The 106,082-nt window shown below is 36.7% G+C and carries 104 protein-coding genes and 1 riboswitch; of the genes, 57 read left to right on the top strand and 47 right to left on the bottom strand.

Annotated elements, in window-relative coordinates; all coding sequences use genetic code 11:
* Nucleotides 1–124 precede the first annotated feature (124 nt).
* Complete coding sequence (locus AC59HC_RS19145; protein WP_202838882.1) at nucleotides 125–313, top strand: hypothetical protein; 189 nt, start codon at nucleotides 125–127, stop codon at nucleotides 311–313.
* Here AC59HC_RS19145 and AC59HC_RS19140 read toward each other — a convergent pair.
* Complete coding sequence (locus tag AC59HC_RS19140) at nucleotides 310–636, bottom strand: hypothetical protein (protein ID WP_202838881.1); 327 nt, start codon at nucleotides 634–636, stop codon at nucleotides 310–312. The genes AC59HC_RS19145 and AC59HC_RS19140 overlap by 4 nt on opposite strands.
* A gap of 40 nt (nucleotides 637–676) precedes the next feature.
* On the opposite strand from AC59HC_RS19140, the gene AC59HC_RS19135 reads away from it, so the two are divergent.
* The 3 genes from AC59HC_RS19135 (at nucleotide 677) to AC59HC_RS19125 (ending at nucleotide 3,606) form a co-directional block, all read left to right on the top strand.
* On the top strand, nucleotides 677–859 hold the full coding sequence (locus tag AC59HC_RS19135; protein ID WP_047434227.1) for a C1orf53 family protein: 183 nt from the start codon (nucleotides 677–679) through the stop codon (nucleotides 857–859).
* A 1-nt stretch (nucleotide 860) separates the two neighbouring features.
* The gene (locus AC59HC_RS19130) at nucleotides 861–1,388 is read left to right on the top strand and encodes a DUF4136 domain-containing protein (RefSeq protein ID WP_110011388.1); all 528 of its coding nucleotides are present in this window, start codon (nucleotides 861–863) and stop codon (nucleotides 1,386–1,388) included.
* Nucleotides 1,389–1,815: 427 nt separating this feature from the next.
* Nucleotides 1,816–3,606, top strand: coding sequence for an endonuclease (locus tag AC59HC_RS19125; RefSeq protein WP_411413594.1), 1,791 nt, complete (start codon nucleotides 1,816–1,818; stop codon nucleotides 3,604–3,606).
* 201 nt (nucleotides 3,607–3,807) lie between these two features.
* On the opposite strand, the gene AC59HC_RS19120 is transcribed toward AC59HC_RS19125, so the two are convergent.
* From AC59HC_RS19120 to namA, 16 genes are all read right to left on the bottom strand, one after another.
* Complete coding sequence (locus AC59HC_RS19120; protein ID WP_202838879.1) at nucleotides 3,808–4,527, bottom strand: hypothetical protein; 720 nt, start codon at nucleotides 4,525–4,527, stop codon at nucleotides 3,808–3,810.
* A 118-nt stretch (nucleotides 4,528–4,645) separates the two neighbouring features.
* Nucleotides 4,646–5,419, bottom strand: a complete 774-nt coding sequence (locus AC59HC_RS19115; RefSeq protein WP_496559164.1) for a hypothetical protein — start codon at nucleotides 5,417–5,419, stop codon at nucleotides 4,646–4,648.
* A gap of 4 nt (nucleotides 5,420–5,423) precedes the next feature.
* A complete protein-coding gene (locus AC59HC_RS19110) occupies nucleotides 5,424–5,792 on the bottom strand; it encodes a hypothetical protein (RefSeq protein ID WP_202838877.1) in 369 nt (122 codons plus the stop codon).
* The gene (locus tag AC59HC_RS19105) at nucleotides 5,773–6,333 is read right to left on the bottom strand and encodes a LemA family protein (RefSeq protein WP_202838876.1); all 561 of its coding nucleotides are present in this window, start codon (nucleotides 6,331–6,333) and stop codon (nucleotides 5,773–5,775) included. Before AC59HC_RS19105 ends, AC59HC_RS19110 begins: the two co-directional genes overlap by 20 nt.
* Nucleotides 6,333–6,983, bottom strand: a complete 651-nt coding sequence (locus AC59HC_RS19100) for a hypothetical protein (RefSeq protein WP_310402985.1) — start codon at nucleotides 6,981–6,983, stop codon at nucleotides 6,333–6,335. Before AC59HC_RS19100 ends, AC59HC_RS19105 begins: the two co-directional genes overlap by 1 nt.
* A gap of 13 nt (nucleotides 6,984–6,996) precedes the next feature.
* Nucleotides 6,997–7,596, bottom strand: coding sequence for a hypothetical protein (locus tag AC59HC_RS19095; RefSeq protein ID WP_202838874.1), 600 nt, complete (start codon nucleotides 7,594–7,596; stop codon nucleotides 6,997–6,999).
* Nucleotides 7,597–7,601: 5 nt separating this feature from the next.
* A complete protein-coding gene (locus tag AC59HC_RS19090; RefSeq protein WP_202838873.1) occupies nucleotides 7,602–10,433 on the bottom strand; it encodes an OmpA family protein in 2,832 nt (943 codons plus the stop codon).
* An 11-nt stretch (nucleotides 10,434–10,444) separates the two neighbouring features.
* Nucleotides 10,445–10,933 (bottom strand): DUF4280 domain-containing protein, encoded by a 489-nt coding sequence (locus AC59HC_RS19085; RefSeq protein WP_202838872.1) that lies wholly within the window; start codon nucleotides 10,931–10,933, stop codon nucleotides 10,445–10,447.
* Nucleotides 10,934–10,962: 29 nt separating this feature from the next.
* Nucleotides 10,963–12,006, bottom strand: a complete 1,044-nt coding sequence (locus AC59HC_RS19080) for a hypothetical protein (RefSeq protein ID WP_202838871.1) — start codon at nucleotides 12,004–12,006, stop codon at nucleotides 10,963–10,965.
* 53 nt (nucleotides 12,007–12,059) lie between these two features.
* The gene (locus AC59HC_RS19075) at nucleotides 12,060–13,472 is read right to left on the bottom strand and encodes a phospholipase effector Tle1 domain-containing protein (RefSeq protein WP_496559163.1); all 1,413 of its coding nucleotides are present in this window, start codon (nucleotides 13,470–13,472) and stop codon (nucleotides 12,060–12,062) included.
* Nucleotides 13,473–13,506: 34 nt separating this feature from the next.
* The gene (locus AC59HC_RS19070) at nucleotides 13,507–14,481 is read right to left on the bottom strand and encodes a DUF2931 family protein (protein WP_238349591.1); all 975 of its coding nucleotides are present in this window, start codon (nucleotides 14,479–14,481) and stop codon (nucleotides 13,507–13,509) included.
* 61 nt (nucleotides 14,482–14,542) lie between these two features.
* Nucleotides 14,543–14,713, bottom strand: a complete 171-nt coding sequence (locus AC59HC_RS19065) for a hypothetical protein (RefSeq protein WP_153816338.1) — start codon at nucleotides 14,711–14,713, stop codon at nucleotides 14,543–14,545.
* A 1-nt stretch (nucleotide 14,714) separates the two neighbouring features.
* A complete protein-coding gene (locus AC59HC_RS19060; RefSeq protein ID WP_202838868.1) occupies nucleotides 14,715–16,646 on the bottom strand; it encodes a type VI secretion system Vgr family protein in 1,932 nt (643 codons plus the stop codon).
* A 147-nt stretch (nucleotides 16,647–16,793) separates the two neighbouring features.
* Nucleotides 16,794–17,198 carry a type VI secretion system tube protein TssD gene (gene tssD, locus AC59HC_RS19055; protein WP_002977458.1) on the bottom strand — a complete coding sequence of 135 codons (405 nt, stop codon included), beginning with the start codon at nucleotides 17,196–17,198 and terminating at the stop codon, nucleotides 16,794–16,796.
* 267 nt (nucleotides 17,199–17,465) lie between these two features.
* Nucleotides 17,466–17,744 (bottom strand): DUF2752 domain-containing protein, encoded by a 279-nt coding sequence (locus AC59HC_RS19050; protein ID WP_110011373.1) that lies wholly within the window; start codon nucleotides 17,742–17,744, stop codon nucleotides 17,466–17,468.
* Between the two features lie 29 nt (nucleotides 17,745–17,773).
* Nucleotides 17,774–18,826 (bottom strand): NADPH dehydrogenase NamA, encoded by a 1,053-nt coding sequence (gene namA / locus AC59HC_RS19045; RefSeq protein ID WP_496559162.1) that lies wholly within the window; start codon nucleotides 18,824–18,826, stop codon nucleotides 17,774–17,776.
* 99 nt (nucleotides 18,827–18,925) lie between these two features.
* Here namA and AC59HC_RS19040 point away from each other — a divergent pair, with 99 nt between their 5' ends.
* Nucleotides 18,926–19,408: a cytidine deaminase gene (locus AC59HC_RS19040; RefSeq protein WP_110011371.1), complete on the top strand. Its 483-nt coding sequence runs from the start codon at nucleotides 18,926–18,928 to the stop codon at nucleotides 19,406–19,408.
* A 233-nt stretch (nucleotides 19,409–19,641) separates the two neighbouring features.
* Here the strand turns inward: AC59HC_RS19040 and AC59HC_RS19035 are convergent, their stop codons facing one another.
* The 7 genes from AC59HC_RS19035 to AC59HC_RS19005 all read right to left on the bottom strand — a co-directional run bounded on the left by AC59HC_RS19035 (nucleotide 19,642) and on the right by AC59HC_RS19005 (nucleotide 23,547).
* Nucleotides 19,642–19,953 (bottom strand): barstar family protein, encoded by a 312-nt coding sequence (locus AC59HC_RS19035; RefSeq protein ID WP_202838866.1) that lies wholly within the window; start codon nucleotides 19,951–19,953, stop codon nucleotides 19,642–19,644.
* A gap of 164 nt (nucleotides 19,954–20,117) precedes the next feature.
* A complete protein-coding gene (locus AC59HC_RS19030) occupies nucleotides 20,118–20,426 on the bottom strand; it encodes a GIY-YIG nuclease family protein (RefSeq protein WP_343642064.1) in 309 nt (102 codons plus the stop codon).
* Between the two features lie 51 nt (nucleotides 20,427–20,477).
* On the bottom strand, nucleotides 20,478–20,981 hold the full coding sequence (locus AC59HC_RS19025; RefSeq protein WP_496559161.1) for a ribonuclease domain-containing protein: 504 nt from the start codon (nucleotides 20,979–20,981) through the stop codon (nucleotides 20,478–20,480).
* Between the two features lie 52 nt (nucleotides 20,982–21,033).
* Nucleotides 21,034–21,825, bottom strand: coding sequence for an NAD(+) synthase (nadE, locus tag AC59HC_RS19020; protein ID WP_496559160.1), 792 nt, complete (start codon nucleotides 21,823–21,825; stop codon nucleotides 21,034–21,036).
* Nucleotides 21,826–21,837: 12 nt separating this feature from the next.
* Entirely contained in the window at nucleotides 21,838–22,371 is a 534-nt protein-coding gene (locus AC59HC_RS19015) for a GNAT family N-acetyltransferase (RefSeq protein WP_343642059.1), read from the bottom strand.
* Entirely contained in the window at nucleotides 22,368–22,898 is a 531-nt protein-coding gene (locus AC59HC_RS19010) for a GNAT family N-acetyltransferase (RefSeq protein ID WP_496559159.1), read from the bottom strand. The genes AC59HC_RS19015 and AC59HC_RS19010 overlap by 4 nt, the downstream gene beginning before the upstream one ends.
* Nucleotides 22,899–22,908: 10 nt before the next feature.
* Nucleotides 22,909–23,547, bottom strand: a complete 639-nt coding sequence (locus AC59HC_RS19005) for a leucine-rich repeat domain-containing protein (RefSeq protein ID WP_482399932.1) — start codon at nucleotides 23,545–23,547, stop codon at nucleotides 22,909–22,911.
* Between the two features lie 52 nt (nucleotides 23,548–23,599).
* Between AC59HC_RS19005 and gldB the strand changes: the two genes are divergently transcribed.
* The 10 genes from gldB to AC59HC_RS18955 all read left to right on the top strand — a co-directional run bounded on the left by gldB (nucleotide 23,600) and on the right by AC59HC_RS18955 (nucleotide 30,932).
* Nucleotides 23,600–24,583: a gliding motility lipoprotein GldB gene (gldB, locus tag AC59HC_RS19000; protein ID WP_496559158.1), complete on the top strand. Its 984-nt coding sequence runs from the start codon at nucleotides 23,600–23,602 to the stop codon at nucleotides 24,581–24,583.
* Nucleotides 24,584–24,615: 32 nt separating this feature from the next.
* Nucleotides 24,616–24,939 carry a gliding motility protein GldC gene (gene gldC, locus AC59HC_RS18995; protein WP_002977443.1) on the top strand — a complete coding sequence of 108 codons (324 nt, stop codon included), beginning with the start codon at nucleotides 24,616–24,618 and terminating at the stop codon, nucleotides 24,937–24,939.
* A 132-nt stretch (nucleotides 24,940–25,071) separates the two neighbouring features.
* Nucleotides 25,072–26,211 carry a cystathionine gamma-synthase gene (locus AC59HC_RS18990; protein ID WP_137905788.1) on the top strand — a complete coding sequence of 380 codons (1,140 nt, stop codon included), beginning with the start codon at nucleotides 25,072–25,074 and terminating at the stop codon, nucleotides 26,209–26,211.
* A 67-nt stretch (nucleotides 26,212–26,278) separates the two neighbouring features.
* Nucleotides 26,279–26,728 carry a GNAT family N-acetyltransferase gene (locus AC59HC_RS18985; protein ID WP_137905789.1) on the top strand — a complete coding sequence of 150 codons (450 nt, stop codon included), beginning with the start codon at nucleotides 26,279–26,281 and terminating at the stop codon, nucleotides 26,726–26,728.
* A gap of 82 nt (nucleotides 26,729–26,810) precedes the next feature.
* Entirely contained in the window at nucleotides 26,811–27,323 is a 513-nt protein-coding gene (locus tag AC59HC_RS18980; protein WP_343642051.1) for a DinB family protein, read from the top strand.
* On the top strand, nucleotides 27,314–27,760 hold the full coding sequence (locus AC59HC_RS18975; RefSeq protein WP_227943103.1) for a hypothetical protein: 447 nt from the start codon (nucleotides 27,314–27,316) through the stop codon (nucleotides 27,758–27,760). Before AC59HC_RS18980 ends, AC59HC_RS18975 begins: the two co-directional genes overlap by 10 nt.
* 6 nt (nucleotides 27,761–27,766) lie before the next feature.
* Nucleotides 27,767–28,363, top strand: coding sequence for a hypothetical protein (locus AC59HC_RS18970; protein ID WP_110011359.1), 597 nt, complete (start codon nucleotides 27,767–27,769; stop codon nucleotides 28,361–28,363).
* A gap of 112 nt (nucleotides 28,364–28,475) precedes the next feature.
* Nucleotides 28,476–29,024: an L-threonylcarbamoyladenylate synthase gene (locus tag AC59HC_RS18965; protein WP_110011358.1), complete on the top strand. Its 549-nt coding sequence runs from the start codon at nucleotides 28,476–28,478 to the stop codon at nucleotides 29,022–29,024.
* A gap of 107 nt (nucleotides 29,025–29,131) precedes the next feature.
* The gene (locus AC59HC_RS18960) at nucleotides 29,132–29,476 is read left to right on the top strand and encodes a nuclear transport factor 2 family protein (RefSeq protein ID WP_395974651.1); all 345 of its coding nucleotides are present in this window, start codon (nucleotides 29,132–29,134) and stop codon (nucleotides 29,474–29,476) included.
* A gap of 37 nt (nucleotides 29,477–29,513) precedes the next feature.
* Nucleotides 29,514–30,932 (top strand): CCA tRNA nucleotidyltransferase, encoded by a 1,419-nt coding sequence (locus AC59HC_RS18955; protein WP_110011356.1) that lies wholly within the window; start codon nucleotides 29,514–29,516, stop codon nucleotides 30,930–30,932.
* Between the two features lie 152 nt (nucleotides 30,933–31,084).
* Here AC59HC_RS18955 and AC59HC_RS18950 read toward each other — a convergent pair whose 3' ends face one another.
* The 3 genes from AC59HC_RS18950 to AC59HC_RS18940 form a co-directional block, all read right to left on the bottom strand.
* Complete coding sequence (locus tag AC59HC_RS18950; protein WP_202838854.1) at nucleotides 31,085–32,143, bottom strand: YncE family protein; 1,059 nt, start codon at nucleotides 32,141–32,143, stop codon at nucleotides 31,085–31,087.
* A 21-nt stretch (nucleotides 32,144–32,164) separates the two neighbouring features.
* Nucleotides 32,165–33,991: a TonB-dependent receptor plug domain-containing protein gene (locus tag AC59HC_RS18945; RefSeq protein ID WP_496559157.1), complete on the bottom strand. Its 1,827-nt coding sequence runs from the start codon at nucleotides 33,989–33,991 to the stop codon at nucleotides 32,165–32,167.
* 31 nt (nucleotides 33,992–34,022) lie between these two features.
* A riboswitch (cobalamin riboswitch) is annotated at nucleotides 34,023–34,200 on the bottom strand.
* A 137-nt stretch (nucleotides 34,201–34,337) separates the two neighbouring features.
* On the bottom strand, nucleotides 34,338–35,651 hold the full coding sequence (locus AC59HC_RS18940; RefSeq protein ID WP_496559156.1) for a T9SS type A sorting domain-containing protein: 1,314 nt from the start codon (nucleotides 35,649–35,651) through the stop codon (nucleotides 34,338–34,340).
* Nucleotides 35,652–35,805: 154 nt separating this feature from the next.
* On the opposite strand from AC59HC_RS18940, the gene AC59HC_RS18935 reads away from it, so the two are divergent.
* Complete coding sequence (locus AC59HC_RS18935; protein WP_496559155.1) at nucleotides 35,806–37,413, top strand: helix-turn-helix domain-containing protein; 1,608 nt, start codon at nucleotides 35,806–35,808, stop codon at nucleotides 37,411–37,413.
* A complete protein-coding gene (locus tag AC59HC_RS18930) occupies nucleotides 37,410–38,540 on the top strand; it encodes a tetratricopeptide repeat protein (RefSeq protein ID WP_343642035.1) in 1,131 nt (376 codons plus the stop codon). Before AC59HC_RS18935 ends, AC59HC_RS18930 begins: the two co-directional genes overlap by 4 nt.
* A gap of 55 nt (nucleotides 38,541–38,595) precedes the next feature.
* On the opposite strand, the gene pafA is transcribed toward AC59HC_RS18930, so the two are convergent.
* On the bottom strand, nucleotides 38,596–40,242 hold the full coding sequence (gene pafA / locus AC59HC_RS18925; RefSeq protein WP_343642033.1) for an alkaline phosphatase PafA: 1,647 nt from the start codon (nucleotides 40,240–40,242) through the stop codon (nucleotides 38,596–38,598).
* A 19-nt stretch (nucleotides 40,243–40,261) separates the two neighbouring features.
* Between pafA and AC59HC_RS18920 the strand changes: the two genes are divergently transcribed.
* The 7 genes from AC59HC_RS18920 (at nucleotide 40,262) to AC59HC_RS18890 (ending at nucleotide 44,925) form a co-directional block, all read left to right on the top strand.
* Nucleotides 40,262–41,131: a hypothetical protein gene (locus AC59HC_RS18920; RefSeq protein ID WP_496559154.1), complete on the top strand. Its 870-nt coding sequence runs from the start codon at nucleotides 40,262–40,264 to the stop codon at nucleotides 41,129–41,131.
* A 19-nt stretch (nucleotides 41,132–41,150) separates the two neighbouring features.
* On the top strand, nucleotides 41,151–41,543 hold the full coding sequence (locus AC59HC_RS18915) for a VOC family protein (protein ID WP_202838847.1): 393 nt from the start codon (nucleotides 41,151–41,153) through the stop codon (nucleotides 41,541–41,543).
* A gap of 9 nt (nucleotides 41,544–41,552) precedes the next feature.
* The gene (locus tag AC59HC_RS18910) at nucleotides 41,553–42,089 is read left to right on the top strand and encodes a GNAT family N-acetyltransferase (RefSeq protein ID WP_496559153.1); all 537 of its coding nucleotides are present in this window, start codon (nucleotides 41,553–41,555) and stop codon (nucleotides 42,087–42,089) included.
* An 80-nt stretch (nucleotides 42,090–42,169) separates the two neighbouring features.
* A complete protein-coding gene (locus AC59HC_RS18905) occupies nucleotides 42,170–42,400 on the top strand; it encodes a hypothetical protein (protein ID WP_343642025.1) in 231 nt (76 codons plus the stop codon).
* Between the two features lie 113 nt (nucleotides 42,401–42,513).
* The gene (locus AC59HC_RS18900) at nucleotides 42,514–43,065 is read left to right on the top strand and encodes a putative glycolipid-binding domain-containing protein (protein WP_202838844.1); all 552 of its coding nucleotides are present in this window, start codon (nucleotides 42,514–42,516) and stop codon (nucleotides 43,063–43,065) included.
* A gap of 228 nt (nucleotides 43,066–43,293) precedes the next feature.
* Entirely contained in the window at nucleotides 43,294–44,211 is a 918-nt protein-coding gene (locus AC59HC_RS18895) for an alpha/beta fold hydrolase (RefSeq protein ID WP_496559152.1), read from the top strand.
* A gap of 162 nt (nucleotides 44,212–44,373) precedes the next feature.
* On the top strand, nucleotides 44,374–44,925 hold the full coding sequence (locus tag AC59HC_RS18890) for an REP-associated tyrosine transposase (RefSeq protein ID WP_202838842.1): 552 nt from the start codon (nucleotides 44,374–44,376) through the stop codon (nucleotides 44,923–44,925).
* 134 nt (nucleotides 44,926–45,059) lie between these two features.
* On the opposite strand, the gene AC59HC_RS18885 is transcribed toward AC59HC_RS18890, so the two are convergent.
* The 3 genes from AC59HC_RS18885 to AC59HC_RS18875 all read right to left on the bottom strand — a co-directional run bounded on the left by AC59HC_RS18885 (nucleotide 45,060) and on the right by AC59HC_RS18875 (nucleotide 48,875).
* Nucleotides 45,060–45,986 carry a malate dehydrogenase gene (locus AC59HC_RS18885; protein ID WP_034699354.1) on the bottom strand — a complete coding sequence of 309 codons (927 nt, stop codon included), beginning with the start codon at nucleotides 45,984–45,986 and terminating at the stop codon, nucleotides 45,060–45,062.
* Between the two features lie 117 nt (nucleotides 45,987–46,103).
* Nucleotides 46,104–46,655 carry a biliverdin-producing heme oxygenase gene (locus AC59HC_RS18880; protein WP_496559151.1) on the bottom strand — a complete coding sequence of 184 codons (552 nt, stop codon included), beginning with the start codon at nucleotides 46,653–46,655 and terminating at the stop codon, nucleotides 46,104–46,106.
* A 21-nt stretch (nucleotides 46,656–46,676) separates the two neighbouring features.
* Nucleotides 46,677–48,875: an ATP-binding protein gene (locus tag AC59HC_RS18875; RefSeq protein ID WP_496559150.1), complete on the bottom strand. Its 2,199-nt coding sequence runs from the start codon at nucleotides 48,873–48,875 to the stop codon at nucleotides 46,677–46,679.
* A 381-nt stretch (nucleotides 48,876–49,256) separates the two neighbouring features.
* Here AC59HC_RS18875 and AC59HC_RS18870 point away from each other — a divergent pair, with 381 nt between their 5' ends.
* The 6 genes from AC59HC_RS18870 to AC59HC_RS18845 all read left to right on the top strand — a co-directional run bounded on the left by AC59HC_RS18870 (nucleotide 49,257) and on the right by AC59HC_RS18845 (nucleotide 56,441).
* Nucleotides 49,257–50,306: a linear amide C-N hydrolase gene (locus tag AC59HC_RS18870; RefSeq protein WP_110011339.1), complete on the top strand. Its 1,050-nt coding sequence runs from the start codon at nucleotides 49,257–49,259 to the stop codon at nucleotides 50,304–50,306.
* 152 nt (nucleotides 50,307–50,458) lie between these two features.
* A complete protein-coding gene (locus AC59HC_RS18865; protein WP_202838840.1) occupies nucleotides 50,459–51,625 on the top strand; it encodes a porin in 1,167 nt (388 codons plus the stop codon).
* Between the two features lie 19 nt (nucleotides 51,626–51,644).
* Entirely contained in the window at nucleotides 51,645–53,075 is a 1,431-nt protein-coding gene (locus tag AC59HC_RS18860) for an anion permease (RefSeq protein WP_109712097.1), read from the top strand.
* 16 nt (nucleotides 53,076–53,091) lie between these two features.
* Entirely contained in the window at nucleotides 53,092–53,748 is a 657-nt protein-coding gene (locus AC59HC_RS18855; protein WP_062674167.1) for a succinate dehydrogenase cytochrome b subunit, read from the top strand.
* Nucleotides 53,749–53,759: 11 nt separating this feature from the next.
* On the top strand, nucleotides 53,760–55,676 hold the full coding sequence (locus tag AC59HC_RS18850) for a fumarate reductase/succinate dehydrogenase flavoprotein subunit (RefSeq protein WP_496559149.1): 1,917 nt from the start codon (nucleotides 53,760–53,762) through the stop codon (nucleotides 55,674–55,676).
* A gap of 12 nt (nucleotides 55,677–55,688) precedes the next feature.
* Nucleotides 55,689–56,441 carry a succinate dehydrogenase/fumarate reductase iron-sulfur subunit gene (locus AC59HC_RS18845; RefSeq protein ID WP_202838838.1) on the top strand — a complete coding sequence of 251 codons (753 nt, stop codon included), beginning with the start codon at nucleotides 55,689–55,691 and terminating at the stop codon, nucleotides 56,439–56,441.
* 67 nt (nucleotides 56,442–56,508) lie between these two features.
* On the opposite strand, the gene AC59HC_RS18840 is transcribed toward AC59HC_RS18845, so the two are convergent.
* The 4 genes from AC59HC_RS18840 to AC59HC_RS18825 all read right to left on the bottom strand — a co-directional run bounded on the left by AC59HC_RS18840 (nucleotide 56,509) and on the right by AC59HC_RS18825 (nucleotide 60,307).
* A complete protein-coding gene (locus AC59HC_RS18840) occupies nucleotides 56,509–57,279 on the bottom strand; it encodes a cyclase family protein (RefSeq protein ID WP_496559148.1) in 771 nt (256 codons plus the stop codon).
* Between the two features lie 83 nt (nucleotides 57,280–57,362).
* Entirely contained in the window at nucleotides 57,363–58,256 is an 894-nt protein-coding gene (locus AC59HC_RS18835; protein ID WP_496559147.1) for a GLPGLI family protein, read from the bottom strand.
* 13 nt (nucleotides 58,257–58,269) lie between these two features.
* The gene (locus tag AC59HC_RS18830) at nucleotides 58,270–59,232 is read right to left on the bottom strand and encodes a hypothetical protein (protein WP_496559146.1); all 963 of its coding nucleotides are present in this window, start codon (nucleotides 59,230–59,232) and stop codon (nucleotides 58,270–58,272) included.
* 61 nt (nucleotides 59,233–59,293) lie between these two features.
* Nucleotides 59,294–60,307: a nucleoid-associated protein gene (locus AC59HC_RS18825; protein ID WP_137905808.1), complete on the bottom strand. Its 1,014-nt coding sequence runs from the start codon at nucleotides 60,305–60,307 to the stop codon at nucleotides 59,294–59,296.
* A gap of 460 nt (nucleotides 60,308–60,767) precedes the next feature.
* Between AC59HC_RS18825 and AC59HC_RS18820 the strand changes: the two genes are divergently transcribed.
* The 11 genes from AC59HC_RS18820 (at nucleotide 60,768) to AC59HC_RS18770 (ending at nucleotide 66,613) form a co-directional block, all read left to right on the top strand.
* Nucleotides 60,768–60,932, top strand: coding sequence for a hypothetical protein (locus AC59HC_RS18820; protein WP_227943058.1), 165 nt, complete (start codon nucleotides 60,768–60,770; stop codon nucleotides 60,930–60,932).
* A gap of 11 nt (nucleotides 60,933–60,943) precedes the next feature.
* The gene (locus AC59HC_RS18815) at nucleotides 60,944–61,300 is read left to right on the top strand and encodes a DUF7674 family protein (RefSeq protein ID WP_431611066.1); all 357 of its coding nucleotides are present in this window, start codon (nucleotides 60,944–60,946) and stop codon (nucleotides 61,298–61,300) included.
* Nucleotides 61,301–61,382: 82 nt separating this feature from the next.
* Nucleotides 61,383–61,514, top strand: a complete 132-nt coding sequence (locus AC59HC_RS18810) for a hypothetical protein (RefSeq protein ID WP_262486817.1) — start codon at nucleotides 61,383–61,385, stop codon at nucleotides 61,512–61,514.
* Between the two features lie 51 nt (nucleotides 61,515–61,565).
* Complete coding sequence (locus AC59HC_RS18805; RefSeq protein ID WP_496559145.1) at nucleotides 61,566–61,961, top strand: DUF7674 family protein; 396 nt, start codon at nucleotides 61,566–61,568, stop codon at nucleotides 61,959–61,961.
* A gap of 125 nt (nucleotides 61,962–62,086) precedes the next feature.
* Nucleotides 62,087–62,683, top strand: coding sequence for a hypothetical protein (locus AC59HC_RS18800; protein ID WP_202838832.1), 597 nt, complete (start codon nucleotides 62,087–62,089; stop codon nucleotides 62,681–62,683).
* A gap of 142 nt (nucleotides 62,684–62,825) precedes the next feature.
* Nucleotides 62,826–63,401, top strand: a complete 576-nt coding sequence (locus AC59HC_RS18795) for a hypothetical protein (RefSeq protein WP_496559144.1) — start codon at nucleotides 62,826–62,828, stop codon at nucleotides 63,399–63,401.
* Nucleotides 63,402–63,616: 215 nt separating this feature from the next.
* Entirely contained in the window at nucleotides 63,617–63,886 is a 270-nt protein-coding gene (locus AC59HC_RS18790; RefSeq protein ID WP_114822606.1) for a hypothetical protein, read from the top strand.
* Nucleotides 63,887–63,945: 59 nt separating this feature from the next.
* Nucleotides 63,946–64,713: a GLPGLI family protein gene (locus AC59HC_RS18785; protein ID WP_202838830.1), complete on the top strand. Its 768-nt coding sequence runs from the start codon at nucleotides 63,946–63,948 to the stop codon at nucleotides 64,711–64,713.
* Nucleotides 64,714–64,913: 200 nt separating this feature from the next.
* On the top strand, nucleotides 64,914–65,705 hold the full coding sequence (locus AC59HC_RS18780; RefSeq protein WP_496559143.1) for a helix-turn-helix domain-containing protein: 792 nt from the start codon (nucleotides 64,914–64,916) through the stop codon (nucleotides 65,703–65,705).
* 112 nt (nucleotides 65,706–65,817) lie between these two features.
* Entirely contained in the window at nucleotides 65,818–66,237 is a 420-nt protein-coding gene (locus AC59HC_RS18775; RefSeq protein WP_496559142.1) for a DoxX protein, read from the top strand.
* Nucleotides 66,238–66,256: 19 nt separating this feature from the next.
* Nucleotides 66,257–66,613 carry a cupin domain-containing protein gene (locus AC59HC_RS18770; RefSeq protein WP_202838827.1) on the top strand — a complete coding sequence of 119 codons (357 nt, stop codon included), beginning with the start codon at nucleotides 66,257–66,259 and terminating at the stop codon, nucleotides 66,611–66,613.
* A 64-nt stretch (nucleotides 66,614–66,677) separates the two neighbouring features.
* On the opposite strand, the gene AC59HC_RS18765 is transcribed toward AC59HC_RS18770, so the two are convergent.
* The 4 genes from AC59HC_RS18765 to AC59HC_RS18750 all read right to left on the bottom strand — a co-directional run bounded on the left by AC59HC_RS18765 (nucleotide 66,678) and on the right by AC59HC_RS18750 (nucleotide 72,069).
* Nucleotides 66,678–67,787, bottom strand: coding sequence for a heparan-alpha-glucosaminide N-acetyltransferase domain-containing protein (locus tag AC59HC_RS18765; protein WP_496559141.1), 1,110 nt, complete (start codon nucleotides 67,785–67,787; stop codon nucleotides 66,678–66,680).
* 337 nt (nucleotides 67,788–68,124) lie between these two features.
* Complete coding sequence (locus AC59HC_RS18760) at nucleotides 68,125–69,075, bottom strand: BPSS1187 family protein (RefSeq protein ID WP_496559140.1); 951 nt, start codon at nucleotides 69,073–69,075, stop codon at nucleotides 68,125–68,127.
* Nucleotides 69,076–69,119: 44 nt separating this feature from the next.
* Nucleotides 69,120–69,875 carry an aspartate/glutamate racemase family protein gene (locus AC59HC_RS18755; RefSeq protein WP_411413572.1) on the bottom strand — a complete coding sequence of 252 codons (756 nt, stop codon included), beginning with the start codon at nucleotides 69,873–69,875 and terminating at the stop codon, nucleotides 69,120–69,122.
* A gap of 718 nt (nucleotides 69,876–70,593) precedes the next feature.
* Entirely contained in the window at nucleotides 70,594–72,069 is a 1,476-nt protein-coding gene (locus AC59HC_RS18750; RefSeq protein ID WP_202838823.1) for a LuxR C-terminal-related transcriptional regulator, read from the bottom strand.
* Between the two features lie 1,028 nt (nucleotides 72,070–73,097).
* Between AC59HC_RS18750 and AC59HC_RS18745 the strand changes: the two genes are divergently transcribed.
* Both AC59HC_RS18745 and AC59HC_RS18740 read left to right on the top strand, forming a co-directional pair.
* Complete coding sequence (locus tag AC59HC_RS18745) at nucleotides 73,098–75,029, top strand: phage tail-like protein (protein ID WP_496559139.1); 1,932 nt, start codon at nucleotides 73,098–73,100, stop codon at nucleotides 75,027–75,029.
* 1,156 nt (nucleotides 75,030–76,185) lie between these two features.
* The gene (locus AC59HC_RS18740) at nucleotides 76,186–78,054 is read left to right on the top strand and encodes a phage tail-like protein (protein ID WP_496559138.1); all 1,869 of its coding nucleotides are present in this window, start codon (nucleotides 76,186–76,188) and stop codon (nucleotides 78,052–78,054) included.
* A 140-nt stretch (nucleotides 78,055–78,194) separates the two neighbouring features.
* On the opposite strand, the gene AC59HC_RS18735 is transcribed toward AC59HC_RS18740, so the two are convergent.
* Nucleotides 78,195–79,337, bottom strand: a complete 1,143-nt coding sequence (locus AC59HC_RS18735; RefSeq protein WP_496559137.1) for a cytochrome-c peroxidase — start codon at nucleotides 79,335–79,337, stop codon at nucleotides 78,195–78,197.
* A gap of 78 nt (nucleotides 79,338–79,415) precedes the next feature.
* Nucleotides 79,416–79,859, bottom strand: coding sequence for a DUF3291 domain-containing protein (locus tag AC59HC_RS18730; RefSeq protein WP_238349589.1), 444 nt, complete (start codon nucleotides 79,857–79,859; stop codon nucleotides 79,416–79,418).
* A gap of 93 nt (nucleotides 79,860–79,952) precedes the next feature.
* Here AC59HC_RS18730 and AC59HC_RS18725 point away from each other — a divergent pair, with 93 nt between their 5' ends.
* On the top strand, nucleotides 79,953–80,315 hold the full coding sequence (locus AC59HC_RS18725; protein ID WP_202838818.1) for a winged helix-turn-helix transcriptional regulator: 363 nt from the start codon (nucleotides 79,953–79,955) through the stop codon (nucleotides 80,313–80,315).
* A gap of 111 nt (nucleotides 80,316–80,426) precedes the next feature.
* Here AC59HC_RS18725 and dnaK read toward each other — a convergent pair whose 3' ends face one another.
* Both dnaK and AC59HC_RS18715 read right to left on the bottom strand, forming a co-directional pair.
* Nucleotides 80,427–82,325: a molecular chaperone DnaK gene (gene dnaK, locus AC59HC_RS18720; protein WP_496559136.1), complete on the bottom strand. Its 1,899-nt coding sequence runs from the start codon at nucleotides 82,323–82,325 to the stop codon at nucleotides 80,427–80,429.
* Between the two features lie 201 nt (nucleotides 82,326–82,526).
* Nucleotides 82,527–83,231, bottom strand: coding sequence for a hypothetical protein (locus AC59HC_RS18715; RefSeq protein ID WP_123279316.1), 705 nt, complete (start codon nucleotides 83,229–83,231; stop codon nucleotides 82,527–82,529).
* A gap of 241 nt (nucleotides 83,232–83,472) precedes the next feature.
* Between AC59HC_RS18715 and ppk1 the strand changes: the two genes are divergently transcribed.
* From ppk1 to AC59HC_RS18680, 7 genes are all read left to right on the top strand, one after another.
* On the top strand, nucleotides 83,473–85,545 hold the full coding sequence (ppk1, locus tag AC59HC_RS18710; RefSeq protein WP_330747403.1) for a polyphosphate kinase 1: 2,073 nt from the start codon (nucleotides 83,473–83,475) through the stop codon (nucleotides 85,543–85,545).
* On the top strand, nucleotides 85,542–86,426 hold the full coding sequence (locus AC59HC_RS18705; RefSeq protein WP_202838815.1) for a Ppx/GppA phosphatase family protein: 885 nt from the start codon (nucleotides 85,542–85,544) through the stop codon (nucleotides 86,424–86,426). The genes ppk1 and AC59HC_RS18705 overlap by 4 nt, the downstream gene beginning before the upstream one ends.
* Before the next feature lie 278 nt (nucleotides 86,427–86,704).
* Nucleotides 86,705–87,358 carry an NAD-dependent epimerase/dehydratase family protein gene (locus tag AC59HC_RS18700; RefSeq protein ID WP_202838814.1) on the top strand — a complete coding sequence of 218 codons (654 nt, stop codon included), beginning with the start codon at nucleotides 86,705–86,707 and terminating at the stop codon, nucleotides 87,356–87,358.
* A complete protein-coding gene (locus AC59HC_RS18695; RefSeq protein WP_156106575.1) occupies nucleotides 87,355–87,504 on the top strand; it encodes a hypothetical protein in 150 nt (49 codons plus the stop codon). Before AC59HC_RS18700 ends, AC59HC_RS18695 begins: the two co-directional genes overlap by 4 nt.
* Before the next feature lie 143 nt (nucleotides 87,505–87,647).
* Entirely contained in the window at nucleotides 87,648–90,686 is a 3,039-nt protein-coding gene (locus AC59HC_RS18690) for a choice-of-anchor I family protein (RefSeq protein ID WP_482399951.1), read from the top strand.
* Nucleotides 90,687–90,863: 177 nt separating this feature from the next.
* Nucleotides 90,864–91,256, top strand: coding sequence for a DUF3060 domain-containing protein (locus AC59HC_RS18685; protein WP_110009976.1), 393 nt, complete (start codon nucleotides 90,864–90,866; stop codon nucleotides 91,254–91,256).
* 300 nt (nucleotides 91,257–91,556) lie between these two features.
* Nucleotides 91,557–92,582, top strand: coding sequence for a phage tail-like protein (locus AC59HC_RS18680; RefSeq protein WP_343643228.1), 1,026 nt, complete (start codon nucleotides 91,557–91,559; stop codon nucleotides 92,580–92,582).
* Between the two features lie 155 nt (nucleotides 92,583–92,737).
* On the opposite strand, the gene AC59HC_RS18675 is transcribed toward AC59HC_RS18680, so the two are convergent.
* Nucleotides 92,738–92,986 (bottom strand): NifU family protein, encoded by a 249-nt coding sequence (locus tag AC59HC_RS18675; RefSeq protein WP_002977212.1) that lies wholly within the window; start codon nucleotides 92,984–92,986, stop codon nucleotides 92,738–92,740.
* 47 nt (nucleotides 92,987–93,033) lie between these two features.
* Nucleotides 93,034–94,140, bottom strand: a complete 1,107-nt coding sequence (locus tag AC59HC_RS18670) for an Mrp/NBP35 family ATP-binding protein (RefSeq protein ID WP_110009978.1) — start codon at nucleotides 94,138–94,140, stop codon at nucleotides 93,034–93,036.
* Nucleotides 94,141–94,290: 150 nt separating this feature from the next.
* On the opposite strand from AC59HC_RS18670, the gene AC59HC_RS18665 reads away from it, so the two are divergent.
* Complete coding sequence (locus tag AC59HC_RS18665; RefSeq protein WP_110009979.1) at nucleotides 94,291–94,746, top strand: hypothetical protein; 456 nt, start codon at nucleotides 94,291–94,293, stop codon at nucleotides 94,744–94,746.
* Between the two features lie 117 nt (nucleotides 94,747–94,863).
* The gene (locus AC59HC_RS18660; protein WP_496559135.1) at nucleotides 94,864–97,665 is read left to right on the top strand and encodes a GH92 family glycosyl hydrolase; all 2,802 of its coding nucleotides are present in this window, start codon (nucleotides 94,864–94,866) and stop codon (nucleotides 97,663–97,665) included.
* A 184-nt stretch (nucleotides 97,666–97,849) separates the two neighbouring features.
* Here AC59HC_RS18660 and AC59HC_RS18655 read toward each other — a convergent pair whose 3' ends face one another.
* Together AC59HC_RS18655 and AC59HC_RS18650 are read right to left on the bottom strand one after the other, a co-directional pair.
* Nucleotides 97,850–98,575, bottom strand: a complete 726-nt coding sequence (locus tag AC59HC_RS18655) for a phytanoyl-CoA dioxygenase family protein (protein WP_496559134.1) — start codon at nucleotides 98,573–98,575, stop codon at nucleotides 97,850–97,852.
* Nucleotides 98,576–98,581: 6 nt separating this feature from the next.
* Nucleotides 98,582–99,832, bottom strand: a complete 1,251-nt coding sequence (locus AC59HC_RS18650) for a dicarboxylate/amino acid:cation symporter (protein ID WP_047434424.1) — start codon at nucleotides 99,830–99,832, stop codon at nucleotides 98,582–98,584.
* Between the two features lie 220 nt (nucleotides 99,833–100,052).
* Between AC59HC_RS18650 and AC59HC_RS18645 the strand changes: the two genes are divergently transcribed.
* The 4 genes from AC59HC_RS18645 to AC59HC_RS18630 all read left to right on the top strand — a co-directional run bounded on the left by AC59HC_RS18645 (nucleotide 100,053) and on the right by AC59HC_RS18630 (nucleotide 105,940).
* A complete protein-coding gene (locus AC59HC_RS18645; RefSeq protein WP_411413566.1) occupies nucleotides 100,053–100,541 on the top strand; it encodes a BON domain-containing protein in 489 nt (162 codons plus the stop codon).
* A 6-nt stretch (nucleotides 100,542–100,547) separates the two neighbouring features.
* Complete coding sequence (locus tag AC59HC_RS18640; RefSeq protein ID WP_202838807.1) at nucleotides 100,548–100,967, top strand: SH3 domain-containing protein; 420 nt, start codon at nucleotides 100,548–100,550, stop codon at nucleotides 100,965–100,967.
* Between the two features lie 96 nt (nucleotides 100,968–101,063).
* The gene (locus AC59HC_RS18635) at nucleotides 101,064–103,829 is read left to right on the top strand and encodes an outer membrane beta-barrel protein (RefSeq protein WP_496559133.1); all 2,766 of its coding nucleotides are present in this window, start codon (nucleotides 101,064–101,066) and stop codon (nucleotides 103,827–103,829) included.
* Between the two features lie 251 nt (nucleotides 103,830–104,080).
* On the top strand, nucleotides 104,081–105,940 hold the full coding sequence (locus AC59HC_RS18630) for a CocE/NonD family hydrolase (protein ID WP_496559132.1): 1,860 nt from the start codon (nucleotides 104,081–104,083) through the stop codon (nucleotides 105,938–105,940).
* Nucleotides 105,941–106,082: the final 142 nt, after the last annotated feature.

The following is a 106,082-nucleotide window of genomic DNA, read 5'->3' as shown; positions in this document are numbered from 1 at the left end:
AGGGTAAAAATCAAAGACGTTCACCCTACGCAAGCTAACTCAAGGTCGCTTTTATAAATATAAATGTATAAAAAATAATTTGGAAGTTAACACAGAATCTAAAGCCGGATGAATTTTAATTTTTTTGATAAAAGGGCTAAAGCCCATTCCTATTGAATTATACAGTACTGCAATGCCAAAATATTCCGGTTATCTTGATGTGAAAGATCTTAATACTTCTGTCATTACAAAGAATAAATCGGAAGCCAGAATCCAGAAGCCTGAACCAGAATCTCGTAACCCGGAACTCCAATGCATCATGCCCTTATTCTAAAGATATTTCCTGAAGTTCCACAATTTTCTTTTTCTGAGATAATTCAGGTTGTTTTCATTAGCGTAGGCTTCTCTTTCAAAAGAGATTCTTCTGTAAGCCAGATAACCGTCCTTCAGTTTAAAAAACCAGTAATAATATTCAATACCATAGAAAATATAGAAGAAAATAACGAGCATTTCCAGTTGCTGCCGTAAATGAATTTTTTCGTGATTGATCAATACATTATTTTCCTTATCTTCGGGTTTCCTAATGAAGATAAAGGGAAAGAGAGCGATGCCATTAATTTTTAATTTTTTTAAAGGCTTTTGGCATACAATTATCATAGTAACAAATATAAAAAGTTTTTTGACTAGCATTTAACTTATGGCCCATTATGACATCAAAGAAGGTGAAGACTTCTACTATAATGAACAGGGGTACAAGGTTTTTACAGAAAAATTCCATCTGAAAAGAGGATATTGCTGTAAAAGCGGCTGCAGACACTGTCCTTACGGGTACGATAAAAAGACTGATACATTCATTAAAAGTGATAAAAAAAATAAATAAAATGAAAAAATATATTTTTATTTTGTTGGCATCTGCTACATTAGGCTTAACTTCTTGTAGCCCTTTTCAGGTACGTTCGGATTATGCTGAAACCGCCAATTTCAATTCTTACAAAACCTATAAAATAAGAATTGATGATCTAAAACTGAATGATATTGATAAAGACAGAGTGCTGAATGAGCTGTCGAGACAGCTTCAGAGCAAAGGACTTCAGTCCGGAGAAAACCCTGATCTGATTATCAACGTAAAAGCAAATCATAAAAAGATTACTGATATCAATTCCTCTTCTCCTTACGGAATGTGGGGATGGGGCGGACCATTCGGATGGGGTGTTGGTATGAACAGAACATGGACAACCAACTACAATGAAGGCGCTTTGATCGTTGATCTTATCGATGCAAAAAGCAACAAATTGGTTTGGCAGGGTATCGGAAGCGGAATTTCTGTAGATTCTCCAAAAGCAAAACAGAGACAGATTCCAGAAATTATGGCTGAGATTATGAAAAATTATCCGCCACAAAGAAAATAAGATGTAAGTCATCCATTATATAGCCGGTACGTTTGGTATCGGCTTTTTTTATGGATAATTATTTGTTTTTTCCTGCAGATAACACAGAATTACACAGATAGCCGTGATATAGTCTTCTGTTATTTAAGTTTTGGCTGAAGCCAGATGATAAACGTCTTATTTTAAACTGGGCTTCCTTTGTCTACGTTCTGGATTATAGCCCGATCCTATTGAATTTACAATATTGAGGATAGATTATAGAAAAATCATAATTCAAGATATAAAAAACTGAATCGCATACGAAACCTCATCGTTCATCATCATTCATCATCCATCATTTATTACTCATTATGCATTACATACAGTGTGTTTAAAATTAACAATTTTGTAATTTTTTATTCACAAAAATTGTGGTATTCTTGCTGAAACTTTATATTAAATATTAATTATGAAAAAAATCATTTTATTTTCTGTATTTGCGGGACTTGCCCACGCCCAGGCTCCTGCAGGATACTACAATTCTGCCAACGGACTGAGTGGTGCAGCACTGAAAACTGAATTAAGCAGCATTATCACCAACGGACATATTGATAAAGGGTACAGTGGGCTTTGGACAGCTTATAAAACCACTGATATCGATAAGGACTATGAAAATGACGGAACCATCCTTGATATTTATTCTGAAAGACCAGCAGGTAGTGATCCTTATACTTATACTCCGGGATCTGATCAGTGTGGAACGTATTCTACTGAAGGAAATTGTTATAACAGGGAGCATATTGTTCCTCAAAGCCTATTCAATCAAGCTTCGCCAATGGTTGCGGATATTCACTTTATCAGAGCTACAGACGGGAAAGTAAATGGAATGAGAAGTAATTATCCTTTCGGAAAGGTAGGAAATGCTTCTTTTACTTCACAGAACGGATCCAAGCTGGGAACATCTGCTTCTTCAGGATATTCAGGAACGGTATTTGAGCCTATTGACGAGTTTAAAGGAGATGTGGCCCGTATGATTTTCTATTTTGTAACCCGTTATCAAAGCAAGCTTTCTTCTTTTTCGTCAGGAAATATGTTAGGAAGTTCTGCGTTCCCGGGATTACAGACATGGGAACTTAATGTCCTTTTGGCATGGCACAATCAGGATCCGGTTTCCCAGGCTGAGATCAAAAGAAATAATACTTCCTATACTTTTCAGGGGAACAGAAACCCGTTTATCGACAATCCAAATTATGTTAACCTTATCTGGGGTTCCCAGCAGCCTTCAGGTGATACCCAGGCGCCTACTACAGCAACAGGTCTGAATGTTTCAGGAACAACTTCCAGCAGTATTTCTCTGGCTTGGAATGCTTCTACCGATAATGTAGGAGTAACAGGATATAATGTTTACATGAACGGAATTCTGCAAACTACGACAAGTTCAACTTCTACAACCATTTCAGGGCTTACGCCTTCTACAACTTACAGTTTTTACGTGGTAGCAAAAGATGCAGCTGGAAATTCTTCATCGAACAGTTCAACAGTTTCCGGTACTACTAGTTCTGGCGGTACTACTCCGGGTACTAGCTGTGCCAATGAAAATTTTGAAACCATTCCTGCAGCCAACTCTACTTATACAACCAGAACATGGAGCAATGGCGGCATTTCCTGGAGCGCAACGGATGCAAGAACAGACCAGACCATTAACAATAAAGCAATTACGGTAAGAAACGGTTCTTTAACTTCCGGCAGTTCTGCAAACGGTATTGGTTCTTTAACAGTAACTACACAGCTTAAATTCTCAGGAACCAATGGTACTTTTGATGTAAAAGTAAATGGAACAACCGTAGGAACTATTCCTTACAGTACTTCATCTACAACCACGACTATCAATAATATCAATATTTCCGGAAATGTAGTGGTAAGCCTGGTTAATACTTCATCAAGTAACAGAGTTGCTATTGATGATCTTTCATGGACATGTTATTCAGGATCAACAGCAAGAATGGCTCAAAATACAGCAGCAGAAACTACATCCAACAGTTTTAAAATATCTCCTAACCCTGTTACCAATCAGGAGATTTTTGTAAAAGGAGATCTTCAGAAAGTAAAAAAAGCCGAGATTTATAACCTTCAGGGGAAAACTCTTCAGACAATTGACCAGCCTTTCAGAAATGGAAATTCTATTAAAACCAGAAATCTTGGCCAGGGAGTTTATATTTTGAAACTGGATCAGGTAACGATGCAGTTTATAGTGAAATAGTTCAAATAGTCATTTGATATAAAAAATGCCGGTTCTTTTTGGACCGGCATTTATTTTTTTTAACTCTCGCAGATTTTACTGATTGAGCAGATCTTTGTAACGCAGAGATTTTATTTTTCTAATGTTTTATTTTAGAGGACAAAGAGGAATCAGCAAGCTGATCTGGCTAAGCAAATGGTTTAATTTCTTTGCTATATTCTTTTAGTTCAGGGAGATTTTATCCAGGTCCGGATATCCTGACCCTTTCAGAAGGTCTTTCCATTCTTTATTTCTGAACACGAAGAGGTTGCAGCGGTATTCGTCCGGTCTGTTATCTATTTTGGTTTCGCAGTAATAATAGAGCATATCTTTGCTTCTCCAGATCGCTACTTCCTGTCTGAGTTTGTTATGCGTCCGGATGATCTCATTATCTTTAACTTCAGATTCAAAACCTTCCCGAATGGTATCAAAACTAGGTTTCTGAAGTGTCTTGTTTAAGCTTTCCAGAAGTGCTGTTTTTTCCTGCTCTGTATAAATATCAAGCTGATACATTCCCAGTTCGTCTTCTTTTTCATTGGCAAGCGGGCCAATTTCCTGATCTACTTTTCCGAAATGTAAAATTACTTTGTTTGTATTTTTATGATTTTTTCCTTCCAGATCAATTCCGTTGAAGTGCAATAATTCTTTTGAAGCAAAAGCCAGCTTTTCATTTCCGATCAGGGTAACTTCACCGGTACGGACGGCTTCTTTTGCTGTTGCTCCGGCAGATTTTAAAATATCGTTGATATTTTGTCCTGCTTTCAGTTTAGCAAGATTGAATGGTTCGGTCTGAGTACTTCCTTCTGTTTCAACCAAAGACTCACTTTCTTTATTTTTCTGCTGGTCGCATGACGCAAAGCTCAGACAGATTACCGCTGTTAATACATATTTCAGATTTTTCATAATGTTAGTGTCCGGTTATCAATAATAAAACAGAAAAAACAGGATTCAAGTATCCGGAAAACGTTTTTTATTCATTTTTTAACTTCAAATTCCTATTTGTTTCATGAATATAAAACGCTTATATTATTTCAAATTCTTCTTTTCCTTCAGGTATATAAAATGAAATATCAAGCATCAGTTCTTCTTCTGTTTCAGGATTTTCCAGATATAAAGCAGACTCTCCGTTTATTTTTTTTAAAAAGGCAACTCTATTCTCTGCACATACAAACATTACGGCATCTTTGGAAACAGGCTGTATTTTAAATCCGGACTTGAAATCTTTTACAAGATCAGTAAAGCGTTCTTCCGATTCTGCTTTTGACAGATACATAGAAGCAGCCATATTTTCTTCTCTTCTGGAAATTGATTTCTTATAATCTTCAAATTTATTTTCTCTTATTAATCTTGATATATGATCATAAGCCTGCTCCAGTTTTTTTCTGCTGTCTTTAATATCCTGCAGGTTTCTCCCGTTCTGCCATGCCGAAAGCTGATAAGGAACTTCAGCTTTAAAGGAGCCAACATATTTGATAACCTGTTTCTTTTTGTCTTCAATAGCCTCTGAATGATAGTCTCCAAACTGTTTATCAAAAACAAAATCATTAGCCACATCAAAAAGTTTGACATTAAATTTCAGTTCTGATTTAGGATGCAGCTGTACATCGCCAATATTAGGTAAAATGGTTGCTGATATCGTCTGAACACCACTTTTCAATATGGCAAAATTGATAGGAATATTGGTGGCAACCTGTCCCTCAACATTCATATGAATCACAGGATAATCATTAATCCTTATTTCAAACAAACAGGCTGATGCACTGAAGTCGATCATATAATAAGGTTGTTGTATCATAATTTTAGTTTTTAATGATTTTAGACCAGTCTGTAAACATTTTACTGATGGTATTGGTATTGATGATGCTAAAACAAAACATTCCAAGGAAAATAGCGCTCCAGCACCACGCAAGTTTAACTCCGTTTTTATCTGTTATAAAAAAAAGAATGAGCATGGTAACCGTTCCAAAAAAAAAGGTGAAAAGCAAGGTATACAGTATTGCCTGAATGATATACATATTGAATTTCAGTTTCCTGAACACCCATCCTATGATACTCACCACCATAATCAGTCCTATAGGAAGAAGCATCGCCCCAAACAAAACAATTTCGGGTTTTTCCATCAGTATATTTTCATATCCGAAAAATGTATTAAAACTGAACTCCTTCATAATGTTTTTCCTGATTTGAAACGTCTAATAGGGTTTTGTCTTTATAGCCCAGCATTTTTGCCAATATAACATTGGGAAACTCATGAATTCCTATATTATAGAGGTTTACACTGTCATTGAAAAATTCTCTTCTGTCTGCTATTTTATCTTCCATTCCGGAAACTCTTTTCTGTAGTTCCAGGAAGTTATTGTTTGACAGCAGGCCGGGATAGTTTTCTGAAACAGCAAAAAATGATGAAAGTGCTTTTGATGTCTCATTGGCAAGCTCTGTTTTTCTGTCGGAATCATTGGTGTTGTTATAGGAAGTTCTTAGTTCTGTCAGTTTGGTAAGCAGGTCTTTTTCATGTGCCATAAACTGTTTGGCAACATTAACAAGGTTTGGAATTTCGTCTGCTCTTTGCTTCAAAATAACATCTATATTCCCATACGCTTTTTCCACATTGAATTTCAGCATGACAAGCTTGTTATATAAACTGATGAAAAAAGCCACGATGGCCACGATAAGAAAAACGGCGATAACAATTGCTACAATTTGATTCATTATTGTGATAAGATTAAAATCATTACGATAAGTATAACGATACAGGTGACAATAAATGACCTCAACAGGGGCTGGTATTTATTCCAGACTGAAATTCCTGCAACAGTGGTAATTCCTAAAAGCTTATGCCCTGTATCTTTTCTGATGAAAGCTTCTCCGTTTCTTGAATCGGCAGCTCCCACCAGAAGCATTTCCTGGCCGGATTTAAGCAATGTTTCCTTGTATCTTTTCTGTCCGTTATAACTTACATTGGTTTCTTCGATGAATATCAATTCTATGCCTTCGGGATGTATTTCAATGGTTCCTGAATCATCCTGCATCAGAAAGAGATTGCACTGGGTTTCTCTATGAATTGTTGTATAAGAATTTTTCCCTTCTTTATCTCTGGTTACATCTTCAATTGTATAATAATATCCTATGCATTCTTCTCTTGCAACGGGAGAAATCAAAGGTTCTTTCATAATAAGTTTTCCCTGAATTTCTACCAGCCCCATGGCCACAGATTTTATTTTGGATGTGGGTAATGATGCCTGAATTCTTAAAAATCTTTTTCTAGAATTAGGAAGTAGTAAAATAACTGCAATGACAGAAAGTATAACTAACGGTAAATACGTAATTACTTTTTCTGCATAATAATCATAATTATCCATCAATAAAAATCTGCTATGAAGTATACGTTTTTAGCAGGTGTACTGCTGCTGTTTCCTGCCCGTCTGCCGTCTTCACCTGATTGTCTACAATATAGAGAACAGAGGAAGTATTGGGTTTATTATTGGTGTATTCATAATATTGTACCAATACCATTGTTTTACCTTTCAGATCCCAGGCATAGGCTGCATTTCCCAATATTTTACCTTCACTGTTCTTTGCAGGAACTCCTGCAAGAACTTTAGGATTTTTGTATTGTGATTTGAGATAGGCTAAAAGATCGTTACCTGCAGCAGTATCTTCCAGTTCTATTTTCACGCCTTTAGTAAGCCTTTCTGTAGTATTGTTAATAAGTAATCCTACGGTGGAGTTTTTTACATTATTTTCTTTCTGTTCGGGAAACGATATATTTCCGAATTTATATCCGGAAACATCTTTGGTATAAGCTACAGGCAATGTAGTTACAATTTCCCTTGCTTCTGTCTGATATTTGGTGTCTTTCAGAACTTCTTTATATCCTTTGGAAAAATCTATTTTTTCCAGATCTGTCTTTTGTTGTGACTGGCATGATACAAACATGATAAAACACAAAATTATTAAAACTATCTTTTTCATATGATCTAATTTCTTATTAACGGAATATCGGCACTGAATCCGAAAAGTTCTTCAAGACTTTTGATGACATCAAATTTAGGTACAATTTCGTTAAATTTACCTTCTGCGATAATACCTTCGTCTTCTGAACTTCCTTTAAGTTCTGCCGGTTTTTTACTGCCACCTCTAGGTATTTTCTTTTTTGCAGACATTCCTACTTTTCCTTTAATCACATACTCAGCGTTGAGTCCATCAAATCCTAATTCCGGGCGGTAATTTAATCCTTTATCATCAAATTTCACACCATGCCCGAATGTAATGGAAGCTGATCCCTTTCCGCTCATTTCAAAATATCCTTCTACTTTCACAATGACAAGATTGGCTTCTGCTTTTGCCCAAACCCCTGCTTTTAATTCAATTTTAAGGGTATTTTTAGCTTCTATTTTTCCTTGCTTATCACTTTTTTCGCTTACAGTATTGAATGAAAAACCAATTGATGTTTTGATTTCACTTGAAATAACAAGATCAATGTAAACATCTGAACTCAGTTTAGCTCCGAAATCATCATTCCCAAACTCAACTCCTGTATTCATCTGGTCTTTGATCACTCCATACAACCTTACAGCACCTGGTGCTGCGGTTCCACCACTCACGGCTCCTGCCACCAGTCCTACAGCTGTACAAAGGAGGTCTATTGTAACTTCTAATCCTATCAGGGGTTCTGCATTAAAAGATATATCAACCTTTGTTCCTAATCTTTCTATTTCGGTATTTTTCTGTTTGGCTCTTTCTAAAAACCATTCACCTTTTAGATTAATATTAGGAGGCTTGATTGCGAAAGTTACCGGAAGACCTTTAAAACCTATATTTCTAACCTGTCCTTTAGTTTTGTTGGTAATACCGTCAGACATTGCTCCCATTGATCCGAAAAGATCATAAAGCTTTTTGAATTTTGTCTCGTATTCTCCTTTAACTTCCTTACTTTTCTGAAAACTGCCGCTTCTATTCTTTTCCCATTCACTTTTCAGGCTGAATCCGAAGGAAGCATCCTTTTGTTTCCATCTTCTTTCAGCACCTATTTTACCGGCTTTAGCCTGTAAGTCTTTATGTTTTGCCGCTGGCTGGTTCTGCCATTTCACACTCAGTTCATTGGTAAGATTAACGAAGAAAGTAAGTGTCCATTTAATGTCCGGGTAAGCTTTGATTAATACGGTTGTTCTCTTTTCATTGCTAAAATACCTGCATGTATGTGCGTGAAGATGGAATTGATTGGGAGTGGTCCACATCGGCCAGATATATTGTATAGGAAAAGCATTGAATTGTGATAGATCTGAGTATACTCCATAATTAAATGATGGTGTGGTAAATGTTTTTACAGTATCTCCTTTATCTATTGCCTGCCCTACATCTACCATCAGGACCTGTTTTTTATGTTTCCCTTTGCTGTCTCTGAAGCATTCATTGGTTTGAAAACCGGTAACATCAATCGTTATATCTTTCTTCATGGATACACTAGGTGCTGTCACTTCATAGTTAACCGTTTGTGCATCATGGGCATTGAATACAAATGAGATGTCTACTCTACGGTTATTTTCGTAGTCTTTCTCATTTTTATATTTTATATTATCTCTTCCTTTTTTATCGTCAGTAGGATCTACTTCTCCTTTTCCCACAGAGATGATTCTTCTTGGATCTAATCCACCGTCTGCAAAGAATTTTTTGACAACATCCGCTCTTCTCTGGGAAAGACCTTTATTGTAATTCTGCTTTCCGATTACACAAGCGTAGCCACTCAGATTCATGGTGGCATCTTTATGTTCTAAAAGGAATTTGAGTACATTATTCAGGATGGCGACTCCATCTTTATCAATTTCTGTAGAATCGAATTTATAAAAGATGGTTCTTTTAATATGTTCCTGAAGCGCCGGTGACTGTATTTGCTTTATACCATTACCATTATCAAAAACTTTAACGGTTGTATTATTAGCCTTTCCGTCTTTTATTTCACTTTCTGTGATTTTGATCACTTCAAACTTACAAGGTTCCAGTCTGACGGAATTTACATCCGGCTTATACACTTTAGTTGGTGTCTGGTTCTGGGCTCCGTTGGTATTGGTAGTAACTACTTTATTTTTTACATTCAGATAGATGGCATGAAGGTCATCTCCAAGCTTGTCTTTAATGTATTTTTTGGATGCAACATCTTTTACTTTAACATAGAACTCCTCTACATTCTGAATATTGTCCACATAAGCCATCCAGGCAAAGGTATTTTCTATTTTCAGATTCACTTCACCGTCTATTACCTGTACATTGTTATAGGTATGCACCAGTTTATCTGCTTTTGCGGACTGCTGATTCCACAATTCAATGCTGACTGTATTTCCATTGAGTCCTTCCGTCACGAGGTTCAGATGAACGATATGCCCATAGGAAATGTATTCGTTTTTTTTATTGTTTTTGATGCTTTTGCTGTTCTTCTGGGTAGACCATTTGCTGCTTACAATTTTGGGCTCACACCAGCCTTTTACAAATAGTCCTGTATTACCTTTAGGGTCTCTTACTCCTGAAAGACTGGCTTCAATATAAAACTGATAGCTTCCGCAGTACTGCTTACCAATTAAAAATTTATATCCTGTAGCAGAGGTTATCTGATTGATGATAATTTTTTTGCTACTGTTCTGCCTCATCCAGGTAAGAGGTTTCTTTTTGTCGGCATCTGTGGTGCCCGGCAGCCATTCATCCACACCAAACTGCACCCACTGATCCGGTTTTATGGTAATCCTTTGCCCTAATACAGACATTTTGGGGTAATACAATCCGCTTACAACTTTTATTTTTTTTACGCCTTTTGCCATTTTCTTATCATTTAGATTGCACCATCCTGCCCTCCTCCTGAAGGCTGGTCGTTATACATTTCTTCGGAATCTACCAGTGGATTGATCTGCTGCTGAACATCTTTGTCTGCATTTTTAAAGTTCTGCTGGCTGGCTTCTGCTCTTTGCCCGTGGTCTATAATCTCGATGCATGGCGTTCCGGCAACAGCACACACGGCTTTGCTGTCTTCCACAATGATATATCCGCCATTGCTGAGCTGTACTTTATCATAAAAATTCTGCCATTCTGTAACCATAATTTTACATGGTGGAGGCGGACCTCCCATTTTGGTACAGTTTCCGAATGTGTTTTTTTCAAATGTGTCTGCTCCTATTTCTTTCGTAGTAACGATCAGTTTTTTGGAAGCGCTTTTATCATTGGCATATTCTTTTTGGTGTGTAAGTACTTTGAGCTTGTCCGGAGCCTGTCCGAACTGGCATTTGCATAGGGCGCCCTGTACTACAATATGTTTTTCTGCCATATTAATTTTATCTTTAGTGAAATGGTAATTTAGTTTTCATCAATTCCTGAAACTGATACTGAAATCTTTTTCTCTTCCTGCAGCATGATACTGCATTCCAGGTAAAGAGATTCCGGAAGTGAAGTTTCTCCTTTCAGATAGCTTATGAGTCTGAAAGTTCCTTCTTCATTCATCACAGGATGATCTTCTATAATCAATGAAAAAGGTGATTTTCTTATAAAATCATCAATATTTCTTTCGTCATATAACTTTCCATATCCTTCTATGGTAATCAGGCCGGTTTCTCCTTTCACCGGATCTGTTTCCAGTGTCAGTTTATATGCAGGTTCAATGGCATTATCTGTTACCGGAAAGGTTTCTGTCATCTCAGTTCTATATTCATTTCCGAAACGCTGATATATTCCAAAAAATAATGAGCGGATGAAATAATCATTTTTAATATACAGATTGATTGCTTCGGGCTGGCTGATCACTTTTTCAATCTTTCCGCAGTATTCGTCTACCGTTTCGCCATCAAATTCTTTATAGAGTTCTTCTTTTACAGCTGGCCATCTTTTGGAAAATACCTCTGCATTTTCTACGGTTTCAAACCTTCCATGTTCATCTGTACTGATCTGTAAAGGATATAAGATCCCGGAGGTTCTGTAAGCGAGCAGATCTGCAATTTCATTCACTTCTTCTTCGTTGAGATAGAGTTTTGATGTTCTGTCTATCTCAAAAAAATGATGCCCTTTTTCTGTTTTCAGCCAGCGAACTGATGTTTCATATTTTAATTCGTTTTTCGATTCTCCTTTTTCAATGGTAATAACGACACTGTATCTTCGCACTTTGTTTTCAGGCTGAAGAGTAAGGCTGTTTCCTTTTCCGAATTTAACCAGACTCTTTTGATCAGCAACCGCTGTTCTCGGAACAAAAAGCTCTTTCTGCCCGTTGAGATTGATCAGAATCATATCTTTCACAGCACAGTGGTTATTATGGAAGAGTTTTAATGCATCTTTATCCAGCCCGTACAGCAAGGCTATACTTTTTAAAGTTTCATCTTTCTGAACGGTATGTATATTATATTTCTGCATAAAAATGTTCCTGCTTCAATTTCTTTCTTGGTATAATACTCTTATTTAAATATTTAATGGATAACTCTTGTTCTGTTCGGTCTCGGATCCATACCTATTTTTTCTCTTCTTGCTGACCAGTGAAGGTAATGAAGACGAAGGAATCTCAAATCGTTCTGTTCTTTTACTTCTTTCTGATAAGCATCCTGACGGTCTTCCGGGACTTCGTTTCCACCATAAGCATCACGCAGCGCTTTAAAATGTTTGAAGGCATAAGGTTTGCCATTTCCCATCACATAAGTTCTGAGACGGTCTTTTATTCCTATTAAAAACTGATCATTCAAAATGGAATATTTATCATCAGTCATTTTTTTCAAGGTGATAGGAAGATTTTTCTCAATGCCGTATTCAGCCATAAAATGTAGAGGAATATAGCTGTAAGTTTTCAGCAGGTAACGGGACCCTCTCAATGATAAATAGAATCCGGGGGTAATGGTAAGCATATCTTTTTCATACCAACCTTCTGATACGAGTTCTGCTTTTAATGCTTCTAATTTGGAACTGGTTGTCCAGGATGTTTCCACTTCCTCCCACGTTTCCTGTCCGTTTTCATAGGCACCTCCGACGTCGCAGTGTACACCTGGGAATGTTTTTTCGATTCCGATATGTACTCTTGTAAGGTCAAAGTTTTCTCTGTGCTCATCGGCTGCAATAAAGTGAACTACAGTTTGGGCTTTTCCGATGTCATTCAGGCTTAATTCTTCAACATCGTTACTGAAATTGGGCATTGGTGACAGGTATTTTGAATAGGAAGAAACGGTATCGTAAATCCCCAGAAATCTCACTTTCAACACATCAACTTTTAAACCTGCTTCTTCGAGTTTAAGACCGAGATGCCCCCATTTTGGAAGTTCTTCAGAATCAACACTTTTTCCATCATCATCTGAATAGGTGGTCACTGAAACCGCTTCATTGGCGACGGTGCGTGAACTGGCTTTATATTTTGCTTTTCCGATTTCGTATACAAAATTACGTGCGGCGGCAGCTCCACGGCTGAATCCGAATACATCGAAAGTAAGTACCGCAATTTTATCAGCTTTCTTTTCTGCTTTAATGGTTTTCACCTTTTTTACAATTTCTTCGCAGCCTTTTCTCACTTTTGATCTGATCCCGGTTTCTCCGGTCCCGAAAGCGTATCCGAGCGTTGCATCTCCTTCTTTATCCAGTGTACCGATACCTTCTATATAAATCCCGAAGTTTTTATCATAGTTATCCCACATGCGGGCTACATTACTCCAGTCATTGTTATAACTGGTATTGTCTTTAGCTCCACCACCATGTTTTTTATGAGCATCTGTCCCTTTCCTTCTCTCTTCCGTATTGGTTTTATTATTCAGGGTTCCGTCAAAAAAAATCCCAATGGTAATATCCAGTACTTCCTCTTTGGATACAGATGGTGTATAACTTCCAAATTGATTGTTGTGCATCGTTCTTGTTTTTAAATTGACTGAGTGAATATTATCATTCTATCTTTCGGGATACCCTTATTTTTGCTTTGGTAACTGCCAGTTTTTCTTTTTCAGATTCTAAAGAGACCAAGACCTTTGTATTGTCTTCGTTTACTTTAATGGTCAGATCAATATTTTTGTCTTTTCCCGATTTCTGAAACAAATCAAATATCTCTTTATCATCAAAAGCGTCTATCCATACTGCATACCTGTTGTTGTTCTTGTCTTTCCAGTACAAACCGCAGAATTTTGGGATAGCCCTGCTTTTGTACGTATTCTCTTTCAAGCTTTGGTCAAAAAGGTTTTCCTGTTCACCGTTGTAACCGGTAAAACCAAAATCTATCCAGGTGGCTCCTTCAGGGAGAATCACGGAAGGTTTCCAGCTGTATCTTTCCCGATAAACGTTATAAATATCTGCTGGCGGATAGCCTTCTTTTTCAATTTTCTCACGAATTTCCGGCTTGAATGTCTTATAAGACGGATCTTTCAACATTCTTTCTGCAAAGCCTTCATTCAACATATACTGAGCATTATCGTATGCTTTTTCTTTGGTGATAATGGTATCATGAGCCTGAAAAGCACCTACTTCTTTCTGGTTTCCCGGACCTTTCATCCAAAGCACAACTCTTCCTTGTGGAGCTAATCCTACCACAAAGGAATTGTAAGTAGATTTCTTTTTTGTGTCCTGGTCTACAAACCCCTCATCCAAAAGTTTTTTGATCTTTTCTTTATCCAGGTCCCATTTTCCGGTGTAGAATTTATTTTCTACCAAAGAATACCATGTAAATTCCAGTTTATAGGGCGCACTCATGCTTTCGGTATTAACGTTCATGGTACCGCCTTCTTTACCCCAGCCTGTATTCTGTGTTCCCCAGATGGCATCAAAGCTGTAGGTAAAACCATCGGCAACAATAGCACCTTCATAGACTTCCATCGGGTATTCCTCCGGGGCAGAAACGGTTCCCAGCCAACTGTATTTTTCTTCCATTTTTTTATTCTGACAATTCGTTAATGAAAAACACCATATAAAAAGAATCAGCAGGTTACATTTACTTATGACCATGGGACATAATCTTCTTGTTACTCGCTAAAACCAGATTTTCCTTATGTGCTTCCACATTGATTTTCTTTGCTATTTTTTCAACCTTTTTTCCTACACTCAGATGGTAAGAATCTTTAACTGTTATGCGCAGGTTGGTTGCTGTTTTGATGATTGCCATATCAGAAGAGTTTTGATTTTTCAGCACTGTTGAATTCTACAATCTTTCCGCTCTGCATGGTCATATTTTCCAGTTGACTGAACATGGAAATTTCACCTGCAATTTCATTGGAGGTTTCAGATTGTCTTTTGAATTCTTTTTCAATCATTTCCGTTCTGGTATCGGAAGTTTCCGTAATATCTCCCGAAGCCGTAAGTTTCATATCTTTTCCTGCGATGGAAACAATATTATCGTTGGCTGTACTGGTAATACTTGCTCCTGCGCCTATAGAAATTTCTTTTCCTGCAGTAATGTTGATATTATCACCCGCATTCAACGTAAAGTTTTTAGGGGCTTTCATACTGATATTTCCCTGTCCGTCCATGTAATAGGTATTACCGCTTGGATCAAGAATGGTTACACTTCCTTCTTCATCATTCATCAGTATCCTGATTCCGCTTCTGGTTTGAATAGACTTAAGGTGATTGTTTACGCCGCCGCCCAAAGCAACTCCTCCATGGAACATTCCTCCCATTACGAAAGGTCTGTCCGGATGGCTGTGCACAAAATTAACCATCACCTGATCCCCCACTTCCGGAATGGCTACATACCCACGGTTTTGGGTAATCTGATCTGTTCCTCCGGCATCTGGGCTCATCATACGGATAAAATGAGTGGTATCATTGGTCTGCCAGTCAAATCTTACCTGTATTCTTCCCTGTCCTTCGGGATCCGTATTGGAAATTACGGTGGCAGTTTGTGGCTCAGCTTTCGGAATGGTGTATTCCGGCTTTGGAAGAAACCCTGTATCTGCTGCAATTCCTACGAAGCTTCCTTTATAATGACCTATTGTGTCAATCTCATGTTCTGATTCCGTAATCATTATCCTTGTGAAATAAGAGGTTTCATTGGAATCCTGTTTACGCATCTGGACGTCTGCTACGCACCCCGGGTGAAGGAAAGGAACCGTTGTATTTCCTGAAACGGAAAAAACATTCACCGCCTCACTTCCTGAAGCGCTTTTCTGCGAATACTCCACATCCAGGTGTGTGGCAGCTTTGATAGGAGCAATCTGTAAAGCCGGTGTTTTATAAATAGTTTCGTTATGGCTGTATGCTGTTTTTGCAAGATCACTCACATGTTTGATGGGTGTAGACCCAGAAGTCAGCTTTTCATTTTTATTACTGTTATAACCGTAAAATTGTGGTTTGGTGTGTACCGCTTTCAGCTCAACTTTAATTTCATTGGCGCTGCTTCCGTAAGTAAGGGTAATAGGTTTATTCTGAGCCGGCAGTTTTCCGAAATGTAAAACTTCACCATCGTAGTAGAATTGTTCACCGTATGCTTCGGCCATTCTTGCCAGATAGTTATAATGGGTTTCATCATACTGGCTGCTATAGATGATCTGAGAGAAATTATTGGCATCTACCCTGATATCAAAACGGCTTTTATCAATCCCTTGTTTGATCACTTCTTCTGCAATAATTCCGATATTAACCGGCTGGCTTCCTCCAAAACTCTGGATGTGTGGTGCTCCGTCAAGAAGGATGGTCGGACTGTAACCTGTAAGTACAATATTTCCCAGACTCATATGCTCCTGACTGAATCCTACTCCGGTAATCACTCCCACAAAAGTTCGTTCCGGACTGTTATCTATATCTTTATAGGAAATAACCGCCGTAAGTCTTTTTCCGAGAAACTTGTTAGCTTCCTCCAGTGAGTGGGTCTGTCTGTCTCCCAGGGTATCGTGTGCCAGTGTCAGTGTAAATTCGTGATGTCGTCTGGTACTTTGTTTAAGCTTGAAATGCTTGTAGTACTTGATAATTTTCCCTTCTATGACAAGAGAAAGCTTTACCAGACGGTTGATACCTGTGTGATGGTTTTCGGAAATACCATCTGCATTCTGCGTCGGACGAAAAGACGCCGCTTGTGAGTTTCCAGGTGTATTTGACATATTTTTAGTGATTTGATTTGTTTTTTAAACGATTATTCAACAGAAAGAGAGTTTAAAAATTAAAAACAAAAATCCTGTAGAATATAGTCCTAGGTAAAAAAAGACCGTCTTGTAAGGACAGTCTTTTATTTCTGGCTCATGAAAGACTTAGCTCATCGGCCAAAGTCCGTCATAAGATGAGTTTCCATATGTGATGCTTTCAGCACTTACTACAAAGCTGATCAGCATATTATTGCTATCAATGGCATCAAAGTCTACTTCATGCTGGATAACATATCCGTTTTCCCATTTCAGAGAGATCAATGTTCCCTCTTCGTGAGATTTATTAAAGTTGATTTCCCCGCTAGTTGGTTTGTATTTACTGTTTAATAAACTTTCTAAAACATCAGATTTTTCTGTTGCTTCAATTGTTACTTTGATCAATGCGTTTGACGGGTCAGAGGCTACACGTCCTGAAACATCTGTAGATCTTGACACACTATAGTTAAGCTTTAACAACTTCTGACCTTCACCTCCATTGAATTTTAAGATTCCTCTTGAATTTCCTGCCATATTCTTAAATTTTAATCATTAACGAGATCCCTGCTATAGGATTTATAAAACAAAGATAAAGGTCATGTTCTAATTTAAAAAGTTTTTAAGGCACTGTTTCATAAATTGTAGTAGTTCTACGACATTTTAAAATTCTACACAACAAAACAATACAGGAATTTTAATCTAATAAATTATATTTTTTATTAAAATTTTTCTACATAACACCAAAGAAGATCAAAACACAAAAACAACTAATAATCAAACGGTTACTGTTGATTCTAATAGTTAACAGTGTTTGTACATATACCCGATTACCATAATAATCAGGTTAACGACCACCATAATCATTAAAATTTTACTGTATTTTCTTTTTCTATCGATAAAACTTACCCCAAGGATCAAAAAGAATAACAATAAAGTGTATACAGCCGGATACATTTGAAACGCTTCCGAAAACTTTCCTTCAAATACCAACAGGATCGCTCTCTGAGCACCACATCCCAGACATTCTACCCCAAGGAATTTTTTACTGGGGCAGGTAAGCATGAAATCATCAATATTCATTCCTGTGGTTTTACAGATTATTGGGGTAACTAAGAAGAGATTTTGGCTCTGGTATACTGATGTGGAAAAAAGCAGTCTTCTTTCATTTCAAAAGATCCCTGAACAGCAATATAAGGATTTCTCAGAATCTCCCTTGCTACAAAGATAAGATCAGCATCCCCTTTCTGAAGGATTTCGTCGGCTTGTTCTACCCTGGTAATCAATCCCACCGCTCCTGTCTTCACTTCAGCCTCATTTCTCACCTGCGAAGAAAAAGGAACCTGATAACCATCGAAAACCGGGATTTTAGCTCCATGAATATTTCCACCGCTGGATACATCTACAAGGTCTACGGAATGCTCTTTTAAAATTTTTGCCAGCGCTACACTACTCTGAATATCCCAGCCATTCTCAGCATATTCCGTTCCTGAAATCCTTACAAAAAGGGCAGTATTTTTGTCCAGTTCTTCATTAACAGCATCTACAATTTCGATCAGAAATCTGATTCTGTTTTCAAAACTACCTCCATATTCATCCGTTCGGATATTGGAAAGCGGCGACAGAAACTGATGGATCAAATATCCGTGAGCACCATGAATTTCGATGACATCAAAACCTGCTTTTACAGCTCTTCGGGCAGCTTTTTTAAAATTCTGAACAATCTCCTTTACCTCATCTGTACCCAGTACATGAGGAATTCTTTCCGTAGGGTGATAAGGAATAGGGCTTGGAGCTACAGTTTCCCAACCTTCTTCCACAGGAATCTGTATATTATTCCATGTTGATCCTTTTCTTCCGGCATGAGCCAGCTGGATTCCTATTTTACTTTCTGAATTTTTGTGTACAAATTCTACGATTCTTTGCAGTTTCGCTGCCTGTTCATCATTCCAGATTCCCATGCAGTGATTGGTAATTCTTCCTTTGGGTTCTACTCCTGTAGCTTCTACCATCAAAAGACCGGTACCGCCCTGCGATCTGCTTCCGTAATGTACAAAATGGAAGTCGTTAGCCTCTCCGTTTTCACATGAATACATACACATGGGTGACATTACCCATCTGTTTTTCAACTCTATATTTCTGAATTTTATCGGTGTGTATAACATTTTTAAACATTAAAAAATTAAACTTTTCAGGGGAAGAATAAATATTGCCCACTTCATTAAAAAGAACTAATTTTACCCCCCTTTTTTAGTTGACAATATATGAAAAAAGACATACAGATCGGTTACGAATATTTTAAAAATAGCAGTGAGCTGAGCGATATAGAAAAACAATTATTTGAAAGAGCCAAAGAAGCTCGTGAGAATGCTTATGCACCTTATTCTCAATTTTTGGTAGGATGTTCCGTATTACTGGAAAACGGAGAAATCTATTCCGGGAACAACCAGGAGAATGCAGCCTATCCGTCAGGATTGTGTGCAGAAAGAACGACTGTTTTTTGGGTAGCTGCCAACTTTCCGGATGTGAAAATAAAAAAGATCTTTGTAGTAGGAGGTCCGAAGGAGTTTCATGAGAAAAACCCACCAATACCTCCATGTGGAGCATGCCGCCAGAGTTTAATTGAGTATGAAACCAAGCAGAATGAAAATATCGACCTTTATTTCTCAAGCATGAATGAGGAGGTTGTAAAAGTGCATGCCGTGAAAGATCTGCTTCCTTTTTATTTTGATTCTACGTTTTTGTAACCAGATGAAACCTGATTTTAGCTCCCTGCCCAGGTTTGAAACTTTGACAGGCTATGAAGCAAAAAGTTCACATCGGCTCATCCTGAATAAACGTTACAGTGAAATAAAATAAGAAACCTAACAGGTTTTGAAAACCTGTTAGGTTTGTATGATAAGGAATAAAGATTTGAATACTATAGAATAAGGATCAGCATAAAAAAGGCTGTCTCCTGTATTGGGACAACCTTTCTTTTTTATTCTTCTTCAGATTCTACATCATCATCTTCGTCTTCGTACTGCTCAAGATAGTAGCTAAAACTAAATTCTTCAACTTCTTCTTCCGCATCCTCCAGCGTCGTCAGAAGATCTTCAAAAATCTCAAGCTGATCTACAGTCATGTTGACGAATTCTAAATGGAGCGGCATTTCCAGACTACCGGTGATGGTATCAAAAAGGGCATCAAGATTATCCCCAAAATGCTCAGGAAGCTGAATTTTCTCCTTGAGCTGGGCGTAAAAATCTTCATAGTCACCTATGTCCGTAAAATCTATATATACTGTCTTCATATTGAATTAAATTTCCAATTTTTATTGATTAAAAAAGTCTTGCATTTTTGCGGATCTTTTCAGAGCCACTCATACAATATTTTATTTTTCAAAATTACGACTTATCACCCCTTAAATACAAATTATGCACTAGCCATTGCGAGAAGCTTAGCGACGAAGCAATCTCAGAAAACATCCATAATATCTTCAACATCCTCCGCAAGATCATTCCAATCAGGGTTTATACTATTGATTAAATCCAGTTTCTTTTGCCTGGAACCTGCTTTTATTTGTTTTTCTCTATATTTAGCATCACCTATTTCCTGAAAGGATTCCCAGTATACCAATATATATAAATTATATCTTGAAGTAAAGCTTTGAGAATAATATGATTCTTTATGCTGTTGAACACGTTTAGGCAGATTTGAAGTCACTCCTGTGTAAAGAGTAGTATGATTTTTATTCGTCATAATGTAGACAAAACCTGCTTTCATCTGTGATTCTTTTATAGAGATTGCTTCGTCACTCCGTTCCTCGCAATGACGTTATTGCTTTTCAAAGCTCTTATAATGGTTTTTGGTAAGGTATACATCGCCATTTTGAGTGTAGATGATACGGTCAGCATTTCTTCCACCACAATGATAGTTTACATCTGCTTCAAAGTATCGTTCTCCATCCGGCAAACGTCCTTCTCTGTTTCCGAAATGATCTCCGCCGATAGCTTTTCCAGGTAGTACATCACAAAGATTTCCTTGAGAAGGATTCCAACCTTGTTTCCTTGCTTCTTTTTTAGTGATATAATAATCCGGAAGCTTATAATTTTGCTTTACATAGCTGATTACCATTTTCTCCTCTGTAAGCTGATCTATAGAAACCTGACCAGATGAACTTCCATCGGAAGAAGTACTTCCGTAACTCACTGCTTCTTTTTTTACAGAATCTGACCGATCTTTCTTATTTTCAATAAAGTTTCTGTAGACATACATTACAGACATTCCGAAAAGGAGTCCCAGACATATAAAAAATACAGATCTTATTTTTCCGTTCATAACTATTATTTACTATATGATGTATTAGTCAGCTTACCAATGAATAGTATTGTTATGCTCTCCATTCTTCAGGAATATCGCAAACCGGGATAGGATCCATCTTATGTCTGGCAGCTTTATGCATTCTGTCGAAGATCAGGAACACTTCCTTATCTCTCCCTTCGTAATCTTCAGCCGTTTTCGTTCCGTATTCTTTCTGGATTTTTTCCAGTTCCGGATAACTTGCACCAATCTGTTGTTCATCTGTTCTTTCCGTATCCCAAAGTCCATCGGTAGGAATAGCCTCCTGAATGCTTTTGATAAGATTTAATCCTTTAGCAAGTTCATATACTTCAGTTTTATAAAGATCTGCAATAGGTGAAACATCTACCCCACCATCACCATATTTTGTATAGAAACCAATTCCAAAGTCTTCTACTTTGTTTCCTGTTCCACAAACAAGAAGCCCGTTCAGCTGTCCGTAATAATAAAGTGTAAGCATTCTGAGACGTGCTCTTGTGTTGGCAAAAGTCAAATTCTCATTGGGATACACCTCATCATTTACATGGAAGGTTTTATAGATCTCTTCAAAGGCCGGGGTCAGATTGACGGATATTGTTTCTACATTGGAAAATCTGGATTTAAGGTCATTCATATGATCCTGTGCACGATCTACCTGATCAGCTTTCTGACGGATCGGCATTCCGATCAGTAGTGTTTTCATGCCTGTCATTGCTGCTAAAGTAGAAACTACTCCGGAATCTACACCTCCGGAAACTCCGATTACATATCCGTTTACCTTAGCATTTGTAGCATAATCCTTTAACCAGCTTACAATATGATCTATTACTTTTTGTGTCTGCATTGTTTATATTTTTTAGTCTATTCCAAATTCATGAGGGTATTTTACCACTCCTTTTTTATCTTTTAATCCGTCTTTTACCAATTCTACAGCCATTCCGTTTTCTTCCGGAATATCAAATGGAAAAGAAATTCCAAAATTACTTGTTTTTTTGTAACCAAAGCGCGGATAATATTTTTCGTGTCCGATCAGTATCACCGATTCATATCCCAGTTCTTTGGCAATACGGTGTCCTTCCAGAATCAGTTTTCCTCCGAGCCCCCGATTCTGAAATTCCGGCTTCACTGAAACAGGAGCAAGAGCAAGAGAATCATATGATTCTTCACCATTAATAACTTTAATTTTTGTAAACAAAATATGTCCTGCAATTCTACCCTTTTCATCTTCGGCCACCAATGATAATTCCGGGATGAAAGCTTCTGAACGTCTTAGTTTTTCTACCAGAAACTGTTCCTGATGATTACTGTATTCCATTTCTCTGAAAGCTTCTTCCGTCAGCTGAAAGACCTTTTGATGATCTTCTTTTTCTTCTTTTCGTATTGTTATCATTTTTTACCGTAATTTTCACGCTTTAGTTCGTACCAAAAGCAAATGCCATCAGGCTCTTCAAACTCGTCGGTTTTTTCAAAACCTAATTTTCTTAGAATATGATTGGAAGCATCATGTTCAGAATGGGCATAGGCATAAATGACTTCTGCATTTAAATCATTAAAACCATAATCCAGAGAAGCTTTTCCGGATTCCACAGCATATCCTTTTCCCCATGATTCCGGCAGAAAACGATATCCCAGTTCCAGCACATTTTTATAACCATTGGTTTCATGGGTAAGCAGTTTCAAGCCGCTCCATCCTATCAGAAGTCCGCTCTCTTTTTCTACTACTCCAAGCCTTCCTACTCCATTCTCCTCATACTGTTTCTGAATCATGCTGATGACCTTTTTTGATTCATTGATATCCGTCAAAGCCGGTACACCAATGTATTTCATAACTTCAGCATTGGAATCCAGCAAAAATATGCGTTCAAAATCTTCATCTTCGAGTTTTCTTAAAATCAGTCGTTCTGTTTCTATCATCATAATTATTAGTTTATTCTTCAGCTCCAAAAATGGTTACGTTAGTTTTAGCACCCTTCTTTATATCTGTTTCTCTTATCTTATTTCCCATTATATTAAGGGTTTGTAAAGCCGGGTTGCCGGAAATATCAATTTTCTGAAGCTTGTTATGTTCTACATTGAGCTTTCTTAATACTTTAAACTGAAGCAGATTTATTGTTTTTAATTGATTTAAAGATAATGTTAATTGATCAATTTTGGGAATCTCCATCAGCGAAATACTTTCCAACAAATTATTATCGAGATATAATGAACTTAAATTTTTAAGATTTTCGGCTTTGAATGAAGAAATTTTGCATCCCGTACATGAAAATAATTCAAGCTGAGACAAATCATTAAGTACAATGCTGGAGATTCTATTATCATCGAGAACAACCATTTTCACGTTTTTAAAAAGTGACAGATCTTCTGCTGAGGTAATTCCTTTCTGAACCAGGAACAGATTGGTAACCATACCTGCTTCCAGAGATTCAAGTATTCCGTTTTTATTCAGATCAAAATTTTCCAGCACTGCTTTTTCAAAGTTTTTATCTTTAAATTCAAGGTTTTGCCCGCAGAAAAAAGAAAGCCCGGAAATAAGGCAACCCGCTGTAAATATTTTAATTTTCATCATGAATTGTGTATTTAATCCTTATTTTTGTAAACTTAAATTCCATGTAAAAATAATGAAGATTTTTAGATATATTGCGCTTTCTTCCGTTTTAGCTGCAGGGCTTGTTTCCTGCAAAAAAGAACCTGAAAACCAATGGAAGGTCGAAGTCAAACAAACTGCCGAAAAAGTTGACATTACAGATATTTCCAAAGAATTCTATAATCAGAACATTCCATTGGATCAGTTTAAAGCTCAATTTCCATGGTTCCAGGGAAGTGTTTCTGATGCTGATTTCGAAAAAAGAAGAGCAGATGCTGAAGAGATAAAAATCTACAGGGAAGCTATCGGGAAAATAGATCAGGCAAAGCTGCAAAATGAACTTCAGAGCTTATTTGCTCATATCAAATATTACTTTCCCCAATTTAAAAATCCAAAAGTATATCTGTTCTCATCTGCTCTACAGATGGTACAGGATCCTATATTTTATGATGAAAAAGGCAATCTGTTATTCATAGATGTAACCGGTTTTATGGGTGATGGAAATCCTAATTACAAAGGGCTGGAGTTGTATTTCCAAAAATCAATGAATCCACAGAATATTGTTCCTAAGGTATCACAGTTGTTTGCAGAAAATATTGTAACGGAATCTCCTGATCATCAGAAATTCATTGATCAGATGATTCTGAACGGAAAAGTAATGATTCTTCAGGATGCTTTTCTTCCGGATACTCCCGACTATCTGAAAATGAATTATACTCAAAAGCAGTATGAATGGGCAACCAGTAATGAGGCGAATATCTGGAATTATTTTGTAGAAAGTAATCTGATCTTTGGAGATGATCCGAGACTGGGAGAGCGTTTTATTTCCCCAGGCCCATTCTCGAAGTTTTATACAGAAATAGATAATGAATCTTCGCCACAAATCGGGATTTTTACAGGCTGGCAGATCTGTAAAGCATACTTTAAGGAAAAGCCTGAAACAAAGTTAACAGAGTTCCTGAAAATGGATGCTACCACAATTTTTAATCAATCCGGTTATAAACCGAAACTTAAATAACAGAAATTTTAGAATTTAGAAAAAATAGAAAAATGAGAAAGACTCAGATTACGATAGATGTAGAGCTTGATGAAAATCACGTACCGGAAAATATTACATGGAACGCTCAGGATGGCGGTATTGAAAAACAAGATACCAAAGCAACCATGATTTCCGTATGGGATGATAAAACAAGAGAAGCGTTAAGAATTGATCTTTGGACCAAAGAAATGCCTGTAGACCAGATGAAGATGTTTATCCACCAGATTTTAATATCTTTAGGAAATACGTATCAGAGAGCAACCGGAGAAGAAGATGTAGCGCAGTGGATGGAAGAAATTGCAGAAGAATTTGCGGTAAAATCTGCTATTAAGTAAAAAAATATAATTGCAGTAAGCTGCAGGCAGTAAGCGGTAAGCTTTTTGTATTCAGCTAGAGCAAATTTTAATAAAACAATCCGCTTAAGCAATATACTTTATTGTTTAATGCTAAGCCTAAAGCAAAAAATTATGAATTTTAATACAAAAGTAATTCACGGAGGGCAGCACCACGAGTCTGCAACAGGTTCTGTAAATGTACCTGTATTTTTAACCTCTACGTTTGCACAGAAGAGTCCGGGAGTACATTCCGGATACGAATATTCAAGAGCTGCCAATCCTACAAGACAGGCATTGGAAGATTCTTTGGCAAGTATTGAAAACGGAGCGAGAGGTCTGGCTTTCGGTTCCGGTCTTGCAGCCATCGACTGTGTTTTGAAATTATTAAACCCAGGTGATGAAGTGATTGCTGTAGATGACCTTTACGGAGGAACTTACAGAATGTTCACGAGACTTTTCGAAAAATATCAGCTGAAATTCACATTCGTAAATTTTGACGATGTTTCTAAAATTGCTGATGTCATTACAGATAAAACAAAACTGATCTGGGTAGAAACTCCTACGAACCCTTTGATGAAATTAGTAGATATCAAAGCAGTAGTAGAAGTTGCAAAAGGGAAAGATATTCTGGTAGCAGTAGACAATACTTTTGCTACGCCTTATATCCAGAGACCTATTGATTTGGGAGCTGACATTGTAATGCACTCCGCAACGAAATATTTAGGAGGCCATTCTGATGTGATTGCAGGAGCTCTTATTGCTAAAGATGCCGAACTGGGAGAAAAACTTCACTTTATTCAGTTTGCAAGCGGTGGTATTTTAGGTCCTCACGATTCTTATCTTGTATTGAGAGGAATTAAAACACTGGCCTTAAGAATGCAGAGACATTCGGACAATGGTCTTGCTGTAGCGAAGTACCTTGAGACACATCCAGCTGTGGATAAGGTAATTTATCCGGGATTGGAATCTCATCCACAGTATGAACTGGCAAAATCCCAGATGAAGGAATCAGGGGGAATGGTTTCATTCACTTTTAAATCCGGTAAGAAAGAAGATGCTGTCAAATTCTTGGAAAAAGTAAGAGTATTTACCCTTGCGGAATCTTTAGGAGGCGTAGAATCTTTGGCTAACCACCCTGCGTTGATGACTCACGCTTCAATCCCGGCAGAAAAACGTGCTGAACTGGGAATCACGGACGACCTTGTACGTTTAAGCGTAGGCATTGAAGATGCAGAGGATCTTATTGCAGATCTTGAGAAAGCTTTTTCTTAACATACAATACATTAAATGAGAAGGGTTTTGATAATCCTTCTCATTTATTATAACACCAACTGATATTATGAAAAACTCAAGGAAAGCAACTATTTCCGACTTACCACAACTCGCAGAATTATTTGATCAGTACAGGATATTTTATCACAAAGAATCAGATATTCCTGCTGCTACAACCTTTCTTCAGGACAGACTTGAAAACAAAGATTCCGAAATTTTTGTTACGGAAGAAAATGGTAACCTGACAGGTTTTGTACAGCTATATCCTATATTTTCATCTACAAGAATGCAGCGTTACTGGCTGCTGAACGACCTGTATGTAAATGAAAGTCACAGAGGAAAAGGATATTCTAAAAAACTGATTGAAGAATCTAAGCAACTCTGCCGTTCCTCAAAAGCATGTGGAATTCTTTTAGAAACAGGAAAAAGCAATGATATTGGAAACCAATTGTATCCAGCCAGCGGTTTTGAGCTTTATGACTCTGTAAATTTCTACGAGTGGACGAATCATGATTAATGAGTAATTGATGCGTTACACTCACCATCCCGAATCTCAAGACCCCGAATCCCGAAAACCCGTAACCCAAACAAAAAATAATATGACCGACTTTCAAAAATACATCCAAAGATATTTAGATCAGATTCCATCAGGAAACTGGATCAATGAACTGCAGATATCAGCAGACAAAACCATCGGAATTTATTCCAACCTTACCGAAGAACAATCTAATTTTGCTTATGCAGAAGGAAAATGGACTTTAAAAGGTCTTCTACTCCACTTATCTGATACAGAAAGAGTCTTCCAATACAGAATATTAGCTTTTGCGAGAGGAGAAAAAAACAATCTTCCCGGATTTGATGAAAATGAATATGCAGAAAATTCTTTTGCAGGTGAAAGAAGCCTGGAATCTCTTTTGGAAGAATACAAACTGGTGAGAAAATCTTCACAGATTTTATTAGAAACTCTTCAACCTTCTGCTTTACAGAATACAGGAACAGCCAATGGCCATGAAATATCTGTAGAAACTATCGGAAAACTGATTATAGGTCACAATTATCACCACCTGAATATTATTGAGGAAAGGTATTTATCGAAATTGGGATGGATGTAAGAAAACGAATTCCCCTTGCCAGCCTGTTAATTTTCATAATTTCTTTTTGTTTTACAGCTTTTAAAGTTGAAGATATGGGAGAGATTAAAGATTATAAATCATTTGAAACTTTTCTTATAGGTCCGATTAGCTTTTTAGGCGGGGGCCTATTTGAATTTCTGGTATGGACAGCTAATATTTGGTTCTTTATTGCAGTGGTATTCTGTTATAAAAAATATTTTTTAATTTCTATGATATTGGCTGCAATAGCTTTTTTAATTGCAGGAACATTTTTTTTCTGGAAGGAAATTCTGGCTGCAGAAAATGGAAGAATGGGAAGAATATACAGCTTGGAAACAGGTTATTTTTTGTGGATAGCTTCTATTGCATTTTTAATAGCTGGCTCATTATATTTATCCATAAAATCTAAATTTATCAATCATAAATTCTCATCCTGATGTGCAATGAGATCTATAAAAAATTTAAGAATCACAGAAAGTATTCAAACTGAAAAATTAGTTTTTGAAGAAAGTTCATACGATAAGTTTGATACGATCTCAATCTATTTTGGATTTTCTGCATTGGCAGGAGCTTCTCTGCTGTTATTAAAAGAAGTAGATTTTTCTTTTAATAACAGCTTCGAGTGTGCAATTCTTATAAGTTTATTCATCTGTAGCGTATATGTGCTGTATTGTAAATACACCGAAAAACATTTGAAAGAAATTAAGTTTGAAATTCCTAAAGAAGAAGCTAAAAGCAGAATCATTGAGTATGGAAAAAAACATCATCATAGAATTTCAAAGATTTCTGGGAATCTGATTTTCCTTAATGAACCGACAGATCTCTACAGTTTGGGTAAAGATTATGAACAGACAACCATTGTATTTTTTAAAAACAATGCGATTCTTTATACTTTAATTAAAGAAGGTTCAAGATCAAATTTCCCTGTCTTGATTTCACAACATCTTACCAAAAAAGATTTCAAAAAAATACTACATCCTGATTATATTGAGCCTATTAAGCGTACAACTTATTTTAATTCATTTTTTCATGGATTATAATCTTTGCATCTTGTCATAATAATCAAGCTGAAAAATCATATTTAAACCCCATTTTTTTGCCTGAAATTCTTATATTTTCTACCTTTATCCATTCTTTGAATTCACTACAATTATGGAACATATTATCGAAATATTAAAATCCGGCGGAACAATTCTTTACCCTACTGATACTATCTGGGGAATTGGTTGTGATGCCACCAATATAGAAGCGGTCAATAAGATTTTTGACATTAAAAAGCGCGAAAAAAACAAATCCATGATCATCCTTGTGGAATCTGAGAAAAGACTTCAGGATCTTGTGGATGTTCCTGAAATGGCCTGGGAAATTATTGATCTCAGTGAAAAACCGGTAACTATCGTTTACGAAAACCCAAGAGGTTTACCCAAAGAACTTCTTGCAGAGGATGGAAGTATCGGAATTCGTCTTGTAAAAAATGATTTCTGTAAAAAACTGATTACAAAACTGAACAGACCATTGGTATCTACCTCTGCCAATTTCAGCGGTGAAAAAAGTCCATTGAAATTCTCTGATATTTCTGAGGAAATAATCAGCCTTGTAGATTATGCAGTGGAAGAAGACAGAGAAAAAGTTTCAAAATACTCAGGTTCTTCGGTGATCAAAATATGGAATGACAACAGAATAAAAGTTCTTCGGGAATAAGAATTCTGAACTTTTATGTTTACTTTTTAGAGTCTTGTCAGTTCATATCGGCAGGATTTCTTTTTTTTAATTCTATCTTTGCAAACTCAACTCATAAACTATTTGCTATGAATCATCACGAATTTGCCCAAATGTGGATCAATGCGTGGAATTCTCATGATCTGGAGGATATACTTTCCCACTATTCAGATGATATTGAGATTACAACTCCTATGATTGCACTGGCTACGGGCGGTAAAGAAAGTTCTTTAAAAGGAAAAGAAGCTGTTCGTGAATATTGGAGAAAGGCATTGGATAAATTTCCTGACCTCCATTTTGATCTGATCCATTCCACAGCAGGAGTAGATTCGGTAGCATTATTTTATAAGTCGATTATGGATAAACATGCCGTTGAAGTCATGTTTTTTAATGAAGAGGGAAAAATTAGTAGAATGTATGCTCATTATGATTAATGGGTAACATACGTAGAAATTGTCACTATTATCAACGATGAAAATTAATCTTAATCAAAATAAGAATTTAAAACTATTTAAAATCATTTCTGAAGCAGCAGAAAGGAATAACCAGTCCGTATACATTGTGGGTGGTTATGTGCGAGATCTGCTGATGAACAGAAAAGCATCTACCGATATAGATTTTGTAACGGAACAAAGCGGTATCGAGCTTGCTCAGAATGTAGCTCAGGATATAGATCCGAAATTGAAGGTTTCCGTATTCAAAACTTACGGAACGGCTATGATCAAGTATAAAGAACTTGAACTTGAGTTTGTGGGAGCAAGAAAGGAAAGCTACACAGAAAACAGCCGGAAGCCAGAAGTGGAAGGCGGAAGTCTTGAAGATGACCAGAAAAGAAGAGATTTTACCATCAATGCGATGGCTATTTCTTTAAATAAAAATAATTTCGGAGAATTGATTGATCCTTTTAATGGGATTGATGATCTTGAAAAAGAAATTTTAAGAACTCCTCTGGAACCTGCGCAAACCTATTCTGATGATCCGTTAAGGATGATGAGAGCAGTGCGTTTTGCTTCCACTTTAAATTTTAAAATTGAGGAAAACTCTCTGAAAGCGATCCAACAGGAAGCAGAAAGAATCAGGATTGTTTCCATGGAAAGAATCATGGTAGAGTTTAACAAAATCATGATGTCTGAAAAACCGTCTATCGGATTGAGACTGATGGAACAAACCGGTCTTATGAAGCTTGTTATTCCTGAACTGATCGAACTGAAAGGCGTGGAAGAAGTGGAAGGACAAACTCACAAAGATAATTTTTATCATACGCTGGAAGTAGTGGATAATATTTCTGTGAATACCGATAATCTTTGGCTTCGCTGGTCTGCCCTTCTTCATGACATTGGGAAAGCTCCGACGAAAAAGTTTGTAGAAGGAACAGGATGGACTTTTCACGGGCATGAATTTTTAGGTTCAAAAATGGTAAAAACACTTTTCCAGAGATTGAAATTACCTTTGGGAAGTGACATGAAATATGTTCAGAAAATGGTCAAGCTTTCATCAAGGCCAATTGCGCTGATTACGGATGATGCTTCAGATTCTGCATTAAGAAGACTTTTATTTGATGCAGGAGAAGATCTGGAAGACCTTTTCACCCTTTGCAAGGCAGATATTACCACTAAAAATTCTAAAAAACAGGAGAAATTCAAAAGAAACTTTGAATATGTAGCGGTCAAGATCAAGGAAGTGGAAGAAAAAGATCAGGTAAGAAACTTCCAGCCGCCTATCACCGGAGAAGAAATTATGGAAATGTTTAATCTTAAGCCGGGCCGTGAAATTGGTATCCTGAAAGAGAAAGTGAAAGAAGCTATTCTTGAAGGTGAAATTCCCAATGAAAAAGAAGAAGCGACGAAATTTGTCATTGCTGAAGCTGAGAAACTGGGATTAACCTTATAATTCGATTTAGAAAAATATTAAAAAATCCGGCGGGATGTTCCATCCCGCCGGATTTTTTTTCTTAAGGAAACAAAGCCGGCCGGTTTCTTCGAAACCGGCCGGAAAAAAACACAAATGATGAAAAAATAAAAAATTATTTTTAGAAGTAATAATTATTGCGGGTTAAGGAAAGTTCCGTTAGCACCAAGACCACCTGTTTTAAGGGAAGTAAGCTTGGTACCCGTAGTTGCTGAATATACAGTCATTTCGCTTTCCTGAGTGAATTGTTTAACATCTGATGCAAAAATTCTACCATCAATAACATTAAATCCATAAAGCGTAAAATAAGGACCACCATCTGCAGCTGTTAATAGCGGGCTTGCAGGAACTGTTGGTGTAGCTAAACTTGTTGTATACACTTTATTGGCAGAACTGAAATAGATTTTATCATTATCAATCTGAAGATTGGTAGCACTTGGAATTCCTGTCAACGTAACTACCGGTGTCATAGCCCCTGTGCCGGAGATTTTATAGATATAAGAATCAGTAGCTGTAGAAGAAATTGTATATACATTGGATTTGTATGAAATAGTACTGTTAATCTTACCATTCGGAACAGTAAGTTCAGTTTTACTGTCATTAGAAGTATTGATATAAGTAATCATATTTCCATATCCGGAAGTAGCATTCTGCACAAAAATATTTCCACCTGCTTCTACTGCTTTATCAGCCCCGCCTGTCATCGTGATTTTGCTTACAAATGAATAGTCGGAAGCCTTATATTTTGTTACACTTGTTGCATTCGTAGAGAAGTTTAGATTAGCAACATAGATAAAATCATTAGCAAAAGCAATTCCTCTCGGGTTATCAATCTGATTAGTGATTACTCCTAATTTCTTAAATGTATAACGGTCTACTACAACAATTTTGTTTGAGTTATTGATCACAAGATAAGCCTTATTTCCATTAAGACCAATGGTCTGAAGAACGTCACCCAGAATTTCTTTATTGTTATTGTACCCATATACGTCATCCTGCTTTAAGCTTAAATCTCTTGTCAGGAATGTTACTTTAGCACCCTGGCTGTTAAAATTACCTTCATTAGAGATAAAATATCCGTTCTGGTAAGTGATCGGAGAAATTTCAAACTCGGCAGAGTCACTTGTACATGAAGACATATTAAACAATAGTACAACTGCAAATAAGACAGTTAAAAGTTTAGTTATTTTCATAATTTATTCAATTTTAATTTATTAAAAATTTATTGCTGCATACACACTATAGTTTCTTTTTGGTAAAGGATAGAAAGAAACGGTTTTATAGTAGGTATTGGTTAGATTATTCACTTTAAACCCTAAGGTATATTTTTTTGCTAAGGTGGCAGAAACTCCCATATTTAAAAGAAAATAAGGATCTATAGCTTCTGATCTCTTTTCATCACTTGTGGTGTAGGTAACACCGTTCAGCTGTCCCTGTGCATAAAACCTGAAGAAACCATATTCGTAATCTATACCGGCATTTCCCCTGTGCATGGGAACGTAAGGTCTCTGCATCTTCGTTTCTTTATCGATAGCTTTTGCATAATAGTATGCTGCATTGGCTCTGAATTTATGATTTCCCCACTGCTTGCTGAAAGACAACAGGGATTCCAGCCCGTAAGATTCGGATTTATTGACATTGTATGCCTGCCAGTATCCCATAGCCGTTGGAAGCCATACAATAAGATCTGTGATGTTCATATAGTAGGGAGACAGAGTAAGTTTGAAATCTCCCACTTTGAACTCATTGGTCATATCCACCTGAGTAGAGGTTTCCGGTCTCAGATCTTTATTTCCTCCCGGTTCATAATAAATATCATTAAATGAAGGATATCTGAAGTTTTTGGATACGTTAATACTCAGATCATACCATTTTGCGGCGTTCCATTTTCCGGAGAATGAATACATAAAAGGAGACTTTACATCTTCTACAAAATCTTTTTTGAATCCTCCTTCAAAACGCAGATCTTTTGTTGCAAAATACCGCAATAATCCTGAAACAGAACCTATATTCCTGCTGACATTGGATATTCCGCTCTCGTACCCTTCTCCTTTATTAATCTGAAATTCTCCGATGATATTAAAATTCCATTTTGAATTCAGGAAATAATTAAAATCATTTTTAAAGATATAATTTTTCCCGGTTCCTCCACTGGATTTAGGTTGGTTTAACGAACCGAAATACTGAAAATTCTCTTCCGTATAGGCTGCTTTAAGGGAATTACTGAACTTCGCTTTGTTCCAGTCCCAAGAAAGAAGACTTCTTACACTTTGAGTTGTATATTTTGTTTTTGTTCCCGTTTCCTCATATACAGGATAATGCTGTGAAGAATCAAAAAACTGGCTTTGCCACGAAACCTTATGATCGTTTGTAATTTTATAGGATGCTCCTACATTGAACGTCGTATTGTAATAATTCCCGTTTCTGTTGATGTAATTCAGATCGCTTACCTTATAATCATTTTCACTTACAGAATAATTTCCGGAGGCTTTAAAACTGAACTTATCATTGCTGTAAGAACCTTTTACAAAGTTATTATAGGTATTAAAGGAAGCCACTTCAGAGAATAAAGAACCATGGAAGCCTTTATTAAAATCAAGAGTATTATTCAGGTGAATACTTCCCCCGATGGCACCACTTCCGTACACTACACTTCCTCCACCCGCTTTGATACCGATCTGATCATAGCCGAACAAAGCAATATTATTGATATCTCCCTGGCCTAAAAAATTAGAATTGATATTAATTCCGTTCCATACGAATGCAGTCTGCTGGGCAGTTGTTCCTCTGAAAGAAGGCGAAGAAACAGCACCACGGCCATTTTCTTTAATGAAAACCTGCGATTGAAACCTCAGAAGCTCCGAAAGATTACCGGAGTTTTTTTCAGCATCTTCTGTTGTAATTGTTTTTACGGGATGAAAAAGTTTCACCCTGTTCATCTGGTTGTCGAAGACATAAATAGTGTCAATAGTTTTCTCTTGTCCAAAAAGAAAACACCCATAAGATGAAAAAAGCAGTACTAAAGATCTTTTTATATCCATACTTTTTTACTTTTCCTCCGAAAGCAATATGTTTTTAATTATAATCCTGGCAGGTCTCCTGACTTTCGCATTCTGCTCCTTCCCGTTTTTACACAGTGGCGTTTTGCAGAAACTTGTGTTGCGATTTACAGTTGCGGGGACAGTCCGGGAGTTACACCCGATTCCCTTTTCATTCCAAAATACTGGAAACCAAAATTTTTGCAAAGATAGTTTTTTATATGTATTTGCCAAAAACCAGACTTTTCTATACAAAATATGCTATCCTTTTGTTATATACACAAAAAAGAACGGCCGCTTTCAATATTGAAAACAGCCATTCATCCCACTACTTTACTATTTATATATGTTACTTTTTAATAAATTTATAAGGCTCCTGTTGTACTCCTTTTACTGAATATTGTAAAATATAATCTCCTTTTGACAGGGATGAAACATCAATCTGTCCTTCTACAGTATCCAATGATTTTACCTTTTGTCCAACCATATTATAAATTTCTGCTTTCTCTATTTTTCCTTTTCCTTTAAAATACAGGATGTCAGCCACTGGATTAGGATAGATACCTATATTGTTTTTCTCTTTCACAGCATCACTCACCGATAAAAATTCAGAAGTATCCAGGTAAAAAGCAATCATCTGCCCTGAAGCATTCGTCCCTGACCCGGCAATTTTCTTTCCGTCCTGTGAAATTGCAAGAGGAAGTCCCATTGTTACTCCATTAGTGGCAATTCCTAAAGATGCCGCATAATCATTCAGGTTAATTCTCCCGGCGGCAGAGGTCCAGATAAAGCCTTCTCCTGACATGGGAGGAGCCCCAAATGCTCTGTAATACCCGATCACTTTTTTCCCATCAGCAGAAATCCCGGTGGCACCTCCTTTGAAGCTGAAAGAAGCATTAGGATGCGTTATATAAGTAAGTCCGCTCACAGCATTCCATACATAAGGATTAGGATTTGCCGAACCTATTATTGTATTTCCGTCAGCAGAAATTCCTCCTGCTTCTCCTACATGATTCCCATTATTATCTGTAATAAAACTTTCCACTCCATCCTGCCATTTTGCTCCGCTTCTTGTTCCAGTTGATTCATCCTGCCAGCCTACAATCACTGTTCCTGCTGCATTGATTGCGTTTGCTCTGGAGCTGCGTCCGGGAACTATACTTCCCAGATCTACCACGCCGTTTACTTCGTCCCATTTCACAGCATGCGCATTCGCTGCGGTGAGAAAACCAAGACCAACAATAGTATTTCCATCAGTCGACATTCCCCAGGTAGAGCTTACGCTGCCATCCCATCCTGTAGGTACAAGCCCGCCTCTGTTTACCCATGTGGCCGTAGCGACATCATAAGTAGATATTTCATTGAATCCTGTTGCGGCATTGGTAACCGACGACGATATTTTGGTTCCGTCATTCGAAACAATGGTTCTGCCTGCAGCCGGATATCCGTTTGTTATAGAACCTATCTGTACGAGTCCTCCTGCAGCATTCCATTTATATATACTTCCTGCACTGGTGTGCAAGCTTACTACTCCATTATCCGATACTGCGCCTACATTATAATTTCCCAAGCCGATTACAGTAAGCTGCGCTTCTGCAAAACCAAATTTCAGGAAAAGATAAGCCATCAATATTTTCATTGACATTCTGTAAAAATTTTTCATATTTTATTATATTTAGCGTTTTGAATTGGTGAAAACAATATTAATACAACATTCACTCAATTAAAAGAAATTGACTTTCATAATTCGTGAATTTTAAAAGAGTTTAATTTTTAAAATACTAATAACCAAATAGATATAAAACAATATTTTGAATATGGATTTTACCGGAATTATTCAAAAAAACACAAAAAACAATTTATCAGGACAAAAATTATTTCAAATCTTACTGTTTATTTTCTGCTTCCTTATTACCAAAGGACAGTCCGCCCCCGACTTCAATATGCTAGCAGATAAAGCATTTCTGAAATTGTATCAGAATCCCGACGAATGCATCAGTTATACCCAGGGAATTCTTGTGAGTGATCAAAATAGAGAGCACAAAATTGTACTTCAAAATATTATTTCACAAGCTTTTGCCCTGAAGGGAGACTATGTACAGTCTGTCAATATTTTTGCTCAAAAAGAAGATATTGATCAGAAAAATAACCTTTCATATTTTATGCAGGTCTTCAGTGGTTATAATCTTGCTGATCAGTATCAGAATCTGGGTTTATACAATCAGTCAAAGACAATTATTACCAATCTTTTATCCGATCAGAAACTTCCTAAAAGTAATGATCGTTCCTTAAGAATCACCACTGCAAAATTGTATCAGCTTCAGGCATTAAACTCAGGAATCAACAGAAACTATCCTGAAGCCTTACAAAATCTTGATAAAAGCAACCAATACCTTGGGAATCATAATGAAGAGAACAGAATTTTAAAAATAGAAAACAGAATTTTTCGCTCTTCTTATCTGCTGAAGCAGAATAAATCAATAGAATATAAAATACTTATAGAAAATGTGATTGCTGATCTTGAATCTCAGAAAAACCAGCCGTTTCTTTTAGGTTTGGCTTATGAGAATCTGTCCCAATACTATTTTCTGAAGCAGGATTATGCAACCTCTATTCAAAAATTGGAGGCAGGTCTTCGATTGATCGAGAATCTTCCGTTTAATAATTTAAAAATTAAAATTTACGAATCACTGTCCCGTAATTATTACGCGGTACATAATGATGCAAAATATCATCAGTACAATAAACTTTACACTGATTTAAAAACAAAAACAGATTCCGGTTCAAAAGAAGGGATACGATATCTGGTGAAGCTTGTGGAAACCAATCAGAATAAAAACATTGAATTTCAGAGGTATATGCTTTTAAGATCTTCCTCGGTTTTAATCTTCATTTTATCTTTGATAATCCTGGGCTTGCTTGCCTATTTTTTAGTCATTAGAGGTAAAAATAAAGATTTAAAAAAACAGTTTGATTTCTTTGAAAAGCAGACCAGCCAAAAGACTCAGCCGGCTATTTCAAACAAAACAAATACAATAAAAGATAACGGGACGCCAAAAATATCGAAGGAAAAAGAAGATGAAATTCTCCAAAAGCTAGAAGAATTTGAAAAATCCGATAGGTTTCTCAATAAAAACATGTCTCTGTCGCTGCTTTCTTCTCAAATGGAAATCAATACAAAGTACCTTTCCGAAATTATTAACAGTAAGGAAAAAAACTTCAATGGATACATTAATAAACTTAGAATCAATCATATTGTACAGCTATTAAGAACTGATTCTACTTTTCTTAATTATAAAGTAAGCTATCTTGCAGAATATTCCGGGTTTTCTTCACACAGTGCTTTTACAACTGTTTTCAAATCTGTTACCGGCATGTCTCCCAACACCTATATTCAGGAAATCAGTAAAACAAAAGTCTTATGAAATCAATTTTAAAAATAGTACTGCTGCTGGCTGTTTTTTGTCATTGTGTGAAAGGCCAAAAGACACCCGATAGTGTCTTAATAAAAAAAGCAAAACTTGAAATTTATGACAACCCCGATAACACCATCAAAATCGGGGAACAATTATTAAAAAAATCTCATGATATAAAAACCTCCATTGATCTCTATATGCTGCTTTCAACAGCCAATATTGCTAAAAGAAATTTTGAGGAATCTTTACAATATATTTTAAAAGCAAAAGAACTTCTACAAAAAACCAATGACCCCAGAAGCCAAGCCGGGGTTCTCATTTCAGTCGCTATCCAGTATCAGCAAATGGAACTTTTTAACAAATGTCTTGAAACACTGAATGAGGCTGAACAGTATATTGCAAAAATTCCTGAAAAAAATCCTGAAAAATATAGTGAGACTGCAGCAAGCTATGCGATAAGAGGAATGGTTTACAAAAGCCAGTCTAATTCAGAAATTGCTTTGGAAAAGTTCCTGATTTCCATACAGAATTATGAAAAGGTTCCTGTAAAGAAAACCACTTACTCCAATATGAGTGTGGTATACTACAATATTGGATACTGTTATCTGAACCTTAATGAGATTGACAAAGCACAAGAGTCATTTTTACAGTCTGTCAGCTATGCCCGGAAGAATTATGGTAAAAGTCTGGAAGCATTTGCTTTGAAAGGAATTGCTGAAATACACAAACAAAAGCATGAAAATCAAGCCGCAATAGATCTCTTACTAAAAGCCGGGGAACTTTGTAAAAATACCGGAGATATCATCCTGAATGAAGGGCTTTACAAGGAATTGGCAGAAAATTATCTTGCTTTAGGACAACAGGATCTTTATCAGCAGTATAATAAAAAATACCTGGAAATGCGATTTCAAAGAAAGCAGAATGAACTGAAGTCTATTAATCAGGTGATCGACAATCATAACAGGGAAACCGTTTTAAAAAGTGAGAAACTAAAATCTGATGATCGTTATATTAAAATAGGTTCTGTTTTCCTGGGAGGTATTCTTATAATTCTACTGTTATATCTTATTATAAAAATCAGAAAGCAAAATAAGAAGTTTCATCATGAGATACAGCAAATGATACGAACATCATAAGCTGTAAAAAACAAAAAACATTCCCGGTTGGGAATGTTTTTTTATAATTTTCAATTTACTTACCAATAACCTCGGTAATTGGGTTTCCTACATTTCCACTCGGGAATTGAATTTTCAATAAAGAAGATACCGTAGGTGCAATATCCGTCATGTGATATTCTTTATTGCTTTCTCCCTGCTTCACTCCCCAACCCATAAAGATCAATGGAATATGAGAATCGTAAGAATTCCATACGCTGTGCGTAGTTCCTGTTTTAGAATATGGCGGAAGCATAGAATCGTGAGAAATTAACTGGATATCTCCGCTTCTCTGTCTGTTGATCCCGTTAATAATTCTTTGTTTGATTGGCTCCGGAATGCTTGACTCCTGAACTTTGTCTACAGAAACAGCATATAAAACAGTAGGATCTTTCTCAATTTCTTTTACAGCGAAATTTCTAACATCATCCAATTCAAGCTTGTTGTCTGCCAATACTTTTCTGTCGAAATAAACCTGATAGTTATCAATGGCGTTGACCAGTTTATCGGTTCCGAATTTTTCTTTCAGTTTCTGGTTCAGATTCTTTTCCGCATCTTCTCCAAAGAAACCTGTAGGGATTTTATGTTCTTTAAGGAATCCTACAGAGTGTGCTCCACCGTGGTCAGCAGAAAGGAAAACCGTGTACTCGCCTTTTCCTACTTTTGAATCAAGATACTTGAAAAACTCAGCTAAATCCTGATCTAATCTGATATATACATCTTCTACTTCAATAGAATTCGGCCCGAATTTATGTCCTGCATAATCCGTAGATGCCAGATTAATCGCTAAGAAGTCTGTAATATTATCTCCACCCAGCTTTTCACCTTCTACAGAAGCTTCTGCCAGTTTTAAAGTCAATGTATTTCCAAAAGGTGTATAACGGATATTGTCTTTTTTAGTCTGGTAATCTTTTGCTAAATTACTGTAAGGGAAAGTAGGTGTTTTTGCACTTCCCAACAAGCCTTCCCAAGGTGAATTGTCTGGTGCGCTTTCTGTATATTCATTGATTGGAAGTAATGTATTCCAGCCATTGGCTACTAATTTCTCAGGAAGATTCTGAGAGTTGAATGATTTTACCCACTGTGGAAGATCATTCATATACCATGTACTGGTAATGAAATTTCCTGTGCTGTCATCAAACCAGAAAGCTCCGTTTGGAGTATGGCCTGCAGGAAGAATGGAAGCACGGTCTTTCAAAGAGACACCGACTACTTTTCCCTGGAAATTTGTTGCCAGTCTCAATTCGTCAGTTACTGTGGTAGACCAAAGGTTTTTCGGAGAATGGCTTCCTGTTTTTGTATTGGTAGTACCTACCGGCTGAACGTTCTCATCTGCGGTACAGTAAACTCCTTTACCTGTTTCCTTATCTGTCCAGTCATTTCCGGCAATACCGTGAATAGCAGGTACAGATCCCGTATAGATACACGTGTGCCCCAGAGCCGTAATGGTGGGAACATAAGGAATATGTACATTATTTAAAGAATATCCTGTATTTAAAAGCCTTTTGAAGCCGTCATTCCCGTATTTACCATAAAAACGGTACAAATAGTCCCAACGCATCTGGTCTACTACCAGACCAACGACTAATTTGGGTCTTTCCAGTTGGGTATTTCTGTTCTTCTGTGCATTGATTGTAACTACGGAGAATAAAGTAGCTGCCGCAATTGAAATGTTCCTAAGCATCCAAGTAAAATTTTTATTGATGACAAATTTAAGGGTTTTGAAAGTTTTGGAGTGTGAAATTTTATTTAATTTTGATTATTGTACAATTATCAACCAATCTTCTATGATTTTAGGCGTATACTGGTATTTCAAATTTCCGGAACAATTATATGACTTTCAATTTTTCAAATTTTCTCCTGGACTTGGAGGACATGCCGATACTCCTGCTGAACTGACAACCAGAGTACAAGTGGAAAATACAGATGATTTTATTCCTAAACTGGAAGCACTAAAATCAGATTTCAAGAAAACATATTTACACCTGAATATCGATGGAAATCAAATCATCATCAATATTGGAGACCATATGCTTTTTGATTTTCATTTTCAGTTTGCTAAATTGGTTGAAGAGCTATTGATCCGTGAAAATGCAGTATTATTGGATGCAAGTCTTCCTTTTGCCATTCAATCCAGCAAAAACTATCCTCCGGAAAAGGAGGAATTCAAAAATATACAGCACCGTTTCATTCAGATGGTGGGTTCTGACTTCAAAAAAAGTAATGCAGAACATTATGCTGCCAGAATTGATTGTAATCTGCCTTTGCAGCATAAAAAAGAATTGATTGATGACCTGACCCGGATTTCCAGAGAAGAAAACCTTCATGTATTTTATTATAATGATTTTGATTTTAAAGATCATTGTAATCTGATGCTCTTTTTCACCAATGGCAGGCAGAAAAAAGATTCCTTGCAAAAGGTTGACATCAATTCATTTGGACGTAAAGTGCGGCAGCTTAGCCAGAAATATCCTCTTCATTTCGGTCATTTCGGAAGCTTTAAGGAATATCCTTTACACGGACCCCATTCAGTGTTGATAGTAGATGAAGAATATATTGTAAACAAGAAATAAACCTTTCAGATTCAATCTTATGATCAAATTCAAATATGTTATTCTGTACGTGGAAGATGTAGAACTGTCCATGAATTTTTATAAAAACACCTTTGGTTCGGAAATAAAATTCATCACTCCTGAAAAAGATTATGGCGAACTGCTGACCGGGGAAACAAGTCTTTCATTTGCTTCTGTGAGCCTGGCCAATTCCAATATTAAAAAAGGATTTTTAACCGCAAAAACAGAAGACAAACCTTTTGGAATGGAACTGGGATTTACAACGGATGATGTGGAAGCCTTGGTAGAAAAGGCACTAAAAAACGGGGCTGTTCTTTACGAAGATATCGCGGTAAAACCATGGGGACAAAAAACAGCTTATATCAAAGATCCCAGCAATTATCTGGTAGAAATCTGTACTGAAATGCAATAAAATATAAAGGTGGAAATAAAAAAATTACAGCAGCTGTCCTTCAATCCCTGCTCAGGATGGGGACATAACGGATATACAACAGACATACGATATGTAGTTTCATCTATTGAATTCGGAGGTTCTTTTGAGTTTATTATAAAGGAAAAGTTTTTGCCTTATACCAAAATCTGGGAAACGACTTCCGAAGACCTTGAAGAAATGAATACAATCATTGAACAGGGAAATTCCTTTGGTGCTTTTGTCAATGAAGAGCTGGCAGGATGGATCATCTGTGAACACAGAACATGGAACAACAGTTTTTACATAGAAAACATTCTGGTTGACGAAAAACACAGACGGCAGGGAATCGGCATCATGCTGATTAAAAATGCCATTAAAGAAGCCAGGAGATTAAATTGCAGGGTTATTGAACTGGAAACACAAAATACCAATTATCCTGCGATACAATTTTACAGAAGAATGGGATTTAATATTACCGGGCTCAACACAAGGTTGTACGAAAATACAGAGGAGATTGCCCTTTTCATGACTTTGGATATAGAGTAATTTTATCCTACTCATTAAAACACTTGCTGGTGTGTTAAAATTTTTATACATTAGTAATCAACAAATTAAAAATAATTACTATGAAAAACCTTAAAAAACTAAAGAGAAATCAGCTGGTGCTGATCAGTGGTGGTGACACTCCCTATGCTTTATGTGATCTGGATGGCAACTGCCCTCCGACAATAGGTTCCTACTATTGCAGTGATGGTACCTGTTACAGAGTTTCGGGTGGTGGCGGTAATCCCGGATGTAATGAGCCAATGCGTCTGTGCCAGGAATGGGAAACAGGATGTGGATGTGTTTATATGTAAATGCATTTTGTTAGATAAAATTTTGGAAGGGCGGTGTTTACCGCTCTTTTTTTGCAATCAGCCATAGCATTCATTAACTTGCATCTCTTAATAATACATCAAAGAATATCATTATGAAGACATTAATCTGGAAAGGAATCTATTATCAGTCCCTTGAATATTTCAATCTATTATCCAATGATAAAAATTACACTATTGAATCAAAAATCATCGGTTGTATTGAAGATAAAATATACAATGTAGAGTATAAAATCCATACTGATAAAAACTGGATCGTTCAGGATTTTCTGATCGAATCCGAGATCAATACAATTAAAAAAACTTTTTCGGGAAAAAGAAATCAAAGCCAATGGGAAATTAATGGTGTTGTAAATCCTGAGTTTGATCATTTCAATTTCATAGACATTTCTCTTACTCCGTTTACCAATACTCTACCGATCAACAATTTAAAGCTTTCAGAGAGTGGTTCTCAAAAGATTAATATTATATATATTGACGTGTTAAAACATCATATCAGACCTGTTCAACAAGATTATACCCGGACAGCTGTTAATAAATACCTGTATGAAAATATCGAAACCAATTTTAAAGCTGAAATTTCGGTTGACGAAAGTGGATTAGTCACCAGCTACCCTGAATTGTTTGAAAAGATTGCAGAATTTTAATACCATAAAAGACCTCCATAATCGTTAATAGATCAAGCTGCTGCCCTTGCATTTCAAGGCAAATAATACTCAGGAACAATCTGATAAAGTAAGAGAACTTAAAGATAATGCTCTTTTTAAATGTATTGCATTTGTACAATATAATCAAAGAATTAAGATGTGACAGAGCCAAAGGAAGATAGTTTGGTATTTTAGTAATAAATACCCTTATACAGTTGTTATAATAATATGAAAACAATTGCTATCCTACTCTTTTTTCTCACTTCCTTGACTGTCATTTCAGCTCAGAATAAACCGTCAGAAGGCATCTTTGAGACCTCAGATCACGTAAAGATCAAATATAAAGTCTCCGGAAAAGGAGAAGTTTGTATTTATATTCCAGGTGGCCCCGGACAGGGATATCCATCTTTTGAGCTGATGGGTGGAAATAATCTGGAAAAAAACTTACAGATGATCTATATGGACCAGCGGGGTTCCGGTGAATCCGGTACATCGGAAAATTATCATCTCGATACAATGATTCAGGATATAGAAGAACTGAGACAGCATCTGAAATTGAAAAAAGTATTTTTACTGGCTCATTCTTTTGGTGGAATCATTGCTGTCGGTTATGCAAAAAAATATCCAGAGTATACCAAAGGCCTCATTCTTGCGAACGTTACCCTTCATTTTCTGAATGATGAATCTGTCAAAGAACAGATTGAATATGGAAACAGCCTTTTACAGATAAAAAACAGAGTGATTCCTAAAGACAGTCTTTCTTCAGAGCTTTCAAAAGTCAGCAGCGCTTTAAGAAAGAAAAGAATCGGATATAAATTCCTGACCGAGGATATTGAAACCATAAAAGAGTCGGATAAAATAGATTCTCTTCATCCCCGCATCATCGACTTTGGAATGGCAGTGATCTCAAAACCCAAAGAATTCCCTGAATATTATGCCGATTATGCACCCATCACCAGGGACATTCGTGTTCCGGTACTTATCATTACCGGAAAAAATGATAAAGCAGTCGGAACTCAGCATTATAAAACCTTCCGGTTTCCCAATCAAAAAGTAGTTTCTATTGATGGCGGACATCTTTTGTACTATGAGAAAAATAAAGAATTTGTGAAGTCTGTTACTCATTTCGTAAAAACAACGAAGTAATAGCAGTTGTTTATTTTTATGAAAAGTTTTCGGCGCAGCCTCCGGCCGGCCGAAAACTTTCCCTACGCTGGCGCGAGCGTCTCACTCGTGTCCCCACAATAATCTATTTTTAAAAATTTAATTTCTAAAAATAATAATGTGTGTTTTTATTACTTTTAGATTATGAGTAGAAAACACAAATTTCATGAAAAAGAAGGAGCATATTTTATAAGCTTTGCTACGGTATTTTGGATTGATATTTTTACAAGAATTGAATATTTCGATATCATTATTGAAGCATTAAATTATTGTAGAAAGAATAAAGGAATGACTATTTTCGGATATTGTATCATGCCCAGTCATATACATTTAATTTTCAGATCAGAAAAAGGTCAACCTTCAGAATTAATAAGAGATTTTAAGGGTTTTACTGCTAAAAAGTTGCTTAAGGCCATAGAAGAAAATAATCAGGAAAGCAGAAAAGAATGGTTATTGTGGATGTTCAAAAAAGCAGGAGGCCAAAATTCTAATATAAAAAAATATCAGTTTTGGCAGCAGAATAATAATCCAATAGAAATATGGACGTTGAAAGTATTTGAGCAAAAACTAAATTACGTTCATCAAACCCCTGTGAAGGCGGGCTTTGTTATGGAGCCTTGGGAGTGGAAATACAGTAGTGCCAGAAATTATTCTGATGATTATGATGAGATTCTTGAAATAGATGTTAATTTATGATTGTGGACACGAGCGGGACGCTCGCGCCAGCAAAAGGGAAAACTTCCTCCATTCAAATATTTAAGCAAACCCCGGCTGTTTCTTTGAAACAGCCGGGGTTTATTATTTTAATTCGTGCTTAAAGCAGGTACTTATTAAAATTTAAGATCTCCATTCACTTCTCTTACTGCATTAGCAGCTTCAGCGAATTTCAATTGCTCTTCAGCAGTCAAAGTTACGTTTACAATTGATTCTACTCCGTTTGCTCCGATAATAGCAGGAACACCAAGACAGATATCGTTTTGTCCGTATTCTCCTTCAAGCATTAAAGAACAAGGAATCATTTTCTTCTGGTCACATGCAATCGCCTGAACCATTACAGAAACAGCAGCACCTGGAGCATACCAAGCTGAAGTTCCTAATAATTTGGTAAGCGTAGCTCCTCCTACTTTAGTTTCTTCGATCACATATTTTTGTTGCTCATCACTTAAGAACTCAGTTACAGGAACCCCGTTTCTTGTTGCTTTGCTCAATAATGGAAGCATACCTGTATCACTGTGAGCAGCGATTACCATTCCGTCAACATCAGAAATCGGAGCTTCTAAAGCTTCAGCCAATCTGTATTTGAATCTTGCAGAGTCTAATGCACCACCCATTCCGATGATTTTGTGCTTAGGAAGACCTGAAGTTTTGTGAACAAGGTAAGCCATAGTATCCATTGGGTTAGAAACCACGATGATGATTACTTCCGGAGAGTGTTTTACTAAGTTTTCAGTAACTTCTTTCACGATACCAGCATTGATACCGATCAATTCTTCTCTTGTCATTCCAGGCTTTCTAGGAATTCCTGAAGTGATTACTGCTACATGAGAACCTGCAGTTTTGCTGTAATCTCCTGTTGTACCCGTAATTTTTGTATCAAATCCGTTAAGAGATGCTGTCTGCATCAAATCCATTGCTTTCCCTTCAGCAAACCCCTCTTTAATGTCTACCAAAACTACTTCTGAACAGAAGTTCTTCATTGCGATGTATTCTGCACAGCTTGCTCCTACAGCGCCTGCACCTACTACAGTTACTTTCATATTGTTACTTTTTTAAATTATTTTTTTGTTAGTTAAATTTTAATTTGAAACTCCCCAAATTTAACAATTCCTGAAAAATTGCGCAATTTTTCAGGAATTTAATTAGAATTAAAATAATTAGTTGACATTCAGTAAAAACGAATACAGTTTTTTTGCACCGGAAAGCACTTCATTGTAGCTTTCTTCTGCCACCTCAGTATCCAGAACTTCTTTAAAATTTTTCCACATCGGGCCTGTATTTTCCTGATAACATCCGAAAAAATTGAAAGTAACGTCGTCAAAACCTTCCGTTTTAGAAAGCTGTTTAGCAATAACATTTCCTCCCAACGTAGACCCTTCAATCACATACATCGCTCCAAGCGCTTCATGTTCATTATCGAAATCCAGGGGAAGAGAAACTTCCTGATTTTTCAGGGAAAGGCTTTTCAGGTCTTTTTCAATAAGGCAAAGCTTTTTTCTTTCCTCAAGCTGAAGTTTTTCTGCATACTTGTCTGAAAGACTGCTGAATATTTTATCTTCGCTGTGAAGAAGCATCAGGTAATTGGTATGGATGATTTTTTTATAATCCTCTAAAGTGAAGGTTTTGTTGAAAATCTTCTCAGAATTAAAAAGTTTTTCTGCTGCATCGTGATACTCTGCTGTATTCTGTTTAAGATATTCTGATACCATAAATAGCGTTTTAAAAGTTTCTCAAATGTAAGGCTTTTTGAACGTTAAAATAAATGAAGTCCCCTCATTATTACTCTCAAAATCAACATTTCCTCCAAGTCTTTGCATAATGCGGTGCACAATAGATAGTCCCACTCCGTTTCCTTTGAATTTTTTGGCATTATCCATCCTGTTAAAGATTTTAAACATTTTATGTTTTTCCTCCACAGGAATACCAATACCGTTGTCTGAGATCCTGTAAATAATGGTTTGCCCGTCTTCTGTCCCTTCAATTTCTACTTTTGGAAGATCTTTATGGGAAGAATATTTCACAGCATTGTTGATGATGTTCAGAAACACCTGATGAAGCATTGTCTTATCAGCCAGTACATCCGGACACTCTTTGATGATAATCTCACTGTTGGCACTTCCGTAGGTCATCTTGGCATTTTCAGATATCTTCTCAATAGTATGCGTTGTTTTCAGACTTTCAAGCTGAATTTCGCTGTGCTTGGCACGGCTCAGCTGCAGGACGTCATGCATCATTTCAGCCATATTATCAATTTCTTCAATAATTGCATTGATCTTGGCTTTACTTTTTTCAGAATTATCAGCAAGATTTCCCAGAAGCATTTGTGCATTCAGTTTCATCACGGTGAGAGGTGTTCCCAGGTCATGAGAAATAGTGTAGGAAAAACTGTCAAGTTCCTCATTTACTTTTTTAAGCTCATCATTAAGCCTTTTAATCGCATTGTAATTTTTATGGGAAGTTTCTAAGATCAGATCCCTTACAGCCTGTACTGCACTTACATTTCTGGAATTCCATCTTTTTGAATGCCCTTTGATATTTTCTGTAAAAATGCGGAATGAAGTTCTGGGAGATATCATTTGTCTTTCCTCTCCGTTCTGAGAAAACACACTTACTTTCTTCTCCGGATTTCCGGCCCAGTTGATATGTTCATCAAACTCTTTTCTGAACCAGATCAGCATTTCATTTTTATCCCTTTCAATAAAATAGATGGCAATTCCTGCTGCATTTTCAGTCAGTTCAAGTTCTTTGCCATAATCTTTAAGGAAGTTTCGGCTCACATAAATACGTTCATTGGTATTACTAAGAGCCCATGCTGCAACTCGTCCAATATTTTCATGATCAGGAGTACTTCCGTCTGTTATTATATTTTCATCAGAAACAATGGCAAGACCATCAGCTTCCGGTAAGTTTCTGATTTCTTTTTTACATTCAATAAGAGAATTAAAGAGATTGTTATGCTTTAAAAATTCCGTTTTCAGCTGAGACATTCTCTCATTGAGTTCCAACCGGTAATTCAGTTCGTTTTTTGATTTAAAAGAAGAATAGGCATTCGCTGCCAGAGCCGTAAAAATTCCGGCCTGTACTCTATCTTCAAGATCAATATGTTTAGCTTCAACATTCTGGCAGGTTACCAGGCCCCAGAGATGATCATCAATAATAATGGAAACACTGAAGCTGGACGCCACTCCCGAATTTTTCAGATACTGTGCATGAATCGGTGACATTCCCCTGGATGCGGAGTAAGTAAGATCAATATTTTCAGGGCTTCTGCTTAAAATAGGAACCGTATCCGCATATACATTGCTGAAGATTCTTTTTCTTTTTTTCAGATAAAGATCGCGGGCCTGTTTCGGAATATCAGACTCCGGGTAATGAAGCCCCAGAAAGCTTTCCATATTTTCGTTTTTCTTTTCTGCGATTACTTTTCCGGAACCGTCCATCATGAATTTATAGACCATCATACGATCATAATTCACCACCTTTGAAAGAGTTTCCAGAAGATGGTTCCAGAGTTCCTTTTCATTATCGATGATGTAAAAGTTATCATATTTATTGGAAATTCGTTTATTGGGATTAATGATAACCTCTTCGAACTCCAGAAAAATATAAAGTTCACTTCTGAAAACAGAGAAATGATATTCTGTACCATTAATAAAAATCTTATCGAAATAAGTTTCATTCTTACGTCTGGTAAACTTATCCAGTGAAGTATAGATTTCTGAATCATTAATGCCCTGAAAACTTTCCGGAAAGTCAGTAATCTTTCTTCCGAACAGCTCCTCTGAGCGCTCAATTTTAAATAGATCCGAAATATTCCTGCTAAAAAAAGTAATGGTACGGAACTCTGCGTCAATGCCAATCAAATAGCCAAAACTTTGTATAGAACCCGGAATATGGATAGGCTCTTCATGGCATTCTATAAAACTCATATATCTTTTCAGTCTGTTAATCAAATATAACGATTTTTCTGAACAGCTTTCTATTTTGTGGTATCTAATTTTAAAACGCACAATACCAACACTTTACAACACAAAACAGTGAAAATACAGAAGAAAAAAAACATTAAAACATTCTTTATTTTTTCATCCCTTTTATATCATATCATTAAAATATACAAAAAAAAATTAAACTATCCAATTATCATTCTTTAACCATGATTCATAACATAAATTACATATTATTAATCCAAATGATTACTTTATTTAAACAAATTTTGCTAAATTTATATCACTAAATAATGAATATGATTAAAATACATTGAATTATTCACAACAAATTCAATATAAAATTTAAATTCAAATAATACTATTATGAAAAAGTTCCCATTAATTTTATTTTCTCTGATCCTTTCTATAGGATTATGGAATCCTTCTGAAGCATGTACAAGAGTAGTGTACAAAGGTCCCCAGAATACCGTTATTACAGCCCGTTCCATGGACTGGCGTGACGAAATCCCTGTCAATCTCTGGGTTCTCCCAAAAGGGATAGAACGAAATGGACTGGTAGGCTCTAAATCTGTGAAATGGACCGCCAAATATGGAAGCCTTGTAAGCTCTTCATGGGATATTGCTTCAGCTGACGGCATGAACGAAAAAGGGCTGGTTGCCAACCTGCTTTGGCTGGGAGAATCTCAATATCCTAAATTTGATGGAAAAGGTAGTAAAAAAGGTATTGCCATTTCATTATGGGCCCAATATTATCTTGATAACTTTGCCACAGTAAAAGAAGCCGTAGAATTTTCACGCAAAGAGCCTTTCGTAATTGTTAGTGATTATATTCCGGGAACTGAAAGATTTACAACCGTCCATCTTTCCATTTCGGATGCTTCAGGAGACAATGCAGTATTTGAATATATTGACGGAAAGCTTGTCATTCATCATGACCCGTCTTACACGGTAATGACCAATTCTCCTATTTTTGAGGAGCAGCTTGCCCTTAACAATTACTGGAAAGGTATTCCGGGGACCGTTATGCTTCCGGGAACCAACCGGGCAGCAGACCGCTTCGTAAGAGCTTCTTACTATATCAACGCGATTCCTCAGACTGCAGATACCCGCACAGCAGTAGCCAGTGTTTTCAGCGTAATCAGAAACTGCTCTGTTCCTTACGGGATCACTTCTGCCACAGAGCCTAATATTTCTTCTACAAGATGGCGTTCTGTTTCTGATCAGAAAAACCTTGTGTATTATTTTGAAACAGTCTTTACTCCAAACACTTTTTGGGTAGATCTTAAAGAATTTGATTTAAGTCCAAAAGGTAAAGTAATGAAACTGGATCTTAGTAATTACCGCACCTACAACGGAAAATCCAATGCAGAATTTAAAGAATCTGCTCCGTTCACATTCTTAGGATTAAAATAGATATTTCACCACAAACTACTTATGCTTAAGTAAATCTGGTCCCTGCAGATGAAGACCTAAGTATTCCGCACTATGAGTGAATGTATGATCATTCAAAATGCATCAGATACATGTGGTAAAATAAAATTCACAATTAAAAAAACAAAATAGATATGGCCTTTTTTTCGATTAAAAAGAAAAGCCTGATTCTGTGTATGCTGGCCTGTGGGTTATCTGCTTATGCACAAAATCAGGATTCTCTTAAGACCACCTCTGCTCTACAGGAAAAAAATGATGTTAAATATCCGCAGTTGCAGATCAAAGGTCTTTTTCAGGCACGTTACCTTGTTGGGATGAGTAAAGATGTAGACGTAAACGGACTTCATCACACCGATGGTTCCGGAACTGACAATAATTTCATGCTCAAATACATGAGGGTTCAGGTTCGCGCGCAGATCAGTAAACGTACTGAAGTTGTAGTTTTGGCCAACCTTGCCGATTTTAAAAATGATCCCAAAAGCAGAGTTCTTGAAAATGCTTATCTGAAGTATACTTTCAATCCCAAATTAGCGATTACTGTAGGACAGTTCAGACCCTGGTTCGGTATTGAAGAGACTTACCCTATTGATATTATTAAATCTTTAGACTGGTCTAACCAGTATACGGAATTCGGAAAGCTGGGCTGGACAAGTTTCCAGATCGGAATGTCTGCTACAGGACAGCTTCAGCTGGGAGAAATTCCTTTCCAATATGCGGTTTCAGTGGTGAACGGAAACGGAAAAAACCAGGTTAATGATAATGACAACGGAAAACAGTATTCTACCCGCCTTGTTTTCGGATTATCAAAAAAATACAATTTCAATGTAGGTCTGAATGGCGGTATCGGGGAAGTTTTCAGCAAAAAAGTATATGCGCTGGGCGTAGATCTGAGCTCACTGATTCAGTTTGATCCAAAATGGAGCCTTGATATGCAGCTGGAAGCTAAGCAGGCTACCAACCATGTTCTGTACAATTCTATTGCTCCTGAAATTCGTCCTGAAAACCCAGATCAATATCTGATCCGTGGTGCCTATTTTCTTCCGAATCTAAGATATGAGATCAATCACAAAAATCTCAGCGCCTTCGAACTATCCTGCCGTTACGAATATCTTGATACCAACTTCAGAATGGCTTCCAACCCAAGACAAACGATTACCCCGATGTTCGGATTGGAATTCCTGAAAAATTATGGAGCAAGAATTCAACTGGGAGTACAGTTTGACCGCTACAAACATCAGGTAGAAAACACATCACAATACAACAATAATCTATTCATTGTACAGGTACAGAGTAGGTTTTAACGATTAAATAGTTAGTATCATGAAAGAAATTAATATTAAAAACGTAGCGATCACATTTGTTGTTGCGTTGATCATATGGTTCATTCCTGCTCCGGAAGGTGTTGCAGAGAATGCCTGGCATCTGTTTGCCATCTTTGCGGCAACCATTTTAGGAATCATTCTTAAGGCGGCTCCAATGGGAACTATGTGTATGATGGCCATTGGATTTACAGCCCTTACGCAGGTAGTTGCTCCGGGAGATGCAGGGAAATCTATTACCAAAGCGCTTTCCGGTTTTGGAGATAAAGTAATCTGGCTGATCGGGATTTCATTCTTTATTGCCAGAGGATTTATCAAAACAGGACTTGGAAACCGTATCGCCTTTTTATTCATCAGAGTTTTTGGGAAAAGCTCACTGGGATTGGCTTACGGGTTAGGACTTGCCGATGTTTGTCTTGCTCCTGCTATTCCTAGTAACACTGCAAGAGGTGGTGGGATTATTTATCCTATCATGAAATCTATGGCGATAAGTTTTGATTCCGTTCCTGAAAAACCGGAAACTCATAGAAAATTAGGTTCATTTTTAACATTGAACAGCTACTACATGAACCTCATAGCATCTTCCATGTTCCTTACCGGGACAGCCAGTAACCCGATGTGTCAGAAATTTGCAGCCAACCTTGGTATTGATATTACATGGATGTCATGGGCTGCAGCTGGTTTTATTCCTGGTGCCGTAGCATTCTTTGTCGTTCCCTTGGTATTGTACAAATTATATCCGCCTGAATTGAAAAAAACGGGTGATGCTCCTAAAATGGCAGCTCAGAAATTAAAAGAAATGGGGCCTATCTCAAGAAATGAATGGCTGATGCTGCTGGCATTCTTCATTCTGTTAGCCCTTTGGATATTTGGAGGAGCACTTTCTATTGATGCTACTACTACAGCCTTTATCGGATTAACATTATTACTACTAACCTCAGTATTAACCTGGGAAGATGTAAAAGGTGAAAAAGGAGCTTGGGATACGATCGTTTGGTTCGCCGTACTGGTGATGATGGCAAGTTCTTTAAATGAATTAGGTTTCATTGGATGGTTCAGTAATCTTATCAAAGTACAGATTGGAGGTTTGAGCTGGCAGGTAGCTTTCCCGGTTATTATTGTAGTATATTTCTTCAGTCACTATATTTTTGCCAGTGCTACTGCTCACGTAGCGGCTATGTATGCTGCCTTGCTGGGTGTGGGTGTTTCTTTAGGAATCCCACCAATGTTACTCGCAATGATGCTTGGTTTCATGGGTTCAATTTACGGGGTACTTACTCATTACGGCCACGGTCCTGCACCGGTATTCTTCGGAAGCGGATATGTCGACCTGAAAGCCTGGTGGCTCAGAGGTCTTGAAATTGGAATCGTTCTATTGATCATTTATATGGTTGTAGGAGGATTGTGGATGAAAGTCTTAGGATATTATTAACCAATACATCAAAAATATGTTATCAACACTGTCAAGAAAAATGCTGATGTGCCTTACAGGACTCTTTCTGGGATTCTTCCTGTTGATTCATTTCCTAGGAAATCTTCAGCTTTTTCTTCCACAAGAACAAGCGCACCTGCAGTTTAATGCTTATTCGCATTTTTTATCAGGAAATATCATTATCAAAATAGTCTCTTATGTTTTATATGCCAGTATTATTCTGCATGCAGTAGACGGACTGATGATTACTTTAAAAAATAAAAAATCAGGAGGCGGTTATCAAACGGACAGACGTGGAAGAGCTAGCAAATGGGCTTCCAGAAATATGGGAATCCTGGGAACATTAATTCTGATTTTCCTGGTGATCCATTTCCAGAACTTCTGGTATATCTATAAATTCGGAAATCCTCCTTTGGATGAAAACGGAAATAAAGACCTCTACATTCTGGTAGTGAATGTCTTTAAAGAATGGTGGTACGTTATCATTTATGTTGTATCAATGATCGCTTTGTGCTATCACCTGATTCATGGAATACACAGCGCTGTAAGAACCCTGGGATTATATCATCCTAAGTTTGTACAATGGTTCAAAACGATCGGGATTGCGTATTCAATCATTATCTGTGTAGGTTTTGCATTGATGCCTGTGTATGTATTCTTCACTTATCATTAAAAGGAACGATCATGATTTTAGATTCAAAAATACCACAAGGCCCATTGGAACATAAATGGGAAAATTATAAAAAGAAAGCAAAACTCGTAAACCCTGCCAACCGTAAAAAACTGGATGTGATTGTTGTAGGAACAGGATTGGCGGGAAGTTCAATCGCAGCTTCTTTAGGGGAAATGGGATATAATGTCAAATCATTCTGTTTTCAGGACAGCCCGAGAAGAGCACACTCTGTGGCAGCACAGGGAGGTGTGAATGCCGCCAAAAACTATAAAAATGATGGTGACAGTGTCTACAGAATGTTTGTAGATACCTTAAAAGGAGGAGACTTCAGAGCCCGTGAAGCCAATGTCTACAGAATGGCAGAATGTTCTTTGAACCTCATCGACCAGGCTGTTGCACAAGGTGTACCTTTCGGGCGGGAATATGGCGGATATCTGAACAACCGATCCTTCGGAGGAGTTCAGGTAAGCCGTACTTTCTATGCGCGAGGACAAACGGGGCAGCAGCTTCTTCTGGGAGCTTATCAGGCTTTAATGCGACAGGTTGGAAAAGGTTCCGTGCAATTATTTTCAAGACATGAAATGCTGGATCTGGTTACTGTTGATGGGAAAGCCAGAGGAATTATCGTAAGGAATTTAGACACAGGAGATATTGAAAGACATGCAGCACACGCTGTAATATTGGCAACCGGAGGTTACGGAAAAATTTATTATCTGTCTACCCTTGCCATGGGATGTAATGGCTCTGCCATCTGGAGAGCCCATAAAAAAGGAGCTTTAATGGCTTCCCCAAGCTGGATTCAGGTACACCCTACTTCACTTCCACAATCCGGAGATTATCAGTCTAAACTGACCTTAATGTCTGAATCATTACGTAATGACGGCCGAATCTGGGTACCATTAAAGGAAGGTGAAACCAGACCTCCCAATGACATTCCTGAAAATGAAAGGGATTATTATCTTGAAAGAAGATATCCGGCTTTCGGAAACCTTGCTCCAAGAGATATTTCTTCCCGTGCAGCCAAGGAAAGAATTGATGCCGGTTTCGGAATCGGGCCTTTGAAAAACGCCGTTTATCTTGATTTTTCAAAAGCAATACAGGAACAGGGAAAAGATAAGATCAAAGAAAAATATGGAAATTTATTCGATATGTATCTGAAAATAACAGGATATGATGCGTATAAAGAACCCATGATGATCTCTCCTTCTGCCCACTTTTCAATGGGTGGACTTTGGGTAGATTATGAACTGATGACTACTGTTCCCGGACTGTTTGCGTTGGGTGAAGCTAATTTTGCCGATCACGGAGCCAACAGATTAGGAGCCAACTCTCTTTTACAGGCGTCTGTAGACGGATATTTCATTGCGCCTTACACGATTGCCAATTATCTGGCAGATGAAATTCACACCGGAAAAATTTCACCGGATACTCCTGAATTTGAACAGGCTGAAAAGGCCGTTAAAGATCAGATCAACGATTTTATCAATATTAAAGGAACCAAAACCGTTGATTACTTCCACAAAACTTTAGGAAAGCTCCTCTATGATTATTGCGGACTGGCAAGAAATGAAGAAGGGTTGAAATACGCCATTCAGGAAATCAAAAAACTGAAACAGGAATTCTACAAAGACGTAAGAGTTTCCGGACAGGGAGATAAAATGAATACCGAACTGGAAAAAGCAGGCCGCGTAGCCGATTATTTCGAAATCGGAGAACTGATGTGCTATGATGCATTAACCCGTAATGAATCCTGCGGTGCTCACTTCAGAGAAGAATTTCAGACCCCGGACGGGGAAGCCATGAGAAATGATGCGGAATACCAATTTATTTCTGCCTGGGCCTGGAAAGGTGAAAATGGTGAACCTGAATTGATTAAGGAACCTTTAATCTTTGAAGAAATTCAGCCAACGGTAAGAAGTTACAAATAAAAACAGAAAATTATGGATTTACATCTTAAGATATGGAGACAGAAAGACAGAAAAAGTGAAGGAAAACTGGTAGGTTACGACCTGAAAGGATTGAATCCACACATGTCTTTCTTAGAAATGCTGGACACTTTAAATGAAAAACTGATTATTGAGGGTGATGAACCTGTTGAGTTTGATCATGACTGTCGTGAAGGGATCTGCGGACAATGTGGAATGATGATTAATGGTATTGCCCATGGTCCTTTGAAAAATACAACCACCTGCCAACTTCATTTAAGATCCTTTAAAGATGGGGAAACGATTCTGATAGAGCCATTCAGAGCTGAAGCATTTCCGGTGAAGAAAGATTTAAAAGTAGACCGTTCTGCTTTTGACAGAATTATATCTTCAGGAGGTTTTGTATCTGTGAATACAGGCCAGGCTCCTGATGCCACAGCAATTCCGGTGACTCACCAGACGGCTGAGGAAGCTTTTGATTCTGCTGCGTGTATCGGATGTGGAGCGTGTGTTGCCACTTGTAAAAATGGAAGTGCAGCTTTATTTACCTCTGCAAAAATCACTCATATGGCGCTTCTTCCTCAAGGGAAAGAAGAACGAAGCAAAAGAGTACTGGATATGGTAGCCCAAATGGATACGGAATTATTCGGGCACTGCTCCAATACAGAAGCCTGTGAAGTAGAATGTCCTCAGGGAATTTCTGTCCTGAATATTGCCAGAATGAATTTTGAATACAACAGAGCTTTGTTTTTCAGAAAGAAAAATTAATCTGAGAAAACAAAGATGATCATAAGTAAAGGACGAATTTGTAAATTCAAATTCGTCCTTTTATTTCTTATTCTATCATGGCCACCACTCTCGCCGGAGCTGCAGATCCGCCAACAATTTTTAACGGAAATACACAGATTTTAAATCCGGATGGAGGTAATGCACTGAGGTTTGTAAGCTGTTCGATGTGTAAATATTCTTTTTCGATTCCTACACGATGACCTTCCCAGAAGAATTCAGGGTCATTCATTTCTTTGGCTTTCTGAGCCATATATTTCAGGGGAAGATCCCAGCCCCACTGATCGATTCCCATTACTTTTACGCCCTGGTCAATCAGCCATTCTGTAGCTTCTTTACTCATTCCCGTTCCTTTTTCCACAAAATCCGGAGTTCCCATCATTTTATCACGATCCGTTCTGATCAGAACAATATTTCCTTCCTGAATGGTAATTCCTTTTTTATCGAGATCTTTTTTTAAATCCTCAACAGTGATAGCAACAAAATCTTCTTTATGCGTACAGTCAATCACAATTCCATCTCCGTAGCACCATTCCAGTGGAATCTGGTCTATCGTTTTAGCTGGCTTTCCTTCCACTACAGGGCCATAATGCCAGGGAGCATCAATATGTGTTGTAGCATGAAGTCCCATATTTTTGATCGTGTCATCTGCCCATCCAATCCAGTTTTTAGGAAAAAGTCTTGATGGAAGTCTTAATGCCAGACGAATGAGCCAATGTGATTTTCTATGTGCTTTATGTTTAATTTTCACCCGCATAAACCACGGATCTCCTGCATTGTATTGGATAGGTTTTGTCAGATCGACAAGTTTTGTTTTCATATGATTTAGCTAAGGAAGCAAAGATAATGAATAAGGCAAAAAAACGAATAGATATTAGCAAACGAAAAAAAGATTAGCTATTACTAATCTTTTTCTAATTCTAATGGGTTTTCGTATTTTTTGTTTTCTTCCCGTTCTTTTTGTCTTTGCCTTATCATTTCTTGACCTTGTATAATGGTTGTTCCATAACTTGCGAGTACAGCAGCGGCATTGGCTTCATTATTTCTAACTGCTTGCTTTAATTTTTGTTGTGTGGTTTCTATCGCATCTGTATATCTGCTCTTTTTAATGGTAATTAATTTACCATTAAATTTAGATGCAGGTATAGATTTTACCAATTCAAAATCAAAATCTCCTTTATCATCTGTTATTTTAACAATCAGTCCTGGTAATCCGCTTAATTTATATGGGCCGTAAGGCAACGGAATTTCGGGATCATACCATGCTATCCAGTTCCGCCCTTTAAAAGTAACTTCTGCTTTTTTACAAATAATTGTATTGATTACTTTGGTCTCATCCACAAGCCTCCAGTTCTTTATTATTGGTTCTTTATAGGTAAGTAAAGACATTCCAGCTGATCTAAAATATTGTATATTTTCGTTGGATTGAATTATGGTAAAAGATAAACCTGTTTTTGGAATCACTACCCCTTTTTTCCAGCCAAGAGTTATACTACCATCAGCATTCTTTGTGCTTGTTCCTGAAGTGGCCATTACCGAATCACCTTTTAGCGATATAACACTTGCAAAAAATGCACGGTTATCTCCTATCTGTAATGAGAATTGTTCTTCATGCCGATAATCACTCCGTGTGTCGAATTTTGCTTTTAATTGATAGGTAAATTCCCCACGCAGAGTATCCTGTTTGTATGATTGTGTATAAAATAAAACACTATAAAATAAAATGAATATTTGTATTAGTTTTTTATGGTAATGCATAATAGATAAATTGCATTTATAGTATTTGCTTTTCAACATTTTTTGCCTTTCTCTAAATTCCTCTGGGAATCATAATCTTCTTCGGATCATTCTCATCATACATGATCTCAATAGTTCCTTGTTGAGGAATGGAAGAAAGCTTTAAAAGGCTCACAATTTTCTTATAAACAGCAATATGTTCAGTCCCTCTGAAATCTTTAAAACTTACCTGAAACATGATTTGTGGCTGATCGTTCACTGTAAGGCCTGTCTGACTTACACTGATAATATTGGCTTCAGCATTTCTTCCTGAAAAAAGAATACGTTCTTCTTTTGTATTTTTTAAAAACTTCCCGAAAATAAGCTGAAAAACCAGGACATAAATAATGGTCATCACCCCGCTGAAAATAATCGGGTGCATGAATGTCAGAAACCTCCAGCCGAAATCAAAAGATTCTCTCCAATAGAAATAAGAGTATAAGCCAATAACATAAGCAATCAATAATACAAGAAATACGATTCGTAAAATCATTCCTGATGTATTGAATCCTACTTTCTGATCACTTAAAATAAAATAAGGTTCCTGTGATACCTTAGGATTCAGCAGTACCTTGATTTTGTTTCCTACATCAAATCTTCTCTCCTGCGGTCTGGAATCATGAAACATCATTGTATGTTCTATCACCGTATTGCTGAGATTGGGAAATGAAAGCCCGACCTGAATGAGATTCATGTTTTTTTTGGGAATGTATTTCAGAAGCTTATAATCAATAATTTTGGCTTCTCTTGGAACTCCGTTCTGTACAATGGACCGGATCGTATTTTTCTCTTTAAAAGTTGTAATGAAAAGCTTGTTGATAAAGAAAATAATCACATATCCCCATATTAACAAAGAAAAACCGAGATACCCATAGCTCACCGCTAATGAATTTCTCGGTTCTGTTGCCAGCTCCTCCGTCATCATGTAAATGAAAATTGGAAAAGGAACACAGAAAAAGAAGAGAAAAGCTCCCCAGAAAATGACCATCAATTTCATAACTGTTATTTTGTAATCAGCAATAAAGTTATGATATTATTATGGAACCGGAGATTTCTTTTTATACCTCTTTTTCGAAATAAAGTCTGTAATATTTTCCTTTATCATCCTCACCCATCTCGATTTTTTGTCGGTCTCCGTGGATGTAGATATGGAAGTTTTTATCTAATTTAATGATACTTTTAAAGTGTCTCTGCGTCTTTTTTACTGCTGCTTCACTGATCGGGAACTCTTCAGCAATATTCACCTGCATGTCCTGTTCGTAGTCTGTTTTAAAGTTTACAAAACTTTCAATCACATGCTCATCTCCCAAGACTTCACTGGCAAATTCATCCAGCTTAAATTCTTCTTTTTCTTTGAAGAAATTGATAGACTTGTTCAGGAAATCTGCCTGGTCTGCTTTGGAAACTTCAAATTCCTGGGGAAGCTGTTTGGTAATATAATCTTTATACACCATCAAAGCTTCCTGCGTGTGGAAATATTCATCATCACGCTGTTTTACTTTAAGGAAATCTTCGAACCAGTAATACATATCTCCGTTTTTGTTGTTGTCAACCACGGAAAGTACATACCCTGTTTCTTTATTGTTGTTGTAGATCAAAGCAGCCTTATCAATTTTAGACAAGCCTATTCCCTGATCTTTTTCAATATCAAATGTTTCTTCTGCAGGATTGATTTTCAGGAAAGATTCTCTCTTCTCCGTTTTAAAAATTCCGATTTTATCCACTCTGTCCGGACGGTCGCTTTCATCTTCAAAAAGTACGATAAAAAGCTCGCCACTCTGAACTCTCGGATTTTCTGCCGCTTCGAAAAGATGTTTGGCAATATTCTCAGATTCCCAGATAAACTTGGATTTATCATCAAAAATTTCAGATACGGCACTGTACACCGGATTATTCACCAGATAAGTGTCACTGTAAAAATGGAAGGTTTCTTCCGATTTAAAAGAACCTAAAAAGTAATCTTCAAGCATTTCTGCCATTCCTTCTTCCAGCTTCAACTCCTCCTGGGAAAGTGTCAGCGAATCTCCGTTGATCTTATTTCCGACTCTGTGTACTATTATTTTTGAAAACATTTTCTGAATATTTGGACTGCAAAGATATTCATTCTTATCCTTACTGCGAAACTTAAAAATAATATTGATTTTGGGATAACATAAACTTTATTTTTAACCACAAAAGGCACAAAAGTTCTTATTTTAAATCCTTTAGCCCATTTTAGAAGCGTAGTGATACACACTAAAAAAGTTCACTAAAGGTGAAAATCCTAGATTTTCAAAACTTCCGAGTACTTCTTAGCTATAAAGCCGATGACCTTAAATAATTTAACAGTTCAACTCTTTTGTGACTTTGTGGTGAGTTTTAAGGCAAGTCATTTATTTTTTCTCCCATTTTGATAAAAACCTTATCATTTTGACAGGCTTTTTTGTTTAAAAAACTTGCCTGCAAAACAATAATTTATTAATTATCAATACGTTAACTACATTCTATTTTCATCGGAATATCATTGGCATCATGATTTGAAAACATAGAAAAATGGACTTAAAGACTTTAAACAGAATCGACAAGCTCAGAAGGTTAAAAAGCAAAGGACCTGCAACTCCAAAATGGCTTAAGCCCTATCATATGCTCTTTTTTGCTTTTTTAACCATTTTCATTTTTGGAGCCTTCATCAAAATGCTCGAACACTATCACCATTAAAATATAATACGATGAACTATTTACAAGCCGTAAAGGAAATCACTGATGTGGTTCCCGATTTTGAAAAAGAAGTAAAAGAAATTAAAATTCAAAACTCATACAGCATTATCCGCACCTTCACGGAACGTATTAAAAACATGATCCGCCAGAATGACAGAAATCTGCTGTTCAGGAGTTTACAAAAGATGGACAAAATTTACACTGACGGAGATACAGTATTAAAGAATGCAATTGAGACAACCTTTATCTATTCTCTGGATAATTGTACCGCTTTCTGCAGTGAGGAATACAGAAAAGTGATTTTTAGTCACATTTCTGCCAACCTTCAGAAAGTATATTCAAGACAAATTTACACTCACGGCATATAAACGTTTTGTTACATTTTTTATCCGTTTCATTACAAAGTGTTTAAATTAAACAAAATTAAAAATAACTCACAATCAATAGATTATGAAAAATAAAATCAGAAGAATTTCAGACTGGAAAACCTGGAAAACAACGACTAACAGACACAATGCAGAGATATTACTCACTCACATTGCTGTGATCGTTGGAGTATTTATTTTTGCAGCCTGCCTTTAAATTTTGGTATACATTTCGCTGCACTAAAAAGTGTTTGAAAAATTCTTAATTATGATGAAAGTAAAAATGCAAACTATTAATCAAAAAATAGCTGTTGAATACTTAAAATTTTTCTATCCGCCACTTCGCAATGAAATCACCCAGCTGTCTGTACAGGACAATTTCGCCGGGATCATGCAGGCTACCGTGAATTATCTGAAGCACCTGCTGCAGGAATCGAAGATCAATATCATTGCCCATCACATCAAGTTGATGGACTGGATCTACAGAAACGGGAATTCTTATGTAAGAACCATGATTGAAAACCTGTTTGTAAGATCTTTCGAAAGCTTCAAAAAACACGCAAAGATCCAACATTGGAAACTTCTTTACCAATATATGCCTGTCAGCTTCCAGATCATTTATAATGAACAGCAGAAGCAGGATCAAATGTATTTTGGAAAATAAATTAAGTCAAAAAGCGAAAAGGTAAATGCGCGTTTACCTTTTCGCCTTTTCATTCCTGATCGATATAACTCCCACTCTAATATGTTTCACAAATAGGTGTGAAACTTCTTTTTATAAAATATACCATGAAATACTCTTTTTATGCCCTGATAATGGCATTGTCATTAATATCGTGTGAAAACAACGACAATATAATTGATGATCCGAGACCTGTTGATAAAAATGTTTACTCGTTTCAATTTAAAAGTTATACTGTAAAAAATACGGTTTTGTACAAAGGATCAAAAGGAGAAAAATCTACTCCGGATGAATCTTACCTTACCGATTACTGGAGCCTATACCAGGAACCTGCATGGGAAAAAATAAATCTTGATCTTAAAAACAAAACGATCAGGTTATTCTCAGAAACCTCATCTACAGATTTTGCTTACAGTTTTACCATCGCGAATGATTCTGTACTGATCAAAGAGAACAACAATAATAAACCAACTTACATTGGTGATTTCCATAAAGACACTTCTTCATTCACCTTAAAAAGAACGTACAGATACGTTAAAAAAGTTCCCCGAGATGACCAGGACGCACTATTAATTACCAAAAGTTCTCATTTTGGAACAACTCAATACGAAAATATTTTCGGTAATATATTCTCCAAACCTTCTGAAATGATCAAAACAGGAGATCAGGTTTTATGGAGCAATATTGAATATTCTTATAAATAATTGTAGCTACATTTTTATTTTTTAATTATTAACTCAGAAACCAACTTCCCGTCCTGCAAGATCCGGAAGGTTTTCGTTGAGAAATATACTGTAATAATATATCTTCAGTTATTTTATTAACTTTAGATATTATTTATAAATAATGAAGAATAAATATTTTTATGGATTTTTAATCACTTTTATTTACACAGGATATAATGCCCAGGTTTCTGATACAGTAAAAAAACTGGCACAGCCTTTAAGTACTCTTTCTTATGCTGAGTCCTCCCATATTGGTTATGGAGGTGAAGAAAGTAAGATTTATAATCAATTTAAAAAAATTGCTAAAACAGCAAGTAATGATGAGCTCTATTACTATGCGATGAATGGCAGCAATGCGTTAAGGGTTTATTCCGCCAAGGAGCTATTTAAAAGAAATGATAAAAGATTCTTAGATATCTATACTTTCTATTATAACAATCCTTTAATGATGAAATATACTTTGGGATGTGTCGGAGAAAATAAAAATATTTCAAAATTTTTAAAAGATGAAGTATACTCTGCCCAGGATTATATTTCGTTGCGGGATCATTTATTGAAAAATAAAGATAAGCAAGATGAAATATCAAAATTACAATTAAGCCAAATCAGAGACCATGGCTATGGCAAGCTTACAGAAGAAAATGTCAATTCAGTTAAAAAGCATTTAGAAGAAATTGATAATAAAAAATCAAACTAAAACTTATCTGTTCAATATAATGGGCAAAACCAAAAGTATAAAAAATATTACTATACCCGCCGAATTTTTATTGGATAATAGTTTTATTTCAAAGAGTTTTTAAAGGAGCTTTAAACAAGACTTAAAATCTTTTTAATATCCTTACGGTTTTCCATATTTGGTGATTAAAAAAATAATTTTATATTTAAATTGTTAAATATTTAAAAAACATAATTATGAAAAAAGTATTATTACTTTCAGCATTTATGGTTGCTGGACTTGTTTGTGCTAAAGAAAGCACTTCTAACAAATTAGAGTCAAAAAAGGAAAAACAGCAAATTGCAGCCTTTACAAGGTATTTGGTGACTATCAAAACTATTTGTGGAACTACTTATCAAACAGTTTTTGATTCTGAATTTGATTCAAGTGATTGCCTTTACAACGAATGGGAAATGTATAACAATCAAGATTGTGGACATTCCAGTTATGAAAATCCAATGACGTAATGAAAAAAATAATAGGCTGTCTTTTAACAGCCTATTTAATTATAATATTTTGAGTACCTATGAAACCACTTTTTAGAATTTTTTTGTTATTTCTTTGTTTTAACTATGTGAAAGGTCAAGAAAAAAAAGATTATTCGGAAATCGAAGTAAAGTATAAATATAATTTTGTACAAGATACTTTGGATAAATTATCTACAATTAATGAGCCTATGGTATTACTCACTAATGGCAAAAAATCTATATATTATAGTGAAAATTATAAGGCTGCAGTGGATGGTTTTGGGAAAAAACTGGAAGATGCAATGAAGACCGGAAATATTGTTGATCCCGGCTCTCTTCCGAAATCTAAGGTAAAGCATAATGTATATAAGGATGAAAACAAAACCTATATATCAAATTATTTAGGGAGAAATTATTACACCTATGAGAGTCCTGATAAACTTGACTGGCAAATTGATAATAAAAGCACTTCTACTATTGGCGGCTATAAATGTAATAAAGCAGTTGTAAGTGTAGGAGGAAAAAAGTTTATAGCTTGGTTTACTTATGATATTCCAATAAGTGATGGTCCATACAAATTTAGAGGACTTCCTGGATTAATATTAAAGATCAATGAGTTGAATAATTATATAGGTTTTGAACTTATATCAATAAATAAAACGAGTTTACCCATTGAGCAAAAAAAAGGGTTAATTGTATCCAAAGATCAATTTATTACAAAGAGAAAAGAATATATGAATGACCCGTATCAAGGTAAAATTAATAACCCGGAGTATAGAAAAATGATTGAGGACAATAAAAGGAAGTATAACAATTCTTTAGAATAAAAAAAATAAAACACCTGAATTTACAGGTGTTTTATTTTTTACTCATTATTTCTATACATCATTATATCATTATAGCTAGCATTATGAGTGAGCTGTATACCTATAATTACAGTTGTAGCTTCATCAAAAGGATTTCTACAATATCCGTTTTGTTCCATCCAGTTACATCAATTTGATATTCACCTTTTAACAGATCTGAAATGATTAAAATAAGAAAATACTCCAACCATGCAGGATATCCTGAACCGCGACGGGTCATCAGATACACCTTATTCTGGTGCCAGTCCGGAAATGCAGAAATTCTGATTGACGAAAATATTTTTATGATGAAAACCGGTCAGGTTGTAACCATTACTTCAGGACAATTCCATCAGTTAAAATCAGTGGAAGGAGAATTGACTGCATTGGAATTTACGCTGGATTTTTTCTGTAAAAGTGATAGTGATATTGAACTTATCTTCCACAATGGTCTCTTCTGTCATTTTGGAATGAATGAAATGATCACTGTACAGCACCCTGAATTTTTCTCTGAAACATTGAACACTATTGAAAAAGAAATTCAGCAACAGCCTTACCAGTATCTGATCTCTACACATTCTCTGGTGGAATTGCTTCTGGTAGAAATCAACCGCAGTAAAATTGCCCACGGCGATGAAATATGGAAACCCGATGCTTTATTTTTAAAGTTCCTTGAAAGTGTAAGGGCAAATTTTAAAAATAATTATCAGGTCTCTCATTTTGCTGATCTTCTCGGAACCACTGAAGCCAAACTGAATGAGGTTTCAAAACTTCATACCAACAAAACGGCCCAGAATGTGATCTACAGCCTCATTATTTCTGAAGCTAAGAGACTTTTATTATATGAAAAGCTGACTGTAAAGGAAATTGCCTACCAACTTGGCTTCAATGATCCTTTCTATTTTTCAAATTTCTTTAAAAAACATACTTCACAGTCTCCCAAAGAGTATCAGAAAGCGGTAAAGGAAATTTAAAAACTTTCAGCTTCCTTCTTCAATATTACATGCTTTTCCCGGAATTGTCTATTCTTTAGGCGGCGGCTTTCGCTGAACTTTGTACTGTAATTAAAATCTAAAAATTATACGTATGAAAACGCAACAGGATACCGCCGTTTTTTTATTAAGAATTGCTCTGGCTGCCGGATTTTTATCAGCAGTAGCAAGCAGGCTGAATCTTTGGGGGGCTCAATCTTCAGGCTGGAAAAATTTTGTTCATTATACCGCTGAAACCAATTCATTTTTACCACCATCGTGGGCACCTTCTATTGCCCTATTTTCAACGGCAGCTGAAGTTTCAATAGGCTTTATGCTTCTTCTGGGTTTTCAGATAAAAAGAACAGCAAGGTACGCCTCTGTGCTCACTTTATTTTTTGCCATAGCCATGAGCATTTCTTTTGGAATTAAAGAACCTCTGGACTATTCAGTCTTCGCATTCAGTGCAGGGGCATTTCTTCTGAGTACATTTTCCCATTATAAATGGAGTTTTGATCATTTCTTACATCGATAACAATTAAAATTTATATTACATGAACACCAACATCCACGATTACATCGTAAAAACAGAACAGAAAGAATGGCAGCCTTTGATTGAAAAAGGAATTCATTATCAAGGTATTTTTGTAAAATCCTTAAAATTTGATCCTGAAAAAAAACGTTCTACCAGTATTCTTTTAAAATTTGAACCAGGAGCCAGCTATCCTTATCATAACCATCCTGCAGGAGAGGAATTATTTATACTGGAAGGTGATGCAACTATTGCAGGAGCCCGGCTTGAAAAAGGAGATTATCTATATACTCCGCCTGATTTCAAACATTCCGTGAAATCTGAACATGGCTGTACCATTCTTTTTGTTGTACCGGAAGAAGTGGAAATTCTTAGCTGATTACAAAACAAAACCACGGTAATTTTTACCGTGGTTCTTATGAATTTTAAAGAGGATGGAATTATTATTTTAAAACTGTTTCATCAGGTGATATCAGTATGAAGTCAATTAACGTTTTTTTCTTTCTTATGACATCCACCATAGTCTGTACTGAAAAGGTGAGAATAATATACAACGGGATCAGCATACACACGTATCCAATTTCATGTTGCCGATATCCGAAAATTCCTTTTCCCCACGAGATTAATATCCATTGAATCATGTACATTGAGGTCAGGTTTTTACTGCAATATTTGAGAACACGTATAAAACCATTTTCTTTGGCGTTTGCCATAAACGTATTAATCAGCCATAAAAACAGTAGTATCCAGCCTGCAAAATAAAGAACACCTCCGGGGCCCATATGATAAAAACCATTGTAATGATAATCACCATACAGAAAGACCAGCGGTGCTCCTATGGCAATAAATAACAGTCCGGCATACAGCATATTTCTAAATATCTGTTGGGTATTGTAGTTCAGCTCCTGAAACCATTTCCCGAAAAACATTCCGATGATGATAAAGGCCATCCATGGAAAAACAGGGAAATAGACATATGCCGGATAATCGGTATTGAAAAGGAGATCCAGAACATAATTGATCACAGGATAATCCAGGTTAATTCCGCTTACTTCCCTGGATACCAGCGCAACGAATAAACCTATTGCCAGAATGATATATTTATTTTTCACATACGCCCTGATAAATCCAACAAATAATAAAGACATCCCAGCCAGCTGTAAAATATCACCCAGCTGTACCAGATATACATACTGCTGTTCTATAGGTGCGCCCCAGCCATATTTTTGGATAAAATTATCGGGAGCAAAATTAAAAATGACAGGAATCATAAACTTCATAAAGTTCATGAACAACCCTGCAAATATTAGTAAAGCACCCCGTTTTAAAGCACTTTTAAGACTTTGATGACTGGAAGTCATGAAAGTAATTCCCATACAGATCAGGAAAATAGAAGTTCCCCTTCCAAGAAAAACAATAAAACTGCCGACAGCTGTTTCATATTGTGATTTTACATTGGCATACACCAATAAGGTATGTATAATGATCATTCCGATGACACTTATACCTTTTATTACATCCAGAGTAAGGATTCTTTTGTTTTGTAGTTTCATAGTTTTTAATGAAAATGTGGATTAGATGGACAAAATTGTATTCATTAATGATTTCTTTAAATTATATTTTTATTTATTCTAAATAAAACCAAATATACAAATTAAAACCATTCCTCATAATTCATGAATCAATTTTCATAAAATAGTAATACTTAAACATTTACTCCAGTATAATTACAATAATATTTTCAACACTCAAGTATGTAATTTTCCTTGAATCGTCAGACAATGAAAGTTTAATATTCTATGTCTGTAAATAAAAAACTCTTCCAGCAGGAAGAGTTTTTATCATATCTAAACTTATAGCTTTAAATCATAGCAAATGATCTTTTAGAAATCATAGCCCCGAACCAAGCATTTTTATCCAGATAGGTTGATACACAGGATTTTTAATTCCTTCCACATGATAGGGATTAGGAGGAGTACGCATATTTGTGTTTTGAACAATAGGCTGATCTAATGCAAAAACATTCTCTGCTGGGATATGGAGTGTTTTACAAATTTCCGCTAGCTCTGTTGAAGCAACCTCTTTTACATGATAAGTTGCAAAAACATTTTGAGGTGATGTTACTAATTTTTGGGAGTACCACCCTGCGGTTTTTTTCGTTTTGGAATTACTGTAATCCCACCCCCCTGAAAAGCTGATGATCCTGGCTACAGACTCATGCTGGGCAATAAATTCAGCCATTCCTCCCCCCTGAGACTGACCGGCTATAGCGATTTTGCTCCAGACAGGTTTACCTGTGTTGTGATCAAGATACTGAGACCATACACCCTCTTTATCATTTTTTGACAAATACTGTAAAAGTTTTGTCAGGCGAGGTATTATGGCATCCTGATACTGATCCGGAATAGGCAGGAAAGTATTATCACCATAAATACGTTTTCTACGGAATTCTGCAGCACAGTCAATATTTTGATTCAAATAATCTCCTTTACACACCTGCGAAACTCCAGGGGTACTTATAAAAGAAAGTGCTATAACCCTATATCCCTGCTCCAATGCTGTTTTTAAAAAACTTTGGGGAACATGAACAGTTGATCCTTTAGTCCCTGTGAGCCATAGCAGTACTTTATTATTCTTAATGGCCTTATCATAAAATACAATATGTGCACTGTCCCAGTTCTTTACCGAAGGATCAGCTTCACTGGGTTTCACCTGAATCTTTTTATATCCGGAAAAATCAATAGCAGGATTTACCTTTTGTGCTTTCAGATTTGCGGACAAACTTGCCAAAAATAACACAATAAACAGTATCATGGTGGATAATGAGGTCTTTTTTTCCATAGTATTTAAAATTAAATTAGACAATTAAAGCACTATAACAAGTGTTAAAAATCAGTTCTCAGAATAAAATCTACTCCCATTTGGGCGTGCAGCAATGTGGTGTTGAATACCGGAATCTCCAGATCATTTTCCCCGATAATAATCGGAAATTCTGTACATCCCAATATGATGCCTTCAGCACCCATCGTTTCCAGGATTACAATCTGATCCAGTATATATTTTTTTGTTTCAGGCTTTAAAATACCAAGAGACAGTTCTTTTTGTATAATGGTATGAAGTTTTTCCCTGTCTTTCTTTTGGTCGGGTACCATTATATCAATATCATATTTATCTTTTAGGATTTTCTCAATAAATGGCTCCTCCATGGTAAATACTGTCCCAATAAGCCCAACTTTACGAAGTCCTTTCTTGCGGACTGCAGTACCTATCGCATCTCCGATATGCAATATGGGAATCATACTATGCCGTTGCACTTCATGATACACTTTATGGGGTGTATTAGCACAAAACATTGCTGCAGAGGCTCCGGCTTTATATAATTGATCGCAGGCTTCAATCAGCATTGCTGCAATTATATCCCAATGATCCGACTTTTGCAACTGATGCATAGAATACTGATCAAGATTTACTAATACAAGAGGAGGATTTGTATTATTACCGAAATAATCATTGATGGTTTGGTTCAGGTACATGTAATATTCCAGCGTTGAATGCCAGGAAAGACCTCCGACAAGACCTAATTTCCGTAAGGTGGGATGGTGCAGAGGATAACCTGAAGAACTTTGATTATAATTATTCATGACAGTTTTGTTTGCAGTTCTCTGCAGCCGGTACTTGTACTGCAAAGCCGGAAATCTCACCCTCTTCTTTACAAAATAATCGTATGCAATTTATAGGGAAGTACATTTTCTATTTTTTACCAAGATTAAGAAAAAAACAGAGAGAAGCATAATAATACCCTACAACATATATACGCCACTTTGTAGGTATACCCACAAAAACTACTCACACATAGTGCCTTTTTTTGTTTTTGAAAACACACAATAAGGCGAATTACTAATCGATCCATTATGTAATAGGTTCAAAACCAATTTTTGGATTAATGATTCTTATCGTTAAAATTATTGTATTGAAATACAGGAAAATGGATAGCCCCAACTGACATGCATTCCTTCATTTATTATCCAAAACAGCAATTATAAACTCATTATGTATAGTCAATATTTTTTACAGCAACAACAAAAGAAAACATCATATTTTATTATTTAATTCACTATAATGGATGTAATACATTGGCATTTTTTAAAATCATGTATTTTATAAACAAATGAAAATGCACATATGATGTATATAAAACCTTAGCTAAAAACTACGGATTATAAAATTCAGATCATAAATTCTGATGTTCTATAGCTTTTCAGGATAAAAATTAACAAAGAAACCGAAACAAAAAGATTTGTTCCGGTTCTGTATTATCTATTCAAATTAGCCGATACATGGATATTCTTTTCAAACCTGCTATGGCTCCAATATAGATCTGAAAAAAAGATACAGATTTGTCTCGCTTTCCAGATTCAGTTTTTTCCGTATTCTGTACTTTTTTGTCTGTACAGATCTGTGCTCCATAGAGACACTCTGAGCAATTTCCTTTGACGAAAAGCCAAGCCATATCATGGCACAAAAAGTTAAATCCGATTTGGAAAGATTAGGATTTATTTTCAGCAACTCCCTGAATAATTCCGGATAGGCTTCCTGGAATTTAGGAAAAAAATCAGCTTTTTTTTCTCTGGCAAGCTGAATGATATTCTCATAATTTTCACTGAGTTTTCTTTTCAGGTCTTTTGTTTCTTCCCCTATTTCAAAAATTATTTGTTGACTTTCCGCCAGCTTTTTTTTCTTTTTTCTTACATGTAAATAAAAGTAAACGGTGATTAAAGTAACCAACAGCATTGCGATACCACTATACCACAGCGTGGTATTATTTTGTTTTTTAAACTGAACTTTTTCGTTTTCTCTATCTTTATTCAGTCTGTTGATGGAGAGGTTTACAGCCTGATTCTGGTTGGCATTAAGGCTGTCCTGCAATGAAATTGCCTTTTTCAGATATTCATTTTCTTTTTCAGCATCTCCTTCATTTTTATAAAGTCCAGACAGTTCCTTATAATTGTTAAGAAGAAGTTTAGGTCTGTTGACCTGCTTAGCCAATTCAATTGACTCCTTAATTGCGTTGATAGCCTCACTGCTTTTTCCCTGACTGTTCAGAAATATTCCATAATTCTGTAAAACAACAGCTCTCTGGAATTTGTCATGTTTAAAATTCCTGGTTTCTAAAAGCATAAAAGCCTTTTGAAAGTAATACCTGGCAGAATCAGGTTTCACCTCAAATATGGTAAAGTACCTTGCAACATTAGATATATCGAGAGGATTTGCTTCTATTTTTATAGCTTTATGCAGGTAAATAAGAGCAGAGTCAGGCCGGTCAACATTGTACATGTAAAAAGATCTGGTTGAATAGGCATAGTGTAAAAACAGACGGCAGTCACGGTTATCTTTTCTCAGCTTCAAAGCATAATTCACAGCTTTTGAATTGTATTCCAAAGCCAGCTTACTCACATCCATTTTACTATAAACCTGGGCATACTCCTGATTAATTTTACCGAAAAGAAAATTATCATTGCTTTTCCCGGATATATCTTCAGCCTTGTTTAAATATTCTAACCCTTTCTTTAAATTACCCCCAAATACATATCGGTTGGCAATATTGGCATATCCCATTGCTTCTCCTTCGCGGTAGCCAATCCGGATTGCTTCCTTTATAATTCCTTTGTTCCAACGGATAAGATCATCGTCAGATATTCTTGTCCGGAGTACTTCATTTGTTTTTATCAGTAAAGTATCAATATTCCTTTCTGTATATCGTTGTGAAAATAGTTGCGAATAACATATTATGAAAGAAAATAAAATTATTTTATTTATCTTTTTTAAAAAAAACATAATAACGAGTTATTGATTAAAGATAAAAAAATACTTATCATGACCAAATAAAATTATTATGATAAGTATATCAGATTAATATTCTCCAATTCAGAAAAACAAGAAACAAGGCAAAAGTTTCCTATCCATCATAATTTACTGTTCTGTAAAGTATAATTACTCCTTTTTTGAATGTTATCTTTTCTCTGTTTTTATTTACACGAATAACAAGATTGGGAATCACATCAAAATATATATTGTCTCCCGTTTTCACTTGCTACCGGTAATAAATTCAATTTTTTTCTTTTTTGCTTTAAAGAAATGATTCAACCTTATTATTGGTTCCGGATGTCTGGAATCTCACAAAGAGATCAGCGATTCACTTTTCTTATATACATATCTATCTTATTTTTCACAAGGTTAAAAAAAAGTGATAAAAAATGCACAATAATAACATACATCGTACATACATCATCTTCTCAAATCCCTATAAACAAAGGATTCAAAAAAATCATACATCCTTACTACACCCACTTGAAAATGCACCCTATTTCCACCTGACAGCAAAAAAAAATTCTAACCAGAATCAACAGATGTATAAAACAGATGTAAAAATTATTATAACATTAGCTGTCTCTTTATTAATTTAAATCAATAACACCCTCCTTATCTTGATTTCTCCTCTATAAATCATGATTTAAAATTATATTGGTAAACCAATCTTTATTTACAACCTCTTATAATAAGCTGATAAAAGCAACCAGGGCAAAAAGCAAAGATAGTATTTCCCTCTTTAATTCACTATAATGTGGTTTAATTTATTAACATTTTTTCCTTATATCATATATTTTTTCAATAAAAATACACTAATGATGTACCTATGATATACCCATGTTGTATCTATGATAAGCGTATAATATACTTTAAAACTTCACCAAGCATTACCTTTGCAACCAATCACAGTAAGTAAAGCACGTAGATAAAGTTCAGTAATATTTTCACTGCTATTATAACTGTTGATATAAGAAAATTATTAATTAACACATATTATGAAAAAAAATTTATTCGTAGTAGGATTGCTTGCTACCTTTTCATTGGCAAAATCACAGGTGGGGATTAATACCCCAACCCCCGCTGCAACACTTGATGTGACCGCTAAAAACAGTACTGGTACCGGTACAACAGTAGAAGGATTACTTATTCCAAGAGTAGACAGACAAAAAGCTCAGAGTATGACCGGGATTCCGGTATCAACCCTTATCTATGTCAACAGTATTGCTACGGGTACCGCTGCAGGTAACGCTTTGAATATTGATACCGTTGGCTACTATTATTACAATGGTACTGTATGGACAAAGCTGAGCACTCCCGTTAATATTTACAATGCAGATGGCACCCTTACCGGTAACAGAACAGTAACGCAGGGAGCCAATACCCTGGCATTCACAGGGACAAAAACCAATGCTTTTTCTGTCAATGGGAAAAATTTCTCCGTGGATGCTGCAAACAGCAGAGTGGGAATCGGTACCATCGCTCCTGCTTCTGCCCTGTCTGTTCAAAACAGTGCGGGAGCTACAACCAATACCATTTCTGCAGGAATTGAAAATTGCGGGGCTCCGTGTTCACAAGGAGTTTCAAGAAATATTACCCTCTATAATTTAAATAGCACCGGCGGGCAGTTTGCAGAGCTGGGGTTCATTCCATCAACATCTGAAACAGGACTATCAGGAGCAAGCATTACAGGAATCGACCGTGATGCAGCCAACAGCTATGCAGGATTACAATTTTCAACCAGAAATGCTACAGATTATGCGCCAAGACTAACCATCAAATCTTCCGGAAACATTGGTATCGGGACAACAAATCCTACCAGTAAGCTTCAGATTGAATCAGGAACAAGCGGAGCTTTGAAAATTGTAGACGGAACGCAAGGGACAGATAAGGTGCTAACATCCGATGCCAGCGGAGTAGCAACATGGAAAGCTCTACCGGCAGCACCTGCATCTGCCAATATCTATAACACGGATGGGTCTCTGACAGGAAACCGTACTGTTACCCAGGGAGCCAATACCCTTGCCTTTACAGGAACACAGACCAATGCATTTTCTGTGGATGGAACTACCTTATCTGTAGATGCTGCCAATGACCGTGTAGGTCTTGGTACTGCAACGCCTGACACCAAACTGACCATCAGCACCCCTGATAATAGTTTTGGTTTAAACCATACCAATGGTACAGTGAATCTGAAAACATATATCGGATCAGGAGCAGGTTATGTGGGGACTACTACTTCAAATAATCTGAACCTGATGGCTAATAATAGTGCAAAAGTGGTAGTTACTCCTTCCGGGAATGTAGGGGTAGGAATCAATAGTCCGGATAATTCAGCATTGCTGGATCTTAATGCTGCCAATAAAGGACTTTTACTGCCAAGAGTATCCCTGTCATCTCCATCAGATGCCAGTACTGTTCCCGCACCTGCAAAAGGCCTTCTGGTGTATAACAACAATACAGCCATGTCACCTCAGGGAGAAGGAATTTACTATAACGGAGGAACAAGCGCATCACCGAACTGGGGTAAAATAGGACCTGTTTCAAAAATGTATTTTAAATATTATACTTTTACAAACCCGAACGGAGATTTCATCTCTAACTTCGATACCAAAATACCTGTTTCTTCATATACTGCCATTGTAGTGGGATTTGACACCAATAATCACAGTGATATCAATGCAGGCTTTAAAGGTAATGGTTCAACCGTTTTTGATTTTCAGGCACCAGATATCTATACTTTTCAGCAAAACGGAACCTGGAGGATTTATGCAGATGTCCCTAATGCAAATACTACATCAGGCAGTTCATTTGTGTGGGGAATCAGAGTACTGATTATTTCCAATGAACAAATGTCGAATCTGAGTACTGGCACTTATAATCTTGGAGGCAGCAGCGTCGGAGCGGCAACAGCTTCTCCCGTTCCATAGCAGTAACCAATAACTAAGTCATCTGGAACATATCCAGCTTCAAATACTCTTCAAAAAAAATTTTGAAGGGTATTTTTATTTATTGACCTGTCCTTTTTTAGTAATGAAGCTGTTTACACTTTTATATTCATTATTTTTAAATACAAAAGACCCAAAAGTTTTAAACATTCCATTTTTTTAGAGTCAGACTTTATATAATAGCCCACTTAAGCTTTGTGAAAATCTTTGCCTGTTGAGCGAAGTTGAAATGTTTATCTCTTATGTGAGCTTTTGTGCAGTCTCATTTTAAACTTACTTAAGTAAACTCAAATGTTTTTAAATGAAATCTTTTGTGATTTTTGTGGTTTTGTAAAGTGTAAACAACTTTAATATTAGCTTTGACAGGCTCATCCTGACAACGTTTAAAATTCCAGTTGGTATCCGGGTTGTCACCCTGAGCCTGCCGAAGGACTATCCATATGAAGACCTTTTGTTAATTATTAATCCCGGGTATTCATAAAAGAGACAAGTCAATGATTTTATTAAACCTGGATGATTATTAGTACTGTGAGATACCTGCTCATCCAGGCTTTATATTTTTACACTTAAAATATGCAGTAATTACATTAAGCCTTTTTACAATCTGTATTTCATTCAAAAATACCATCTATGATACCATCAATACCAGATGATGTATGAGCTTATATCTTTTACAGCTACAAGTAATTTCTTTTTTAATCAAAATCAAAAGAGCCTTTACAAAAGAGCTGCAGAATACCGGAACACCGTATTGCTAAGGTTTAAATATAAAAAGATAAAACACATTATAGATTAATTATTTCACACAACAATGATAATACAAAGTATAAAATACAGTGATTTCATCAAATGATGTACATGTGATGTATGTGTGTTGTATATCAAAAACATGCGACCGCCTTAATAAATCTTATTTTTACTAAGGAAATCATGAAATAAATTGAAGATCAAAAAAAACAATACTATACAGCACAATCTTTTTTATTTCATTTCAACAATTGAAATGACAGAATGACAAAAAATATGTGAATCTGATATAGATATAATAGTAAAATGTAAGGAGACTCTGTTGCTATGATGGAGTTCCCGACAACAAAAAGAGATATTAATTTATTCTAATCTTAATTTCTTATATATTATGAAAAAAAATTTATTACTAGCCGGCTTGCTCACCACCTTTTCTCTGGTGGCAAAATCACAAGTGGGGATCAATACAAGTAATCCTCAGGGAATATTTAACATTGACGGATTAAAAAATAATCCAACAACGGGAGTGCCTTCAACAGCTCAGTCTACTGACGATTTTACTGTGATATCTAACGGTAATGTTGGGATAGGCACAGTATCCCCCACTAATAAACTGGTGGTAACGGGCATTAATGCCCAACCCTCAGCATTGGGTACAGCCAATACCAATGCTGCACTCAGAGTTGATGGAAATACCAGCCATGCGCTGGATTTCGGAACCTATGCCAACTCTCCTTATGGATCCTATATTTCAAGCCAGAACAAAACGGCTGCCACAGGTCTTCCATTAGTATTAAATCCGGTGGGAGGAAATGTAGGGGTTGCTACAGATTCTCCAGGAACAGCTTTGGATGTAAACGGAGCGATTACCAACCGTGAAACCGCTTTAGCTGTTGCGGGTAATGCTGTTACGATACCTGCCAATGTCAGCCAGGTACAGCTTACCGGCGCTGCTACAGCAACCGTTACGGTTACTGCGCCTGCTGCCCCTAATGCAGGTCAGCGAATCATTGTTTATAATAATACAACAGGAGGTTTTGGCGCCTCATTAGGTGGGGTTACCATTCCCAATGGCAAAGCTTTGGAATATGTATACAGTAATTCAGGATGGAGATCTACAGATGGCGGATCTGTAGGAGCTACTCCGGTAAATCTCTATACCGCAGACGGTACTCTTACCGGAAACAGAACGGTAACACAGGGCGCTAATACCCTGGCATTTACAGGAACGCAGGCTAATGCATTTTCTGTAGACGGAAATACCTTATCAGTGAATGCTTCCAACGATCGTGTCGGAATTGGAACCACTACCCCTACGAATAAGCTGGTGGTAGCCGGAATCAATGCACAGCCTTCTGCATTGGGTACAGCCAATACCAATGCAACCTTTAGAGTTGATGGGAGTACGAATCATGCTCTGGATTTCGGAACCTATACCAATGCCCCTTTTGGATCTTATATTTCAAGCCAGAATAAAACTTCAACTACGGGTCTTCCTTTAGCACTTAATCCTGTAGGCGGAAATGTCGGGGTGGGTACCAATGCTCCTGATAACTCAGCTTTGCTTGATCTTAGTGCGACCAACAGAGGCTTTTTGCTGCCCAGAGTATCCTTGACATCAATCACAGATGGAGCTACCATTTCCTCTCCTGCAAAAGGGCTGATAGTGTATAATACCAATACAGCCTTAACTCCCTATGGAGAAGGAATTTATTCTAATTCAGGAACTCCTGCTGCCCCAAAATGGGATAGATTAGCGCCTCAGACGACTGAGTATTTACTTTTAGGAGTTTTTACCGGTACTGCAACATTTCCCGTAGATCAGCTAGCAACAGGAAATGGTGTTATTATAAATAATCTAGATCTGGGATTGTCTGTTTCCGTGACAGTTCCCGCCAACAGCACTGCTAAAATTGTTGTGGATTATAATGTTCCGGTCGGCAGCACAAATACGGTTTCAAATGAATTGGGTTATTATGGGGTACGTTTTCTAAGAAACGGTGTTGAGGCCCCAGCAGGCTCGAGAAAATACACGATTCCTGAAGGAGATAATGGTTCTCAAATGGTTTCCACGGTTGGAAAATATTCAGAATCCTTTAACAACACCAGTGCTTCTCCTGTTACAATAACCTACACTTTAAATGGATATGTTGAAAGTACAAATCATCCGGTTAGATTTAATATGTGGGCGGCTTCAGGACAAAACTTCAACTGGGGTGTAGGCTCAATATCTGCTACAGCTTTTGCTAAAGATAATTAATACAAAAAAGATTAATAATTATAATAAAGGTCTTCTGAAGGAAGCTTCAGGAGACCTTTTTCTTTTTATGAATTTAATTTTTGCAAGCTCAAAACACACAAAATCAATCTTTATGGTTAAAATAGTTTTACTATAAATTATTATGACTTAGGTAATTCCGGCGGACGTACTTTGTATTGATAACTGCTCAGTGTTTTTAAAAATGCTACGATATCAAACACTTCATCATCAGTTAAATTTAGTTTTTTTATCATTGCTGATTTACGAGGAAACTTATGATCATTGATCTGCTCTCCTTTTGGAATTTCCTTCAGCATTCCGGCATTATACATCATGACAACGTTCGCCAGCTCAGGGAAAAGCCCGTTGTGCATATAAGGTTTGTTCTCAGAAACTTCTCTCAAGGCAGGGGTTTTAAATTTTCCTACATCTTCATTTTTTTGGGTAACGATATATCTTCCCAGATCTTCATATGGTGTTCCATAATAAGTAAGCCCCAGATTGTGAAATTTCCGGTCAGAGAAATAAGGTGTATTGTGGCAGTTGATACAATTAGCTTTGGTTCTGAATAGATGAAGACCATTGATTTCGGAATCCGTTAAAGCATCTTTTTTTCCGGTAACAAACTGATCAAACCTCGAAGGCGGACTGGTCAGTGAACGTTCAAATGCGGCAATCGCTTTTGCAATTTTTTCTTCTGTTACGTCTTCGTTTCCGAAAGCTTTCAGAAAAAAAGGTTTATATTCTTTAATCTTACTGATGTTTTTTGTTGCCATAGACATATGAAGATTCATTTCTACCGGATTTTCAATAGGGGCTTTCACCTGTTCTTCCAAAGTTGCGGAACGGCCATCCCAAAAAAGTGTTTTAGCATATCCTATATTTACCAAAGCAGGAGCATTTCTGGTTCCCGTCTGCCTGTTATGACCAAAAGAGACCCTGCTTCCGTCTGACCATCCTGTTTCGGGATTATGACAGCTGGCACAGGAAATTTGTCCGCTTCCTGACAATCTCGGATCAAAGAATAACATTTTTCCCAGTTCCGTTTTATCTTCGGAATAGGGATTATCTTCAGGAAAACTCATTTTTGGCAACGGTCCGATATCCTGAAATCCTTCTTTAGCTTCATCAAATAAATGAGGTGCCGGCCATTTACTCTGGTCCCCGCTGCTGTACAGTGTGCGAAGCTCTTCCACAGTATATCCTGCAGGATCATTAGAAGTATAACTTAGTAAACATAGTACTCCGGCAACTGCCAGAAAAGCAATATATCTTTCTTTCATTTATTTCAATAAAAATACTGAACCGTACAAAGATAGCTTTATTAGCATGCTCATTGCAAAAGTTTTTCAACGCTGCAACTATGGCGACTGAAAAACATGCTGAAAATTAAATGCATAAGAAGAGGAACCGTGTTCCTGCAAATATTCTAGCCGTTTCAATGCTTCATCTATACCAGGATATTCATTATTTTTAATCCACCACATCGCATAGTGAGCTTTTCCGTATTTTTGGAACCATTCTCTTCTTCTTCTCAGAAAATCAACGTGGAATGTTTTATAAGTAAAATGTTCCAGGGATTCTATGTTTTCCCACACCGATAAATTGATGATAACCTGTTCATCGTTTAGTGGATTAAAACTTGTAGCATTGTTTTCATCATCTTTGAGTCTCCAGATAAATCCGTCGCTTTTCTCTGCCAATTGATTTACTGAATCCAAATGACTGACAAACTCATTCATCACCGGATCTTCTATGTTGGTTCCTATCATTCGGGCAACATTAATTTGGGCTAGCTGATACATTTTTTTATTTCTTTTATTCTGATTAATATTGTGTAAAAATAGCTCCTGTACTATTATCATAAAATAACTATCAATTTAGATACTATAGAAAAGATGGAAAAAAAATGTGAGTCCTTATTCGTTAATGTTGATCAGAAATCTTATCCCTGTGCTGTAAGTTTCGTCATGGATCTCATTGGAGGAAGATGGAAAGGGGTTATTCTCTGCCACTTAAAAAATGGGGATAAAAGGTTTGGCGAGCTCAAGAAAGACCTTTCTTTTATTACAGAAACAACTTTAAGTATTCAGTTGAGGCAATTGGAAAGAGATCAGCTGATAACACGAACGGTATTTGGAACAAAGCCTCCGGTAAAAGTTGTATATAGTCTTTCAGATTTGGGATTGTCATTTATTCCTTTATTGGATCATATCAATGATTGGGGTAAAATGATTCTGAAGGATAAAAAAGGTACTTAAAAAACTGTAACCCTATTTCTGAGGGCAGTAAATATCCTGTAAATAAAACCCGGCAGCAAACTTTGTTTGCTGCCGGGTTGATTTATAATTAAATGTTAGTGTTTACATTTATTATTTTACTTCTTCGAAGTCTGCATCCTGTACATCTTCAGCTCCGGCGTTTCCACCAGCATTCTGAGCTCCTGCACCTGCATCAGCACCTGGCTGTTGACCCGCTGCGTATAATTCTTCAGAAGCGGCCATCCAGGCTGCATCTAACGCTTCAGTTTTAGCTTTTACGTCATCAGCATTTTTAGCTTCGAAAGCTGTTTTTAATTCTTTGTGAGCTGCTTCGATGGCTGCTTTTTTGTCAGCAGAAAGTTTCTCACCGAATTCTTTCAGTTGTTTTTCAGTCTGGAAGATCAATCCGTCAGCTTTGTTGAAGATTTCAACTTCTTCTTTTCTCTTAGCATCAGCCGCAGAGTTTTCCTGAGCTTCTTTCTTCATTCTTTCGATTTCTTCGTCAGAAAGACCTGAAGAAGCCTGGATTTTGATAGACTGCTCTTTACCAGTTCCTTTATCTTTAGCAGATACGCTTAGGATACCGTTCGCATCAATATCGAATGTTACTTCAATCTGAGGAACTCCTCTTGGTGCTGGTGGAATATCTGTAAGGTCAAATCTACCTATTTCCTTGTTATCGTTGAACATTGGTCTTTCCCCCTGTCCTACTCTGATGCTTACAGCCGGCTGGTTGTCAGAAGCTGTAGAGAATACTTCAGATTTTTTTGTTGGGATCGTAGTGTTCGCTTCAATTAATTTTGTGAATACAGAACCCATTGTTTCGATACCTAAAGAAAGTGGCGTAACGTCAAGTAGTAATACGTCTTTTACATCTCCTGTCAATACACCTCCCTGAATAGCTGCACCAATGGCTACAACCTCATCCGGGTTTACTCCTTTGGATGGTTTTTTACCGAAGAATTTTTCTACTTCTTCCTGGATAATCGGGATTCTTGTAGAACCACCTACCAGGATTACTTCGTCGATATCAGAAGTTGATAAACCAGCATCTTTTAATGCTTTAGCAACAGGCTCCATAGATCTTCTTACAAGATCAGCAGATAATTGCTCGAATTTAGCTTTTGTTAAAGTCTTCACTAAGTGCTTAGGACCTGTAGCAGTAGCTGTGATATATGGTAAGTTGATTTCAGTCTGAGGAGAAGAAGATAATTCAATTTTAGCTTTTTCAGCTGCTTCTTTCAATCTTTGAAGAGCAATGGCATCAGCTTTCAAGTCTACCCCTTCTTCAGCTTTGAACTCGTCAGCCATCCAGTTGATGATCACATCATCAAAGTCATCACCTCCCAAGTGGGTATCACCGTTTGTAGACAATACTTCGAATACACCGTCTCCCAAATCAAGGATAGAGATATCGAAAGTACCACCACCAAGGTCATATACTGCGATTTTCTGATCTTTATGGTTTTTATCAAGACCATACGCTAACGCTGCAGCGGTAGGTTCGTTGATGATTCTTTCTACTTTAAGACCTGCAATTTCACCAGCTTCTTTAGTAGCTTGTCTTTGTGCATCGTTGAAGTATGCAGGAACAGTGATTACTGCTCTTGTTACTTCCTGACCAAGATAATCTTCAGCAGTTTTCTTCATTTTCTGAAGAGTCATTGCAGAAATTTCCTGTGGAGTATATTCTCTATCGTCGATTTTTACTTTTACTGTATCGTTTGGTCCGGCAACTACTTTATAAGGTACTCTTGTGATTTCAGAAGCATCATCTTTAAAGTGGGTTCCGATAAATCTTTTGATAGAGTAAACAGTTTTTGTTGGATTCGTTACAGCCTGTCTTTTTGCAGGATCACCTACTTTTCTCTCTCCGTCTTCCGTAAAAGCTACGATAGAAGGAGTAGTTCTCTTACCTTCTGCGTTAGGAATAACAACAGGGTCTTTCCCCTCCATTACAGCAACACAAGAGTTGGTTGTTCCTAAGTCAATTCCAATTATTTTACTCATAATATTTTATATTTTTTCTATTTTTAATTTTAATTTACACTCTCAATTTCTCAATATCTGTACCATTCAAAAAAATATGACAAAATGACACAATAAAAATAAAACCCCGATAAAATCGAGGTTTTGAAATTATATTCAGGAAAAAAAATCATTTTTTATGTATGAAGATATGTCAACTTCTCCTCTATGAGGTGAAAGATACTATTTACTTTCTTTTAAAACCCGGATTAAAAAATACCCAAGGTCAGGATCTACGGAATATATCCTTCCAGTATTAATGCCAACTCCCATTCCATTAGCTCCAAAACCTGCACCATCTATTCCGATGCCTGAAAAACTGTAGAATTTATTAAACTGCTCCGGCTTCCATTTCACCCATACTGCCATTCCAGTAATTCCTCCTTTTACTATTTTAACCTCTTCATTTTCCTTTATTACTACAGTTGCAAATGTATTGTCTTTTACTTCTTTTCTGGCTCCGTTTACTTTAAACTTTGACGTATTTTCACTATTTAAAACGGGTTCCCCAATAATATAAATTCTATTTTTTTCAATCAGCAGACTTTGATCTTTGATATCAGAATCCCGGATATGATAAGTATCCAATATCAGTTCAGACTCATTTTGTTTATCTCCTTCTTTGAAACTCACAATATAATAGGCATTGGCCCCTGCATTCTTTGCTTCATCGCTAATAGCTGTAAACAAATGTCCGAGGTAGGTACCGGGATAATGAGCTTTATATCGTCCTAAAAAAGCAGATTTATAGTTTTCCTGATTCTGTAAAGGAATCATAAATTTTTGAGGAGACAGGTTTTCCAAATTTCCTTTTTCCAAAACCTCTACATATTGACTGTATCCCCAACCAAATAACTGTAGCAGAAGTATAATCGTAATTTTTTTCATGGTTACAAGTTTTTATAATTCTTTAAAGCATTTTCTCCAATGAATATATATCCTGATTAATGGCAAATAGTTCGTGATATAAATATATCAAAAACCACTGAAAACCAATTACTTTATAAGGAAAATCGAGGATCACAAAGAATAACTCACCAAACCTTTAAAAATTAATCAAAGTTTAACCTAAGAAATAGAGGAAGAATCTGTACGAATGATTATTTTTGATAAAATATACACATTTAGAATGTCAATACACTTTAATCCCCGAGATATTACTTGGCTTGCCTTTAATGAAAGAGTTTTGCAGGAAGCTATGGATGAAAAAGTTCCCTTACATTTAAGAATACGTTTCCTCGGAATTTTCTCCAACAATTTAGATGAATTTTTCAGAGTGCGTGTTGCCGGATTAAAGCGCGCCATGGATTTTAAGGAAAAAGTGATTGCTGAATCTTTTTATCAGCCGCCATCCAAGATCCTTCAGAGAATCAATGAAGTTGTGATGAGACAACAGCTGAATTTCGATAAAACCTGGAAAAAAATCCAGACCGAAATGGCTGATCATAAAGTTTTTATTAAGAATGCCAAAAACCTGACAGCCAACCAAAAAGAATTTGTCAGACAATATTTCGATGAAGTGGTAGAATCCAATGTGATCCCGATTCTCCTTCACGAAAATACTCCTATGCCTTATTTGCGTGATAAAAGTCTTTATCTGGGAGTAGCCATGAGAAAAAAAGACTGGCAGTATTCCAGTAATTATGCCATTATTGAAATTCCTTCCCGTTTTGTAGGAAGATTCGTATTGCTGCCAACAGAAGATCCGGAAGAAAAAAATGTAATGCTTCTGGAGGATGTAATCGCCTTCAATCTTCCGCACATATTTTCTTATTTTGGATATGATGAATTTGCAGCCAATGCATTTAAAGTAACAAAGGATGCCGAACTGGATCTGGATAATGATATCAGAACCAACTTTGCAGAAAAAATAGAAAAAGGACTCAAAAACAGAAGAAAAGGAAAGCCTACCCGTTTTGTTTTTGATAAAGATATGGATAAAGCTCTGCTGGAACTCCTTATCAGAAAGCTTAACTTAACTAAGAAAGACAGCATCATTCCGGGAGGCAAAATTCATAATTTCAAGCATTTCATGGATTTTCCCGATGTTTTTGAAAAGTATGAAAGACCTGTAGAAAGAACCTCTTTTACGCATCAGGCGTTTGAGCATGGGGAAAGAGTGACAGATGTCATTTTAAAAGAAGATGTACTCCTTACCTTCCCTTATCACAAGTACAATCCGGTGATTGATCTTCTTCGCGAGGCTGCGATGGATCCGGATGTAAAATCAATACAGATTACCGCTTACCGTCTTGCAAGCAGCTCAAAAATCATCAATGCCCTGATCTATGCGGCCAGAAATGGTAAAGAGGTAACGGTAATGCTTGAACTTCAGGCAAGATTTGATGAAGAATCTAACCTGGAATGGAAAGATATGTTGGAACCGGAGGGAATTACCGTACTTGTTGGCATTCCTAACAAAAAAGTACATGCCAAACTTTGTGTCATCAAGAAGAGAGCCCACAATAAAACAATCCAGTATGGCTTCGTAAGTACCGGAAATTTCAACGAAAAAACAGCCAGAATATATGGTGATCATTTGCTGCTGACTGCAGACCGCGGCATCATGGCAGATATCAATAAAGTCTTCAATGTGTTGAAAAAACCGAAAGATGATTTTATTTCCATTTTGAAAACTTGTAAAAATTTATTAGTTTGCCCTCAGTTTATGCGTGAAAAGATTGTTCACCATATCGATAAGGAAATCGAAGAAGCTAAGGCAGGACGAAGAGCAGAAATCATTGTCAAAGTAAACTCAATGAGTGACCGCGCACTGATTGAAAAAATATATGAAGCTGCTAAAGCCGGAGTGGTAACCAGAATGATTGTAAGAGGTATCTATTGTGCCGTCAATCAAAAGGAATTCAAAGAAAAAATAAAAGCCATCAGTATTGTAGATGAATACCTGGAACACGCCAGAGTTATGTATTTTTACAATAAAGGGGCTGAAGACATGTACATTTCTTCCGCAGACTGGATGACAAGAAACCTTGACTACAGGATTGAAGCAGCCGCTAAAATCACTGATAAGAACCTTAAGAAGGAATTAAAGGATATTCTTGATATCCAGCTTAGAGATAACGTAAAAGCAAGGATTTTAGACAAAAAACTGAGCAATGAATACGTAAGAAATGATAAAAAAGAATGCCGATCACAAATAGAAACCTATAAATATTTAAAAGCTAAAACAAGCAAGAAATGAAGATAGCAGCGATAGACATAGGGAGTAATGCAGCCCGCCTTCTTATCAATGAGGTAAAGATCAATAACAGAAAGCCTGAATTTATTAAGCTGAACCTTCTCAGAATTCCTCTGAGACTGGGAATGGATGTTTTTACCATCGGAAAGATAGGTCCGGAAAGAGAAAAAATGGTCATTGATTCCATGAAAATCTTTAGTGACCTGATGAAAATATACAAAGTAGACCACTACAGAGCCTGTGCTACCAGTGCCATGCGTGATGCTGCCAACGGTAATGATATCATCAATCTGGTAAAAGACACATCAGGAATCAATATTGAAATTATTTCCGGTGATGAGGAAGCTACCCTGATTTATGAAAATCATGTTGCAGAAGGTCTTGATAAAGAATTTGCCTATTTATATATCGACGTGGGCGGAGGTTCTACAGAACTGACCTTCTACGAAAATGGCAAGATGGTTTACGAAAAATCTTTCAACATCGGAACAATCCGTCTTCTCAACAATCTTGTTACGATGGATAACTGGAAAGAAATGAAGGAGGAAATCAAGAAAAATATTGTCAGCAAAAAGCCAATTGTTGCCATCGGTTCGGGTGGAAATATCAACAAAGTATTCTCTATGAGCAAGACCAAAGATGGAAAACCAATGTCTCTGTCTCATCTGAAAAAGGTTTACAAAGAATTCAATGAACTTTCTGTGGAAGAAAGAATGACCAACTACAACCTTAGAGAGGATCGTGCCGATGTATTGGTACATGCCCTGGGAATTTTTAACAATGTCATGTCATGGTCTGATATCAATAAGATCTTTGTTCCTAAAATTTCCGTAGCAGACGGATTGATCCATAATATTTACAGTCAGCTGCGACATAAAAAGTAAAGCTTATAAAGATATTGAAGGCCAGCGCAAAAATGCGCTGGCTTTTATTTTAAAAGTTTTCCCCATTGTCATTGCGAGAAGCATAGCGACGAAGCAATCTGTATAATTAAGTTTTAGCTAAATCCAGTACAAGGCGGCTCATTTTTAAGGCGGGCTAAAGCCCATCCCTATTGAATTATTGAATCCAGACATTTAAGACAACATCTTTTATCTTTTATCTAAAATTTTAAAGTAAAACCCTATCCCTATCCGTCATATCCAATATCAATAGCAAAGCAATGAACCCAATCAAAATAATTCTTACAGGAGCTACGGGAATGGTAGGCGAAGGTGTTTTAATGGAATGTCTTGAAAACCCGGATGTTTCCGAAATCCTGAGCATAAGCAGAAAACCCTCCGGGAAAACGTATCCTAAGCTGAAAGAATATCTCGTCCCTGACTTTCTTTCGCTCGATCTGAATGATGAAAAACTAAAAGGTTATGATGCCTGCTTTTTCTGTGCAGGAATTAGCAGTATAGGCATGAACGAAGAAGAATACACCCAAATCACTTATGATACAACCCTTCATTTTGCAAAAGCTGTTTTGAACCAAAATCCTGAAATGGTGTTCAACTATGTTTCCGGGGCAGGTACAGACAGCACAGAGAGTGGAAAAATGATGTGGGCCCGTGTAAAAGGAAAAACAGAAAATGATCTGAAAAGAATGAATTTCAGAGGCGCTTATAATTTCCGTCCGGGATTTATGAAACCTGTTGAGGGTCAAATCAATGTAAAATGGTTTTTTAAACCTTTTATTTGGATTTTTCCTGTATTTTTTCAGTCAAAATCATTAACTTTACACGAAGTGGGTAGAGCAATGATCAATGTGACACAAAAGGGATACCCTACATCTACTTTAGAAATTAGAGATATTAAAAATTTAGCGCTATGAGAGACATGTTAAAAAGAATTGTTCTGGTTATTTTTGTACTCTTGCTTGTGACTGCTGTTTCAGGATATTTTTATATGCAGAAACATCCTTTGGAAGGAAATAAATCAGGTACAATTTTAAACTTTTCGGGAAAATCAGGAAAATAATTTTCATTCTAAAGTTTCTTATTCAACATAATTTTTTGTATTTTATCGGAAATAAACCTATTTTTTAAACATTTTTTAAAGTTCCATTAAAATAATTGCAAGGTATAAAGTTCATTTTTGTATTTATCTAATTGAAATAAAAAATGATCAACAATTACCTATTAAAAGGGTCTGTGATTGCCGCATTCTTCTTTCAGAGCGGTCTTTTCGGGCAGACACTGATTCATTACTGGAATTTTAATGATAATGCTTCTGCAGCCACAATTACGACCCCTAATTCTACGATGGTAAATGGTTCTCTTGCACCTATAACAGGAGGAACGAGTGTTATTGATTTTGCCGGAGGTACCGGACAGAATTTTAGTCTGCAAAATTTAAATGCAAGAAACGGTGATGGCTCCGGAGCCCATTTAAGATTCAACAATCCGATTGGAGGAGCTTTACAGTTTAATCTTCCTACAACGGGCTATAATAACATCATTGTTAAGTTCACCACCAGAAGATCCGGTCAGGGAGCAGGAACACAGACCTGGTCTTATTCAACAGACGGAACTACTTTTGTACAGTTTCAGACCGTGTATCCTCAGGATGCAGATCCCCAGCTGATAACACTCGATTTTTCTGCTGTACCGGGTGCTAATAACAACCCTAACTTTAAATTAAAGGTAGAATTTTCGGCAACAGGAGGAGGAACAGGCGGGAACAACCGTTTTGATAACTTTACAGTAGATGCCGTTCCTGCGGGAGGCCCTGATACTACTCCACCAACGGTTACTTATTTACCTGCTCACAATACCAATAATGCTTCGACGGCTTTAAATCCGACCTTATCTTTTAACGAAAATATAAGGCTAACAGATAATTCTGCGATCAACGATTCCAATGCACAGAACCTTATTGATTTCCGTCTGGGAAATTCTTCAGGTACCCCAATTCCTTTCACTACAACATTCACTAACAATACCATCACTGTAATTCCTGCTTCCGGACTTGTGCCGGGGCAGACCTATTATTTAGCGCTTAAGCCCAATGTGGTTGAAGATTTCAGTGATAACGGAATTACAACTGTCACTTCCACTACTTTTACTACTGCCGGAACAACAGTTGCTTTAGAAAAGAATTTTATTAAGGTTAATGAAAATGCGGGAAATCTTGCATTTAAAATCAATATTACCAATCCTTCGGCTTCTGCGGTAAACCTTGTTGTAAAACCCGCACCTTTCAGTACAGCTGACAACAATGATTTTACTTTAGCCAATCAGACTATTAACATTAGTCCATCTACAACGAGTTACACCGTCAATATTCCGATTATTGATGACACAGTGGCAGAACAGCAGGCTGAATATTTTGTGGTAAGCCTTGAAAATCCTGTTGGAGCTACTATTTCAGGAGACAATTCCGCAACCGTTTATATTGTAGATAATGATAAGCAGGCTCCGGTTCCTTCCCATCAGATTCAGCTGAATTATCTTCTAAGTTTTGATCCTTCAGGAAATAATAACAGTTCTACGGAAATTGTGGTTCATGATCCGTCAACACAACGCTTATTCACGATCAGTTCGATTACTGATGTATTTGATATTATTGATTTCAGTAATCCTTCAATACCTTCAGTCATAAAAACAGTGAATATGGCTCCTTATGGCGGTATCACAAGTATCGCTGTGAAAAACGGAATCATTGCAGCCGCCTCTCCCAATACTGATCCCCAGCAAAATGGATCTGTAGTATTTTTTGACATCAATGGAAATTTCCTGAAGCAGTTAACTGTAGGAGCTTTACCGGATATGGTGACATTCTCCCCTGACGGAACAAAAGTAGTTACCGCCAATGAAGGAGAACCTAATGATGCCTATACGGCAGATCCTGAAGGAACCATCAGCATCATTGATATTTCCGGAGGTATCGGAAATCTTACCCAAAGTAATGTAGCGACACTTAATTTTAATAGTTTTGATAATCAGGTAGCAGCATTAACCGCTACCGGTTTAAGAAAAGTAAGAACGAATAATACCCTTTCTCAGGATCTGGAACCGGAATATATAACCATCAGTGCCGACAGTCAGAAAGCATGGGTAACTCTTCAGGAAAACAATGCCATCGCTGAGATTAATCTGGTTACAAAAACCATCACAGGAATCTGGGGATTGGGAAAAAAAGACATGAGTATTCCGGGTAACGGTTTTGATGCCTCAGATAGTAATGGAGAGGTTTTAATTGCCAACTGGCCGGTAAAAGCTTACTATGTTCCGGACGCTGTACAGAATTATAAAATAGGAAACACCAATTATATTATAACCGCTAATGAAGGTGATGAAAAAGATCTTTCAGGATTCAGCGAAAGAACTACAGTAGGTGCTAACAGTTATACTTTAGATCCTGTATTGTTTCCGAATGCAGGTATTTTAAAAGCGGCTTATAATCTTGGCAGATTCAGGGTTTCATCTGCTACAGGAAATACGGATGGAGATTCGGAGTTTGAAGAAATGGCGGCTTTAGGAGCACGTTCTTTCTCTATTTTCAATGCTGATACTAAACAGATTGTCTACGACAGCGGAGATCAGTTTGAAAGATATATTTCAGCTTACCATCCTTTAATTTTCAATGCTGATAATGAGTCTAACGGTATTAAAAACAGAAGCCGCGCCAAAGGTCCGGAACCGGAAGGAGTTGCTTTAGGAAACATCAACGGACAGACGTATGCTTTCATCACACTGGAAAGAACCGGAGGTGTTATGGTTTATAATATTACGAACCCTAATAACCCTACGTTTACAGATTACAAACATTCCCGTTCTACTTCAGCATACGGAGGAGACAATGGTCCTGAAGGAATCATTTACATTGCCCCTGAAAATACAACAACCAATAAAGGGTATGTGATCGTTGCGAATGAGATCAGCGGAACTTTATCCATGTATGAAGTAGCCATGCCTGCTACGCTTGGAACAGGTGAGATAAAATCTGAACAGGCAACCTTCAATGTATTTCCAAACCCTGTCAACAAAGGAAATACACTTTATTTCAACAGAAAACAGGATTACGAATTGTACGATATGTCCGGAAAATTGATCGGAAAAGAAAAGAATGCTTTAACAATCAATACTTCTACGCTTTCTACCGGTGTTTATCTGGTAAAAACTTCAGAAGGACAGATCAAGAGAGTTATTGTAAAGTAAATATATATATTACAGCATACCATTCCATTGTAAAGCTTCGGATTTCCGGGGCTTTTTTGTTATTGGAATATACAATATGCCATATGAAGACTCTTTATTTAAGATGATTTAACTTTTGAAATACTTGGAAGAAAGCATTTTATATCTATATTTATCCCGAATAAAAAACCAATTCGCATGAAGAATATTAAAACCGCAGGAATTCTTACTTTCCTGTTGCTGGGAACAGCTACTGCTTTCTCACAATCAAGAAAAACAGAATCTACAAAAGGTGTGGAGAAAACCGAAGGCAATAAAGTGGTACATGTAGAAGGTGTAGGACATACACTCAATTATACACTCAGCGGAGGCGTTGTTGAGGTAGAAGGTGGTGATAACAAGCTTACGGTAAAAGGGAGTGCAAAAAAAGTTACAATCTCAGGAACAGGTAACAAAATATACATCGATAAAGTAGACAAAATATCCATGGAAGGTGGTGATAACACCGTTTACTACAGAACTTCAGGAACAAAATCAGGGAAACCGGATGTTTCTATTACTGGAGTGGGAAATAAGGTTGTAAAACAATAAAAAAACATTTTTCGGAATCTGAAAAATCTCATCCTAGACCTAAAGTATAAATTAATTAATAAACCTGACGGGTTTTAAAAACCCGTCAGGTTTGGTTCACCAAGCTGAACCAAACTTCTTGCTATTAATACAAATAAAAGACAGTCCTTAAAAATTCCTGCTTATAAAGTATCTCCTTATGACCTTTTTCAAATAAAAATTTCAATCAAATTTATTATATTATTTGTATATTTAAATAACATTTTAATATTTAACAGTAAAACCATTTTACAGTTAAAAAACACAAAACCAAAAGAAATCATGAAAAAAGTACTATTGTTCTCATTAAGCTTATTTTTCAGCTTATATTTTGCTCAAGTAGGGATAAACACAAGCTCTCCCACTGCAACTCTTGATGTAAAAGCATTAACAACAGCCACAGCTCCTGCTATTGCTGAGGGATTAATCACTCCTAGATTATCAAGAGCTGACCTTATTGCTAAAGACGGGGCTTATAATTCCCCACAAACAGGTACATTGGTGTATGTATTAGATACAACAGGTACCCTTACAGTAAAAACAAACAATGTTACTACACCCGGCTACTATTATTTTGATGGAACGATCTGGCAAAAAGTAATTACCTCTGTTCCCAGCGATACCAGTATATATAATACAGATGGTACGATACAAGCAAATCGTACTGTCGCCATGACTAATAAAACATTATCTTTTACGGCAAGTACCCCCAGTGTCAATCAATTTAATATTGACGGCACTACTTTTTCTGTAGATACACAAAATGACAGAATAGGAATCGGGACTTCCGCACCTACTACTAAATTGGATATTAATGGTAATGTGAGAATTGGGACTGCTGCAAGTTCCAATTCATCAACTAATGTTTCTACCCTTGTGAGAGACAACACAACAGGAGAAGTGAAAATTGCTGTTTCATCAACCGGAAATACATCACCGCTAAATTATATTGTTTATACAATTTCTAACGTTAATGGAGACTGGGTTGCTAATTATGACACTAAAATAAGCAGCACAGATTATACTGTGACAGTAGTAGGAAATAGTTTTAACACCTCTTTAAATACTAATACAGGAACAACACCTCCTACTTATGCTCCCGCAAATGTGTTTGCATTTACTTCTGCCGGAACATGGCGTTTATCAGCTGACTATTTAGCCACGGCTACTCCAGGTGGAGTGAATGGAACATGGACAATCTACTGCCTTGTTATCAATAATAGTGTACTTAAAACGCTTACACCAGTGTCTCAAAACTTAGGAGGATTAAATAGTGGAGCAGCAGCTGCACCTCCGGCAGGATTATAATTTTCATTTATTTCGTGAAAATATACCTAGAAATTAATAAACCTGACGGATTAAAAACACGTCAGGTTTGGTTCACCAAACTTATTGTTATTAATGCAAATAAAAAGACAGGCCTTAAAAAAAGCCTGTCTTTTTAAAAATATCTCAGATATAATTTACTCTACGTTGATTACCTTTTCGATTTCCGGAGCATGTTGTTTGATTGTATTTTCAACACCCAGTTTTAAGGTTGAAAAATTCAATGAACACCCGGAACAGTTACCTAAAAGTTTTACAAACACCTGATTATCTTTCACATCAATAAGCTCAATATCACCACCGTCTTTATTCAAAAACGGCCTGATGCTTTCCAGAGCTTCCATTACTCTTGTTACTGTATCTTCGTGCGTTATGTTTGTTTCCATATTTTTTCAGTTCAATTCGGTTTCTTCAAATTTTATTGAAATTATTATTATTTTGCTTTTGGCGAGCATCCTGCCATTGTGGAAATCTTCACTGCTTCAGTGGGAGGAAGATTTTTATTTCTTTCCACTAAGCTTTCTACCATTTTTCTGGCAGTTTCTGTGTAGATATCTTCAATTTTAGATCCTTCCTGAAGTGCTGCCGGTCTTCCAACGTCACCTGCTTCTCTGATGCTCTGGATTAGTGGAATTTCACCCAATACCGGAATTCCAAGATCTTCCGCTAAATATTGTGCTCCCTGGTTTCCAAAGATATAATATTTATTGTCAGGAAGTTCTTCCGGTGTAAAATACGCCATATTTTCGATCAAACCAAGCACAGGAATGTTAATACTTTCCATCTGGAACATGGCAATTCCTTTTCTTACGTCTGCCAATGCAACATGCTGAGGTGTACTTACGATGACCGCTCCTGTTACTGGTACTTCCTGGATAATTGACAAGTGAATGTCACCTGTTCCCGGAGGAAGGTCAATTAGAAGGAAATCCAGTTCTCCCCATGCTGCATCTCTGATCATCTGGTTCAAAGCTTTTGAAGCCATAGGACCTCTCCATACTACTGCCTGATTGGCTCCTGAGAAGTATCCTATTGAAAGCATTTTTACTCCATAATTTTCGATAGGCTTCATCAGATTCTTACCATTCACTTCTACAGAAATTGGTTTTTGTCCCTCTGTATCAAACATGGTAGGAACTGAAGGACCGTAGATATCAGCATCCAGTAATCCTACTTTAAAGCCCATTTTAGCCAACGTTACTGCCATATTTGCAGAAACGGTAGATTTCCCTACTCCTCCTTTACCGGAAGCAATAGCGATAATATTTTGAATTCCCGGAATCTGTTTTCCTTTGATCTGACTTTGCTGAATTTCACTAGGCTCCGGAGAAACGATTTTAAGTTTTAAATGAATGTCTTCTCCAAACTCACTGGCAAAAGCCTGTTTCATAGCAGCCTCCAGTTTTTTCTTTTCGTGCATTGCAGGCGAATGGGCAGTCATATCAATATAAACATCGTTACCCATAATCTGAAGATTATTCACCAAATCGTCTACTTCTATTTCTTTAAGGAATTCCTGAACCTTTTCTTTCGTCAACATATAAATATAAATTGTTTACAAATTTACGCATTTTTTCGGTAATTTAGAATCAATAAAATCTATAATATCAGGTGATAAATCAGATCGTTAAAAATTTCTTATTCTGTTTTTTCATTCTGATACCACATCCTCTCCCAGAAAGCAATTGATATGAAAACGACCTCCTATCCTTCCAAATATGCACAGCCAAAAGGAATTATTATTGTTGGAAAAACAAAATTCAAATGGTATGACCTGGCCAATGATCCTGCAGAAGTTTCACAACAGGACATTGAAAATGCCCAAAAGTGTATCGAAAGTGCTGAAGAAAACTTTAAAAACATTGATGATCTCGGATTTGTCATTATGCACCGCTGCGGAAAAAACTATCTTTTACTGGTATGTACATGGCGAAATGAAAACGAATTATGGGAGAGCGTGTATTATGATGGTTCCGGACAATTTGAAATATGGGACAGAAACAAAACCCACCTCCCAACTTATTGTGTCTGGGAAATGGGTATTGTCTATCATGAATCTCAGTCCTGGAAAAAATATCTGGGCTCCGGAAGAGAAGACAAAGATAAAGAGACCTATCTCAATCATTTTTTTGAAGGAGAAGTGTAATTTAAATTCGCTCTGTCTTCTTATGAATGAGATCGTTTTTAACAGGACAAACGGTAATGATCTTTTATTGCATCACTTTTGCTGTTTTTCAATATCTTCGTCTGATAAAATCAGAACATGAAAAAAGGGCTTATTGCATTTTCTATATTTATTACTCAGATCATTTCTGCACAGAGCTATTCCCAATATGTGAATCCGTTTATAGGAACCGGAGGGCATGGCCACACTTTTCCCGGGGCAATCGTTCCATTCGGGATGGTACAGCTTTCTCCCGATACAAGAATTGATGGAAGCTGGGACGGATGCGGCGGATATCATTATTCGGATTCTGTCATCTATGGTTTTTCTCATACGCATTTAAATGGTACAGGAGTTTCTGATTATGGAGACATTATGCTGATACCTACTATGGGAAATCCAAGCCTGAACAGCAAAGACTATTCTTCGAAATTTTCGCATAAAAATGAAAAAGCAACAGCAGGATTCTATGCTGTAAAATTAGATAAAAATAATATTGATGTTCGCCTTACAACGACAAAAAGAGTCGGGTATCATGAATACACTTTCAACAATGCCGGAAATGCCAATATTATCTTAGACCTCAACCACAGAGACAAACTTCTGGAAGGAGAAGTAAAGATCATTGATGATAAAACCATTGAGGTTTTCAGAAGAAGTGAAGCATGGGCCACCAACCAGTATATCTATGCCAGAATTGAGTTTTCAAAGCCTATGAAAATTTCAAAAAAAGAAGTTAACGGAAAGCAGGAAAACAATCTTTTTACCGGAACAAAACTGGCCCTGGCATTTTCAGCCACCGTTAAAAAAGGAGAAAAGATCAATGTAAAAGTTTCTGTTTCTCCTACAGGATATGAAGGAGCAGGAAAAAATATGCTGGCAGAAGGACAGTCAGGCGATTTTGACACTGTAAGAAAGCAAGCTCAATCTGACTGGGACAAAGAGCTTTCAAAAATTGAGGTGAAATCTGATGATAAAAACAAATTGACCGTTTTTTACACTGCTCTATATCACGTTTTCACACAACCCAACATCAATATGGATGTAGACGGAAGATACAGAGGTAGAGATAATAAGCTTTATACCGCCAATGGTTTTGATTATTATACGGTATTTTCACTTTGGGACACCTTCAGAGGAGCACATCCGCTGATGACTTTAATCGACAGAAAAAGAACTGCTGATTTTATCAATACCTTTATTAAACAATACGAACAGGGAGGGAAACTTCCGGTATGGGAACTGGCTTCCAATGAAACAGAATGTATGATTGGCTACCACTCTGTTTCCGTCATTGCAGATGCTATGGCTAAGGGAATTCAGGGGTTTGATTATGAAAAGGCATTTCAGGCTGCAAAAGGTTCTGCCATGCAGGATATTTTTGGATTGAATGCTTATAAACAGAATCATTATATCAGTATAGATGACGAGCATGAAAGTGTTTCGAAAACTGTAGAATATGCTTATGATGACTGGTGTATTGCTCAGATGGCAAAAATTTTAGGCAAAAAAGAAGAGTATCAGGAGTTCATGAAACGTTCTCAGAACTGGAAAAACCTTTACAATCCAAAAACAGGCTTTATGCAGCCGAGAAAAAACGGGAATTGGTATGAGCCTTTTGATCCGAGAGAAGTTAACAACAATTATACGGAAGGAAACTCGTGGCATTATTCATATTCTGTACAGCAGGACATTCCGGGACTTATTGCTGCTCATGGCGGGAAAGAAAAGTTTGAACAGTTTATTGATGCTATCTTTACTGCTCCTGATAAAACTACGGGAAGAGAACAAGTGGACATCACAGGATTGATGGGCCAATATGCCCAGGGAAATGAGCCAAGCCACCACATTGCCTATCTGTATAATTTCGTCGACAAGCCAGAAAAAACAGATGCGAAAATCAAATACATTCTTGATAATTTTTATAAAAACACCCCTGACGGATTGATCGGAAATGAAGACTGCGGCCAGATGAGTGCCTGGTATGTTTTAAGCTCAATGGGAATTTATTCTGTAACCCCGGGATTACCGGAATGGGAAACCACCACTCCTTATTTTGATGAAATTAAAATTCACCTTGAAGACGGCACTACAAGAACGATTACAAAAACTACAGGCAGAGCGGAGCTCAAAAAATTAGGTTTCGAAAATGTAAAACCTGCTAAAGATTTTAAATATCCTGAACAGACAGCCTCTCCGGTAATTGCTGCCGACAGAATCTTCGACTTTTCTACCAAAGTTGAAATCACTCCATTAAACCCAAGCGACAAAGTATATTATATGACAATGGATGAGAGTGACAGCAATAAAAGAAAGACGTTTTCAACTTATAAAGGACCATTCTCCATCACCAAAACTACTCAGGTAATGGCTTATGCTGAAAGAAACGGCGAAAAAAGTTCTGTAACTACTGCTCATTTCAACAGAAGACCCAATTACTGGGATATTAATATTCTGTCAAAAGTAACTCCACAATACAGTGCTACCGGAAATCTTGCTCTTATTGACGGAATCAGAGGAGATGTTAACTGGAGAAAAGGTGAATGGCATGGTTATCAGGGACAGAATTTTGAAGCCGTTATTGATCTTAAATCCCCTCAAAACATTAAATATTTATCTTCAACGTACCTTCAGGATAGCAAAGCATGGATTCTGATGCCTAAAAAGGTGGAATATTACGCTTCCATGAACGGAAAAGATTTTGTCCTTCTGAAGACCGTTGACAATACTATTGATCCTAAGGATGAAAAAGTACAGATCAAAGATTTTTCTACAGAAATTCTTCCTACCGAAGCACGTTATATCAAAGTAAAAGCCTACTACTTCGGAAAACTTCCGGAATGGCATCAGGGAGCCGGAGGCGATGCGTATATCTTTATTGATGAGATTGGTATAAAGTAAGGAAGATGGGAGAAGGAAGATGGAAGTTTCTATCTGCCGGAGTACTTTCTAAAGTTGGCTTGAAGAAAGGTTAAAATTAAAAATTCGATAAGTAAACATAGATTAATCTTTAGACTTTCAGAAACTTCCAGCATCCAGCTTCCTACAAAAAAATCACCCTTCGAAAATTCGAAGGGCGTATTTTTTATCCATTCATTCTTTCCGACCATTGCAGGACTTCCGGAAGTTCTATATCAGAAAACTCGATGTGGAGGACTCTTCTTTTCTTTCCGTTGGTGGTTCTGTTAGAACCGTGAAGCGTTAAAGGTTTCATCAGCATAATTCCACCTTTTTCTACATTGCAGATTTCTTCTTTTTCTACAGTCCAGTCGATGGTTTCCGGTCTGTAAATGCCTTTTGTGTGGGATTTTGGAACTACTTTCAGTGCTCCGTTATTCTCATTAGTATCATCCAGATGGATTCTGATGGTATAGATATTTTCCAAAACGTTGAGCGGAGGCTGTACTGCAAACTGATTTTGTTTGGTGGTCCATGGTCCGAAATTTTCCAATTCCAGCTTTTTATCTACAGAAATTGTCAGATCCTGGTGATAGGCCACATACCAGTTGGAGGTTTCAGGTTTATCAAAATAGATACTTTTGACCACAAAATATTTTTCTCCAAAAATTTCCTTAACCACTTTCCTGATGTTTTCATTAAACACAAGGTCTTTGATTTCCGGAACTTCCTTTAAAAACTGTCTGATGGCAAAAAGGTCTTCAGACTTTCTAAAATTTTCTTTTGAAGTGTCTATATTTTGCAGCACAACATTGATGTCTTCAAGTTCTTTCTGCGAAAACACATTATTGATAACAGCAAAGCCATATTTTTCAATATGGCTTTTATGATTTTCTAAGTTGTTTAAACTCATTGATATTTAAATTTTGTCCAATGGTTCAGTTAACTGTCCTTCCCATTTTGAAACGGCTGTGGTTGCCAGCGTATTTCCAAGTACGTTGGTCATACTTCTACCCATATCACAGAAATGGTCAATAGGTAAAATCAAAGCAATACCTTCCGGCGGAATCCCGAACATGGAACAGGTCGCCACAATAATTACCAGGGAAGCTCTTGGAACGCCTGCAATTCCTTTTGACGTAAGCATTAATACCAAAAGCATAGTGATCTGCTGTCCAAGGGTCATTTCGATTCCGTAAATCTGAGCAATAAAGATTGAAGCAAATGTCATGTACATCATACTTCCATCCAGGTTGAATGAATATCCTAAAGGTAAAATAAAAGAAACTACTCTGCTGTTACACCCGAATTTCTCCAGTTCTTCCACCAATTTCGGGAATACTGCTTCTGAACTTGTAGTAGAGAAAGCAATTAGCAAAGGCTCTTTAATTCTTTTTAAAAGATCAAAAAGACGGTTTCCTAAGATGAAATATCCTACCAGTAAAAGGACCAGCCAGAGAACTCCTATAGCAAAGAAGAAGTCTCTTAAATAAATAGCATATACTTTAAAAATTTCAAAACCATTGGTGGCCACTACCGCTGCAATAGCGCCCAATACTCCAAGCGGAGCAAACCACATGATATACCCTACCATTTTAAGAATGGCGTGAGCAATAATATCAAATAGTTTCACAACAGGCTTAGCGTATTCTTCTCCAAGATTAGCCAAAGCAACTCCAAACATTACCGCAAATACAACAATCTGCAGTACTTCGTTGGTAGCGAAGGCTTCAAATAAACTTTTAGGAATCATGTGTTTTACGAAATCTTCCATGGAAAAACTTTTGCTGCTTTTAAGAAGTTCGTCAGCAGAAGCGACATCCTGAATTGGTAATTTGGTAACATGTCCTGGCTCCAGCCAGTTAACAAGGATCAACCCGATAAAAAGGGAAATCAGAGAAGCTGAAATAAACCAAAGCATGGCTTTTGTACCTACTCTTCCAATCATTTTGATATCACTCATTTTGGCAATCCCTACTACTAATGTCGTAAAAACCAATGGAGCAATAATCATCTGTACCAATCTGATAAAAACCGTTCCCAACAGTTTTATGTTTTTAGAAAAGGGTTCTGCACTATCCGGATAGCTCACGTGTACAATACCTCCGATTCCTACTCCCAGAAGAAGGGCAATGATAATTGCTATAAAAAGTTTATTCTGTCCTTTCATATATATAGTTCAATTTGCGCAAATATAATGGTTTTTCAATTGGCAGACGATTTTCTTCTATAGCGTTGAATTTTGCATTAAGTTTTTAATCCCTGAAAATTAAAACCCTGGTTTAGAAAATATTGTAAAAAAATTAAGAAACATTTATTGACTTTTTATTCTTTTGGTACAAATTTTATTATTACATTTGAGTGTATAACAACATTAATAAATATACAATATGAAAAAAACTATTGCAATGGCTGCATTAGCTGTAGCTGTATCTTTCGGTGCTATTTCTTGTAAAAAGAAAGTTTCTGATGCCGACCTTCAGACTCAGGCTACAACTATAGTAACTTCTAATCCCAATGCTTCTGTTGAAGTAAAAGAAGGTGTAGCTCACTTAAGCGGTACTTTCGCAGATCAACAGTCTAAAGACGCAATGATTGCTAAATTAAAAGCCATCAGCGGAGTAAAAGACGTAATGGATATGTCTACCGTAGCAGCTCCTGCACCTGCAGCACCAGTTGAAACGGCATCTGCTGTAGATCCTGCTGTTCAGAAAAAAGTTCAGGATGCAGTGAAGGATTTCCCTTCTGTAAAAGTAGAAGTTATAAACGGACAGCTTACGCTTACAGGAAATGTTTCTGCTTTACAGGCCAGAAAAATCAAAGAATCTGTAGATGCTTTGAAAATCGGAAAGTATAACAACAACCTAATCGTAAAATAATTAAAGATGAGCGAATTACAAGATAAATATTCAAGTGTAGTTTCAGCGGCACAGTCTGCAGGGATCTCCAATCTTCAGGTTCAGGAGCAGGACGGAATTCTTTATGTTTCCGGAAATGCTTCCAATACTGCGGCTAAAGATGCTGTATGGAATGCTTTAGGAGCTATTGATTCTACTTATTCTGCTTCAGATATCAATATTGATGTACAGGTTGCAGGTCTTGCTGCAGGAGCTTCTTTAACAGTGGCTACTGAAGAATCTAACCTTAATATCAGACAGGAACCTTCTACTGAAGCCGCCGTTGTAGGTAAAGCTGCAAAAGGTTCTTCTGTAACGCTTATTGAGCAGACTTCTGATGACTGGTGGAAAGTGAAAAATGCAGACGGCCAGGAAGGATATGCTTACTCAAGATATTTAAGAGCATAATTTTTATTAAAAAATAATAAATTTTCACAAAAAAAGCATAGAAACATCCCAACTTTGGGATGTTTTTATATTTTTACGGCTCTGAAAAAAAAACTAATGAAGAAAACTCTGTTGCTATTGACTTTGATGTTCACTGTCATTATTCTGCACGCCCAAAAGTTACACATTGACGGAAAAATATCCGATTCCGAAAAGAAAGCGATAGAAAATGCCACCGTCTATCTTTTGAAACAAAAAGATTCATCCATTATCAATTATACGGCAACCAATAGGGAAGGGAAATTCTCGCTGAAGATTGATGATATGAAAGAACCTTCCATTCTCAAAATTGATGCTGATAAATTATCTTCCTATTCAAAAAAATTCGAAAAAATAGATCAGTCTCTATCTCTGGGAGATATTCAGCTGGAGAAGCAAGGTATTGTAAATAAAATTGATGAAGTAAAAATCACCGTTTCACCCGTAAAAATTAAAAAAGACACTATTGAATTTAATGCAGCTGCTATCAAAGTACGCCCAGACAGTAAAATTGAAGAACTTCTGAAGCAAATCCCCGGTGTAGAAATCAGCAATGAAGGAAAGATTACCGTGAATGGCAAAGAAGTAGACCAGATCATGATCAATGGAAAGCCTTTCTTTGATAAAGATGGTAAAATCGCTCTTCAGAATTTACCCGCAGATATTATTAAGAATATTCAGTTCACCACCACTAAAACCAAGGAGGAAGAACTCAGCGGAAAAGCAGCCAAATCTCAGAATACCACCATCAATTTTAATATTGATGAAAAGAAAAATAAAGGTTTACTGACAAGACTTACGGTTGGCTATGGATCAGATAAACGGTATGAAGCAAGTGGACTGGCGAGTTATTTTAAAGGGGATACCAAAATAAGCCTATTGGCTTCTTCCAATAATATCAACTCTCAGGGATTCTCCAGAGATGAGGTTTTTGACAGTATGGGAAATGGCCGGAATGCCTGGATGATGCAGGGAGGATCTGTCTCAACGGTAGGAAATATGACTTACTATAACCAGGGAGGCGGTACGAAAGGAATTCAAAGGTCTACAACAATTGGGTTAAACTACAGTGACAAGCTGGGAAAAGATGCCGATCTGGATTCCTTCAGCCTGATGCATTCCGATTCCAATACGGAAACAAGATCTAAAGTTTCAAGATCTACCCTTCTCCCTACTTACACGCTTCAAACCAATTCTGAAAGCAATGGTGAAAATGAGTCCAAACAATACAGCTTTGATACTTCGGCTAAAATCAAGCTGGATTCTATGACGAGTATCTATCTTTCTCCAAGATTTACAAAAAACAGCAGTTTCAATTTTAATAATTCACGTTCATCTACTTTAAATAATGGTAAACTTGTAAATGAAAGTAATACTTATTCAACTAATGACTCGGAAAGCAATTCATTCAATCCATACCTCTATTTTTCAAGAAAGTTCAGGAAAAAAGGCCGTTCAATTTCCGCCAATATGAACAGTTCCATTTCAGAATCCAGAAGGGATAATCTGAATCAATCTCAAAACACGTTCTATCAATCCAATGGAATATCAACAGACAACAGGGATCAATTAGCCAAAAATAAAAATCAGAACAGCAGTTTCAATTTCAATGCCGGATATACAGAACCTGTTTCCGATTCGTCCAGTGTAAGTTTTGAAGTGAAATATGAAACCCGATCTACTAGAGACTTGAGGAATGTAAATGATTTTGATAATACAACCGGAGACTACACTAAATACAATCAGCTTTTATCCAACAATATGAAGCAAAGAATCAATCAGATCTCTCCTGAGCTTACATATCAGATTAATAAAAAGAAACTGAATTTCTGGGCTTCCATGAATCTTGATATTTCAGATATGAAGGTAAATTCTATCTATAACGGACAGCAATATGATCTGCAGAAAAATTTTGTACTCCCCCAATATAATGTCAATCTTTACTACCAGCTGAGTGAAGGAAAAACCTTAAACATTTACAACTATTCCAACTTCACCATTCCCACCGCAGAACAACTGACTCCATATAAAGACGAATCCAATCCTTTGATTACCTATCAGGGAAACCCTGATTTGAAAAATACCTGGACCAACAATCTTTATTTATATTTCAATAATTATAATAAAGTGAAAGAGTTCAGCTACTATTTCAATATTGGTTTTACGTACAGAAATAATGATATCATCAATTTTTCCACCTATGATAATGCAGGGAAACAGGTAATTACTTATGACAACGTAAGCGGAAATAAAAGCATCAATGCCGGCGGAGGTTTCAGTAAAGTATTGAAATGGAAGAATAATAAACTTATTATCAATCCAAGACTCACCATGAATTATGCTTACAATAACGGTTTTATTGATGGACAATCTTTCACCAGCAATTCTTACAATCTAAACCCAGGTCTTAATCTTACCTATGAAATCAAGGATAAAATGACCATCAAACCTTCTTACAGACTTGGATACAGTTTCTCCAATTATACCAATTATAATGTAACGAATGTAAATACAGCCAATCAATCCTTAAAACTGGAACTCACCAATTATATGCTGAAAGGCAATTTTGTATTTGGAAACGATTTTGAATACAATACCAATTCCAATATTGCTCCGGGCTTTAAAAAAGATTTCTACTTCTGGAATACCAGCCTTGGATATTCGTTCTATAAAAAACAGTTTACGGCAAAAGTAAAAGTTTATGATGTTTTAAATCAAAATCAAAGCGTAAGAAGAACGATCACCGATTCTTATTTTGAAGACCGTGAAGATCTCATCCTGAAACGATATATCATGTTCTCCATCAGCATGAAACTGAATAAATTTGCAGGAAAAAAGAAGTAATACATCACACCATACTTTATATATAATTTTTGATAATGGCCGGATCTTTCCGGCTATTTCTATGGATATACTGAATTTCATCCTTGAACGATATTACAACTGAAGACGTTATATTCCCATCCTCCGGAGGGGTGGCGAAAATTCAAAGAATTTTTGACGGGGTGGTTTAGCATAAACATATTCCAATAAATACGAATGCTTTTTAGTCAATAAACCTGTTTTTATTTTTAAATTAGCATCAAATTTTTTTTATGAAAATCCATATTTCAGTATTATGTATTCTTTTTTTCATTCTTGGAAAAGCTCAGAAAACGGAACAGAAAGATACCTTCGTTAAAGACAATTTCACCAAGAAAGAATTTTATATTCCCATGCGTGATGGCGTGAAACTTTTTACTGCGGTATATATTCCGAAAGATATATCGAACAAAAACAAATATCCGTTCCTGATGCAGAGAACCTGTTACAGCATTGCACCGTACGGAGAAAGTGAATATAAAACAAAGGTAGGTCCCAACACGTATCTTATGAAAGACAAGTATATTTTCGTGTATCAGGACGTACGCGGAAGATATATGAGTGAAGGCACTTTTACCAATATGACTCCGCAGGTGGAACGCAAGACCAAAAAAGATGTTGATGAAAGTACGGATACTTATGACACCATCGAATGGCTTTTGAAAAATGTGAAAGATAACAATGGTAAAGTAGGCCAATTCGGTACATCATACCCGGGATTCTATACTGCTGTAGGAACGTTGTCACAGCATCCTGCTTTGGTAGCTTCTTCACCACAGGCACCTATTTCTGATTTCTGGAATGACGACTTTCTTCACAACGGAAGATTTATGCTCGGCTATTTCAGAACATTCCCTGTTTTTGGTGTTCAAAAAACACAGCCGGAGAAACAGGCCTGGTATATGGATTCTTTCATCAAACAGACTTCTGAAGACGGTTTGAAATTCTACAGAGATATGGGTACGCTGAAAGATGGCTATGAAAAGTATTATAAGAACAACTTCTTCATGACAGAGATTATGAATCATACCAACTATGATGAATTCTGGCAGAAAAGAGGTCTTCTTCCTCACCTGAAGAATATTAACCACGCTGTAATGACTGTCGGCGGATGGTTTGATGCAGAAGATCTTTCAGGACCATTGAATATTTATAAAACCATCGAAAAAACAAGCCCTAAAGCCAAAAATACTATCGTTATGGGACCTTTTTCTCATGGCGGCTGGTCTCAGGAGCAGGGAAAACATTTCCACAGTGAAACGTATTTTGGTGACAGCATTGCTACATACTATCAGAAAAATATTGAAACAAAATTTTTCAATCATTATCTGAAAGGCAATACCAAAGAAGATGCAGGACTTCCTGAAGCATTGATGTATGACACCGGTGCTAAAGCATGGAAGGAATTTGCTTCTTACCCACCCAAAAATGCTCAGAAAGTGAATTTCTATCTTTCTGATAAAACCCTGAAAAAATCATCAGGACAAGGCTATTCTGAATATTATAGTGATCCTAACAATCCTGTTCTAAGCTCAGATCATTTAAAAGACTTTAACGGTTTCACTCCAAAAAATTATATGTCGGAAGACCAGAGATTTGCTGTAGGAAGACCAGATGTATTAACATTCACTACTGATGTATTGACTGATGATATTACATTTGCCGGAGAGATTATGGCTAAACTGAATATTGCTTCCACGTCCACAGATGCCGATTTTGCAGTAAAACTGATTGATGTTTATCCTGAAGATTTCAAACCTGCAGAAAAGAAAGAAGGCGTTATCTATGGCAACTACCACCAGATGGTAAGAAGTGAGATCATGCCTGCAAGATTCAGAAATACCAAAGAAAAGGGAGAAGCTTTGGTTCCGAACCAGAAGACGGCTGTTAACTTCAGACTTCAGGATGTAGTTCATACGTTCAAAAAGGGACACAAAATCCAGATTCAGATCAGCAGCACATGGTTCCCGCTTTTCGCCATCAATCCACAGAAATTTATGGATAACCCGAATTTTGCCAACAAAGAAGATTACACCAAAGCATTCATCAAAGTGTATGATGACAGCTCCATTGAAGCTGAAATTTTAAAATAAATTGAAAAAGCTGTTCGTTTGAACAGCTTTTTTGTTTTTAGAGCTTGAAGTTTATTTTAAGTTTCGGCTCCTATGTTTGCAAAAGAATAAATTTACATACAAAGCAAAAGGGGTGAGAGAACAGTTTTGGCTAAATAACTCA

It is taken from the genome of Chryseobacterium sp. DZ-32 (genome assembly GCF_059587025.1).
Note: the sequence above shows the minus strand (reverse complement) of the source record. Positions and strands in the feature narration are given on the sequence as shown.

Bases quoted from the DNA above. Each gene is read 5' to 3' on its own strand.
- AC59HC_RS19140 (WP_202838881.1), bottom strand. From the start codon at position 636: ATGATAATTGTATGCCAAAAGCCTTTAAAAAAATTAAAAATTAATGGC.
- AC59HC_RS19135 (WP_047434227.1), top strand. From the start codon at position 677: ATGGCCCATTATGACATCAAAGAAGGTGAAGACTTCTACTATAATGAA.
- AC59HC_RS19130 (WP_110011388.1), top strand. From the start codon at position 861: ATGAAAAAATATATTTTTATTTTGTTGGCATCTGCTACATTAGGCTTA.
- AC59HC_RS19125 (WP_411413594.1), top strand. From the start codon at position 1,816: ATGAAAAAAATCATTTTATTTTCTGTATTTGCGGGACTTGCCCACGCC.
- AC59HC_RS19120 (WP_202838879.1), bottom strand. From the start codon at position 4,527: ATGAAAAATCTGAAATATGTATTAACAGCGGTAATCTGTCTGAGCTTT.
- AC59HC_RS19115 (WP_496559164.1), bottom strand. From the start codon at position 5,419: ATGATACAACAACCTTATTATATGATCGACTTCAGTGCATCAGCCTGT.
- AC59HC_RS19110 (WP_202838877.1), bottom strand. From the start codon at position 5,792: ATGAAGGAGTTCAGTTTTAATACATTTTTCGGATATGAAAATATACTG.
- AC59HC_RS19105 (WP_202838876.1), bottom strand. From the start codon at position 6,333: ATGAATCAAATTGTAGCAATTGTTATCGCCGTTTTTCTTATCGTGGCC.
- AC59HC_RS19100 (WP_310402985.1), bottom strand. From the start codon at position 6,983: ATGGATAATTATGATTATTATGCAGAAAAAGTAATTACGTATTTACCG.
- AC59HC_RS19095 (WP_202838874.1), bottom strand. From the start codon at position 7,596: ATGAAAAAGATAGTTTTAATAATTTTGTGTTTTATCATGTTTGTATCA.
- AC59HC_RS19090 (WP_202838873.1), bottom strand. From the start codon at position 10,433: ATGGCAAAAGGCGTAAAAAAAATAAAAGTTGTAAGCGGATTGTATTAC.
- AC59HC_RS19085 (WP_202838872.1), bottom strand. From the start codon at position 10,933: ATGGCAGAAAAACATATTGTAGTACAGGGCGCCCTATGCAAATGCCAG.
- AC59HC_RS19080 (WP_202838871.1), bottom strand. From the start codon at position 12,006: ATGCAGAAATATAATATACATACCGTTCAGAAAGATGAAACTTTAAAA.
- AC59HC_RS19075 (WP_496559163.1), bottom strand. From the start codon at position 13,472: ATGCACAACAATCAATTTGGAAGTTATACACCATCTGTATCCAAAGAG.
- AC59HC_RS19070 (WP_238349591.1), bottom strand. From the start codon at position 14,481: ATGGAAGAAAAATACAGTTGGCTGGGAACCGTTTCTGCCCCGGAGGAA.
- AC59HC_RS19065 (WP_153816338.1), bottom strand. From the start codon at position 14,713: ATGGCAATCATCAAAACAGCAACCAACCTGCGCATAACAGTTAAAGAT.
- AC59HC_RS19060 (WP_202838868.1), bottom strand. From the start codon at position 16,646: ATGTCAAATACACCTGGAAACTCACAAGCGGCGTCTTTTCGTCCGACG.
- tssD (WP_002977458.1), bottom strand. From the start codon at position 17,198: ATGGCAGGAAATTCAAGAGGAATCTTAAAATTCAATGGAGGTGAAGGT.
- AC59HC_RS19050 (WP_110011373.1), bottom strand. From the start codon at position 17,744: ATGAATATTGATGATTTCATGCTTACCTGCCCCAGTAAAAAATTCCTT.
- namA (WP_496559162.1), bottom strand. From the start codon at position 18,826: ATGTTATACACACCGATAAAATTCAGAAATATAGAGTTGAAAAACAGA.
- AC59HC_RS19040 (WP_110011371.1), top strand. From the start codon at position 18,926: ATGAAAAAAGACATACAGATCGGTTACGAATATTTTAAAAATAGCAGT.
- AC59HC_RS19035 (WP_202838866.1), bottom strand. From the start codon at position 19,953: ATGAAGACAGTATATATAGATTTTACGGACATAGGTGACTATGAAGAT.
- AC59HC_RS19030 (WP_343642064.1), bottom strand. From the start codon at position 20,426: ATGAAAGCAGGTTTTGTCTACATTATGACGAATAAAAATCATACTACT.
- AC59HC_RS19025 (WP_496559161.1), bottom strand. From the start codon at position 20,981: ATGAACGGAAAAATAAGATCTGTATTTTTTATATGTCTGGGACTCCTT.
- nadE (WP_496559160.1), bottom strand. From the start codon at position 21,825: ATGCAGACACAAAAAGTAATAGATCATATTGTAAGCTGGTTAAAGGAT.
- AC59HC_RS19015 (WP_343642059.1), bottom strand. From the start codon at position 22,371: ATGATAACAATACGAAAAGAAGAAAAAGAAGATCATCAAAAGGTCTTT.
- AC59HC_RS19010 (WP_496559159.1), bottom strand. From the start codon at position 22,898: ATGATGATAGAAACAGAACGACTGATTTTAAGAAAACTCGAAGATGAA.
- AC59HC_RS19005 (WP_482399932.1), bottom strand. From the start codon at position 23,547: ATGATGAAAATTAAAATATTTACAGCGGGTTGCCTTATTTCCGGGCTT.
- gldB (WP_496559158.1), top strand. From the start codon at position 23,600: ATGAAGATTTTTAGATATATTGCGCTTTCTTCCGTTTTAGCTGCAGGG.
- gldC (WP_002977443.1), top strand. From the start codon at position 24,616: ATGAGAAAGACTCAGATTACGATAGATGTAGAGCTTGATGAAAATCAC.
- AC59HC_RS18990 (WP_137905788.1), top strand. From the start codon at position 25,072: ATGAATTTTAATACAAAAGTAATTCACGGAGGGCAGCACCACGAGTCT.
- AC59HC_RS18985 (WP_137905789.1), top strand. From the start codon at position 26,279: ATGAAAAACTCAAGGAAAGCAACTATTTCCGACTTACCACAACTCGCA.
- AC59HC_RS18980 (WP_343642051.1), top strand. From the start codon at position 26,811: ATGACCGACTTTCAAAAATACATCCAAAGATATTTAGATCAGATTCCA.
- AC59HC_RS18975 (WP_227943103.1), top strand. From the start codon at position 27,314: ATGGATGTAAGAAAACGAATTCCCCTTGCCAGCCTGTTAATTTTCATA.
- AC59HC_RS18970 (WP_110011359.1), top strand. From the start codon at position 27,767: ATGAGATCTATAAAAAATTTAAGAATCACAGAAAGTATTCAAACTGAA.
- AC59HC_RS18965 (WP_110011358.1), top strand. From the start codon at position 28,476: ATGGAACATATTATCGAAATATTAAAATCCGGCGGAACAATTCTTTAC.
- AC59HC_RS18960 (WP_395974651.1), top strand. From the start codon at position 29,132: ATGAATCATCACGAATTTGCCCAAATGTGGATCAATGCGTGGAATTCT.
- AC59HC_RS18955 (WP_110011356.1), top strand. From the start codon at position 29,514: ATGAAAATTAATCTTAATCAAAATAAGAATTTAAAACTATTTAAAATC.
- AC59HC_RS18950 (WP_202838854.1), bottom strand. From the start codon at position 32,143: ATGAAAATAACTAAACTTTTAACTGTCTTATTTGCAGTTGTACTATTG.
- AC59HC_RS18945 (WP_496559157.1), bottom strand. From the start codon at position 33,991: ATGGATATAAAAAGATCTTTAGTACTGCTTTTTTCATCTTATGGGTGT.
- AC59HC_RS18940 (WP_496559156.1), bottom strand. From the start codon at position 35,651: ATGAAAAATTTTTACAGAATGTCAATGAAAATATTGATGGCTTATCTT.
- AC59HC_RS18935 (WP_496559155.1), top strand. From the start codon at position 35,806: ATGGATTTTACCGGAATTATTCAAAAAAACACAAAAAACAATTTATCA.
- AC59HC_RS18930 (WP_343642035.1), top strand. From the start codon at position 37,410: ATGAAATCAATTTTAAAAATAGTACTGCTGCTGGCTGTTTTTTGTCAT.
- pafA (WP_343642033.1), bottom strand. From the start codon at position 40,242: ATGCTTAGGAACATTTCAATTGCGGCAGCTACTTTATTCTCCGTAGTT.
- AC59HC_RS18920 (WP_496559154.1), top strand. From the start codon at position 40,262: ATGACAAATTTAAGGGTTTTGAAAGTTTTGGAGTGTGAAATTTTATTT.
- AC59HC_RS18915 (WP_202838847.1), top strand. From the start codon at position 41,151: ATGATCAAATTCAAATATGTTATTCTGTACGTGGAAGATGTAGAACTG.
- AC59HC_RS18905 (WP_343642025.1), top strand. From the start codon at position 42,170: ATGAAAAACCTTAAAAAACTAAAGAGAAATCAGCTGGTGCTGATCAGT.
- AC59HC_RS18900 (WP_202838844.1), top strand. From the start codon at position 42,514: ATGAAGACATTAATCTGGAAAGGAATCTATTATCAGTCCCTTGAATAT.
- AC59HC_RS18895 (WP_496559152.1), top strand. From the start codon at position 43,294: ATGAAAACAATTGCTATCCTACTCTTTTTTCTCACTTCCTTGACTGTC.
- AC59HC_RS18890 (WP_202838842.1), top strand. From the start codon at position 44,374: ATGAGTAGAAAACACAAATTTCATGAAAAAGAAGGAGCATATTTTATA.
- AC59HC_RS18885 (WP_034699354.1), bottom strand. From the start codon at position 45,986: ATGAAAGTAACTGTAGTAGGTGCAGGCGCTGTAGGAGCAAGCTGTGCA.
- AC59HC_RS18880 (WP_496559151.1), bottom strand. From the start codon at position 46,655: ATGGTATCAGAATATCTTAAACAGAATACAGCAGAGTATCACGATGCA.
- AC59HC_RS18875 (WP_496559150.1), bottom strand. From the start codon at position 48,875: ATGAGTTTTATAGAATGCCATGAAGAGCCTATCCATATTCCGGGTTCT.
- AC59HC_RS18870 (WP_110011339.1), top strand. From the start codon at position 49,257: ATGAAAAAGTTCCCATTAATTTTATTTTCTCTGATCCTTTCTATAGGA.
- AC59HC_RS18865 (WP_202838840.1), top strand. From the start codon at position 50,459: ATGGCCTTTTTTTCGATTAAAAAGAAAAGCCTGATTCTGTGTATGCTG.
- AC59HC_RS18860 (WP_109712097.1), top strand. From the start codon at position 51,645: ATGAAAGAAATTAATATTAAAAACGTAGCGATCACATTTGTTGTTGCG.
- AC59HC_RS18855 (WP_062674167.1), top strand. From the start codon at position 53,092: ATGTTATCAACACTGTCAAGAAAAATGCTGATGTGCCTTACAGGACTC.
- AC59HC_RS18850 (WP_496559149.1), top strand. From the start codon at position 53,760: ATGATTTTAGATTCAAAAATACCACAAGGCCCATTGGAACATAAATGG.
- AC59HC_RS18845 (WP_202838838.1), top strand. From the start codon at position 55,689: ATGGATTTACATCTTAAGATATGGAGACAGAAAGACAGAAAAAGTGAA.
- AC59HC_RS18840 (WP_496559148.1), bottom strand. From the start codon at position 57,279: ATGAAAACAAAACTTGTCGATCTGACAAAACCTATCCAATACAATGCA.
- AC59HC_RS18835 (WP_496559147.1), bottom strand. From the start codon at position 58,256: ATGTTGAAAAGCAAATACTATAAATGCAATTTATCTATTATGCATTAC.
- AC59HC_RS18830 (WP_496559146.1), bottom strand. From the start codon at position 59,232: ATGAAATTGATGGTCATTTTCTGGGGAGCTTTTCTCTTCTTTTTCTGT.
- AC59HC_RS18825 (WP_137905808.1), bottom strand. From the start codon at position 60,307: ATGTTTTCAAAAATAATAGTACACAGAGTCGGAAATAAGATCAACGGA.
- AC59HC_RS18820 (WP_227943058.1), top strand. From the start codon at position 60,768: ATGGACTTAAAGACTTTAAACAGAATCGACAAGCTCAGAAGGTTAAAA.
- AC59HC_RS18815 (WP_431611066.1), top strand. From the start codon at position 60,944: ATGAACTATTTACAAGCCGTAAAGGAAATCACTGATGTGGTTCCCGAT.
- AC59HC_RS18810 (WP_262486817.1), top strand. From the start codon at position 61,383: ATGAAAAATAAAATCAGAAGAATTTCAGACTGGAAAACCTGGAAAACA.
- AC59HC_RS18805 (WP_496559145.1), top strand. From the start codon at position 61,566: ATGATGAAAGTAAAAATGCAAACTATTAATCAAAAAATAGCTGTTGAA.
- AC59HC_RS18800 (WP_202838832.1), top strand. From the start codon at position 62,087: ATGAAATACTCTTTTTATGCCCTGATAATGGCATTGTCATTAATATCG.
- AC59HC_RS18795 (WP_496559144.1), top strand. From the start codon at position 62,826: ATGAAGAATAAATATTTTTATGGATTTTTAATCACTTTTATTTACACA.
- AC59HC_RS18790 (WP_114822606.1), top strand. From the start codon at position 63,617: ATGAAAAAAGTATTATTACTTTCAGCATTTATGGTTGCTGGACTTGTT.
- AC59HC_RS18785 (WP_202838830.1), top strand. From the start codon at position 63,946: ATGAAACCACTTTTTAGAATTTTTTTGTTATTTCTTTGTTTTAACTAT.
- AC59HC_RS18780 (WP_496559143.1), top strand. From the start codon at position 64,914: ATGATTAAAATAAGAAAATACTCCAACCATGCAGGATATCCTGAACCG.
- AC59HC_RS18775 (WP_496559142.1), top strand. From the start codon at position 65,818: ATGAAAACGCAACAGGATACCGCCGTTTTTTTATTAAGAATTGCTCTG.
- AC59HC_RS18770 (WP_202838827.1), top strand. From the start codon at position 66,257: ATGAACACCAACATCCACGATTACATCGTAAAAACAGAACAGAAAGAA.
- AC59HC_RS18765 (WP_496559141.1), bottom strand. From the start codon at position 67,787: ATGAAACTACAAAACAAAAGAATCCTTACTCTGGATGTAATAAAAGGT.
- AC59HC_RS18760 (WP_496559140.1), bottom strand. From the start codon at position 69,075: ATGGAAAAAAAGACCTCATTATCCACCATGATACTGTTTATTGTGTTA.
- AC59HC_RS18755 (WP_411413572.1), bottom strand. From the start codon at position 69,875: ATGAATAATTATAATCAAAGTTCTTCAGGTTATCCTCTGCACCATCCC.
- AC59HC_RS18750 (WP_202838823.1), bottom strand. From the start codon at position 72,069: ATGTTTTTTTTAAAAAAGATAAATAAAATAATTTTATTTTCTTTCATA.
- AC59HC_RS18745 (WP_496559139.1), top strand. From the start codon at position 73,098: ATGAAAAAAAATTTATTCGTAGTAGGATTGCTTGCTACCTTTTCATTG.
- AC59HC_RS18740 (WP_496559138.1), top strand. From the start codon at position 76,186: ATGAAAAAAAATTTATTACTAGCCGGCTTGCTCACCACCTTTTCTCTG.
- AC59HC_RS18735 (WP_496559137.1), bottom strand. From the start codon at position 79,337: ATGAAAGAAAGATATATTGCTTTTCTGGCAGTTGCCGGAGTACTATGT.
- AC59HC_RS18730 (WP_238349589.1), bottom strand. From the start codon at position 79,859: ATGTATCAGCTAGCCCAAATTAATGTTGCCCGAATGATAGGAACCAAC.
- AC59HC_RS18725 (WP_202838818.1), top strand. From the start codon at position 79,953: ATGGAAAAAAAATGTGAGTCCTTATTCGTTAATGTTGATCAGAAATCT.
- dnaK (WP_496559136.1), bottom strand. From the start codon at position 82,325: ATGAGTAAAATAATTGGAATTGACTTAGGAACAACCAACTCTTGTGTT.
- AC59HC_RS18715 (WP_123279316.1), bottom strand. From the start codon at position 83,231: ATGAAAAAAATTACGATTATACTTCTGCTACAGTTATTTGGTTGGGGA.
- ppk1 (WP_330747403.1), top strand. From the start codon at position 83,473: ATGTCAATACACTTTAATCCCCGAGATATTACTTGGCTTGCCTTTAAT.
- AC59HC_RS18705 (WP_202838815.1), top strand. From the start codon at position 85,542: ATGAAGATAGCAGCGATAGACATAGGGAGTAATGCAGCCCGCCTTCTT.
- AC59HC_RS18700 (WP_202838814.1), top strand. From the start codon at position 86,705: ATGAACCCAATCAAAATAATTCTTACAGGAGCTACGGGAATGGTAGGC.
- AC59HC_RS18695 (WP_156106575.1), top strand. From the start codon at position 87,355: ATGAGAGACATGTTAAAAAGAATTGTTCTGGTTATTTTTGTACTCTTG.
- AC59HC_RS18690 (WP_482399951.1), top strand. From the start codon at position 87,648: ATGATCAACAATTACCTATTAAAAGGGTCTGTGATTGCCGCATTCTTC.
- AC59HC_RS18685 (WP_110009976.1), top strand. From the start codon at position 90,864: ATGAAGAATATTAAAACCGCAGGAATTCTTACTTTCCTGTTGCTGGGA.
- AC59HC_RS18680 (WP_343643228.1), top strand. From the start codon at position 91,557: ATGAAAAAAGTACTATTGTTCTCATTAAGCTTATTTTTCAGCTTATAT.
- AC59HC_RS18675 (WP_002977212.1), bottom strand. From the start codon at position 92,986: ATGGAAACAAACATAACGCACGAAGATACAGTAACAAGAGTAATGGAA.
- AC59HC_RS18670 (WP_110009978.1), bottom strand. From the start codon at position 94,140: ATGTTGACGAAAGAAAAGGTTCAGGAATTCCTTAAAGAAATAGAAGTA.
- AC59HC_RS18665 (WP_110009979.1), top strand. From the start codon at position 94,291: ATGAAAACGACCTCCTATCCTTCCAAATATGCACAGCCAAAAGGAATT.
- AC59HC_RS18660 (WP_496559135.1), top strand. From the start codon at position 94,864: ATGAAAAAAGGGCTTATTGCATTTTCTATATTTATTACTCAGATCATT.
- AC59HC_RS18655 (WP_496559134.1), bottom strand. From the start codon at position 98,575: ATGAGTTTAAACAACTTAGAAAATCATAAAAGCCATATTGAAAAATAT.
- AC59HC_RS18650 (WP_047434424.1), bottom strand. From the start codon at position 99,832: ATGAAAGGACAGAATAAACTTTTTATAGCAATTATCATTGCCCTTCTT.
- AC59HC_RS18645 (WP_411413566.1), top strand. From the start codon at position 100,053: ATGAAAAAAACTATTGCAATGGCTGCATTAGCTGTAGCTGTATCTTTC.
- AC59HC_RS18640 (WP_202838807.1), top strand. From the start codon at position 100,548: ATGAGCGAATTACAAGATAAATATTCAAGTGTAGTTTCAGCGGCACAG.
- AC59HC_RS18635 (WP_496559133.1), top strand. From the start codon at position 101,064: ATGAAGAAAACTCTGTTGCTATTGACTTTGATGTTCACTGTCATTATT.
- AC59HC_RS18630 (WP_496559132.1), top strand. From the start codon at position 104,081: ATGAAAATCCATATTTCAGTATTATGTATTCTTTTTTTCATTCTTGGA.